General features: G+C 44.7%; 90 protein-coding genes and 1 pseudogene. 36 read left to right on the top strand and 55 right to left on the bottom strand.

All coding sequences use genetic code 11. The features are described from left to right. Nucleotides 1-246: 246 nt before the first annotated feature. The 3 genes from petM (at nt 247) to ACP2WE_RS01470 (ending at nt 2,280) form a co-directional block, all read left to right on the top strand. Complete coding sequence (gene petM / locus ACP2WE_RS01480) at nt 247-345, top strand: cytochrome b6-f complex subunit PetM (RefSeq protein WP_425213828.1); 99 nt, start codon at nt 247-249, stop codon at nt 343-345. A 114-nt stretch (nt 346-459) separates the two neighbouring features. Further along, entirely contained in the window at nt 460-1,335 is an 876-nt protein-coding gene (rsmH, locus tag ACP2WE_RS01475; RefSeq protein ID WP_425213892.1) for a 16S rRNA (cytosine(1402)-N(4))-methyltransferase RsmH, read from the top strand. A gap of 42 nt (nt 1,336-1,377) precedes the next feature. Continuing rightward, entirely contained in the window at nt 1,378-2,280 is a 903-nt protein-coding gene (locus ACP2WE_RS01470; RefSeq protein WP_425213827.1) for a DUF4349 domain-containing protein, read from the top strand. Between the two features lie 302 nt (nt 2,281-2,582). On the opposite strand, the gene ACP2WE_RS01465 is transcribed toward ACP2WE_RS01470, so the two are convergent. Continuing rightward, nucleotides 2,583-2,738: a hypothetical protein gene (locus ACP2WE_RS01465; protein WP_425213826.1), complete on the bottom strand. Its 156-nt coding sequence runs from the start codon at nt 2,736-2,738 to the stop codon at nt 2,583-2,585. A 371-nt stretch (nt 2,739-3,109) separates the two neighbouring features. Between ACP2WE_RS01465 and cobU the strand changes: the two genes are divergently transcribed. Further along, complete coding sequence (gene cobU / locus ACP2WE_RS01460) at nt 3,110-3,664, top strand: bifunctional adenosylcobinamide kinase/adenosylcobinamide-phosphate guanylyltransferase (protein WP_425213825.1); 555 nt, start codon at nt 3,110-3,112, stop codon at nt 3,662-3,664. Between the two features lie 96 nt (nt 3,665-3,760). Beyond that, the gene (locus ACP2WE_RS01455) at nt 3,761-4,096 is read left to right on the top strand and encodes a DUF3082 domain-containing protein (RefSeq protein WP_425213824.1); all 336 of its coding nucleotides are present in this window, start codon (nt 3,761-3,763) and stop codon (nt 4,094-4,096) included. Here ACP2WE_RS01455 and ACP2WE_RS01450 read toward each other — a convergent pair. Continuing rightward, nucleotides 4,093-4,773 carry a response regulator transcription factor gene (locus ACP2WE_RS01450; RefSeq protein ID WP_425213823.1) on the bottom strand — a complete coding sequence of 227 codons (681 nt, stop codon included), beginning with the start codon at nt 4,771-4,773 and terminating at the stop codon, nt 4,093-4,095. The genes ACP2WE_RS01455 and ACP2WE_RS01450 overlap by 4 nt on opposite strands. 307 nt (nt 4,774-5,080) lie before the next feature. Here ACP2WE_RS01450 and ACP2WE_RS01445 point away from each other — a divergent pair, with 307 nt between their 5' ends. After that, the gene (locus tag ACP2WE_RS01445) at nt 5,081-7,024 is read left to right on the top strand and encodes a M24 family metallopeptidase (RefSeq protein ID WP_425213822.1); all 1,944 of its coding nucleotides are present in this window, start codon (nt 5,081-5,083) and stop codon (nt 7,022-7,024) included. A gap of 73 nt (nt 7,025-7,097) precedes the next feature. Here ACP2WE_RS01445 and ACP2WE_RS01440 read toward each other — a convergent pair whose 3' ends face one another. The 4 genes from ACP2WE_RS01440 to ACP2WE_RS01425 form a co-directional block, all read right to left on the bottom strand. After that, entirely contained in the window at nt 7,098-7,442 is a 345-nt protein-coding gene (locus tag ACP2WE_RS01440) for a DUF5615 family PIN-like protein (RefSeq protein WP_330481674.1), read from the bottom strand. Continuing rightward, nucleotides 7,439-7,732 carry a DUF433 domain-containing protein gene (locus ACP2WE_RS01435; RefSeq protein WP_425213821.1) on the bottom strand — a complete coding sequence of 98 codons (294 nt, stop codon included), beginning with the start codon at nt 7,730-7,732 and terminating at the stop codon, nt 7,439-7,441. The genes ACP2WE_RS01440 and ACP2WE_RS01435 overlap by 4 nt, the downstream gene beginning before the upstream one ends. A gap of 162 nt (nt 7,733-7,894) precedes the next feature. Continuing rightward, complete coding sequence (locus tag ACP2WE_RS01430; protein ID WP_425213820.1) at nt 7,895-9,535, bottom strand: DUF1565 domain-containing protein; 1,641 nt, start codon at nt 9,533-9,535, stop codon at nt 7,895-7,897. Nucleotides 9,536-10,156: 621 nt separating this feature from the next. Then, nucleotides 10,157-10,606 carry a peroxiredoxin gene (locus ACP2WE_RS01425; protein ID WP_425213819.1) on the bottom strand — a complete coding sequence of 150 codons (450 nt, stop codon included), beginning with the start codon at nt 10,604-10,606 and terminating at the stop codon, nt 10,157-10,159. A gap of 529 nt (nt 10,607-11,135) precedes the next feature. On the opposite strand from ACP2WE_RS01425, the gene ACP2WE_RS01420 reads away from it, so the two are divergent. Both ACP2WE_RS01420 and ACP2WE_RS01415 read left to right on the top strand, forming a co-directional pair. Then, the gene (locus tag ACP2WE_RS01420; protein ID WP_425213818.1) at nt 11,136-12,086 is read left to right on the top strand and encodes an extracellular catalytic domain type 1 short-chain-length polyhydroxyalkanoate depolymerase; all 951 of its coding nucleotides are present in this window, start codon (nt 11,136-11,138) and stop codon (nt 12,084-12,086) included. Nucleotides 12,087-12,124: 38 nt separating this feature from the next. Then, complete coding sequence (locus ACP2WE_RS01415; RefSeq protein WP_425213817.1) at nt 12,125-13,000, top strand: alpha/beta fold hydrolase; 876 nt, start codon at nt 12,125-12,127, stop codon at nt 12,998-13,000. Between the two features lie 13 nt (nt 13,001-13,013). Here the strand turns inward: ACP2WE_RS01415 and ACP2WE_RS01410 are convergent, their stop codons facing one another. The 14 genes from ACP2WE_RS01410 to ACP2WE_RS01345 form a co-directional block, all read right to left on the bottom strand. Then, nucleotides 13,014-14,522, bottom strand: coding sequence for a condensation domain-containing protein (locus tag ACP2WE_RS01410; protein WP_425213816.1), 1,509 nt, complete (start codon nt 14,520-14,522; stop codon nt 13,014-13,016). A gap of 23 nt (nt 14,523-14,545) precedes the next feature. Then, nucleotides 14,546-15,400, bottom strand: coding sequence for a CE1 family esterase (locus ACP2WE_RS01405; RefSeq protein ID WP_425213815.1), 855 nt, complete (start codon nt 15,398-15,400; stop codon nt 14,546-14,548). Between the two features lie 16 nt (nt 15,401-15,416). Beyond that, a complete protein-coding gene (locus ACP2WE_RS01400; protein WP_425213814.1) occupies nt 15,417-16,334 on the bottom strand; it encodes a TauD/TfdA family dioxygenase in 918 nt (305 codons plus the stop codon). A gap of 491 nt (nt 16,335-16,825) precedes the next feature. After that, on the bottom strand, nt 16,826-17,710 hold the full coding sequence (locus ACP2WE_RS01395; RefSeq protein ID WP_425213813.1) for a class I SAM-dependent methyltransferase: 885 nt from the start codon (nt 17,708-17,710) through the stop codon (nt 16,826-16,828). 138 nt (nt 17,711-17,848) lie between these two features. After that, a complete protein-coding gene (locus ACP2WE_RS01390; protein ID WP_425213812.1) occupies nt 17,849-18,160 on the bottom strand; it encodes a hypothetical protein in 312 nt (103 codons plus the stop codon). Nucleotides 18,161-18,241: 81 nt separating this feature from the next. After that, nucleotides 18,242-19,540, bottom strand: coding sequence for an HlyD family secretion protein (locus ACP2WE_RS01385; protein WP_425213811.1), 1,299 nt, complete (start codon nt 19,538-19,540; stop codon nt 18,242-18,244). A gap of 696 nt (nt 19,541-20,236) precedes the next feature. After that, complete coding sequence (locus tag ACP2WE_RS01380) at nt 20,237-21,559, bottom strand: hypothetical protein (RefSeq protein ID WP_425213810.1); 1,323 nt, start codon at nt 21,557-21,559, stop codon at nt 20,237-20,239. A gap of 66 nt (nt 21,560-21,625) precedes the next feature. Further along, on the bottom strand, nt 21,626-22,648 hold the full coding sequence (locus ACP2WE_RS01375) for a sulfotransferase family protein (RefSeq protein ID WP_425213809.1): 1,023 nt from the start codon (nt 22,646-22,648) through the stop codon (nt 21,626-21,628). A gap of 4 nt (nt 22,649-22,652) precedes the next feature. Next, entirely contained in the window at nt 22,653-23,180 is a 528-nt protein-coding gene (cysC, locus tag ACP2WE_RS01370; RefSeq protein WP_425213808.1) for an adenylyl-sulfate kinase, read from the bottom strand. Nucleotides 23,181-23,256: 76 nt separating this feature from the next. Next, nucleotides 23,257-24,849 carry an alkaline phosphatase family protein gene (locus ACP2WE_RS01365; protein ID WP_425213807.1) on the bottom strand — a complete coding sequence of 531 codons (1,593 nt, stop codon included), beginning with the start codon at nt 24,847-24,849 and terminating at the stop codon, nt 23,257-23,259. Nucleotides 24,850-24,907: 58 nt separating this feature from the next. After that, a complete protein-coding gene (locus ACP2WE_RS01360; protein WP_425213806.1) occupies nt 24,908-25,195 on the bottom strand; it encodes an acyl carrier protein in 288 nt (95 codons plus the stop codon). Between the two features lie 42 nt (nt 25,196-25,237). Next, complete coding sequence (locus tag ACP2WE_RS01355; RefSeq protein ID WP_425213805.1) at nt 25,238-30,247, bottom strand: type I polyketide synthase; 5,010 nt, start codon at nt 30,245-30,247, stop codon at nt 25,238-25,240. After that, a complete protein-coding gene (locus ACP2WE_RS01350) occupies nt 30,240-32,783 on the bottom strand; it encodes an SDR family NAD(P)-dependent oxidoreductase (protein WP_425213804.1) in 2,544 nt (847 codons plus the stop codon). The genes ACP2WE_RS01355 and ACP2WE_RS01350 overlap by 8 nt, the downstream gene beginning before the upstream one ends. Before the next feature lie 29 nt (nt 32,784-32,812). After that, nucleotides 32,813-39,199 carry a beta-ketoacyl synthase N-terminal-like domain-containing protein gene (locus ACP2WE_RS01345; RefSeq protein ID WP_425213803.1) on the bottom strand — a complete coding sequence of 2,129 codons (6,387 nt, stop codon included), beginning with the start codon at nt 39,197-39,199 and terminating at the stop codon, nt 32,813-32,815. Nucleotides 39,200-39,927: 728 nt separating this feature from the next. Between ACP2WE_RS01345 and ACP2WE_RS01340 the strand changes: the two genes are divergently transcribed. From ACP2WE_RS01340 to ACP2WE_RS01330, 3 genes are read left to right on the top strand one after another with little or no spacing between them, the layout of a single operon-like run. Continuing rightward, nucleotides 39,928-40,698, top strand: a complete 771-nt coding sequence (locus ACP2WE_RS01340) for an SDR family oxidoreductase (RefSeq protein ID WP_425213802.1) — start codon at nt 39,928-39,930, stop codon at nt 40,696-40,698. A gap of 45 nt (nt 40,699-40,743) precedes the next feature. Further along, complete coding sequence (locus ACP2WE_RS01335; RefSeq protein ID WP_425213801.1) at nt 40,744-41,520, top strand: tetratricopeptide repeat protein; 777 nt, start codon at nt 40,744-40,746, stop codon at nt 41,518-41,520. A gap of 26 nt (nt 41,521-41,546) precedes the next feature. After that, on the top strand, nt 41,547-42,371 hold the full coding sequence (locus tag ACP2WE_RS01330; RefSeq protein ID WP_425213800.1) for a sulfatase-like hydrolase/transferase: 825 nt from the start codon (nt 41,547-41,549) through the stop codon (nt 42,369-42,371). Between the two features lie 89 nt (nt 42,372-42,460). Here ACP2WE_RS01330 and ACP2WE_RS01325 read toward each other — a convergent pair whose 3' ends face one another. Together ACP2WE_RS01325 and ACP2WE_RS01320 are read right to left on the bottom strand one after the other, a co-directional pair. Further along, entirely contained in the window at nt 42,461-43,240 is a 780-nt protein-coding gene (locus ACP2WE_RS01325; RefSeq protein WP_425213799.1) for an SDR family oxidoreductase, read from the bottom strand. 36 nt (nt 43,241-43,276) lie between these two features. Then, nucleotides 43,277-44,776 carry a hypothetical protein gene (locus ACP2WE_RS01320; protein ID WP_425213798.1) on the bottom strand — a complete coding sequence of 500 codons (1,500 nt, stop codon included), beginning with the start codon at nt 44,774-44,776 and terminating at the stop codon, nt 43,277-43,279. Between the two features lie 579 nt (nt 44,777-45,355). Here ACP2WE_RS01320 and tig point away from each other — a divergent pair. The 4 genes from tig (at nt 45,356) to ACP2WE_RS01300 (ending at nt 49,774) form a co-directional block, all read left to right on the top strand. Next, nucleotides 45,356-46,891: a trigger factor gene (gene tig / locus ACP2WE_RS01315; RefSeq protein ID WP_425213797.1), complete on the top strand. Its 1,536-nt coding sequence runs from the start codon at nt 45,356-45,358 to the stop codon at nt 46,889-46,891. Nucleotides 46,892-47,097: 206 nt separating this feature from the next. Next, nucleotides 47,098-47,781, top strand: a complete 684-nt coding sequence (gene clpP, locus ACP2WE_RS01310; RefSeq protein ID WP_425213796.1) for an ATP-dependent Clp endopeptidase proteolytic subunit ClpP — start codon at nt 47,098-47,100, stop codon at nt 47,779-47,781. A 19-nt stretch (nt 47,782-47,800) separates the two neighbouring features. Beyond that, the gene (gene clpX, locus ACP2WE_RS01305) at nt 47,801-49,132 is read left to right on the top strand and encodes an ATP-dependent protease ATP-binding subunit ClpX (RefSeq protein WP_425213795.1); all 1,332 of its coding nucleotides are present in this window, start codon (nt 47,801-47,803) and stop codon (nt 49,130-49,132) included. Nucleotides 49,133-49,228: 96 nt separating this feature from the next. Then, a complete protein-coding gene (locus tag ACP2WE_RS01300; RefSeq protein WP_425213794.1) occupies nt 49,229-49,774 on the top strand; it encodes an NYN domain-containing protein in 546 nt (181 codons plus the stop codon). 5 nt (nt 49,775-49,779) lie between these two features. Here ACP2WE_RS01300 and ACP2WE_RS01295 read toward each other — a convergent pair whose 3' ends face one another. After that, nucleotides 49,780-50,484, bottom strand: coding sequence for an ROK family protein (locus ACP2WE_RS01295; protein ID WP_425213793.1), 705 nt, complete (start codon nt 50,482-50,484; stop codon nt 49,780-49,782). A gap of 210 nt (nt 50,485-50,694) precedes the next feature. Here ACP2WE_RS01295 and ACP2WE_RS01290 point away from each other — a divergent pair, with 210 nt between their 5' ends. From ACP2WE_RS01290 to ACP2WE_RS01280, 3 genes are all read left to right on the top strand, one after another. Beyond that, entirely contained in the window at nt 50,695-53,049 is a 2,355-nt protein-coding gene (locus ACP2WE_RS01290; protein ID WP_425213891.1) for an NACHT domain-containing protein, read from the top strand. A 135-nt stretch (nt 53,050-53,184) separates the two neighbouring features. Next, the gene (locus ACP2WE_RS01285; protein ID WP_425213792.1) at nt 53,185-53,958 is read left to right on the top strand and encodes an ABC transporter permease; all 774 of its coding nucleotides are present in this window, start codon (nt 53,185-53,187) and stop codon (nt 53,956-53,958) included. A 5-nt stretch (nt 53,959-53,963) separates the two neighbouring features. After that, entirely contained in the window at nt 53,964-54,905 is a 942-nt protein-coding gene (locus ACP2WE_RS01280) for an ABC transporter ATP-binding protein (RefSeq protein ID WP_425213791.1), read from the top strand. A 64-nt stretch (nt 54,906-54,969) separates the two neighbouring features. Here the strand turns inward: ACP2WE_RS01280 and ACP2WE_RS01275 are convergent, their stop codons facing one another. From ACP2WE_RS01275 to ACP2WE_RS01265, 3 genes are read right to left on the bottom strand one after another with little or no spacing between them, the layout of a single operon-like run. Further along, nucleotides 54,970-55,554 (bottom strand): DUF948 domain-containing protein, encoded by a 585-nt coding sequence (locus ACP2WE_RS01275; RefSeq protein ID WP_425213790.1) that lies wholly within the window; start codon nt 55,552-55,554, stop codon nt 54,970-54,972. 33 nt (nt 55,555-55,587) lie between these two features. Beyond that, entirely contained in the window at nt 55,588-55,938 is a 351-nt protein-coding gene (locus ACP2WE_RS01270) for a YtxH domain-containing protein (protein WP_425213789.1), read from the bottom strand. After that, the gene (locus ACP2WE_RS01265) at nt 55,919-56,272 is read right to left on the bottom strand and encodes a hypothetical protein (RefSeq protein ID WP_425213788.1); all 354 of its coding nucleotides are present in this window, start codon (nt 56,270-56,272) and stop codon (nt 55,919-55,921) included. The genes ACP2WE_RS01270 and ACP2WE_RS01265 overlap by 20 nt, the downstream gene beginning before the upstream one ends. A 151-nt stretch (nt 56,273-56,423) precedes the next feature. Here ACP2WE_RS01265 and ACP2WE_RS01260 point away from each other — a divergent pair, with 151 nt between their 5' ends. The 8 genes from ACP2WE_RS01260 to aroF all read left to right on the top strand — a co-directional run bounded on the left by ACP2WE_RS01260 (nt 56,424) and on the right by aroF (nt 64,456). Beyond that, nucleotides 56,424-57,122, top strand: coding sequence for an FHA domain-containing protein (locus ACP2WE_RS01260; RefSeq protein ID WP_425213787.1), 699 nt, complete (start codon nt 56,424-56,426; stop codon nt 57,120-57,122). Between the two features lie 438 nt (nt 57,123-57,560). Beyond that, on the top strand, nt 57,561-60,350 hold the full coding sequence (locus ACP2WE_RS01255; protein WP_425213786.1) for a CHAT domain-containing protein: 2,790 nt from the start codon (nt 57,561-57,563) through the stop codon (nt 60,348-60,350). A gap of 519 nt (nt 60,351-60,869) precedes the next feature. After that, nucleotides 60,870-61,247: a hypothetical protein gene (locus tag ACP2WE_RS01250; RefSeq protein WP_425213785.1), complete on the top strand. Its 378-nt coding sequence runs from the start codon at nt 60,870-60,872 to the stop codon at nt 61,245-61,247. A gap of 278 nt (nt 61,248-61,525) precedes the next feature. Beyond that, the gene (locus tag ACP2WE_RS01245; RefSeq protein WP_330481692.1) at nt 61,526-61,660 is read left to right on the top strand and encodes a DUF8629 family protein; all 135 of its coding nucleotides are present in this window, start codon (nt 61,526-61,528) and stop codon (nt 61,658-61,660) included. Nucleotides 61,661-61,982: 322 nt separating this feature from the next. Then, a complete protein-coding gene (gene rpsO / locus ACP2WE_RS01240; RefSeq protein ID WP_330481693.1) occupies nt 61,983-62,252 on the top strand; it encodes a 30S ribosomal protein S15 in 270 nt (89 codons plus the stop codon). Then, nucleotides 62,253-62,795 (top strand): PAM68 family protein, encoded by a 543-nt coding sequence (locus tag ACP2WE_RS01235; RefSeq protein ID WP_425213784.1) that lies wholly within the window; start codon nt 62,253-62,255, stop codon nt 62,793-62,795. It begins immediately after the preceding gene. Between the two features lie 20 nt (nt 62,796-62,815). Then, nucleotides 62,816-63,310: a hypothetical protein gene (locus ACP2WE_RS01230; protein WP_425213783.1), complete on the top strand. Its 495-nt coding sequence runs from the start codon at nt 62,816-62,818 to the stop codon at nt 63,308-63,310. Nucleotides 63,311-63,397: 87 nt separating this feature from the next. Next, complete coding sequence (gene aroF / locus ACP2WE_RS01225; RefSeq protein ID WP_425213782.1) at nt 63,398-64,456, top strand: 3-deoxy-7-phosphoheptulonate synthase; 1,059 nt, start codon at nt 63,398-63,400, stop codon at nt 64,454-64,456. Nucleotides 64,457-64,497: 41 nt separating this feature from the next. Here the strand turns inward: aroF and cobA are convergent, their stop codons facing one another. Then, a complete protein-coding gene (gene cobA, locus ACP2WE_RS01220; RefSeq protein ID WP_425213890.1) occupies nt 64,498-66,141 on the bottom strand; it encodes a uroporphyrinogen-III C-methyltransferase in 1,644 nt (547 codons plus the stop codon). Nucleotides 66,142-66,651: 510 nt separating this feature from the next. On the opposite strand from cobA, the gene ACP2WE_RS01215 reads away from it, so the two are divergent. Beyond that, the gene (locus tag ACP2WE_RS01215; protein WP_425213781.1) at nt 66,652-69,192 is read left to right on the top strand and encodes a bifunctional diguanylate cyclase/phosphodiesterase; all 2,541 of its coding nucleotides are present in this window, start codon (nt 66,652-66,654) and stop codon (nt 69,190-69,192) included. Nucleotides 69,193-69,315: 123 nt separating this feature from the next. Here the strand turns inward: ACP2WE_RS01215 and ACP2WE_RS01210 are convergent, their stop codons facing one another. The 3 genes from ACP2WE_RS01210 to rpsJ form a co-directional block, all read right to left on the bottom strand. Continuing rightward, nucleotides 69,316-70,197 carry a M23 family metallopeptidase gene (locus ACP2WE_RS01210; RefSeq protein ID WP_425213780.1) on the bottom strand — a complete coding sequence of 294 codons (882 nt, stop codon included), beginning with the start codon at nt 70,195-70,197 and terminating at the stop codon, nt 69,316-69,318. 43 nt (nt 70,198-70,240) lie between these two features. After that, complete coding sequence (locus tag ACP2WE_RS01205; protein WP_425213779.1) at nt 70,241-71,287, bottom strand: MBL fold metallo-hydrolase; 1,047 nt, start codon at nt 71,285-71,287, stop codon at nt 70,241-70,243. 166 nt (nt 71,288-71,453) lie between these two features. Beyond that, nucleotides 71,454-71,771: a 30S ribosomal protein S10 gene (gene rpsJ, locus ACP2WE_RS01200; RefSeq protein ID WP_015164464.1), complete on the bottom strand. Its 318-nt coding sequence runs from the start codon at nt 71,769-71,771 to the stop codon at nt 71,454-71,456. 632 nt (nt 71,772-72,403) lie between these two features. Between rpsJ and ACP2WE_RS01195 the strand changes: the two genes are divergently transcribed. From ACP2WE_RS01195 to tilS, 3 genes are all read left to right on the top strand, one after another. Next, the gene (locus ACP2WE_RS01195; protein WP_425213778.1) at nt 72,404-73,492 is read left to right on the top strand and encodes a hypothetical protein; all 1,089 of its coding nucleotides are present in this window, start codon (nt 72,404-72,406) and stop codon (nt 73,490-73,492) included. 50 nt (nt 73,493-73,542) lie between these two features. Next, nucleotides 73,543-74,226, top strand: a complete 684-nt coding sequence (locus ACP2WE_RS01190; protein ID WP_425213777.1) for a hypothetical protein — start codon at nt 73,543-73,545, stop codon at nt 74,224-74,226. Nucleotides 74,227-74,344: 118 nt separating this feature from the next. Further along, nucleotides 74,345-75,382: a tRNA lysidine(34) synthetase TilS gene (tilS, locus tag ACP2WE_RS01185; protein ID WP_425213776.1), complete on the top strand. Its 1,038-nt coding sequence runs from the start codon at nt 74,345-74,347 to the stop codon at nt 75,380-75,382. Between the two features lie 7 nt (nt 75,383-75,389). Here the strand turns inward: tilS and ACP2WE_RS01180 are convergent. From ACP2WE_RS01180 to ACP2WE_RS01145, 8 genes and pseudogenes are all read right to left on the bottom strand, one after another. Further along, nucleotides 75,390-75,470: pseudogene (locus tag ACP2WE_RS01180) on the bottom strand (macrolide ABC transporter ATP-binding protein); the annotation flags it as partial. 21 nt (nt 75,471-75,491) lie between these two features. Next, nucleotides 75,492-75,827, bottom strand: a complete 336-nt coding sequence (locus ACP2WE_RS01175) for a DUF5615 family PIN-like protein (RefSeq protein WP_425213775.1) — start codon at nt 75,825-75,827, stop codon at nt 75,492-75,494. Further along, complete coding sequence (locus tag ACP2WE_RS01170; protein WP_425213774.1) at nt 75,799-76,131, bottom strand: DUF433 domain-containing protein; 333 nt, start codon at nt 76,129-76,131, stop codon at nt 75,799-75,801. The genes ACP2WE_RS01175 and ACP2WE_RS01170 overlap by 29 nt, the downstream gene beginning before the upstream one ends. A 78-nt stretch (nt 76,132-76,209) precedes the next feature. Next, nucleotides 76,210-76,875 (bottom strand): ABC transporter ATP-binding protein, encoded by a 666-nt coding sequence (locus tag ACP2WE_RS01165; RefSeq protein WP_425213773.1) that lies wholly within the window; start codon nt 76,873-76,875, stop codon nt 76,210-76,212. A 176-nt stretch (nt 76,876-77,051) separates the two neighbouring features. After that, on the bottom strand, nt 77,052-78,407 hold the full coding sequence (locus ACP2WE_RS01160; protein ID WP_425213772.1) for an ABC transporter permease: 1,356 nt from the start codon (nt 78,405-78,407) through the stop codon (nt 77,052-77,054). Nucleotides 78,408-78,413: 6 nt separating this feature from the next. Further along, entirely contained in the window at nt 78,414-81,074 is a 2,661-nt protein-coding gene (locus ACP2WE_RS01155) for a tetratricopeptide repeat protein (RefSeq protein ID WP_425213771.1), read from the bottom strand. Between the two features lie 135 nt (nt 81,075-81,209). After that, a complete protein-coding gene (locus ACP2WE_RS01150; protein ID WP_425213770.1) occupies nt 81,210-82,625 on the bottom strand; it encodes an efflux RND transporter periplasmic adaptor subunit in 1,416 nt (471 codons plus the stop codon). A gap of 250 nt (nt 82,626-82,875) precedes the next feature. Beyond that, entirely contained in the window at nt 82,876-83,919 is a 1,044-nt protein-coding gene (locus tag ACP2WE_RS01145; protein ID WP_425213769.1) for a pentapeptide repeat-containing protein, read from the bottom strand. Between the two features lie 209 nt (nt 83,920-84,128). Here ACP2WE_RS01145 and ACP2WE_RS01140 point away from each other — a divergent pair, with 209 nt between their 5' ends. Genes ACP2WE_RS01140 through ACP2WE_RS01130 form a run of 3 tightly spaced genes read left to right on the top strand, consistent with a single transcriptional unit; the run spans nt 84,129 to nt 86,696 of the window. Continuing rightward, nucleotides 84,129-85,016, top strand: coding sequence for a M48 family metallopeptidase (locus ACP2WE_RS01140; protein WP_425213768.1), 888 nt, complete (start codon nt 84,129-84,131; stop codon nt 85,014-85,016). A 45-nt stretch (nt 85,017-85,061) separates the two neighbouring features. Further along, the gene (locus tag ACP2WE_RS01135) at nt 85,062-86,204 is read left to right on the top strand and encodes an ABC transporter ATP-binding protein (protein WP_425213767.1); all 1,143 of its coding nucleotides are present in this window, start codon (nt 85,062-85,064) and stop codon (nt 86,202-86,204) included. Between the two features lie 45 nt (nt 86,205-86,249). Beyond that, entirely contained in the window at nt 86,250-86,696 is a 447-nt protein-coding gene (locus ACP2WE_RS01130; protein ID WP_425213766.1) for a QcrA and Rieske domain-containing protein, read from the top strand. A gap of 99 nt (nt 86,697-86,795) precedes the next feature. Here ACP2WE_RS01130 and ACP2WE_RS01125 read toward each other — a convergent pair whose 3' ends face one another. The 9 genes from ACP2WE_RS01125 to ACP2WE_RS01085 form a co-directional block, all read right to left on the bottom strand. Beyond that, nucleotides 86,796-88,091, bottom strand: a complete 1,296-nt coding sequence (locus ACP2WE_RS01125; RefSeq protein WP_425213765.1) for a dihydrolipoamide acetyltransferase family protein — start codon at nt 88,089-88,091, stop codon at nt 86,796-86,798. Nucleotides 88,092-88,145: 54 nt separating this feature from the next. Beyond that, on the bottom strand, nt 88,146-88,289 hold the full coding sequence (locus ACP2WE_RS01120) for a hypothetical protein (RefSeq protein WP_425213764.1): 144 nt from the start codon (nt 88,287-88,289) through the stop codon (nt 88,146-88,148). Further along, nucleotides 88,282-89,253: a peptidoglycan recognition protein family protein gene (locus tag ACP2WE_RS01115; RefSeq protein WP_425213763.1), complete on the bottom strand. Its 972-nt coding sequence runs from the start codon at nt 89,251-89,253 to the stop codon at nt 88,282-88,284. The genes ACP2WE_RS01120 and ACP2WE_RS01115 overlap by 8 nt, the downstream gene beginning before the upstream one ends. A gap of 103 nt (nt 89,254-89,356) precedes the next feature. Further along, nucleotides 89,357-89,824 carry a type III secretion system chaperone gene (locus ACP2WE_RS01110; RefSeq protein WP_425213762.1) on the bottom strand — a complete coding sequence of 156 codons (468 nt, stop codon included), beginning with the start codon at nt 89,822-89,824 and terminating at the stop codon, nt 89,357-89,359. Nucleotides 89,825-89,892: 68 nt separating this feature from the next. Next, a complete protein-coding gene (locus tag ACP2WE_RS01105; RefSeq protein ID WP_425213761.1) occupies nt 89,893-91,632 on the bottom strand; it encodes a hypothetical protein in 1,740 nt (579 codons plus the stop codon). 291 nt (nt 91,633-91,923) lie between these two features. Then, nucleotides 91,924-92,403, bottom strand: a complete 480-nt coding sequence (locus ACP2WE_RS01100) for a type III secretion system chaperone family protein (protein ID WP_425213760.1) — start codon at nt 92,401-92,403, stop codon at nt 91,924-91,926. Between the two features lie 131 nt (nt 92,404-92,534). Beyond that, a complete protein-coding gene (locus tag ACP2WE_RS01095) occupies nt 92,535-97,022 on the bottom strand; it encodes an eCIS core domain-containing protein (RefSeq protein WP_425213759.1) in 4,488 nt (1,495 codons plus the stop codon). 426 nt (nt 97,023-97,448) lie between these two features. Further along, nucleotides 97,449-98,048 carry a Uma2 family endonuclease gene (locus tag ACP2WE_RS01090; RefSeq protein WP_425213758.1) on the bottom strand — a complete coding sequence of 200 codons (600 nt, stop codon included), beginning with the start codon at nt 98,046-98,048 and terminating at the stop codon, nt 97,449-97,451. A gap of 196 nt (nt 98,049-98,244) precedes the next feature. Next, on the bottom strand, nt 98,245-100,170 hold the full coding sequence (locus tag ACP2WE_RS01085; RefSeq protein WP_425213757.1) for an eCIS core domain-containing protein: 1,926 nt from the start codon (nt 100,168-100,170) through the stop codon (nt 98,245-98,247). Between ACP2WE_RS01085 and ACP2WE_RS01080 the strand changes: the two genes are divergently transcribed. Then, nucleotides 100,152-100,466, top strand: a complete 315-nt coding sequence (locus ACP2WE_RS01080) for a hypothetical protein (RefSeq protein WP_425213756.1) — start codon at nt 100,152-100,154, stop codon at nt 100,464-100,466. The two genes, ACP2WE_RS01085 and ACP2WE_RS01080, sit on opposite strands and share 19 nt — an antisense overlap. A gap of 167 nt (nt 100,467-100,633) precedes the next feature. Here ACP2WE_RS01080 and ACP2WE_RS01075 read toward each other — a convergent pair whose 3' ends face one another. Together ACP2WE_RS01075 and ACP2WE_RS01070 are read right to left on the bottom strand one after the other, a co-directional pair. Further along, nucleotides 100,634-101,116 (bottom strand): hypothetical protein, encoded by a 483-nt coding sequence (locus ACP2WE_RS01075; protein WP_425213755.1) that lies wholly within the window; start codon nt 101,114-101,116, stop codon nt 100,634-100,636. Between the two features lie 314 nt (nt 101,117-101,430). After that, the gene (locus ACP2WE_RS01070) at nt 101,431-104,178 is read right to left on the bottom strand and encodes an eCIS core domain-containing protein (RefSeq protein ID WP_425213754.1); all 2,748 of its coding nucleotides are present in this window, start codon (nt 104,176-104,178) and stop codon (nt 101,431-101,433) included. A 460-nt stretch (nt 104,179-104,638) separates the two neighbouring features. On the opposite strand from ACP2WE_RS01070, the gene ACP2WE_RS01065 reads away from it, so the two are divergent. Both ACP2WE_RS01065 and ACP2WE_RS01060 read left to right on the top strand, forming a co-directional pair. Then, nucleotides 104,639-105,055: a XisH family protein gene (locus ACP2WE_RS01065; protein ID WP_425213753.1), complete on the top strand. Its 417-nt coding sequence runs from the start codon at nt 104,639-104,641 to the stop codon at nt 105,053-105,055. Continuing rightward, on the top strand, nt 105,043-105,378 hold the full coding sequence (locus ACP2WE_RS01060) for a XisI protein (RefSeq protein ID WP_425213752.1): 336 nt from the start codon (nt 105,043-105,045) through the stop codon (nt 105,376-105,378). The genes ACP2WE_RS01065 and ACP2WE_RS01060 overlap by 13 nt, the downstream gene beginning before the upstream one ends. 126 nt (nt 105,379-105,504) lie before the next feature. Here the strand turns inward: ACP2WE_RS01060 and ACP2WE_RS01055 are convergent, their stop codons facing one another. From ACP2WE_RS01055 to ACP2WE_RS01030, 6 genes are all read right to left on the bottom strand, one after another. Then, a complete protein-coding gene (locus ACP2WE_RS01055) occupies nt 105,505-107,844 on the bottom strand; it encodes an eCIS core domain-containing protein (RefSeq protein WP_425213751.1) in 2,340 nt (779 codons plus the stop codon). Nucleotides 107,845-108,004: 160 nt separating this feature from the next. After that, nucleotides 108,005-110,350: a DNA helicase PcrA gene (pcrA, locus tag ACP2WE_RS01050; protein WP_425213750.1), complete on the bottom strand. Its 2,346-nt coding sequence runs from the start codon at nt 110,348-110,350 to the stop codon at nt 108,005-108,007. 67 nt (nt 110,351-110,417) lie between these two features. Beyond that, nucleotides 110,418-111,785: a dihydroorotase gene (locus tag ACP2WE_RS01045; protein ID WP_425213749.1), complete on the bottom strand. Its 1,368-nt coding sequence runs from the start codon at nt 111,783-111,785 to the stop codon at nt 110,418-110,420. A 55-nt stretch (nt 111,786-111,840) separates the two neighbouring features. Further along, the gene (locus tag ACP2WE_RS01040; RefSeq protein ID WP_425213748.1) at nt 111,841-113,421 is read right to left on the bottom strand and encodes a CHAT domain-containing protein; all 1,581 of its coding nucleotides are present in this window, start codon (nt 113,419-113,421) and stop codon (nt 111,841-111,843) included. Nucleotides 113,422-113,749: 328 nt separating this feature from the next. Then, entirely contained in the window at nt 113,750-114,169 is a 420-nt protein-coding gene (locus tag ACP2WE_RS01035) for a hypothetical protein (protein WP_425213747.1), read from the bottom strand. Between the two features lie 334 nt (nt 114,170-114,503). Further along, entirely contained in the window at nt 114,504-115,283 is a 780-nt protein-coding gene (locus ACP2WE_RS01030) for a tetratricopeptide repeat protein (protein WP_425213889.1), read from the bottom strand. Between the last annotated feature and the right edge of the window lie 60 nt (nt 115,284-115,343).

Here is a 115,343-nt window from a genome sequence, read left to right as displayed (position 1 = left end):
GGCTGTTCGCACTTGTATCTATTGATACTTGATATTGCTTAACAGTTTTTAGTATATCCTCATGTGGCAAATGTAACACCAGAGGAGTGTTACACAAGTGCGTTTTATCGCGATGGATTTTCTTATGCTTGACATAAGTTGCATTCAATATCCGCAGCTTTAATCTCAAGAATACTGAAAACAATCACCCCTCTATTGATTATGATTTGAGTACGCAACGTAATCAAAACTGGAGATTAAATACAAATGGGTGAAATGTTTAACGCCGCTATCCTACCAATCGTTCTAACTTTGGTGGGAATTAGCTTGGGCTACTTTTTATTAAAGTTGCAAGGCGCAAAATAGTAGTTTGTTTCGTAACGGCTAAGGGGTTAGGTTTATATCCGTTAGCCGTTACCCAGAGAGGATTTAGCAAACCTGATAACTGACGACTGACAACCAAAAAGCTAAGAGAAATAAATATTGACCGATCCTAGTTTTCATCACGTCCCCGTTTTGGCAGATACCCTGATTGATGCGCTGCAAATTTCAGATCGTGGGTACTACCTCGACTGTACCGTAGGGGGCGGGGGGCATAGCGAAAGAATTCTTTTAGCAGCTCAAGATGTACGTTTGGTCGCGATCGATCAAGATGCGATCGCTTTACAAGCCGCCCAAACCAGACTCGCACACTTTGGGAACCAAGTAGAATTTTGGCATGGAAATTTCAGTACCTATCAACCCTCAGAACTGGGGCAATTTGACGGCATGATTGCGGACTTGGGCGTGAGTTCGGCGCAGCTCGATCGACCAGAGAGGGGGTTTAGCTTTCGAGAGTCGGGCGACTTAGATATGCGCATGGATCGACGCCAAGCGTTAACTGCTGCCGATATTGTCAATACCTATGCCGAGAAAACCCTCGCCGATATTTTCTTTACCCTAGGCGAAGAGCGGTTATCTAGACGAATTGCCCGCAATATTGTGGAGCAACGCCCGTTTCAAACCACGACGCAACTTGCCGATGCGATCGCCCGTTGCGTGCCAGGTAGTTATCGCCATGGCAGAATTCATCCTGCTACCCGCGTGTTTCAAGCATTGCGGATTGAGGTAAATCAAGAGCTTAAGGTGCTTGAGACTTGGTTGCAGCGATCGGTGGACTGGTTAAAACCCAATGGCAAAATTGCCGTGATTAGCTTTCATAGCCTCGAAGATCGGATCGTCAAGCAGACGTTTCGCCAAGACGAACGGTTACAAATTATTACGAAGAAACCCCTGATCGCGACAGACGAGGAAATTCGCCAAAACCCGCGATCGCGATCGGCAAAACTGCGATTAGCAGAAAGGGTTAAAATCTAGGAGGAAAGTCGGTTGTCGGCGATAAAAATGGAGAAACCAGATTTGAAAGGTCAAATATTTTCCAATCGATCTTTGAAAGCTTTGGGTATTCTCACCGCGATCGCGCTCACAAGTTGTGCTTCATCCTTACCAAATCAAACCTCTGCTCCTGTTAATATTGCAGCCCAGACTGGAACAACCCCCAACGCGAATCCAGAGTTGACGGCAAAGGATGCAATCCCCCGTCCGCAACTGATTAAATCTGCTGAAATTTCTTTGCAAGTTAAATCGATTGAAGAAAGTACAAAAGCAGTCACAGAAATTGTCAAACAACAACAGGGAGACATTCTAGAGCTACATGACTTTCGCTCTGGTGCATCTGGCATTGCTCAGTCAGTTTCCTTTAAACTCAGAATTCCTCAAGAGAGACTCGATATAGTCATTGACGCGCTGTCTCAGTTAGGAATCGTAAAAGGGCGATCGCTGAAAGCAGAGGATGTATCGAATCAATTAGTGGATTTGCAAGCGCGTCTCAAAAATTTGCGTCAAACTGAAACACAGTTACAGGAAATTTTGAAGCAAACTGGCTCAGTGGCTGATGTGCTAAAAGTTACGCAAGAACTCAGCCGCGTGCGGGAATCTATTGAGCAAATTGACGCTCATTTGACAAATTTAAAAAATCAAGTTGCTTATTCAACGGTACAAGTTAGTCTCTCAGCCGCGATCTCTGCGATTCCACCTCAATCTGACCTAGGTACGCAATTACAAAACACTTGGAATAGTGCCACCCACTCACTGGCAGTTATGAGCATTGGCTTATTGAAGCTCTTAATCTGGTTGCTTGTATATTGTCCGTATTGGCTTGTTCCCTTAGCAATCTTTTTGTTTTTACGCCGCCGTCGCCGTCAACTGGCACAGGTGCAAAAACAATTGCAAAAATCTGATTCTGACGAGATCTCAGACTAAGCGACAACCGTTGGCAGCAAGATCTAGCAGGTTAAAGTAGGCAATCGCGATCGTATTTTCCATAGATTGCACATGGGGCAAAACTAGCACATCAAGCCTGACTCACTGCGATCGCGGATGGACTAGCAAGTGCAAAGCATGAATTGCAAAAAGTTAAGCTCAGAATACTGGGTATCCTGAGCTTATTTTTTCAGAAACATTATTTATCAGCTTTTGGGTAATCAACTAGATTAACAGCCACGCTTATGAGTTTTAGCAAAAGATTTAGCTGGAGATCTAAATCTCAAATCCGAACTCAAAGCTTAATTTAAGCCAACTTGCTTCATTTCTTGTTCTAGCAAACCAATCAACTGAGTATCGTTATTTGCTCTAGCTACTTCCATACGACGTTGCAAAGATGCGGCAATGCTTGCTTTATGGTTAGCACTTGCTTCGATTTTTCTTTCATTTTTAATCATGACGAACTTTCCCCTTTATCAAAGTAATTTGTGGACTACAAAATTAAATATAGCACAACCGTAGCTTATGCTACAAAATTATTTTTAAATTTATATTAAGAACTCAGTCTTTAATAGCTCCAAATCTAGAAAAATCTTGTCGAAATGCCCGAAATGCAAGTCTGAGAAAGGGTTTGTACGAACTTAAGAGAAAATCTTGCGATCGCAAACTAACCACAACAAATCTAACTGTTTTATTTATTTGCAACCCAGAGCGCACTCTTAAGTTATCGGACTATAACATTTGAGATGTGAAATTTGTGGAGATCGTAACAATTTAAAAAATATTTCAAGATATGCGTATGATCTGAGCCAGTAAAGCAAAACTACCAATGATCACACTGGTTACAGGCGCAACCCGATCGGGCAAGAGTGAATGGGCAGAGTTGTTAGCACAGCGATCGCAAAAATCGATCGTCTATATTGCTACCGCCAGCAGTAAGGTGGATGACCTTGAATGGCAAAATCGGCTTGATGACCATCGCGACCGCCGTCCCTATGACTGGCAAACTTGGGAAGTTCCCATTGCACTGGCAGCAGCTTTAGAGTCGGCGGAGGCAAGTAGCTATGTCTTGGTTGATGCCTTGGGCACATGGCTCGCCAATGTTTTAGAGCAAGACCAAACAACTTGGCAAAAAACCGAGCAGGCGTTAATTGCCGCGATCGTAGCTTGTGAGGCAGATATCACGCTCGTATCTGAAGAAGTGGGATGGGGCGTCGTTCCTGCCTACGAACTGGGGCGGAGGTTTCGCGATCGCCTCGGTAGTCTGAGCCGCAAAATTGGTGCGATCGCGGATGTTGTGTACCTAGTTACAGGTGGCTATGCTGTGGACTTAACCCAGATTGGCGAGCGACTGCCTCCTGCCAATCGGCAGTTTTCTAAGTGATTCTGGCAGACCACATCCTTGGTATTTTTACAGTTGTAAGACAGGATTCAAACAAGATTAGAATAAAAGATTAAACACAACCTAAAATTGGCAACTATGACCAACAAAATCAACATTATCCCTACCGAGCAACCTCCCAGCCCTTTAAAAAATCTCACAGGTGCAGCAATCTCTGGGGTTTTATCGGTAGGATTGTATTTTTTCACGCTAACGGTGGCGCAAAAGTTAGCTAATAGTCCACACAACACTGAGACACTGGCAGCACGCGTTGCTGCGCTTGTGCGGACAATGCTTTTAGGGCTCGGTTCAGGCGCAACTATGATCTTTGCTGTAATTGCTCTAGGGCTAGTGTTGCTTACGATTCAGCAGGGGATTCAACTGATAATTGCAAAATTCGGCAAACAGACTGCCCCCCATGTCACCAAGAACTAAGAATGCTGTTTTAGGCGATACCCTACACCGTGAATTGTTTCAATAAAGTCCGCAGGTGCAGACGCATCCTTTAACTTAGAGCGCAAACTCTTGATTGTGGCATTGATCGTCTCTTCTTTAGGCGGTTTGTGAGGCGACCAAACCTTTTCAACCAAGAGGCTACGTCTGACCACCTGCCGACCATGGCGCAACAGCAATTCTAAAATGCCCTGTTCTTTCACGGTCAGGTGTACGGGTTGATCTTTATAAGTAACCTCATAGGCATCAATATCAAGCAGCAGATCGCCCCATTTTAGAGATGGTGTCGTAGATGGAGGCTTCGATCGCCGCAATAATGCCCGAATTCTAGCCAAAAGCTCTAAAATCTGGATGGGCTTGACCACATAGTCATCAGCGCCTGCGTCTAGACCCGTAATTTGCTCTGAACTGGAGCTAAGCGCAGTAATCATCAAGATGGGAAGGTCAAAATTATGAGAACGCAGACGGCGACATAATCTTACGCCATCAAGCTTGGGCAGCATCACATCAAGCAACATGATGTCGTAGTCCGTAGATTGGACTTTTTCCCAAGCAACTTCGCCATCTTCGGCAATATCAACTTTATAGTTATAATCCTCAAGGCTTTCTGCTAATGTCTCAGCAAGGGTTACATCATCTTCTACAAGAAGCATTCTCATGGCACTAGGCGATCGTACGGGTAATTAAAGTGTATTTGATTGAATCAACCAACTAAATCGAAACGTTGTTAATCTAGTTGTTAATTATGTTATTGATTGTGACAGAGGGACAAACTAAATATTAACGAAAGATTAATTGGATTAATTTTACCCTTGCTGAATAGTGAAAGTTCTCTGCACAAACAGCTCGAAACAAACCGCAATAAATCTTCAAACCTAGTCTTGAATAATATCGCTAAATCCTATTAATGATGAGACATCAGAGTAATTATTTTTAGGCAAAAGAAAAACAACTACATTTTGAATCATGCTACTTTCAGATCTACCTCCAAATGTTTTACCTACATCTAATCAACATTCCTCACATACAAGGCTAACAGATCTAAGATCGCTACTTCACGAACGTGAATTAGACGGCTACTTTATTCCTTCTGCCGATGAGCATTTAAATGAATATTTACCAGAGGCAAAACAACGGCGGCAATGGGCTAGCAGCTTTACAGGCTCTGCGGGCGACTTTTTGGTCAGTCAAGATACAGCATGGTTGTTTGTAGACTCACGCTATCACGAACAGGCCGAGCTACAGGTCGATCCAAATTTTATCAAGATTTCTAAACTTGGCTTAGAAGGACATAAAACCACTGTAGAAATTTTAGAGGAATTCGGCGATCGGGCTTTAAAGCAACAAACTAGCTTTCGTCTGGGGTTTGACCCTTTCACCCTCACGGTGGATCAATTTCGGCAACTGAAACATCACCTAGAGGCTGCAGGCGTGGATCTCGTACCCACCAAGATCAACCTGATTGACCAACTCCGCGCTCAAAGCCCTTGGCATGAGATAGATCCTGTGCCTACTTATGGTAACTCGCTTGTATTTCCACTGTCTGACGCACTCACAGGCGAAACCGTCAACAAAAAATTAGAAAGGGTGCGGGAGTCGATGCAAAAGAGCAGGACAGCCATCTTACCTGTGACCAAACTCGATCAGATTGCTTGGTTGTTCAATCTACGCGGACAGGATGTGGACTGCAATCCCGTATTTATTGCCTATGCAATTGTAACTACATCGGAAACCTACCTATTTACAAACCAAGCACGCATTAATGAAGCGGTAAAGCGATCGCTGACCGAACAGGTAACCATCCTAGACTACGAGCAATATCTCCCGACCCTAGAGCGTCTGGTTGCTACTGTATCGTCAAATCGGGTTTTGGTAGCTACCGCCCAAACTACCTTGGGCACATACCTAAAGCTTAAAGAACACAAAGCCAAAATTGTCGAAACGAAAAATCCGATTGAGGTATTTAAGGCTCTGAAAAATACGGTTGAAATTGAGCAGATGCAACAGGCAAATCTCAAGGCTAGCCGAGCCAAAACCCTTACCCTCAAGTGGATCTCCGAGCAATTTACCACAGAAAATCCCATCACTGAGCTAGATGTTGTGGGAACGATCGAGGGCTTTTATCACCAAACCGAAGGCTTTCAAGAGTTGAGCTTTCCGACAATCGCCGCAACTGGGGCAAATAGCTCGATCGTCCATTACAGCACCCCTAGCCATGCCCACCAACTTAAATCAGGCGATCTCTTCTTACTAGATTCAGGCTCGCAGTTTCTGGCTGGTACGACGGATGATACTCGCACGATCGCGATTGGCGAACCGACAGTCGAGCAAATTGAACGCTATACCGAAGTCTTGCGATCGCATATCAACTGCGCCATGCAGCGCTTTCCCAAGGGCACAACGGGCAGTCAAATTGATGGGATTGCCCGTTCGTCGCTCTGGTCAAAAGGGCTTGATTTTGGGCATGGCACTGGGCATGGGGTTGGTGTCTTTCTGAATGTGCATGAAGGCCCTAACGGGATTAGCAAGCGCGTCCAAACCGAGTTAGAAGCAGGGATGGTAACAAGTATCGAACCTGGCTTTTACCAATCAGGTTGGGGGGGCATCAGAATTGAGAACTTGTATGTGGTTAGAGAAATTCCTAAATCTGAGAATTCAGTAGAAGGATCACCAGAGAATTCTCAAAAAGACGCGCAAACAGATGCCAAAAAGAAGGTTGAGACTCCACCATGGTTCGAGTTTGAATCGCTTACCTACATTCCATTTGACAAGCGCTTGATCGATCGCGATCGCCTCGACACCAAACAACAGGAATGGCTGGATCGCTATCATGAGGCAGTAATTGCAAAACTCTCGCCCATGTTGGATGCCGAGCAAATGGCATGGCTAGAAACAGCCTGTCGATTTTAATGCCCCTGTTCGATGTAGGATTACTTTCGTTTGTGCCAGTAATTTAGTGTTTTGCTTGTGATGGGCGATCGCGTCAAATGTAAAGCAATTGATTCGCAATTTCATCGGCGGTCAAAGTATCGAGGAGCATGGCAACTCTTTCGGCGATTTCATAGGGATTTCTTCGTTTAGCGATTATGATTCCTGCGTGTGTCTGGTTATTCAAGACATAACTCGTATGTAGTTTCTCAAAATCCAGTCGATTGTGGGTCAGCATACAACGCCCTATTGATGCTGCGAAAGCTAGTTGTTGGGGATCGAGTTCGCCTAAAGTTTTCTGCTGTCTTGCTGTAGTTGCGTCTAATCCTCTAGCGATGAGTAAGGTAGCAACTAGAACATCCACATCTTCATCAATGTAAATTTGGGCAAAAATAGTCATTTTTGATTTAATCTAGCTTTGATGACTGGATGAACTAACTCATCAGGAATGTGGTTGTGTTCTATGTATTCATTGATTTCTGCTTGATTGTCTAGGTAGAAGCTAAGGGCATCAAAGATTTGCGCGAGATTGAGATGCGGTAAATGTAATGGAATTTCTTCTGGTCTAACTCCTAAGCGCCAGTTTTCGACAATGGCTCTGACTGGTGTTCTTGTTCCATCGATAATTGGCTCGCCTGAGAGAATTTCAGGGTTACGAGTGACATGGCGGGAGATAGTTGTAATTTTCATGATGATTCACTAAGCAGCTAGGTATTAAAAAACTGAAGATATGGAGATATTTAGATCCCCAACTTTTTCTTTGAGGATTTATCAAGATATGAAGTCTCAAGTATTACGATGCCTTTGCTGTCTGAATGCTGCATTTTTTGCTTATTTAGTTATAGGACAGATCTAGCGATTGAACGGCTCAACGATCGCCTTAACGCCAGACTGAGATAGCTTTTGCACTTGCGCATCAGCATCTTTGCGATCGCTATAAGCCCCTACTTGAATCTGCGATCGGCTTGGGTTTAAAAAAGCATCAGGCACGATCGCGCGAACGCGTTCGGCAATTAAAGGTGAAGTCAGTGGAACCACAACTCGAAACTGAATTGGCTTTCCCGTGCGAGGATCCATCGCTACTCTTGGGGCTACTGGTGTAGGTGTATAAACATTCGTCGAACCTGTTGTCGAGCGTACAGGTGAAAAATCTCGTTCAATCAAAATTGATGTGGGGGCTGTAGAAGTTGCTATGGAAGGAACTGTTGTCGATCGCACAGGATTGCCTGTCGAAGGTGTTGTCGAAGGTTCCACAGGCACAATCGGCGACTGCGTGGTCTGAGGTGGCTCAGTTGGGAGCACCACCACAGGCAGAGGATCTTGAGATGGCACAACGGCAGGATTTATTCTTGGGCTGACTGGTGCGATTGATGTGCGAGGAGTAATCGATGGTATACGAGGCGGTTCTACAATCCTTTCTGGCAGAATCACAGGTGAAGTTGAAGCGTAAATATTTAACGCCCCGTTGACACGGCTGGGGTTAATTTGGTTTCCTGCTGCGATCAAAGCAATATCTGAAGCGTTATTAATGTCTTTTTCGCGGTTATCCCGAAAAACATTTTTGCCGGGATTGGAGGTAATGCCCAAATCTGGCCCAGTTTGCCCATTCGAGCCTCTTAATACCACCAAACCATTGCGATTGTTATTGGCAATTAAATTGCCTCGCAGTGTGGGTTGGGCATCATTGGAAATCACGATGCCATCGACATTGTTAATGATGCGATTGTCGATCAGAACCACTTGCGATCGCTGTCCAATCGACAGTCCAAACCCAGTATTGTCAAAGGTATTACCCGTGATTTCGCCCGTGCTCAACCCTACTGCCGAGATCCCACTACCTGTATTGCGGGTAAACAGATTATTGGCGATCGCCGCATTCGCACTTCCTGTGAGAAACACGCCATCATGGGTGTTGCTGGTAAATGTGTTATCCGCGATCGTGACATTTTTACTAGACTCCACCCACAAACCATAACCACGGGGATTGGTATTACTTAAGGTAATCCCTTCAACCTGTGCTTGACTTCCTACAGCGATCGCTACATTTTGGCTGGCAAATGTGGGACTGACAAACCTACCGCCACCTCGAATGATAATTCCTGCACCTTTATTACTCGGATCGCCGCGTAAGATTACACCCGTAGGGATTTTTAGCGGAAACACTTCTCCCGAAGCTGCGCTGTAAGTGCCGTTGGCAAGCTGAATCACCGTGCCTGGTGGCAGAGAGCTATTTAATGCAGCCGTAATTGTACGGAAAGGGGCAGCTTGCGAACCATCACCAGAGGAATCGGCACTAGGGGATACATAGATCGTATTGTTTGCCTGAGCAATTTGTAGCGTGGACTCAGGTGGCTGGAACTGTTGGCGTAAGCGATCGACAGACAAATTCAGTCCTGTTGTATTAGCTGCTAAAACATCAGTAGCCAATATGCTTTGCTGCGTACCTAATGCTAAAACAAGTAAGACGCCAGTACAATTTCTCAGCTTAGACATAAAATTTAATCCCTTCAAAGATGCTGCATTTTAGTTAGGTTTATCGCACTATCGACATCACATAGATCGGAACGCTAACCAATTTTTACCAGTTAGACCAAGATTACTCTAAGCAAATATCAAACCATAGATCAGAGCCTACAATTATCAGCAACCAGCCAATGTTGACGCGACAGTAGTTGTTCTGACCTACCTAGCCCTAACTTTGTTTCGTCATTCGTAACATCTTACTGAATCTAAAACCGCTGAAATCAAAAAAACAATGCCCTGAAAAAGTTTGATAGAGTCAGGGGGTAAAGCTTATGAAGGGCTTGTGTCAAGTATTTGAGTGCTTAAAAATTAGGCTATTTAGCCGATGTTTGAAAATTGCTTTGATGACAGGCTAGGTATTAGCAACATAGATGTTTCGTTAAGCCCATCTAAAGCGAGGTTAAGATTTCCAGATCGCAACCTCGCTATTTATTTTGCCTGTTTTTTTAACTTTGCTGTATAACCAGACTTGTTTAGAGCGAGATCCTAAATCTGCCACTAAAACAAGAATCAGATATTAGCACAATCTTTTTGCAAATCATAAAAAATGCAAGCGAAAAATCCTGAGCAAAAGCGTAGCTATAAAAAGTGCTAGATTCCCAGTGCTGTCAAAATATCTTTGGCGTGGGTCTCTGTTTGCACAGAAGTATAAACTTGGACAATCACACCCGCGCCATCAATCACATAGGTAACCCGACTAGCAACAGGTTGGTTATATTCTGCCCGTTGGACATCATAGGCTTTGATGATTGTGCCATCAACATCAGCAAGTAAAGGGAATGGCAGGTTAAATTTTTGCGTGAACTGTTGATGGGAAGTTTCATCATCTGCACTCACACCTAGCACAACAATATCTTTGCCTTTGTATTCAGCGTAAGAATCGCGAAAGCTGCAAGCTTCTTTGGTACAGCCCGGTGTATCGTCTTTGGGATAAAAATAAAGCACCACAGACTTTCCTGAAAAGTCAGAGAGTGAAATGATATTACCGTTCGTATCTTTTGTTGTAAAACCTGGAGCCTTATTGCCAACTGCAAGAGCCATAATCGTTTTTCCTGATCGTAAATGTAGTGATTCTATCTGTAGCAATCTTAACTGTTTGTTAAAATCTTTAATATCTTTGGTGAGATCGGTATCAATCCTAACAAAGCGTACTATAGCAGTCTTAAGCTAGTGGTATAGGTATGTGTAGTCTTATTGGCTTCAGCCCGTGCAGTAATAAGATGCCTGCTCTAAATTATTTTACCAATCACCTTGAATAACGAAATGACTGAAACTTTGAATCGCCAAGAAAGCTGTTTTCTGGTTGGGACAAATATGGCGTGGAACATTTGTCATCAATACTATGTCTATCTGCAATTATGTTGGTGATATCTCTTTTTTGTGAAACAGCTTGTAGCTAATAGTTCTAGACCCTGTAAATTAGTTTAGAGTGAGAGATCTCTCCTTCACACCTCAGATAGAGACTAAACAGGCATTATGTTTTTAGGATTATTATCTAGGCATATTGGAATACCCATTAGCTTGAGCAACGTTAAACAGTTTCTTAGTCCTGAACTTTGCAATTACCGTAATGAAAATTCCTCTATTAAGAAATAATGTTGTCAGCCTCTTTCTGACTTTACTAGTTTCAAGTTCGATCTTGAGCTGTGGTTTGCTGGAGGCAAGAAATGAAGAGCCTAGGCAAATATTTTTCCAAGGTTTAAATCGTAGTTATCTCCTATATACTCCTCCTTCATACAATCCCAAAAAACCAATGCCAGTAGTGCTAGGTTTTCACGGTGGAACCACTACTGCTCAAAAATTTTCACAAACCACCAAGTTTAATCAACTTGCTGCACAAGAAGGTTTTATCGTTGTTTATCCTCTAGGAATAGATAAGTATTGGAATGACGGACGTGATGTTGCTGGGTTACCTAAGCAAGATGATGTTGCTTTCGTCTCAGCAGTGATAGATGACATCAAAAAGATTAGAAATATCGATAGTCGCAGAATTTACGCCACAGGTATTTCCAATGGTGGTTTTTTCACTCAAAGGCTAGCTTGTGAACTTTCAGATAAAATAGCGGCTTTTGCCTCAGTGTCATCAACACTTGCACAGCCCATGTCAACAAGGTGTAATCCACGCAACCCAGTTTCCATACTTCTAATTAATAGCCCTGATGATAAGTTTGTACCTTGGCAGGGGGGGAGAGGAACCAGAGGACTTGGAGGTTACATTCTTTCAGTACCCGATACGGTCAAGTTTTGGCAACAAAGAAATAGTTGTTCTTCGCAGCCAGATGTTCAAAGTAATATTCAAAGTGTTGACAAAAACCAAAAAAATGATGGTACAAGTATTCAAATCTCCCGCTATACTCAATGTAGAAGTGGTTCAGAAGTTATCTTGACAACCATTTATGGAGGTGGGCATGCTTGGCCTAATGGTTTAGGGCAACCTCAATGGCTTGTGGGAAGGACTAGCCAAAAGATTGATGGAAGTTCTTACGTTTGGAATTTTTTCAAGCGCCATGCTTTACCCTGAACAAATATAAGTTCCTAGTTAATAATCTAAATCATTCAGTGGCTAAACTCATTCTTGATGATGTAACTTTGCACTATCAGCAGCTAGGGCAAGGCGAAGATTTAATTTTAGTGCATGGTTTGGGAACCAACCTAGCTTTTTGGTATTTAGGAATTGCGTCAGAACTCTCAAAACATTACAGAGTTCTGACCTACGATCTTAGAGGTCATGGAGATAGTAGTATGCCTGCCTCAGGTTTTACTTTAGAGAGGATGGCTCAAGATCTACAAGCTCTGTTAGACCATCTAGATATACGTCGCCCTCACATAGTCGGACATAGTTTTGGTGCAAGGGTCGCCCTCCACTATACTTTATCTAACCCTCACAAGGTAACTACCTTAACGATCGCTGATACGTTATTGAAATGTTTACAGCTTCCTCCCAAGCTAAAAGATTGGTTCTACTGGGATACTTGGAAGCAGCAACTTCAACAACATAGTGACGCGCTTCCTAACGATGACGAGATCGTAGACTTTCGACTGTTAACCTGCCTCAATCAAATTTCAAGTGGGGTAACTCAGGGCGACTTATCCCGTTCCCCTCGTAGTCCATCTCTAAAGCGTCGAGATATGGGAAGAAAAGGAGCATCTCGTTGGGAAAAATTGCTTACTACTACAACCGCAAATCAGGAACTCGACGATCAGGGAAAAATCACTGTTCAAGAGATTCAAAGTCTTAAAGTTCCTACACTTGCTATATATGGGGAATATTCTCACTGTCTTCCCTCTTGTTTTCAACTTCAAGAATTACTCGAGAACTGTCAAGTATTTATTGTTCCAGAAGTGGGGCATTTTCATCCAGCGATCAAACCAGCATTATTTGTACAAACTCTCCAAGATTTTTTGGACTCCCATCTAAATCAAATAAAGCCATAAGTGCTAACTGATTTTAGTTTGCATTACAAAGTTCCTCAATAGCTTCAATCATCATCTGCCAAACCATCTCTACTTCTGACTCGTTAAAAAATTCTGGTACATAGGGATAAGTTAGGGATAACTCTCGATTAAATGAATAAAGTAGCAAACTAGGAACGGGAAATCCAGCAATAGTTGTTTTAAAATCAGCTTTGAGAAAATTGAAGTTTTGCAAGTTTTTGAAAAAACTATTTATGTTACCCATGTAGCTAAGACGCAAGATCCTCGATATCTTTTTTTGCATCATTTCACTTCTAAATTTCAAAAACAAGCTCCAGTCATCTTGGGTCAAAGAATTCCCCAATTGAGATCTCAGTAAAATCGGCTCTAGGCTCAGTCTAGGCATTTTTTTTAGCGCGTTATCCTTTTGAAGGTTGATTACTTTTAACAACGCGCATAAATTTTCAGACATCTCTTTTTCAATCTTGAGTTCAATAACCATAGGTAGATAAATATCTTGAACCGCAGATTTCCAGACTGTTTTTGAAAAGAAAGAACGCAGATCGAAAGCCATCCCTAATACCACAAACTGAACCTCTTCGCCTGCAATTCTAGCCAGTTTAAGCTGAAGTTGGACGTATAAAGCCGAGACTAAATCGTTAATTGAATAAGGAAGTCCAGAATCGGTTTGATAGAGGGGATTTTTGCGTAAAGCTTTGAGTTTAGAGACTTGCTCCTGAGGAAATGTATAGTGCAGAGTTTTAATGAGAGAAGAAAAACCATCTGTTATATGTTGAGATTCTGAAATCAATGGGCGAGGGAAAGGAATTAATGTTAGCGCTTGTTTTTGTGGCGACTGTTTGTGTTGCAAATCACCTGCAAAATTAGGCCAATCTCGCTCATCACCATATCGATCGCGATTAGGAAGGTTTTGAAATTCCAAGTCAGCATTTAGCAATCGCTCCGCACTCTCTTTTTTCTTGGAATCAACTGAATACCCAAAAAGCTCTTCCCAGTCCCCTGGAAAATATTGGAGAGGCTCAAATACAGGCGTTTTCCCTGCTTCTAATTGACTATAAAAATCAAGCAGATCTCGCACGCAGATAGCCAAACTTTTGCCATCACCTGCGGCATGGGGCATCATAAATTGCAAATGGGTGAAAGAGCGATCGTAGGACGTTATAAATAGCTGAAACGGATAGGTGCGATCGCAAGGAATAGTTTGGTTGTGATGGAGAGTTTCTAAAGCACTGAGTTCTTGCTGCAGAGATTCGGAATGGCAACGAAGTTCTTCGTAAAATAAAGGAATAGACTGTTGCTCTTGAAGGGGCTCCCAAAAATAACGAAATGGAGAATCAAGATCGATCGCCACTCTAGATCTAAGAATTGGATGTTTTAGCATCACAAAATGAAGAGCTTGGCTGACTAGATCGCGATCGAGATCGTTCCCGATCTGGACAGTCATAGCAATATTGAGCGAGTTCCCATAAAGTAAATATTTATGGAAAAATTCAGACGAAATAGGACTGAGGGGTTCGCGCATGGCAACTGAATTAAATGGATAACTTAATGCAAAGTATGACGCTGAAAGAAATCCCAAATCAGATAACTAGCTTGGATTTCTTTAGTGGTTTTCCCGACTAACCATTGAGGTTGCTGTTTCCCCCCAGGCCAAGTGTGCCCACCATCTTTAACCGTGACAAGAATGACTTCAACCTCACTATTCCTGCCTGAGTAGCGCATCATTTCGACGTTATCCCCAAGAAGCTGAGTCTCTTTTATTGAGGAACACCCATTATGTTGTCGCCAGAATTCAACGGTTGCAGGAACAGATAGAATTTCTCCACCTTTACCTTTTGTACCAATTCCCCCTTCCCAAGGAACAAAAGTGTCATTTGGGCTATTGATCATTAAAATAGAGACTGGTAATTGCCCTTGACGGCAATCTCTCAGAGGCACTGGTAAGGTAGCTGCCACTGAGGCAAAAGCCGCTATCTTTTGGGGTAACTGACAAGCCAAGCGCTGGACAAAATATCCACCATTAGAGATGCCTGTTACATAAATACGGCGACTATCAATGTTTCTGAGGTTCTGAATTTCATGGATTAACGCTTCCACAAAACCTACGTCATCAATTTGAGGATTGGTCGTGCCTCGTCCATCATTCCAGTGGCTATCAATTCCTTGTGGGTAGACTACCAAAAATTTTTTCTCGTCAGCCAGATCGTTTAGTCCAGTTGTTATGGCAAATCGAGATGCTAAGGTATAACCGCCATGAAAACCCAAAACAAGCGGCAAAGAATTTTCATCTTTGTAAATGGGAGGTGTGTATAACGCGTAGGTACGTTTCAGCCCTTGGTGAAATAGTTGTCTACGATCGAATAGTCGTGCTTTTCTTTCTAGCCAGCGTTGTCTTAGCATGGTTCCTCATCTGAACTTACCAATTGATAGTCTTGCTCATACGGAGGCAAATTTCTCGGTTTGTATCGGTAAAGGCTCTTCTACCATGTAATACTCTGGCATTGTCTATCAAAGCAATGTCGGTAGCTTGCCAAGCAATTAATTTGGTTAGACGATCGCTTGTTTCTCTAATCTCTTGTATCACTTCATCTGGAATTTTGCTGCCATCTTCGAGACGGACAATATTTGTCGTTATACCATGTTCTTCTGAACTTGTAACGGGCAAAATATTATTGATAAAAACAGGGCGATCGCTCCATAGATCGTTAATTGTTGCAGAATGAAAGTATTCAGTTTTAAGCGTCTGCTCAGCCGAATTGACTACAACCTCCATCTCATTATCTAAACAAAATTGAACGACCTCATCCAAATTGTCAGACTGGAAACGATTTTGCCATTCTCCATTTGGGTAGTAGCGAATGTACCTTAGTCGTCGATCTTGAAATAATTTTTTTGTGCTTGACGATAGTGCGTCATAAAGCTGACTACCATCACACACCATTGTTTCTCCTTGACTGGATGCAGGAACAACACAGTAAAACCATAGTGCCGCAGGACGATTTCTGAGGTAATACATCTCACCATGTAAAGGCAAAGGAAACGTTTTCTGAGTTTGTGCTCCAAAATAATAATTGACCGATAGCAGGGTTTTATCTCCCTCTGGGTTGATGGTTTTCCTTTGATAGCCCCCACCCATATAAGTGATAAAATCCGAACAAAAGAGACTAGTAAATTGTTGAAATTGATCTGTGTCTTTGGCAAAGCCTCTAAAAACTAGGAGCTTAGAGAGTTTGAATAAATCCAGGATTTCTTGCGAGTTTAAATCTGTAATAGATGAATCATCATCGTTGGAAATTAATGTACCAAAGGAATCGAATAAAGACGAAGTTTTCATAAGCTAATCTCTACCAAACTAGATAAAACAGGGCAAGCCTAGAGAATAACTACCTAAACATAACATAGAAGGGGAAAGGATTTCAGGGTAAATGGCTAAAGTGTTTAATTTCCATAAAACTTACACAGGCAGAGCGAATTTCCCAGATTATGTGAGATAGCTGAGCCATCTCACATAAAATCCTATTCAAAAACTTCTATATTCCCTATTAAGTAGTGCGATCCTTAATTATTTGCGAATGTAGAACAAACTTCTAGCCCTTGCAGACAAGATGCCTGCGCTACAAATCAATTACAACTCATTTAGGGCTGCTATAGGCTATTGAGGCATCTAAGTAGCAATTCTCATCACGAGAGAATTTTTCAATCTTGAACTGCCAAGCTGGCTGAAATGACGACTCCCATATTTGGCAATTGAATTCTGAATCTCATTGCAATCAAGTTTAAAACAGATTGTTGTCCAATATGTGAGCAAGTATAAGGAGCCCATAACTAAGGCTTTCTTCCCGTCATTTCCAAATAAAATCGAGGAACTGTCACGATGTTTAATTTCTGAAAGGCACGCTTAGCACCTTCTTGCAGAGCTTCACTACCTATTTCAAGAGGGTAGCCACTCATCATCACCTCCGAAAAACCAGCATAAGCTCCTACGGTCTCGAAACTCTCTTGATTCATCATCATCGTCCTTATTTCTTGTTTTTCTGGTATAAAGTTGTTGCGTTCTAAAACTTCCTGCCATTGTTGTGGGGACATCCAACCTTTATTGAAAGCAGTTTGTCTTGTCCCTCGTTGGCGCTTGATTCCTGTTCCACCCGCACGCTTGTCTTCTTCATCTTTCTCTGTAATAAAACCTACAGCTTCTTTGACCCACTCCGTATAGACGTATTCTGTCCCTTCTGGATAAGTGCCAATGTAAAAAGAGGAGTTAAATGCAAAGTGTCCACCTGGACGCAGAACTCGATAAGCCTCTGACACAAGCTTATCCTTATCAGGCAGGAGATGAATAGCGTTACCCATGATTACCAAATCCATACTTTCCGATGCTAAGGGAACCTCATCGGCACTACCTTCAAGCATTAAGACACCCCCTTTGCCAGCAGCTTGAGCTGACTGAAGTTGTTCTAGCGTTGAAACTAGTCGATTTTGCTCTCGAAACAACTTACGACCGATCTCTAAAGATACTGAAGAGATATCTATGCCAATGACGCTAAAATCAGGGCGAACCTCAAACAGTAATTCTGTCAGTGTCCCAGTTCCACAAGCAAGATCCAACACTTTTGTAACCGAGTCTAAGGGAAGACTACGAATGAAACCTCGATTTGTTTCAATGTATTCAGGCTGTTGTGAAAACGGTTCATAGGTTGTATTGACTTTCATAGATTTCTTTTCCTGATCGATAAAATTTATGGTAACACTGGCTGCTTTACGGGAAAACTTCCCAATGACATTGTTAGAATGAATCTTTTAGATATTAGTATCCTTCTCCTTTTAAGTAGTATAGAGAATAACCTAAATTTACAACCTAGCTATTTGCATCTTATACTCTATGATTTCGACAACTTGCTTTCGTTCCGCTTGGCTGACTGTTAAAATTTTTTGGAACCAGACAATATTATTCCAAAGTTTCGCTTGCATCTGTTGTATTTCTTGATTAGAAGCTGTCAAAGGATCGAAGTTTTGGCTTGATTGATAGATGTTCCTAGCATCTTCAATAAAGTCTAGAACTGTTCCCACCAAAGGATAATCTTCCATATCTATAGTTATAACCTGACTTTCTAGACAACAAGTTTGTAATTCTTGTAACTTGAGTTGAGTTTCTTGCAACAATCCATTTAACCAGCCTATACGATACTCGAGTTCTTCTAATCGCTGTTGTAGTTCCCCAATGGTGCTGGAACACTCTATCATTTAAGGCAACCACGACCAAATTTCAACCGTGACAAAGCGGACTAGTGCGCGCGTAAACACAACGATTACAGGCATTGTTTCACCTTCGATCTTGGCATAACCTGTCATTCCTGACTTGACAATTCCCTGTGGGTTATCTATCTTTACAATCACTTTTACTATTTTTCCTGAAGTTTCTTTAATCTGCTTAACATCTTTTCCAGTTTGTCCATCATAATTTGTTTGCCCTGTTGTCTCATCAGTTACTGCGGCTGATTGAATCAGCATTACTTTCCCCGTGATAGATTCTCCTTGAGATGCAAATAGCTTGATTTCAACTTTTTTGTCTGGAGCAAGCTTATCCACCTCGAATTCTGGAACTAGTACCTCTCCTAAAAGTTCGTGATTATCAACTGCGATCGCAAAGGTATCTCCTTTTTGCAAGTAACTTCCCACCTTTTTGGAAAGGCTAGTTGTATTTACGGTAACTATTCGACCATCAAATGGCATCACTAAGTTGGTGCGATACATTTGCTCCTGCAAAAACTTTAACTGTTGCTGTAATAACCATAAATCCGCAAGAGCTGAATTAATCTCACTACGTGCAGCATCAACTTGTTGTGGATAAGGACCACTTAATACTAATGCCAAACTTGCTTGTGCTTCATCTATCTCTGCATGCTTTGTCTCTACATTACCTTTCAAAGTTTCCACATTATTTTTGTCTAGGTCTGCTTGTCTTTTTTCGTCTTCATACTGTTGCTTAGAGAAAGCCCCTTCATTAGACAAAAATTCATATCGAGATACTTTTTGCGTGCTTAACCGTGCTCGATCTCTGGCAGTTTCTAGCTCTCTTATGGCTACAGTTAATGACGATCTAGCGACTTCTACTTTCTGCTTTGCGACATCGACTTCTTCTTTCTTAGGTGTTGCTAGCAATTTTGCTAAATTAGCCTCTAACACTTCAATTTTGCTTTTCTGACTACTAATGCTGTCTTGAGTTTTTTTGATTTCATTATCAATATCGGGTGCTTCCATAACGGCTACTACAGTCCCGTTTTTTATCCAAGCGTCATTGTCACCTGTCTTAACCTGAATGATTCTTCCATTGACCTGTGCTTGGATGTCCTGTTGTTTATGGGGAAGTAATTTAATTTGCCCTCCAGGGCGAAATTGATATGGCAAACACATAACAATACCAAAGCCAACAAAACATAATATTGTTAACGCATGCTTTTCCCACACCTTAGATAGCTTATGGGTACTTCTATTAATTAGCTGATTCTCAACAATATAGGGTTGAAGTCCTTGGTTCTTCATAGGGATGCTCAATTACTTTGAATTGTTAAAAGTGACATTATATTTCACACCAATTGTCCATGCTAATTTTTAGCAACCAAAAATATATGTGTTTTCAGAGCAACTTGGTTTTATTTTTCTGAAAAAACTTTTCTGTATTTACTATTGGCGATTTACCACAATTGCAGTGTGAGTGGCTTTGCATTTATTCCAAGTGGCTACGACTTATTTAAGAGGAGCAACAGATGTTTCGTATCTACAATGGAAGCAATTCTTCAGTTTAAGAGATTTTATCAACCTGATTATTTCAGGGTTTTATATGTATGGGAACAAGACAAAGCTTGTTCTTTTTACTGTTAAACCTCGCACAGTTAGTTTGCTGATGTGTAAGCCATAAAATTACTCTATCGCACATTTTGCAGTTATGGTTAGAAAAAGTATTGTATTTTTTAGGTGTGACATTAGACATTTTAAGTACAAGATATTAACTTAGATTAACGGTTAAAGTCATGCTGGTAGACATCTCTTTCATGGAAGTTATTGCTAGTTAGCCAAAGCCTTTATCCCGTGGGGATTCAAAAGTAGTCTTCTATGTTATTGCCCATTTTTATAAAGCGATCGCTTACATCAATTACTGATTCTGTCCTAGATTCGATTGCAGGTTATTTTTAAATAGAGATGGCATTGCATTGCCCAGAATAATCGAACAAACAATATTTACTTGTTTTTAGAGCCTTTATTTAACCAGAAAGATAAAAATTGAGATAAAGCAGCAATTGCCATAACACAAAACAACAGAGGAGCGGCAGCTCGACCTAAGATTTGAGTAGCAAAATCGGTGGCAAGTCCTTTTGACATTGAGAACATAATTACGATCAGTAGCAAGGCAAAAAGAACAAGCCCAAGTGCTCCAAATGCTTGGAGAGCTAGTCTTTCTTTTCTAGATAAATTTTTGGGTAAAGGGCGACGGCGAAATGTCATATCCCAAACCAATGAAGAACGTCCAAATAGCTCTGGCACACGAAAATAGGCAATCATCCAGACGTAGCCATCAGCAGGCCAAAAAGGCAAGCCATCCAATATAAAGTCTATCAAACTCGTTACAGCTAGTAAATTTGCATAAACACTTAATTGAGTTCCTGTCGTACGGGTGCTGTACCAAATAAACATTCCAAAAACAAACAACACAACTCTAACAACTAAAGGCATAGATAAAGTCCACAGTAGTGCAGAGCGATCGAGCTTCCAGATTTCTGTTCTGTCAATAGAAAAGCGAGGGAAAAACCCAGCAATTGTAACCATCCCAAACTTTTTTATGGTTACGCCAAAATTAGTAGCAACGATTCCCTGAACAACTTTGGCTGGGAATGATACCATTAGCAAATTAAATACAAAAACTGCTAGGTAAGGTAAGGGCTGAACGCGAAGTAGCAGATCCTGTAAAAACTCAGTATGGCGATAGCACAAAATTAGGCAAGCAATAGGGAATCCCAGAATCATTGCCCAAGTTAGTAGCTTAAAAAGTAATCCAAAAGGCTTAAAAGGAAATGCTAATACAGAAAATACAAATTCAGATTGGGGAAGAAGCCAAAAAAAGTGCCCTTCATAACCTTGATGGCTATGATTAGATTTGTCTTTGGGTAAGGGTTTTGGTCGCTTCTCTTCTATTTCTCTAAATTCGGTCAATCTATTAATTAAAGCAGCATTTTGATCTTGTGTGCTGAGGTTTTCTGTTTCAATAGATAGACTTTGAGTTTCAAGTCTCTCTAGTAATTTGCAATTAGAAATTTGCTTGGAAAATTCATTGAAATTTTCTTGTGAAAGTGTAGTTGAAAATTTCTCATTAAAGGCAGCTATTATGTCTTCGATGCTTAGCTGCCCATTCATCAATGCACATAAAAAATAATCTTCTTCCTTAAATTTATAAATCTCTCTAGAGATGGGATCTTTAACCAAATAGAAAATGTCATTGCCCTGTTTTTTAGTATGGCGTGTAACTACTAAATCTGGACGAAATCTATTTTCTAAAGGCTGATACATTAGATTTTTGAAAATAAGCTAAGTTTGATTGGTGATGTTTTAGATTCTACGAAAAAGCTATATCTCTTAGTCATAACCCAATTCTTGTGCTAAATGAATAACATGAGGCAGAAAACCTTTACCATCAAATCGCCAAGATAAAGGTCCCTCTAGCTTATTGAATTCTATAGGAGCATTGGGAATAGTTGGCGATCGGAGAAACTCTGCTTCGTTTCCCAAATGAGCGCTAAAAGGACCGAAACTTGCATAGGGAGAATTTTCAGGATGTAAGATTATATCCAACATGGATTCATCCCAATCAAGATTCAGCCAGCAACAAATTTTTTGCCAAGAAAGCAATGGTTCGTTCAAAACATCTTCGCTACGCACTTGCATTTGATGAGTTTCAGGAATTGTATTTAGAAAATCTAAAATTGTTCTTTGCACTCTATACCAGCCAATTTGAGGTTCTAGGGTAGGAGGATTGGTGGAGTAATCAACAAAGTTATTGGCTACTGCAATTGTATTACCATGCTCATCATTAACTAGAGCCTCTCCCTGGCTTCGAGGATGGCGAACAACATGCAGGTAATGAGCTTCTGGAAAAGCAAGGCGGATACGCCCTAAAACCTCTGGGTTGCTTGAATAACTACGGCTATGATCGACAATTCGCAAGGGCGCGACTTTACGACATAATTCGCTATAAATTTCTGCAGTTGTCCAATGATAGTGCGTAAGCAGCCAGCGCTTTGCCGTATCAATAGATAGAATAGTTTGCTCTCCAGTATAAATTTGGGCAATGGTACGTAATAAGCCGTGGATTTGAAAATACAGTACATCTGTAAATTTTTTCGTCACTTGTTCTAAAGTGTCAGCAACAAATAGGCTAAGCTCTGGCACTCCATAGGTCTCAGGGTGTTGACCCAAGATCGTGCCAATTAGAGAAGTGAAGGAATGAGACCCTCCAAGAATAAAGATAGGTTGAGGAACCGATTTAGTAGACAGATGTTTAGCAGTTGTCGTGAAAGTAAATGCAAGCGTGAAATTACAAAATGGCCTTAAAATTAGGACAATTAAAAGAGATGATCTTTGGATTGGAAGCCAATTCAACCGATTAGAGATGCCCTAATCGATTGAGTTCAGTCATCAATTTACTTACACTTTCATCGACTTGCTCTTCCACGGTATTACAAATAACGTCAGGATTCAGAGGTTCTTCGTATGGATCGTCAATACCAGTAAAAGCTTTCAGCTCTCCTTTTCTAGCTTTATTGTATAGACCTTTGACATCTCTAGTTTCGCAAACAGCTAGGGGGGTGCTTACATAAACCTCAATAAAGTTATGGGTGGTTTTCTTAAGTTCATCCCTTGTATTTCTATAGGGACTAATAGCAGCTACGATGACAATTACACCATTGCGGCTGAGAAGATTTGCGACAAAACCAATGCGACGAATATTCGTTTCGCGGTCTTCTCTACTAAAACCTAACCCTTTAGAAAGATTAGTTCTAACTACATCACCATCAAGAACTTCTACCAAACGATTGTATTGCCTCAGGTTAGCTTCTAACTCTTTCGCAATCGTACTTTTACCAGCACCGCTGAGTCCAGTTAGCCAAACGATTAAACCCTTGCTTTTCATAACTCAAAATACGAATAAACATTAACTGTAAATAGTCGGCGCATTGAATATGTTTGCTTTCTCATTGTCAAACATACTAATCCATATAGCCCAAGAGCTTTAATTGAGCCATTAGCGCTTCTTTTTCTTCGTTGGAAACTTCTTCCTGAACTTGGCTAGTCTGAGTTACTTCAGTTGCTGCACCATGTTTTATGGGCTGAGCAACTAGGGATTCAGAACGGAGAATTTCCGTGGGAACTCGACCTTCCATATCTTCGGGGATGGGTAAATCTAGGAAGTACATGATCAAAGGGGTAATATCTAGAATTGATAGTGGCTCTAGTGTCTCGTCTGACTTAATATCTGGACCGCGACCAATAAAAATACCATTGGGACGGTGAGTGCCATCAGGTTTTAGTCTGGGTTTAACAACTTCTCCCGATCGCACGATGGAAATAAATCCATAATCGCGCAATCTCACAGTGATATCAGGGGCATAGGCGAAAGTTGGTTTGCCCTCAATTTTGTCTGTGTTTAGGTCTGCGCCTATAAAAATTTGACCGCCGTCAGATGGGTTGCGGTAGTCAAGCAACTGTTGTTTAAGCTGATGGCAAAAACTAGTGTATTCTTCTGGTTTCACGCCTTTCCCCGAGCCATTATCCATCTTGACATAAATAGCATTGCTGCTGGGTGTGAGTGCGTAGGCAAGCGTTTCCTCCCAATCGATCATTAACGTGTGATCTTTAATCCGATCGGCAGTTAATTTCCAAGTGCTATCGGTCTCAGTATCATTTGCCCACTTCAAGTAACCATTCTGTGACAACCATTCATTCATATAAACGACTTCAGTGGTAGCACCAAAACCGTGATCGGAGGTCATAATCACATTACAGTCTGGCCCCGATAGCTTGACTAAAGTTTCGATCGCATCGTCTAGTTCTCGGTAGTAAGACAAACACATTTCCCGAATGTGTGCATCCCAATCACTGGGGTTAGGGTCAACAAGTTCTGGAACCAAATAGCGCCAAAACAAATGCTGAAGCTTATCAGTACCATCAAATACAACAGCAGTGAGGTCTGTTGGATCAGTTTTCATTAAGTCAGTGAGTACTGCCGTCCAAGCGCGATCGCGTTCTGACTGCAATTCGATCCAAGGCTCATAGTCCCCTTGGTCTATACCCTGAATGCACTTCTTTTCCTCACCAATATCCATACCCAACTGTTTGTAGTTAAAGTCGGGCTTGTTTTTGAGAGCATCAAACAACGATTCAGGATAGGTAGAACTCCGCAAGTGCTTCCAAGGAATAAACCCAGAAATAAGATAACCATCGATGGGGACAGGAGGTGACATCCCGTAAAAATTCATACAAGTCGCCCGTTTGCCTTGACGACTGACCATTGACCAGACAGTTTCGCAGCGAATATCTCGCGAATCATTGACCTTGAGAAATACTTGATCGCCATTTTTTTCTGGGCGCAGAAAATCATAAATCCCGTGAGCTTCAGGACTACGTCCTGTAACCATCGAAATCCAAGCAGGCGGCGTCAGTGGGTTTTGGGTGGACATCAAATCGCCATAGACACCTTCAGAAACAAACTGTTTCAAGAAAGGCATGACTCCATCTTCCATTAAGGGCTTTAGTAGAGCAAAAGTAGCCCCATCTAACCCAATCATTAAAACTTTGCTCATAGCGAATTTATTTAAATGGTTGTAAGTTGCAATGACTGTTTGAAGAAAGTTAACTGGACTAGGATAGGTTGTTCTCCAAGAATTCCACAGCTTGACTGACTAGAATTTCTTCTACATAATCACCGTCATGCATAAATAGCTTTTCAAATGGAAGCCCCTTAACGTTCAGAGCTTGTTCGAGTGCCACAACAAAGCGAACAATATCAATTGACTCAAACATCAAGTCTTCAATGAGCCGAGTGTCCGATCCAATCTTTAAATCTAAGTCCCAATCTACAGTCATTTCTTCAAGGACTTCGATGATTTTAGCCTCAATCTCTGCTTTAGCTAAAGTTTGTTGACTCATAATGAAACCTCTTATCTTTATTAATTAATCTAGAAAACCAAATTATTCAGGTAAACGCACGGATTGAGAATGCTGACAAATTGCCAAAACCTCCTCCTCAAATCGCCAAAGTTTGACGAGTAGAACTTCACGCGCGTGAAGAACTTTGACTTCTCTCTGACCTTGGAAATCAATGCAAACTTCCCAGCTTCTGGAATTACCACCCAGTCCCTTGCCTAAAGCCTTGGCAGCAGATTCTTTAGCACACCAAAACTCGACGATAGCGACTTGTCTTTCTAAGAGAGGGAGTTGTTTTAGCCATTCGATCTCGCGATCGGTCATGGCAGTTAAGAGCAAATCATCGGCATTGAGTCGTTCTAATCGTTGCAAGTCTACACCAAGCAAGGTTCCTGGTGGAGATAGACCTGCAACAATATGCTGTTGACTGTGACTAATTGAAACTGGAGGAACTAAGCCGAGTGTTGCCAGTTCGGGACAGATAACGATCGGCTGACCTAGTTGAGTAGACCCAATTTCAATGTCAGCAGGAGCAAGTTGCAGATTTAGGGTCTGCGCCCACTGACGGACAGCATCTTTGGCAGCAATGCGACCTAGTAGCCAATCTGTGCGTCGATAGCCCTTTTCAGGAAGGCTATACCAGATATCTCGCTCATTTTGGCTTAATACCAAATGAGCTAACACGCGTTGCCATATCCCCCAAGAATCACTTAGAAATCCTTCTGGGAAAGGAGAAATGCGACGGGTAATGAGTTGAGTCTCGGTTTGCAACCAAGGCTCTGATAGGTAAGCAGTTTGAGGCTGCAAGCGGCATTGGTAGAAATGGTCGGGAACGCTAAAACATCGATCTTGCCAACCTTCAAGACGCGCAACGACATGACCAAAGTCGTCAAGAAAATCAAAGTGGGCGATCGCTTGTCGCTCTTCGTTAAATTTTATCAGACCGCGACAACATACCATACTCCCAGGTGCTAAAGGTTGGGTGTATTGGTAAAAAGCCTTCACTTGAAAAGGAAATACATTGAAATTACTGCCAAACTGCTCGGATACCCAGTAACCTAAAAGTTGTCCGCCAGCATCGAGCAGACCCGCATCTGTTTGGAATACTGGTCGTGCAATTGTGCTGAAAAAGTTATCAATAGGGATGACTTGCAAATCAGCTTCAATTCCTTCCTGCCCCCAACGACGAATATGCTTGACTCCTTGAAACATGGGACCGTGAAACATACCTGTACTGTATAACTCACTGTCTTTCCAACGGGAGCCTGCAGGTTGTGTTAAAGCGAAGTGCATGGGATCGGGAGGCATAGCAAACTGAGAGGCTAAGGTAACTGTGCCCTCAAAGACTAAATGGTACTGGTTGGAATTGCTCGTACTTAGTTGAAATAAGCGTACCTGTACTTCAAAAATTTCAGGATCGCTCTGGCGTTGTAGGATAGCGGAGATTCTCAACGTGAGGGTTCCCGTGTCTAGCGATAGCCAGCGATAGCCCCGCAGATCGGACATGCCAGTAACAACGCTGTTTCCTCCTAGCAAACAGTCAGCAGCTTCCGCCAAAATCTCCATGCTAACTGTAAACGGAATTACGGGTAACGATAATAATTCTGGGCGCCTTTGAGAAGGAACGCCACCAATGGTGTGATCGTGGAGGAACAAGTCTTGACCCATGTTGAATTGCCGTTCGCAGGAGAGATGCTGCTCATCTCGCTCTAAAATTTTGCCCAATAGCGGCCAAGACTCGGCAAATGTGGGGGGATTGACAGCAGGTGTTAATTCAGCAGGATTATTCGAATTTAGATGAATATCAGCAAGATGGGAGTAAACTGCCCTTGTTACTTTGCCTTGGTTCGCAAGAAACTCTTCCATAATTTGGAAGTGCCCTACCATTAAAGAAACTCTAGCATCATTGCTAGCATTGGTTAACGGTAGTTGGGCTGATGGTTGTTGAACTGATGGTTGTTGAGCTAATGGTTTCTGGTCAGCTATGGGAGATGGTTCAATCGGGGATGAGGGATGAGAATTCTGGCTGGACGGCAGTTGAAAGCTTTTTTCAGCTAGTGTTTTAGAGGCTGACAGGGAAATTTCGCTTAAACTTGGTTCGTTTAAAGATGGATCTGTAGGAACTAAAGGTACTGGTAAAGACTGCATTCGATCGATTGAAAAATCAGACGAGAGCCGCATAATTGGCATATTTAACGGCAAAACAGGTTGAGGCTTTGGTTTTACACCTGTGGCTGAAACGCTGAGATCGATAATTTTGAGATCTCGAGGGTGATATAGGGGGCTAAAATCAACGGAATGACCTTTGACCAGGAGACGCCCTAAGAGGTGTTGAAGTTGTTCTAATCCAGTTCTTTTTTGAATATTACTGGCGATCGCTAAGTGCTCTTTGCCCGCAAGAATATCGGTAATAAAGGAGGTTAAATTGCTACTAGGTCCAATTTCAATAAAAGTATTGATCCCCACTTCTTCATAGAGACGGAGAACAGTTTCGCGGAATCGTACCTGACTTGACCACTGCTGGGTAGCTAGCGTGCGAATATCTTCAGCCACTGAAGGAAACGGGGCACAAGTGGCACAGCTATAGAGTGGAGTATGACCCACGCCAACATCTAGAGCATTATAGAAAGCGCGGAAAGCAACTCCTACGGGGGCAAACAAAGCGGTGTGATAGGCGCGGTCAAAAGGCAATCGGCTACAAATCCCTCCCATGACTTTGAGTTGTTGCGTAACTGTGGCTAGATCCTCAGGACTTCCAAACAGAATGAATTGATTGGGACAGTTGTCCATTGCTAGGTGAATGCGACCCTCAAACTCAATTAGCAACTGGTTAATCGCATCCAATGCGATCCCCCCAACTGCCACAAGCTCTCCTTTGGGAATGCTATTTTCCATCTCTAAATTCAAATAAATTTGATTGAGATGGCGAATTTTACTCATTAACTCTTCTTTGTCTGTCAATCGCATCGTTCCAGAAGCAATCAAGGCAGCATTTTCTCCAGTGCTGTGACCCACCATCAAATCACACTGAATCCCAAAGTCTTGTAATAATTCATACAGTGCCATACTGGCAGTAAACACGGACTCCGAGCCAACATCCATGTTGAAGAGTTGCCGATCGACGGAATGCTGTGTTTCTATCGATATGCTGTTAGGAGGAGGGAAAATAATTTGGCTGGGGGGAGAAGAGCGTCGCTTTGTAAGCGTGGCATCTAAGAAATCAAACCAAGCTCGCACTTGTGGGAAATAGAGGCATAAATCAGCCAGCATGTTTTGATATTGAGAACCTTCCCCAGGAAATAGAAAAGCTGTTTTTTGGGAAGATTTTGCGCTAAAGCGATCGTAGTAAATGCCATTGCGAGTTTGTAGGCGCTTGGGTGGGGAGTTTTGTTGCCACTTGTCAATAACCTGATTGAGCTTCGCTTGTAAATCAGGAACGTCTTTAGCTACGATTGCTAGACGATCACTCCCCAATGGCTGCTTGCTCAAGGTATAAGCGAGGTTAGCCAAGGACGTTTGTGGAGAAATCTGCAATAATTCACGAACAGTTTGGATGTTTGCGAGCAAATCTTGCCATGAATCACTAGAAAAAATCAGCAATTCTGTGGGCAATTGGTGCAGCCGCAGTTGGCTATCTTGCTGAAGCTGTGGTCTGTATTCCTCTAAAACAGCGTGAGCGTTAATACCACCAAAGCCAAAGGCATTCACGCCCGCTCGTCGAGGTATCTGTGCGTTGCTATGAATCCAAGGTCGAGCTTCTGTATTGATATAAAAAGGTGTTTTTTCTAGCTCTAGGGCTGGATTTACCCGATCGCATAGGGTCGGTGGTAAGACCTTGTGATAGAGAGACAGGGTGGCTTTGATCAAACTAGCGGCTCCAGCAGCAGGGAGGCAATGACCGATCATGGACTTCACCGAACCCAACGCACAGGTGGGAAGATCGCCCAGCCTTTGTCCAAACATTTGGGTAAGAGACTGCACCTCTGTGCGATCGCCTAAAGGAATGCCAGTACCGTGAGCCTCGATTAATTCAACCGTTTCTGGATCGACGCGACTTTCTGAGTAAGCGCGCTGTAATGCCAAAACCTCACCTTCAATCCGAGGAGCGAGTAACCCTAGAGCTTTGCCATCACTGGAAGTCCCCACACCTTTGATTAAGGCATAGATGCGATCTCCATCTCGTTCGGCATCCGCTAAGCGCTTTAAAACGATAATCCCCAAGCCAGCACCAAGTAGAGTTCCTCCCGCAGAATCGCTAAACGGAGCGATGCGATCGCGACTTAAAGCGCCTAGCTGGTTAAAAATCATATAAATTTGGGGCGGTGTAGAGGCATGTACGCCTCCAGTTAAAACTAAATCGCACCGTCCGCTCGTGAGTTCTTGAATTGCCAATTGCGTAGCAATCAAAGAAGAAGCGCAAGCAGCATCAACAATATAGTTTGGACCCATCAGATCGAGGCGATTGGCGATTCTTCCCGTTAGTACATTAGGGACTAATCCAGGAGCCATTTCTGTGGTAAAGGGTGGCAAACTGGCTTTCAACTGTTTCCGAATTTCTCGTAGCGTTTCAGGGGGCAAACTTGGATTGATTTGTGTTAGCAAATCCATTGTTTGGTCAACAATCTGACCGTGTTGTAGCAGCGTGCTGTAAGCCCTGTTAATATAAGTTCCTCGCCCTAGAATAATTCCTGCTTTCTCACGGTTAAAAGGGCGGTCTGCATAGCCAGAATCTTTTAGCGCTTCCGAAGCTACCTTTAACGCTAAAAAGTGATCGGGTTCGCCACCATCTACGGAGTTCGGCATAATCCCAAACTCGACGGGGTTAAATTCGGCTAGTTCGCCCAAAAAACCACCTTTACGCGTATAGATGCGATCGTTCGTATTAGCGTCAGGATCGTAGTACGGTAGAGCCCAATCATCGGGAGCATCCTGAACGGCATTCACTTTATTCAGAATATTTTGCCAGTAAGTTTCCAGATCCCTTGCACCTGGGAATAGAGCTGCCATCCCAACAATGGCAATATCAGTAGAAAGAGAGGAAGAAGCTTTATTCATGAGGGGTAGCTAAGCGATTTAGGGCAGAATTACAAGTACTCTCAATCTGTTGCATTTGCAGATAGATATTTCCCATTTCATCAAAAAAATCTGCATCGTATGTCAGGCTATGGTCGCTGACTTGGGTAACTCGTAAAGCTAATCTCAAGGATGGATGGGGCTTAGCAGATGCATAGCGAGTTACGATACCGAAACGCGAGGGCAGAGCGGTTGTATCTCGATGCAGTCTTGCCCAAACGATCGCCATCTGTGGAGCTGTATCGAGCATCCCGGGATCGAACAACCAGTGTGATTGGTTAGTTGCTTGGGGTCTCCAGCGATCGATTCGGCTGGGTATTACTCGAGCATCAATTCCTTCCTCTTTGGCGCAGTCAATGGCTTGCACCAATTGGAACTCATGACCGTGAAACAGATAATTACTGTAAGCAAAATTTGGATCGAGATGCTTGAGAGAACTAGTACTTAAACGCTGCATGTGCGTTTGAGGAGGCATTTCTAGGGTTGGTTGGAGGACGACCGTGGCACGGTAAAAGGGCAGATTATTGTCTGGGTCAATAATTTCTGCACTGACTTGCATAGATTCGGCATCAGCATGGCTGGCAGCTCGCGCTTTAAAGCGAATGTTGCGTCCTGCGGATGTCTCTATGACTAAGCCACGAAATACTCGCAGATCTTTCACTTGCGCAACTTTCCATTCTGGCCAGCCGGCTTGAACAAATTCAGCTATCCACTCTAATGCTCCTGTTGCAGGCATAACAGGTTTGCCATCTAGACAATGATCTTTTAGGTATGGGTCGTTGCCAACAGATAACGTATAGTCCAAAGTGAGCGTGCCATTCGCTTGCAGCTGAGGTTGCTGAGGCAAGAAAACGAACTTGGTTGGCGGTGAGACCTCAGCCGAAGCGATCGCAGGATTCTCTACAAAATCCTGTTTCTGAGCTTGTTGTGCTTCATAAGCTTCCCAAGGCCCCTCACCAGCAATCACCTCAACTTCAGATTTTTTGCCCCACTGTAATTCATCGGCAAAAAATTTTTGACCTGCATCCAAGGGAATCGGAATAATCCCGCGATCACGAAACTGGCGTTTGACATCCTCTGATGCCATGCCAGTCGTGTCCCAAGGCCCCCAGTTAATCGCTAGGACTCGAGCCTCTGACCACTGATGGTTTAACTTCCATGCCAAGCGATTGACCACTTCATTGGCAGCTGCATAGTCTGACTGTCCGCGATTGCCATAGCGTCCTGCAACAGAGGTAAAGAAAACGAGCAACTTGAGGGATTCCGATCGCAGGTGGCGACTGAGAATAAAAGCACTATCTGCTTTTGTGTCAAAGACGCGATCGAAGGACTCCGCAGATTTATCAGAAATTAACTTGTCTTCAATAATACCCGCGCCGTGAATGACCGCATCTAGGCGACCATAGCGAGCGTATATACCATCAATTAAGTCACCAAAGGTTCGATCGTCTCTAACATCAGCAGATAAATACTCTACCTTGGCTCCCAAATCTTGGAATCTTTCTAAATTCTGGCGAGTAAAACGCTCGACCCTAGCTCCCAAATTGCGGAATCTCTCTAAGTTCTGGCGAATCGTGCGATCTCTCAATAATGCTTTAAGTTGCCGTTCAATCTGAACGGGTGTAGGCGTTGTCCCTTCCTTAAGAGCTTGACCGATCAGCATCTGACGTAGCATTGGTTCTGAGGTGATTCCTAAGGTTGCTGCTGATTCTGTTACTGGCAGGGGAGATAGCCCTGTCACAATTAAGGTCAATCCGTAAGCAGCAAGTTCGGCAACAATTTCAGCCGTAATTCCTCGCGCCCCTCCAGTTGCTAACACGACAGCATCAGATGTTGGCACCCAATTAGAAGCATCATGTGTAGAAGCAAAAGGGGCTGGAACTGTGCGGAAGATTTTTCGTTCACCTTGAGGGTAACCGACTTCTGAGCGACCTTTCACTAGAAATTCTTGGATGACCCGTTCGGCGATCTCTGGGGCAGAAAGACGGCGATCGAAATCAACAGCCTTTGTTTGCAGACCCTCACATTCTGCCATGAAGGTTTTTAACAAACCATTACTTGCACCCGTTGTTGGCAACCCGATGGAGGATAGGCGATCGATCGATCTGCCAAAATAGCCACCAAGACAAGAAGTAGCTATCACTCTACCAATCTGTTGCTGTCCGGCTTGCTGTAAGTCAGTGGCGCAAAAATGCAGTAGTTGGAACAAACTCTTAGCATGTATCTGTGTGGCTTGCCGCCAATCATCAATCGTCTGTACCTCTGTCAAATCATCCAAGGCAGCAAGGTGAACAATACCAGTTACAGAACCGTACTGTTGACGCAGTAAAGTTACAGCCTCTATCAAGGTTGACGGATTTTGCAGTGTTGACCTAGCAAGGATAGCGGTGGAGGCTCCTTTTTGCTGCAAAGCTTGAACAACAATGGGAGCAACCGAGAGAGAGTCTTCTGTAATTAGGATGAAACCACTTAAGGAAGATATTTCTTGAAGGGGTAAGGCTTCCGCCTCAGCCTGCATTACATAACGAGGGATTGACTCGCTCTCAGTTAGGACTTTCCCAGATGAATCGGTTCCTTGGCAAAGCCATTAGAAAATGCGAGTACCTGTTCTACTAGGGCATTTAATGATTTCACCCGCGTTAGGCTCTCCATTTGTTGTTGTAAGGCATCTGCCAGAGGTTGCGGTAAGATCTTTTGTAACGCCCCGAGGATTTCTACGCGTTTAATGGAGTCAATCCCTAGATCGGCTTCCAAATCCTGATCCAATCCCAGCATTTCTGATGGATAACCCGTGCGATCGCTGACTAGATTGACCAATGTTTGAATTAAGGCTGTCCGATCGAAAGCGGTCGGCTTTACGCTTGTTTCTATAGATGGTGTGACAGATGTGGGTGCAACAGAAATAGCGGCAACTGGTGCAGAGGTTACTACTGATGAGCTTTGCACCAGTTTCTCGACTATTCCATTCAGCGATTTAACGCGTGTCAAGCTCTCCATTTGCTCTTGAACATTAGCTGCAAGAGGTTGTGGCAAGATCTTTTGTAGCGCCCCGAGGATTTCTACACGTTTAATGGAGTCAATCCCTAAATCAGCTTCCAAATCCTGATCCAATCCCAGCATTTCTGATGGATAACCCGTGCGATCGCTGACTAATTCTAGCAACTTTTGAATGAGTTCAGCTTGACTGGCAAAGGCAACAGTTGATGCAGTAGTTACCACTTGAGGCGACGTTTGATGGATATGAGCAGTTGCAACGCTAATGGGTGCAAGGGGCTGAACTTGCTGAGGGATCTGGGGAAGTGGAACGATTGCAGGAATTGATTGAGTCGGTACTTGTTCGGGCGAGGAGGGAGCCGTCCATGTATACTCCTCTGAGCCCATCTTCATTGCCTTAGGAATATCAACGGTTGGAAGCGCTGGCTGGGGGGGATATACTTGATTGTGGCTTTGCGGATTGTGATTTTGTGGAGTATAGCCATTCGTATGGGTTGCTGCTCCTGCAATGTCAGTTGTTGGCAATGCTCTCAAGGATGCATGTCCCTGACTAGCTTGGACATAACCCAAAAACTGCCCCATTACTTGCTCTTGCAATGACAAAAACTGCCGCATTGTCTCTTGGTAAGAATTATAGGCAATTAAGGCAGTTGCCTCGGTTGCTGGCAAACCAGTAATTTCTGGCAGATTTGATGAGTTTGGTGGGAGAGGAGTTTTAGACATAGATACAGTTGTTGATCGAGCAGTTGTTGATTCAGGGGTTTTGAAGGAATTAAGAACAGGAGATTTTTGAATTGTACCGTTGGTAAGTGCATTATGCTTCCCATTGCCATTGGAAATCGCGTTTGTAGTAGCTGATTGGACAGAAATCTCAACAGGTACATCAACTTTGGGTTTACTAGGAATAGATGGAATGGATATTTTAGAATCAGTTAATGGCGGTCTTAAGTCAGAGTGATCGAGTTTGGGTTGCGTAGATCCATCTGCTAATAATGAATTTTCCAAGACTAAAGTTTCCAATGTAAGAGGTGGCTCTTTCCCTGTATACCCCACAGTGGCATCTTTAAGTCTGACATTACCACCTGTCACTAGCCAAGTAGTTTTAGGCAAGGCGGCAATCTGGGTAAGTTCCACTAAACGAGATAAATCAAGGGTTTTAACATCTCTTCCTTCGTACAGCGCTGTTAACTGCATCCCAACACCCTGGTTAGTTAACGTTGCTAAAGCGATTAAAAATCCTCGCATCCCGCCACCCTGACCATCTAGCGAAACAGCCGCAAACTTTTTACCTACAAGTATTTGACTGACAAGATTCGTCAGCACGCTCTTAGGTCCTAGTTCGAGGAAGACTCTTGCTCCATTTGCATACATGCTCTCAATTTGACCGACAAAATTGACTGCACTCAGCAAATGTTCGGATAGCTGCTGGCGAATTTTTGCTGGATCGTCTTGATAGGGGCTAGCTGTGGCATTAGCGTAAACAGGAATCTTAGGCAACTGCATCTTTGTATTGGCAATCGGTTCATTCAACGCCATTTGAGCAGAAGTTACTAGAGGAGAGTGAAATGCGCCTGATACGGGCAACATTCGGGCTAAAACTCCTGAGGCATTCAGTTTATCCACTACCAGTTGGACTTGTTGTTTTGTCCCAGAAATGACGGATTGCAACGGAGCATTGTGATTGGCAATTACCACATTGTCAACTTTCTGTAGTTGAACCAAGAGGTCTTCACGAGACATCTGTACTGCTGCCATTGCTCCTTCCGAAGCCTCACAGGCTTCGGCGATCACCCTGCCTCGTATTGCCGACAGCGTCAAGAAGTCTTCTCGTGAGAGTACATCAGCACAATGTAAAGAGGCATACTCACCGTAGCTGTGACCTGCTGTCATCGTTGGCTTTATACCCAAACGAGCAGCCAGATCCATAAATCCTACTGCCACCGTTCCAAGCGCGGGCTGTGCGATTTGCGTATTGGTCAATTGTTTTTGGTTCTGTTTTTCGGCATCAGTTGAGTAAGCGCTAGGAGGATAGATATATTGACTGAGGTGTTTGGGAAAACAAGAACGAAGATGGCGATCGGAAAACTCGATCGCTTGACGCACCTCAGGACAGTAAAGCGCAACTTCTCGAACCATGCCCGGATATTGCGAACCTTGACCTGGAAACAGAAATGCTAAAGGCTGCTCGACTACTTGGGCTGCGAGCGAAATTTGAATATGGGGTGGTAGCGGTTCAGTTTGCTCGTTAGGGGACAGCAAGCGAGTAATTGCCATGCTTAAAGCCTCCTCTAGTTGAGACAAACTATTGACAACTACACTTAGGCAAGCACTTAGATGTCCTTGGGCTTGCGATCGCTGGGCAAAAGTAAAAGCCAAATCTCGCAATTGGGGCTTGGCTCCAGCTAACAAATCAGCTTGTAGCCGCTGAACTTCTGTGGCTAGGCCAAGACGATCTGCAGCTCGAATGGTTAACAACTCGCAGGGCCAATCTACTGAGCCTAAAAGCGGCATGGCAAAGCTACCTTGGTATTCTTCTAAGACGGCATGAAAGTTAGTACCGCCAAAACCAAAAGCACTTACTCCTGCGCGACGAGGGTAATCTGGATGGGCTAACCAAGGCTGCACCTCATTCGGTAGATAAACAGGACTCTCAGGATCGGTAATTTGATCGAGCGGATTTTCCACCTGCATATGTGGAGGCACAACCTTATGGTGTAGTGCCAATGTTGCCTTCACCAAACCCACAATCCCTGCCGAGGCTTTGGTATGCCCAATCATCGTCTTAACCGAACCAATAGCACAGGACTTACTCGCTGCCTGATTCGCGACTAAAGTACTCGTGATGGTCTCTAGTTCTGCTCGATCGCCAACGGCAGTACCAGTACCATGAGCTTCGTATAAACCTAGAGTATTCGGAGGAAATCCAGCTTTAGCATAGGCACGCTTTAAGGCACGCATTTGACCTTCCGGTAAGGGGGCAGTCATGCCCAAGGCTTTACCATCGCTAGAACTAGATACGGCTTTAATGACTGCGTAAATGCGATCGCCATCCCGCTCAGCATCAGCCAAACGTTTGAGTACCACTACCGCTAAACCTTCGCTAATTGCGATTCCATCAGCGGATTTATCAAAACTACGCGACTTTCCGCGGGGTGAGAGCGCTTGGGTTTTACTAAAGCAGAAATAGGCAAAGGGACTTTGCACTGTATCAATACCACCCGCGATCGCGACATTGCTGCGACCGCTTTCCAATTCTTGTACGGCAAGACTCAGCGCTGCCAGAGAAGAGGCACAAGCAGCATCGACGGTAAAATTCGAACCACCTAAATTGAAACGATTGGCGACGCGACCAGCGATCACATTGAGCAGCAATCCCGCAAAAGTTTCTTCTGTCCACTCGGGCAAGCGATCCCAGACCTTGCTTGAAGGAGAATCAACAAAGCGAGGAATTTCCGAACGAGTTGCAAACTGCTGCCCCAAATCAGCAATACCCCCACCAGCTCCTAAAATGACAGAGGTATTTTCGCGATCGAAGTTCCCTGATTCGTATCCAGCATCTATCAATGCCTGTCGCACCACTTCTAAAGCCAGTAATTGCATAGGCTCAATTAATTTGAGCGATTTAGGTGGAATCCCATATTTCAGCGGATCGAAAGCAACATCATCTAAAAAACCGCCCCATTTAGAATAGATTTTGTCTCTTGCATGGCGATCGGGATCGTAATAAAGACGCCAATCCCATCGGTGAGCGGGGATTTCTGTAACGGCATCGATTTTATTGAGTATATTCGCCCAGAATGTTTCGGAATCTTGCGCTTTTGGTAATAGGGTACCAATGCCTACAATCGCAATATCAGTAGGATGTGCTGGTTGAGAGCGATCTAAGTCAGATGAAAAAGCTGCTGTCAGGACATGAAAACTATTCTCAGATATATCTCGATGCAAATCGCGGATATTACAGACCTGATGGCGCAAAGTCGCTACCTGACCAATCATGTACATACCATCTTTTTGTTGCTGGGCATTATCCACACGGACAATTTTCCCATCAACCGATCGGGTCAGTCCCTTAGAAGCAATTCTCAAACGACCTAGGGTTAAATCCTCTAGGGTGTTTTTAATATCTTCTGGCGAATTACCTGCTGCCAGCATCTGCCGATAGGTAGCATAAAACTCTCGAGCAAAAGGAGTGACCGCGCAACGACTGGCATGACCTGGCCCAGTTTCCAGATTCATCGTACTCGTACAAGAGAGCGCTTGCTTTTGGAACTCTGAAACAATCGCGCCACAGGACACAGCCTCCTCGGTGAACAAGTATGCAGTTCCCATCAAAACACCAATCTTCATGCCTCGCGCTGCCAGTGGTGCCGCCATTGCGCTCACCATAGCAGCAGAACAGGCATCGTGAATGCCGCCAGCAAATAAAATATGAATCTGCGATGATTTATCGGTAGGCACATCCTCCAACAACGTCGCAATCATACTTTCCCAGAGGACAAAGCTACTTAAGGGGCCAACATGACCACCACATTCGCGACCTTCAAAGACAAAACGATTTGCCCCCTGCTCTAAAAACATTTTTAATAAGCGAGGTGCAGGCACGTGAATGTAGGTGGCAATTCCCTGAGCTTCAAATTGGGCAGCTTGGTCTGGACGACCACCAGCAATCAAAGCAAAGGAGGGTTTTATGGCATTCACCGCAGCAATTTGTTCTTCTCTCAAGGAATGCGAGATAAAACCTAAAATACCGATCCCCCAAGAACGATCGCCAATCAATTCCTTAGCTTTTTGTAGCAGGGTTTGAACATCCTTTCCCCGCATTAACGCCAAGGCTAAGAGCGGTAGCCCACCACTTTTGGATACGGCATTGGCAAATTCAGCTGTATCGCTGACTCGGGTCATAGGACCTTGAACAATGGGATATTCAGTGCCATGAGAAATGGCTAGAGGAGAACCTGCTTTGAGCGGTTGTATGTCTTGAGCAAGCCTCAGATTATCTTCGCTCGTTTTGAGTAAAGCTTGGACAAATCGACCTGTGGTCTGATAGCGATCGCGGAAATCCGCAGCAAGCCCAACCGCTTGACCTATGGGCCAAGCTAGGTTTCCAGGCTCTCCCCAACCAATTAACTTTCCTGCTTGTTCTTGCCAACTCTCTGTGATTTCAATCCCATCTGCTTGCAATTCCATCTGCTGGGCAGTCTTTTGCAAAGTTCCAATGGCTTGAAACCCCGGACGGGAGAGCACGCGACAGATGCCACCCAGTCTCTCCCCGATCGCGATCGCTTCTTGCCCATTTAAGTTTCTCAATGATGCTTGCCAAGAAGCAGGCATGGGGGATTCTGGCATCAGCCATAACTGATCGTCTAGCAAGACACCTGCTGCGCCAGCGGCGCGACAAGCCGTAGCTGTATGAAGCCCAATGCCACCTTGCACATAGATTGGAAGTGTTTTTATGGCAAGCAATTTTTGCAACAGGATAAAAGCAGAATCTTCACCAACCCAACCACCACTTTCATGACCGCGTGCAACAAAACCAGAAACCAAAGGAAAATGCTGCGGATCTACCGATGCTACTTGTTGAGCATCGGTAACTTCTAATAAGATCCTATGGGTTTGTGCTTCAGATAGCGAGGCAACGATTGAAGCTAGCGATTGCCCCTGCCATCCAGTCAGAATCAACCAATGCTGGGCATGATTTAGAAGTTCTAATAGCGGCTTGCTGCTAGTAATTTGGTCAACTCGCAACCGCAAACCGATCGCTTCTGGGCGCGTAACCAATTTAAATAGCTGACTTAGCGTTTGACTCGCTCGCTCTAAATCGCAATCGCGGCAAAACTCACGGTCTAAAATTCCAATACCACCTGCTCGAATTACTGAAACTGCGATCCCAGGATGCAACAGTTCAATCGGACTGATAGAAAGACAAGCAAATGAAAGCATGAAAAATACCCTCTAAATCACCTAAATCCTTAAACTTTTGTCTGTCCGCATTTTTAAAAGCCTGCTTGACTATCCGTGCTGATAAGTCTTACCTAGCTTTTTAGAAATTAGACGTTTTTGGTTACTAGCGGGCTACTTTTGATATCTGGGATATATATTACTTCCAACCAGTTAAAACAACAAACCTTAAGTTTTAACCTAGCACTCTGTTGAAGTAAACAAATCCATCACTTGAATTACACGGTTCACAAACCTAAAAATAAGATAGGCATAGTTCCCAGTCAATGAAAAGGTTTGAGCTTCCCAATAAACTCTTAGATAAGTTTTAATATTAATGCAAAAAATCTAAAGTTTATTTAAGGCTGAGGCTGTAGTGGATGCATTCCGTAGAAAAAGCATGAAAAGTCACAATCTGACGTACTACAAGATAAAATTGGATTATATTTTAAATACTTTCGCGCGTTTTTGGAGGATTTACAATCCTTGTGAGTTATATAAAAGTTATATAGCTTTTATGTCGATTCCTTGTATTCATGTGGCAATCTCATTTCTAAACTGATTCCAAGGTACAACCTCAATTACTGTAAAGTTGTAACCGAAGTCACTTTGCAATCGTGATCTTTGCAGAAGCAAAACGCTCCCTCACCTTAAAATAATTGTGATTTACTATTGCTTTAAAGATACTGAATCTTTACTATTTCAAAGTACACCATTGCCGACTTTACACCTTGGATATTGAAGCTAACCCTACCTTAAAAGATAAAGTCTGTATTATCACTGGTGCTGGTAGTGGTATTGGTCGCGCCTGCGCCAAATTACTATTTAGTTATCAAGTTAAAGTCGTGTTAGTAGATGTCAATCAAGACAATTGTCAAGCTACTGAAGAAGAACTAAAAGCGATCGGAAATCCAGACAATATATTGAGTTTAAAACTCAGTGTTTGTAACGAGACGGATATGAGTAGTATGGCAAGCAAAACGCTAGATCGTTTTGGGCGCATTAATATTCTAATCGCCTCAGCTGGAATTTTACGTGGTGGTGGTGGTGTTAAAACAGCACTAGAAACTTCTCTCGAAGAATGGGAGAAAGTTTTACAGACAAATCTGACTGGAACATTTTTAAGCAATCGTGCAGTCCTTCCAACGATGCTGGCTCAAAAACAGGGCGATATTATCAATATTTCTTCAGTATCAGGTCGGCAAGGAAGAGCGTTTGATTCTGCTTATTGTGCTTCTAAATTTGGCATTATTGGATTGTCCGAATCAATCGCAGAGGAGGTAGCACCTGACGGAGTAAGGGTGCAAACGCTTTTGCCCGATGCTGTAGACACTCCTCTATGGCAACAAAATGGGACAGAATCGATTAAATCTCCAGTTTCCCTTCCTCCTGAACGAGTCGCAGAGTTTATCCTGTATCTTTTAACATTGCCAAGAGATACCTACTTGCTTAACCCAACGATCGCACCGTTAAAAATCCGCAAAAAACGCAGTAAAGGTTGAACGCGATCGCCTACTTACCGTTAGTTGAGATCGGCAAAAACTTTTATGGACAACTATGTTCCCAATATTAAACGTTTAAACGGAAGTGAGGTAGACCAACTAGAATTTGCCTATGCTCTAGCCGAAGAAAAGCGTCTAGATGAAGCAATCGTGGAACTTAAAGCTATGCTAGAAGTAAGTTCTACTTCTGTGCAAGCCCATGTAGCGATCGGCACAATTTATCTTCTACAGCAGAGATACGATGAGGCACTTGACTGCTTCCAAACGGTTATCCAGAAGGATGCACTCATGCCAGAAGCAGTACTGTATGCTGGAACAGTTTATATGCAACAGGGTAAACTACATCAAGCTCTGCAAGAGTTTGAAGCTACCCTCGATCTCGATCCTAGCTCCGCTAAAGCTTACCTAAGTATTGGCTTTGTATTTGCACAGCAAATGCAGTACGATTTAGCAGAAAAAAACTTTCGTCAAGCTTTAAAATTAGATGAGAAGATGACGCTATCTGGGGTATTCATTGCCCATATCTATCACAAGCAAGAAAGGTTTGAAGAAGCTATCTTGGAATTAAATAATTCCATTCATCAGGATCCAGATTTTTTAATCAGTTATGTGATATTGGGAAGCATTTACTTAGCGCAGCAAAAATATCGCTCGGCAAAAAACGCCTTTCAAAAGGCTGTAGATCTCAATCAAGAAGCGTACCTTGCGCGTTTGGGATTAGCGCGATCGCTGGTTCACCTGAATGAACTAGAATCAGTTCATCAAATTTTCAAAACGCTTCCCAAATTTTATTCCCCAACTTCTAAATCAAAAGAGTTATAGTTCTAGCACATTCTACTTATTTATCTATGCCAAATCATCTTGTATATATCGTTATGGATAGCTGTAGATATGACAGTTATCAAGCAGCAGTTACACCCAATATTGACAAGCTCGGAAAAGTTGAGTGTCGCTATAGTTATGCTTCTTGGACTTCTCCATCTCATTACACTTTGCTGATGGGAATGGTTCCTCATCAGAGCCCTCGTGGTGTATTTGCTTCTGAAGTGTACAAGCAAGAGTTTGTCAAATGGGTAGATCGTCTGGGCATTCCAGATTTATCGTTTAAAAGCTTTATCCCATATTTGTCATTACCTAAGGTCTTACAAGACAATGGCTATCGCACGATCGCTAGAGTCTCAATGCCCGTACTCAATCAATTCACCAGTATCAATCAGCATTTTCATGACTACAAGCTCATGGGAAATCACAATGATTTTGCCACAATGGTCAAGGAAATGGAGTTCCCCGACGATCAATCACGTTTATACTTCTTCAACCTAGGAGAGACCCACTACCCTTACATGCTTAAGGGGGACGATATGCCTCGCATCTCTGGAGTGCATGGAGTCTTTAAAAACATGGATGAATTCTTGCTAGTTGGGAATAAACCCGATGAGAAAACGTTCTTTGAGTTAGAAGAAATGCAACGGTTGCACCAGCAACAAATAACTTGTGTGGAGTACATCGATAAGTTGATTGGCGAATTAATGAACAAATGCCCTAAGAATACTCACATTATTGTTACCGCAGATCATGGTGAGCTATTTGGAGAGGAAGGATATTTTGGACATGGCCCAATCATGCATTCTAAATGCTTTGAAGTTCCCTTTGTAGAAGGAATACTGCCATAACTTCAGCCAAGTGTGGAGAACGAGCATATTTCATGGGGTTTTCTCTGAGAAGCATTTGAAGCATAATATTGTTTCAGCACAATCCAAAGTCAAGTCATAGGTTTCGAGTCGCGAAATGGAAGCAGGCATGGATCGACAGTTACAGCATTAATGGGCTGTTTTACTAAACCCACGATCGCATCAGCCAGTGATGCAACACTGATAGAATGTCCGCCAAAGCGACGAGAAAAAGCATTTACTGGAACGAGTGAGGTTGTTACCAATCCTGGCAGCAAAACCTGTACTCGAATTCCATAAGTACTGACTTCCTCGGCTAAAGACTGAGAAAACCCCACCACCCCAAACTTAGACGCACAGTAGGCAGGAGCATAGGGCTGACCCCGCAGACCATGTATGCTGGTGGCAGAACTTATATTAATAATCTGCCCAGAGCCTTGAGAAATCATGGTTGGTAATACAGCTCGATTGCTTAAGAACACTCCTGTAAGATTAACGTTGAGGATTTCATTCCACTCATCCAAGGGAAGCACTGCTGAGGATGGCGGGATGATGCGCTCAGATCCAGATTTTTTGCCTAAACCAGCACTCGCTATTAATAGATCGATCCTTCCAAATTTCTCTAATGTCTTCTCTACCATGATCTGCATATCTGCCTCATGCGCTACATTTAAGGCTAATCCTTGGTGAGGGCGGTTAGATGGGAACTGATTGAGATAGTTAAGCGTTCGATCGATACCTTGATGATTTGTTCCAACCACCACAATCTGAAATTGCATATTCGCCAAAGCAATGCAGGTGGCTTGACCGATGCCACTACTCCCACCAGTTACAATGGCAACTTTTCCCCGAAACAAACCTTCACTGTTCATTAAGTCAAACCAAATTAAGTTTCAGAATTGAGAAGACTAATCTATAAAACCTTGCCAAACTTCGCAACCACCACGGGGATTGTCAACATAAACCCACTTATCATCTTCTCGAACGGCTACTCTTGGACCATATGCATTGGCAGTACCGACAAATAAGCCGTAAGGAGTAGGAACCAAATTACGAATCCCTACATTGTAAGGATTGTCAAACCCTTTCTTGTTGACGGGTAACCAGTTCTCTCCATCCCAACTACGCCATAACTCAAATCCAACGTTTTTCACTAGCTTTTCTACTCCAACTTGGGAAAGTAAACGACGACCTGGGTCTTGTAATTTATCAACAAATGTCCAGGGTAAAAACCCACTGGCATCATATGTCCCCACATATAGCCAACCATCGTAAACACCCATACGCCAGCAGTAGCCATTAAACAAGTTGCCAAAACCAGGCGAGAGCGCGCTCAAAGGCTTTTTTTCTCCATCAGGTGTTTTTCGAGCAGAACCAACGATCAAATCCCATTGACCGTCTGGGAAAATACGGATCAATTCTGCAGCTGCAGGTCCAATCTTATTGATTAGATCGTACCCACCGTTTTGAATGCCCGACCCAATATACAATGCACCTTTAAATGGTTGCAAACTCACAGCAATTTGGTTTAAAGAGCCACGATAGGCACCCTGTTCCATGACTTTCTCCCATTTATAAGGAGGATCGCCCGTACCATCTGTACGCCAAATCTGAAATCCTTGATTGTTAACTGTACCTGCATAGAGCCAATCTTCGAACGTACAGAGAGAAAATGTGCCTAAATTTTCTTCTTCACCAAAACCCGGCAGGCTAACTGGTTGCCATTTGCCTTTTGCAGGATCTCGACTTTCATAAATCACTGGAACGCCAGAAGTGTTCATTTTACCTCCCTTAGCCGCTGTGGGAGAAGTAAACAACCGATTTTTAAAGGGAATCAGAAGTCGAGTCGTAGTAATTGGCAAACCAACAATGCCGTATTCGGAAACAACTGTAAAATTTTCTCCGTCCAGCGATCGCATCACTAATGGACCAGGTCCCCGACCTGCCGACCATGTACCTACATAGAGGGCTGGCTCTGGATCGGACTCCCCCTGAAAAACAGCAATTGCCCGATATCCAATATCGCGAGACAGTTCGGTACCATCTGTACCCAAAACCATAGGAGAACGAAATACTTGTTGCCATTGCTGTTTTAGTGGGCAATAGCGCCATATTTGCGCTCGTCGATCCAGTTTGTAAAGTTCATCGACACTGTCTGGACAATCGACTGGCCAAATTTCTAAGTTACTCAACCCGCCTGTTAGCACTTGCGTAGTCAACTTAAGCATGCAGGAGTTTGAGCGGGTAGTACCCACATACAAGCGATCTTTAAACCAAATCATTGAATGAGCGTAGCTATTATGCCCGTCGCCAAAGCCATTCTCACAAATTTGACGAAAATTCCCAAAACCCAAGCCAGGACGTGGAGTTGGGTCGAAAGGCTGTTTGCGTTTTAGGTCAATGGACACAAGATTTAATGATTCTGAATATTTGTGGTTTTTCGCATCAAAGCTAGTTTCTAGAGCTATGGATATCTATCAAGAATTTCACCACTTGCTTCACAAGCATAATTCTGAGCCATTTACTAATGTGAATTTAGCGAATGTGAATCCAAGCCCATAGACCTTTAGGAGTTTCTAAGAGAGTTATCCAGAACAACAGATAAGTCGGGCAATCAATCACATTTCCCAAGGCAAGGAGATTTTAGGATGAGGATTTCACTGCTTTTGCTTATGTACCGCCTAGAGATAGCTCACCTCAATCTAGATATTAAAGCGTTTATTCTTTTTTGTGAAAGACTGATTTTTCTATATCAATCTTAACGGTTTGTTAAAAGTTTTAATATCTGTGATGCGATCGCCACCGATCCTAAAATGCTTACTAGATCGCCCTAACCTTGAGCAACCATAGAATCCATGGCGTATCGATCGTGAAATCTCGGCTTCACGCCCCAGATAGAACCTAAACTTGAGTATGCGTCATATATAATCTAGGGACTTGCCACGTACACTGGCTTGAGTCATGTTGTTAAGATCTGAGCAAATTTAATGAAGGTTACTTTAGAAAAACTCCCCGCCAGCCAAGTTGGTTTTGATATCGAAGTCGAGGGAGCCAAGTCGCAAGCGATCTACGATCGCATGGTAAAGAAACTCACGCAGACGATGCAGGTGCCAGGGTTTCGCAAAGGTAAAGCCCCTAAGCAGCTAATTTTGCGTCAAGTTGGTGTCCAACAGATCAATGCTAGTGTCTTGGAAGAACTGATAGAAGACACATTACAAAAAGCTTTAGCGGAGCAAAAAGATCTCAAAGCGATTGGGGGCTTTGAACTCGTTTCAGATATCGAAGAATTGATCAAGCAATTTGCACCCGGTCAAGACTTACAGTTTAAAGCTGCCATTGATGTCCAGCCAGAGGTCAAATTAAACAAATATCAAGGCTTTGAAGTTAAGGCAGAAAAAATTGAAGCCGATCTGACCCAAGTTGATAAAACACTGCATGACTATCAAGTTAGAAAGTCAACGCTCGTGCCTGTGGAAAATAGAGGCGCACAACTTGATGATGTTGCAACGATCGATCTCAAAGTCATTGACTTAGAAACGGGTGAAGAGATTGCAGATGCCAGTGAAGATGGTATTCAGGTCGATGTCAATGAAAACGATTACATTCCTGTCGTCGTGCAAAACCTGATCGGAGTAGCGCTTGACGCAACCATCGAAATTGAGTCAGTTTTTCCCGAAGATTACTACCCTGAAGAGTATGTAGGGAAAAAGATTAAATATGTAGTCACTCTCAAAGATTTAAAGGCAAGAGAACTGCCTGCATTAGATGATGAATTTGCCCAGTCCATCAGTGAAAAGGAAACGATCGCTGAGTTGCGCGAATTTTTAGAAAAGCGCATTCTCGATGAAGCCGAAGAAAAAACAAAGGCAAACAAGGAAAATGCAATTTTGCAAGCATTGGTGGCTGAACTTGAAGTGGACTTACCTGCGAGCTTGATCAAGCAAGAAGTTAATTTCTTGGTGCAGCAACAGGCAATGTATCTCCAAAGGCAGATCGATCCAAAGTTTGCCAAGCAATTGTTTACGCCTGAACTGGTGAAAGAAATGCGACGGATCAACGAACCCGAAGCGATCGTGCGCCTAAAACGTACTCTGGCTCTGGCTGAAGTCGCAAAACTAGAAAGCGTCACCGTTCCTGAAGATGCGATCGCCGCACGCGCAGAGGAAATCAAGCAATCGGTTCAAGACAACAATGTCGATCCTGTTAGACTAAGAGAAGTCGTAGAAGACGAACTGGTTACAGAAAAAGTTTTAGAGTGGTTGACTGAAAAAGCCACAATTGAACTTGTGCCAGAAGGTTCTCTCAAACCTGAAGTAGAGCCAAGTTCAGATGTCGAAGCCAACCTCGAAGCAGGTTCAGAGGCAACTAGCAGCAATGCCATAATCGATGTGGCTTCTGAAACCGTAGCTCCCGAGAGTGAAACGACTGAGAGCGTTGAACCTGTACCTACACCAAGTATCACTAAAGGGAAAGGCAAGGCTAAGGCAGACAAGCAAGCCGCAAAAAATGCTACAAATGAGTAAGGTTAGATTGTAAATCACACCAAGATTCGGACTCGGTTGAATGGCTTGATTTAAGTTTAGATATTTTGAGTCATAATAACTCCAAAACTGCTACGCCAAAATCAAGCCCAAACACAACACTCAAAGGTTAAAACTCAGCTTTTTTGCATAGATAGCGTGAAATTATGTTCCAATCCCAATACATAGCTCCACATTTAGTCTCACAAATGAATCCGTCGCAACTGACTAACGCGATCGGTTCAATAAACTCCCATGGTTCGCTTGCCAGTTTGACCACCAATGAAGTCGTTCCTATGGTGATAGAACAATCAGGCAGAGGCGAAAGAGCTTTTGACATTTTTTCACGTCTACTACGAGAGCGTATTGTTTTTCTTGGTAGCCAAGTGGATGACTCCGTTGCCAATGTGATCATGTCACAGCTATTGTTTTTAGAAGCCGAAGATGCCGAGCGTGATATTTACCTCTATATCAACTCCCCTGGCGGATCGGTAACAGCAGGGATGGCAATCTATGACACCATCAAGCATGTGAGACCAGATGTCAGTACGATCTGTATGGGTATTGCTGCTAGTATGGGGGCATTTTTATTATCTGCTGGTACAAAGGGCAAGCGCATGTCTCTACCCAATGCTCGAATCATGATCCACCAGCCCTTAGGTGGAGCGAGAGGACAAGCCGTGGACATTGAGATTCAAGCTAAAGAAATTCTGTACCACAAACGCACGCTTAATGCCCTGATGGCAGAACATACAGGTCAGCCCTTAGAGCGGATTGAGCAAGATACAGAGCGAGATTTCTTTATGTCTCCCCTAGAAGCACAACAGTATGGTCTAATAGACCAAGTTTTAAGTAAGCCGACCGTGCCCCAACCAGCCCTATCCCTAGCATAGCCATAGTGAGATAGCTATTATGCCCAGTAAATATGACTCCCATCTCAAATGTTCGTTCTGTGGTAAATCACAGGAGCAGGTACGCAAGCTCATTGCAGGACCTGGTGTGTATATCTGTGATGAGTGTGTAGACCTCTGTAATGAGATTTTGGATGAGGAGCTATTTAATGGCACCTCGCCCCAAGCCCCGCCACGCAGCAAAGAATCACCCGCTGAAAAACGTAAACCCAAGCCCCTCAATCTCAGTCAAATTCCTAAGCCCCGTGACATCAAACGCTACTTAGATGAGAATGTCATTGGTCAAGATGAAGCCAAAAAGGTTTTATCGGTGGCAGTCTATAACCACTATAAGCGTCTCAGCTTTTTACAATCTTCAGGTAAGCCTAATAATGAAGATGGTGTTGAACTGCAAAAGTCGAATATTTTATTGATCGGGCCAACTGGATGTGGAAAAACGCTGCTTGCCCAGACCCTAGCTGAGATGCTAGATGTTCCCTTTGCGGTCGCTGATGCCACCACACTCACGGAAGCTGGTTATGTCGGCGAAGATGTCGAGAATATTCTTTTACGCTTGCTGCAAGTAGCAGACTTGGATGTAGAGGAAGCACAACGGGGCATTATCTACATTGACGAAATCGACAAGATTGCGCGAAAAAGTGAAAACACCTCCATAACCCGCGATGTTTCGGGTGAGGGCGTACAACAAGCCTTGCTCAAAATGTTAGAAGGTACGATCGCCAATGTGCCACCGCAGGGAGGGCGCAAGCATCCCTATCAAGATTGCATTCAAATTGACACCAAAAACATTCTGTTTATCTGTGGTGGGGCTTTTGTTGGTCTAGACAAAGCTGTAGAACAACGCATTGGCAAGAAGTCGATGGGCTTCATTCAGCAAGGAGAAACCCTGCCTAAGGAAAAGCGCACGGCAGATATTCTCAAACACGTCCAGCCCGAAGATATTGTCAGGTTTGGCATGATTCCAGAATTTATCGGCCGCATTCCTGTAACCGCTGTCGTCGATCCCCTAGATGAAGGTGCGTTAACGTCCATTCTTACAGAACCTCGTAGTGCGCTTGTCAAGCAATATCAAAAATTGCTCCGCATGGATAACGTCCAGCTAGAGTTTCATGCCGATGCGATCGTCGCGATCGCAAAGGAAGCCTATCGACGCAAAACAGGAGCCAGAGCTTTGAGAGGCATCGTCGAGCAGTTAATGCTAGACGTCATGTATGAGGTGCCCTCTCGTAAAGATGTCAGCCGCTGTGTGATTACCCGCGAAATGGTCGAAAAGCTCTCTACGGCTGAGATTATTCCCCACCCCTCGGTGTTACCAAAACCAGAGTCTGCCTAAGTTCGGCGAATAAGGGCTATTGATGCATCAGGAGTTGCTATCTCATGACATCGCGATCGATGTCACAATGGGATCAGCCACTTCCAGCTTGTTTCTATGCCTCCTCATTACCCGCCCGTCATGTTGGTTGACGGCTACAACGTCATCGGGGTTTGGCAACGACTACAAGCTATGCGCGATGCTGTAGGCTTTGAGTCAGCCCGCTCTGAACTGATCGAAACCATGATTAACTTTAGTGCTTATCATGGTTACAAAACCACGGTGGTATTTGATGCCTATAACCTTGACACAGCGGGCAAAACAGAGAAACTGACAAAACATCTAAAGCTTCACTATACCGAGCATAAACAGACTGCCGATACCTATATCGAGAAAGCCTGCGGGCAGTTTTATCGCGATCCGATGCGCCACCTCAAACGCATCATTGTGGTGACCTCAGATCGCGCCCAACAATTGACTGCGATCGGCTTTGGTGCTGAGTGGATGTCTGCGCTAGCTTTGCAGCAAGAAGTAGAAATTACCTTCAAATCAGTGAAGCATCGCCAGAAAGCCCAAGCCCAAGATACGAAAAAGCTACTAGGAAATCGGATCGATCTCGAGACAAAAGAACGTTTGGCAAAGTTGCGTGAAAGCTTAGATTGAAACTGCTAGTCTTTCCAAAGCGCAATTCCACCTAACAAGCCCAGCTTATTCGACACAATTTTGACATTCTCAGGTAGCTGGATCGTAATTTTTTTGGCATTACCGCCACCAATATAGAGATAGTCATAGTTGAACAGGTGGTAGAGAGAAGCGATCGCTTTGACTAATCGACGATTCCAAGTTTTTTCACCGACTTTATCTAGGGCTGCCTGCCCCAGTCGTTGTTCGTAGGTATCGCTACCGCGAAATGGATGCTGTCCCATTTCTAAATTGGGTAATAACTTACCGTCCACAAAGATTGACGAACCAAAGCCCGTTCCCAAGGTCACAACGAGTTCTACCCCTTTGCCCGCGATCGCACCTAAACCCTGAACGTCGGCATCATTGGCAATGCGCACGGGTTTACTCAGCTTTTCGGTTAGAACCGTTTTTAAGTCAAAATTGTCCCAGTCTGGATCGAGATTGATTGCGCCCTTCGTCACACCCCCATGCACGACACCAGGGAAGCCTACGGACACGCGATCGAATTCGCCTTGCATTGCAGCTAGCTGAACAACTACGTCAATCACTGCGTCAGGTTTGGCAGGTTTAGGGGTTTCTAGTCGCACCCGACTGGTTTTAGGCACGCCATTTGCATCCAAGACGATCGCTTTGATACCACTGCCACCCACATCAACTGCTAGGGTTAATTTCTGTTCGAGACTCAGCATTGTTTCAATTATGGTCACTTATGCGCATGATGTATTTTGGCAGTCTACAGGCGTTAATTCACAATTGATTTGAGAATCTGGCAGTTTCCAAAATTTTCACTCCTCCGTTGAAGCCAACCATTGACACTACAAGAACATCTCAAATGATTTAGGATAGCGATAGTAGGTCGAATTGGTCGCATTTCTTGTTTACCCTATGCAAAGTTGACTATGACGATAGAGCGATCGCTGCGTGCCCCTGCCGAAATTCTTAACATCGCCAGTACAGTACTCAAGCAAAAAGGCTATACACCTCTCAAGCTAGCAGAGGAAATGGGACTCTCGGCAGAATTGGTAGAAAAGTTTTTTCGTGGCGAATCCGTCGATTCGCATACTTTTTTAAGTGTATGTCAGAGATTGGGGGTCAATTTGAGATCGCCCAATCATGCTCCCCAACCATCCCCATCGGTAAGTCCTTCAGCAAATCTTCAAAGCGATCCTCAAAGCGTTCCAACGCTCAACTCCGAGCAGATTGTTCAAGAGGTACGACAAAGCATCCGCGAATCGATTCAAAGGCAATGCGATCGCTTACGCGTACTTGGAATGGCTGAACCACTGAAACTTCGGGATATTTACACAGCTCCCAAATTCTTTGCCCAGATCCCCAGTCAAAGACGACTGAGTATCGATGAACTGCTTAAGGATGAAAGTTCTAGCAGTTTTGAGAGTTGGCGACGGCAAGTTCCCACAACTCCCGCCTTAGAAATCGCTCAAAAACATCATAAACTCACAATCTTAGGCAGATTAGGCGCAGGCAAAACCATCTTACTCAAATATTTGGCGTTGGCTTGCATTGCTGGAGATTTTTGCCCCGATCGCGTGCCAGTTTTTCTATCACTTCGAGAATTTGCCCGAGAATTTGCAAATTTAGACTTTACGGGAGCGCCAATCAGCCTAGCTCAGTATATTGCCCAACAATTGGCTAACTATGGCGTAGAAAATAACCAATCAAGCGAACATTTGCTGCGCCATGGCAAATTATTGCTGCTGTGTGACGAATTAGACGATGTCAGCAATCTCGCGAGACGCAGTGTCATAGGGAAAATTAGTCAACTTGCCGATCGCTTTCCTCAACATCAGTGGGCGATCGCCTCTCGCAGTTCTAATCACACCCATCTGCTCGAACAATTTACTACTTTTGAACTAGCCGACTTTGACGTTTTGCAAGTTTACAGATTTGCAACGAAATGGTTTCAAGTAAATGGCGATCGAAACCCTAGCACAAGTACGAATCGAAAAAAACAAACCTCAAATGAATTCGACCAACTTATGCAATTTATCGATCAAAAACCGCTCCTTAAAGAGCTCGCGAGTAGCCCTCTTGTACTTTCCCAAATCTGTTTAGCGTTTCAGCAATCGAGGCAATTGAATGAATTTGGTTTCTACCGTGAAGTTTTAGATCTTTTGCTGCAAGATTGGCAAGCGACCAAAATCGATATTCCCGATGGCGCTCCCCAGACAAGCGAGAAAAAGGCACTGCTAGGACATTTAGCGATCGCGGCGCTTGACCGCCATGGATATTTTTGGGATCGCGCCCAGTTAGAACAAGAAATTCAAACCTTTAAGATCAGAGTCAATCTAAATCAGGCGATCGATAGCAGTGATTGGCTAGAAATCTTCAAAATACAGCATGGGTTAATTGTAGAACCAGCAAAGGACATCTTCTCTTTTTCCGATCGGGCTTTACAAGCCTCGCTTGTCGCCCACAAAATAGCCACTAGTAAGAATCCTGCTGCACTCAAATATTTGTGGCGGCACTTGGGCGATCGCCGTTGGCATGATGCGATCGCGATCGTAGTCAGTATGGCTATAGCACCAGAAGAACTGATCCGAGCAATTCAAAACTATGCCGAATCCATGGTTGCCAACGAGCCCAAAATTCAGCAATTTTTGGCTTGGGTAAGCCAACAAGTGCTTTATCTCAAGTCGCCCTTTAAACTAGTCGCCGTCAAAGCCTTTTATCTCGATCTCGATCTAGAGAAAACCCGCACGCTCGATCGCGCCCGCGCCCTTGATATTGCCCATTCCCGTTCTTTAGAACGCGCACAGATGCGAGCAATGCATAGGGAGGGTGAAATGCATACAGACACTGGCATAGATGTCGATCAAGCAATTACCCTTGCCCTAAACCTCGATCTTGCGCTTTATTTTGTCAGTTACCCGATTTTGCAACTTGCTTCGGCTCTAGATCCGCAACTTGGTAAAGCTCTGGCTAAACTGAGGCAAAAACTTCCAGATCTGGGGCGCGATCGCGAAAAATTTGCTCAATGGTGGCAAGCAAGAGGCTTAGAGTGGTCAAAACAGTTACGGGAAGTGATCATTCAGCATCGTAAAGGCATACAAGACTGGGAATTTAGCGAGTCACAGCTCGCTCTTCTGCGACAGTACCATGATGCCAATAAACTTTTGGCTGATTGTCTCAATGCTTGTCCCTACATAGATCCGACTATACGAGAAAATATTGAATCTTCCTTATTTGCATCTCGATTACCCCACGATGACGACCAAACCATTTTGCAAGGTTAGGAATGCATCGAAATCGATCCCCAAGCCTTAGCGTTTGGATCCTGTCAGTCCGAGAAGAGTCTAGGATATATACTTAGTATGTTTTTGTTCTCCAGTACTGGTTTCTGAATCTAGGCTAAGCAGTTATTTTCCGTGATGAAATATTGGTATGAAACGCATGCTGTAGCACAGCGCATCTTGCTGGAGTTATGGCGGCGCAAGCGCAGTCTAGTATTCTGGGTAGTCTTTCCCATTTCAATTTTGGTAATTAATGGGCTGATTTTGGCAGAACGCGGAAAGTTTCCGATCGCGCAAGGCATAGAGCAGGCAGCACCGCCCACCCTGATGGGATCGGCGCTTTTCTTTAGCTGCTTGGGGGGCGCTGTGGCAACCGTGGTCTCGGAGCGCGAACAACGCACGCTCAAACGCTTATTTTTATCGCCTTTAAGCGGGATTTCTTATTTTCTCGGAATTTTTGTCGCCCATGGGGCGATCGCCCTAGGACAGGTCTTGTTGGTTTTTACGATCGTCGTTTCTCAAGGTTCGTGGATCAAAGGCTCGATCCTATTGGCAGGGAGCATTATTTTATTGGGGATTTTAGCCTATGTCGGATTGGGCTTTTTGCTAGGAACGCAATTTGCGCGGCGCACCGAAGATGTCAATTCCCTCGTCGCAGCCTTTGGCGTCCCCCTGTTGATTTTAGGTGGATCGTTTTTTCCTGTATCTGTTTTCCCCCCCGTGTTGCTGAGCTTAGCCGAATTTAATCCGATCTATCACATGAATGAAGCCTTATATGGGGTCGTCGTCAATGGCGATGGGTTAGAAGCGATCGCCAACCATTATGCCTTTTTGAGCGTCTTTGCCGTGGCAATGGTGATTTTGGGATGGTTATCTTATCAACGTATGCTCATAGGCGAAAGGAGACTATAAAGCCTGTGCTACAAGTTGACAAACTGAGTAAGTCCTATGGCAAGAAACGGGTTCTGCAAGACCTCAGCTTCCATCTCAAACGCGGTGAAGTTTATGGTTTGCTAGGGCCCAATGGCGCAGGCAAAACCACGACGATCAATATTTTGTGCGGGCTGCTAAGCGCGGACAGTGGCACTGTTCAGTTGGATAATCGCCCCGTTTCACTGGCTACTCGCGCCGAGATTGGCGTAGCGCCCCAAGAAAATTTATTTTATGGTAGCCTCACCTGTGAGGAAAATCTCTGCTTTTTTGCTCAGATTTACGGACTCAGAGGCAATAAATGTAAGCAAAGCATCCAAACCTGCTTAAAGTCAGTGGGACTGTTAGATCGAGCTAGCAGTCTGGCTGAAAACCTCAGCGGTGGAATGCAACGACGATTGAGCGTTGCGATCGCCCTAGTGCATCAACCCAAGTTGGTGGTGCTAGATGAGCCCACTACGGGTCTCGATATTGAAACCCGCTATGAAGTTTGGGATCTGATTCGCAACCTCAGCCAGCAGGAGATTACGGTGCTGCTCACGACCCATATGCTGGACGAGGCAGAACGCCTCTGTCAACGTATTGGCATTATCAAACAGGGGAAACTCTTGGCTGAGGGCAGCATGGAATCACTGCGCCAGTGGGTTCCAGCCAAGGAAGTGGTCACGATCTGTACGCCAGTTGAAGACCTCGCGATCGCAAGGGGCAAAGAACTCGGATTTCCTCACCGTCGCTACGGTCGAGACCTTGCCTTTTGGATGCCCAAGACCGTGGAACTCAAGGAGATTATCAACTGCTTTGATGGCATCCCTCTTGATTCGATCGTGCGACAGCCCGTCAGTCTAGAACATATCTATGTCGAAGTCACCCAAAGCATGGGTGAGAAAAGCATGGATGGGAAAGAAATTTTCAACAAACAAAATTCCTAAGTCCCGATCTCTCCCATCCCTCTGTGCCAACCCTTAACCTTGCCAATGCAATTCTAGTGAAAGATTAGCTATTACCTTTATCCGTGCCATTTTCAGAACTGGGTGGGGCTGACTGAGCGTCGATCGATGGCTGCGTGTTTGACACGCCATCTTCTATAACTTCTAAAAGATCTGGACGACGAGTGCTCGTAATTTCTGGGTTTGTAGGTGCTTGCGGCGCAGGGGGTAACTGCTTGATGCGATTTGCCTCCTCAGCAGTTGGTGCATTCCGACGAGGCGATCGCTTAGGTTTGCTAAACGATTTCCAACCTGCTTTGAACCCCGCAAACGCACTTTTCGTTGCCACAGTCACATTGACAGCACCCTTTTTCACACCTTTAATGCTGTCATTCACCTGTTTTACTGCTTCACCAGCACTTTTTGCCCCTTGGTTGAGTTCGTCACTGAGTTCGCTGATTTCTAAACCAGTCAAGCGAATGGCTTCGAGGGTGGGTGGTAGCTCCCGTGAAAGCGTCTCTGCTAACCTTGCCACACTCCGTCCTGCCCTTGCCAGTTCCTGAAATGCAGGGATCGCTGTCAAAAGTAGTGCTGTGAGGCAAACTGCCACCAGCAAAAATGATAATGCTAACCAGAATATTGGCTCTGCCATAGGGGTTGGGATCAATGGTCAGTGAAAAAATATCTAATCTTCATCTTCCTGTGTCGCATTTCTCAAATTGGGCTGAGCAGGGCTGACGGAATAATCAAGTTCTTGGCGCAGTTTGGTACTGGCTTCTTGCCCTACAGCGATCGCTTCTTGCAAGCGTTGCATGGCATCGTCAATCGTGCGTTGTGCGGTTTCCGTAAACCGATCTGCTTGGTACTGTACATTAGAACCAATTTCTTCGGCAATCTTGGGTAGATCGTCTGCCGATTTGCGGAGGAGTTGCCGCGTTTCTTTGCCCGAACGCGGAGCAAACAATAATCCCACGGCTGCCCCAATGGTGCCACCAATCAACAAACCACCTAAAAATTTACCTGCGCCGTTTGCCATATTGTTCATTCCTTCTTGATATGCGGGATTTTCGAGGTCGGCTCCACAATCCCTTTACCGTTGCTTGGAAACGACTAAAAGCAAACAAAACCATCTCTACTTTCTGTAGCTGCGCCACGAGAGCTTGATATTTTTGCTTAGCTGTCGTAGCCCCTTTTTGACCAGTCATAATTGCAGGAGGTGATACAGACAAACCTTTGTGACAAGAAGCTTCCCAGCCATCTACTTTTCTTACCGTGGCAATAAAAGCAGATCGCAGTAACCAAATTTGTCGTGTTGCCCAAAGCAATCCCGCACTTAATAATAAATTTATCGTAATAACAATCCAGATCATAACTTTTGTAAATATTTACTTAACCGAATCGCTACAAAACGATAGTCAAATGACAGATAAAATCAGGAAAAAACCTGAATCCTTGATTTGGAACCCCAAATCTGCTTAAACGTCCGACAATATAGTTAGGTTATATTGACACATAGTTGAGATGCAAACTAGAAAATTGTCTGATAGTTCAGTAGCCCTTTTACATCCATTTCCCCATCTCATTATCCATGCTGTAGATGGGCAACAGATGATCCCTTTAACCAATGTTGATTTTTGGACAATTGGCAGGGATTATAACAACTCGATTGTGTTAACTGATAAATGGGTATCTCGCAATCATGCGACTTTACAGATTGTTGGTTCATCTAAAAATAGTGAGGCGATCGATCCTTTAGTCAGAGGCGATCTGAGAAACCGCAACTCCCATCACGATCAAGGCAGCTTTTATTTAGTCGATTTGGGTAGCCAGAATGGTTCGTTTGTAAGAGGCCAGAGAGTGACGCTACCGATCTTGCTAAAAAATGGCGATCGCCTGATGATTGGCAAGACAGAAATGGACTTTTATTCACCCCATAAGCGCGAGCATCATCGTGCCGTTCCAGATAATTTGCGGCTGTTTTATCAACCTACTGCACCTGTGACTAGCTCTGGTTTAACCCCCTCAGAAAGTAGGGTTTTCTGGCAGGTCGTACAGGGTTTTACCAACAAAGAAATTGGCAAACGGTTGCAGATTAGCCCTCGCACTGTGCAGACCCATTTGAGTAGCATTATGACGAAATTAAATCTAGAAAATCGCTCTCAAATTGTCAGATTTGCCTATGAAAATAACCGCATTCCTCCCAATACTCCCAGCGTCTAAAGTAGCGCTCGAAGCGTAGCTGTCTGGTTGGGCAAAATGCCTAACCTGTAGGATTTTTTGTGCTTTCATCGCGATCGCTAGATTTTTAGAATTCATCCCAACCTGTGCAGATATCACCACAGATAAATTCAGCGCGATCGCATCAAATTCCAAATGATTTGTCACCATTTTTTGCGATCGCCAATTACCTGTAGGGGTTTTGCATTTGCGTCACTATTTCTAAACTCATCCCCAAAACCTTAATCTGCAAATGCAAAACCCTCTGTCTATCACAAATTGTTTCTGCGTTGTGGAGTTTTGGGCAAAGCATTCCCATTTGACGATCTTGGTGAAATGCGTAAATATCTGCGGGGATGCTTAGCCCCTAAAATGATCGCTTTTGTTTCGTGTTTTTGGATGGGAAATGTACAATTGTGAGGCAACCTCAAAGGTGATGTAATGGCTTCACGGATCTACTCACTGTCGTTTGTTGTGATAACTGGTCTGTTTGCCATCCTATGCCAAACCGATTTGCCTTTTTTGACTGCCCAAGCACAAACAACACAAGACCGTAAGGCAGAGGCAGATCGATTGCTCAAGGTGGGAAATCAGCAGCTTGCAAAGAGTCAGTATCAGGAAGCCTTGCAGTTATGCCAATCAGCATTGGATATCTATCGATCGAGCGATAATCGTAAAAGTGAAGGAAATACGCTCATCGTTTTAGGCTGTACAAATAACTATCAAGGACAGCACCAAAAAGCGATTGTTTTTTTTCAGCAATCCTTAGCGATCGCCAAACAGATCGGAGATCGCACTGGTGAAGTATATTCGCTCATCGGTTTAGGCAGTGCATATAACTATCTAGGACAGTTCCAAAAAGCATTTGTTTTTTTTCAGCAATCCTTAGCGATCGCCAAACAGATCGGAGATCGTAGTGGTGAAGTATACTCCCTCTTTGGTCTAGGCTATGCGTACGGTTCTTTAGGACAGTTCCAAAAAGCAATAGATTACAGTCAGCAATCCTTAGCGATCGCCAAACAGATCGGAAATCGTAAGGATGAAGGATATGCGCTTATCGGTCTAGGTAGTGCATATAACTATCTAGGACAGTTGCAAAAGGCGGTTGATTTATTACAGGAATCATTAGCTATCTTTAATCAAATTGGCAATCGCGATGGCGAAGGATGGTCACTTGTCAATCTAGGGAATAGTTACAGCACTTTAGGTCAGTACTATAAAGCGATAGATTTCTGGCAGCAATCATTAGCCATCTTTAAGCAAACTGGCAATCGCTACGGTGAAGGACTTTCGCTCATAGGTCTGGGTGATGCTTACAATATACTAGGTCAATACCATAAAGCGATAGATTTCCATCAGCAATCATTAGCCATCTTTAATCAAACTGGAAACCACAACAGTGAAGGATATTCGCTCATAGGTATAGGTAATGATTACAGTGCTCTAGGTCAGTACCATAAAGCGATAGATTTCTATCAGCAATCATTAGCCATCTTTAAGCAAACTGGCAATCGCTACGGTGAAGGACTTTCGCTCAATAATTTAGGTTTGGCTTACAGTAGCTTAGAGCAGTACCATAAAGCGATAGATTTCTATCAGCAATCATTAGCCATCTTTAAGCAAATCGACAATCGCTACGGTGAAGGGATGTCCCTTAACAATCTGGGTAATGAATACGTCAGACTTGGGCAGCACCAGAAAGCAATAGATTTCTATCAGCAATCATTAGCCATCTTTAAGCAAACTGGCAATCGGCATGGCGAAGGATTTTCGCTTAATAATCTGGGCTATTTATTTGCTTTCCAGAATCAGTCAGAACTGGCCATTTTATACTACAAACAATCGGTTAACGTACACGAATCTATCCGTAAAGACATTCGCAAACTTGATAAATCAGAACAAAAATCCTATTTAGAAACTGTCTCTGGTAGCTATAAACGGCTTATCGAGCTATTACTCAAACAAGGGCGCGTCATCGAAGCATTACAGGTTCTTGACTTACTCAAAGTCCAAGAACTCGACGACTATCTCAAAAACATCAAAGGCAACGACAGAACCTCTCAAGGCATCAGGCTTTTAGAGCCAGAGAAAGCGATGAGCAGTCAGCTATCAGCGATTAGCTACGAAAAAATCCCCGAACTCAATCAAAAACTTGCCAACCAGATTCAACAATTACCAAAATCAGAAATCGACAAACCACCCGACTATTTGCAACAGTTCCCTCAAGGTACTGCTCTTCTCTATCCCCTCATCCTCAGCGATCGCATTGAAATCATCCTCTTTGCTGCCAATACTCCCGCCATCCACCGTTCCGTCAATATCAAAAAAGACGATCTAGAGAAACTCGTTACTGATTTTAAAAACGGACTCGTCGAAGGGAGGAAAGACCCCAGTGATGACGGATTTCTCGAACCTGCAAAAAAACTCTACGACATTCTGATTAAGCCCGTCGAAGCTGACCTCAAGAATGCCAAAACTACGACCATTCTCTATGCCCCTGATGGAAAGTTGCGCTATGTTCCCCTCACTGCGCTCTACGATGGCAAACAGTTCCTGATCGAAAACTACGCCGTCAATAACCTGATCGCCTATATTCTCACCGACTTTACACCCAAGGTCAGTAAACAACCCAGTGTTCTCGCAGGAGCCTTTGGTGGCAAAAAAGGTGAAAAGCTATTTGGACAAAATGCCTTGCCTGCAAGCCTTGTAGAAGTTTCTGAGATTGGCAAATCGATCGAAAACTCTAAGGCTTTAACAGAAACCAACTTTAGCCGTCAAGCTACCGAAGGTCAACTACCCAATTACAACATTCTCCATCTTGCTACCCATGCCGAATTTAAATCGGGCGACCCCGATAATTCTTTTATTCTCTTTGGTAATGGGGATACCCTTCGCCTCAGAGGGATTTCAGAGCTAAAAATGCCCAATATCGATCTGATCGTGTTGAGCGCTTGTGAAACTGCAGTGGTTAAATCAGGCAGTGGGGTAGAAATCTTAGGTTTTGGCTATCAAATTCAGAAGGCAGGGGCAAAGTCAGCGATCGCTTCGCTTTGGAGCGTTAGCGATGCGGGCACGCAAAAACTCATGCAAGCATTTTATGGTTATGTCAAGCAGGGCGATCGCAGTAAGGCATCCGCACTCAGGCAAGCTCAGATCGACTTAATTCGTGGCAAGCAGTTCTCTCATCCTTACTACTGGTCGCCATTTATCTTGATTGGCAACGGTTTGTAAAGATTGAGTAGTTTTTATCTGGTTTGGAATGCGATCGAAAGGATATTTCGATCACACGCGTGCCAAAATCGAATTCGTCGTAAGTTTCTCGTTGGCTGTCAAAGTTTTTTTCGCGAATTTGTCTGAATAGAGTTTGCAAGCAGCCCATTTTCCCTCAACTGGGACTAGCAACAAGTTGCAATATCCGCCAACTCTACCCGTTGGATCGTAATTTTTGCAGAATCGACAGTCCATAGCAACTTCACCCCAAGATTTCACCTCTCTACTATCGCCTTTGTTTCATAAAGTCCTTGCGATCGATCCACCTATTTCATGCGATCGCGATCGCAACATTGGGCGCAGTTATCTAGTATGAGATGTCAAAAAATCGTAGATTCTGGTAGCAGCACAATCCATGAATACACGGATAGAACCCCTGTGATGAAAATCACGTCTTCACCTGATTAAGATCCCAAAAATTATCCTGAAAATATCAGAAAATCAACAAGGTAAATTACAGTCAGTATTTAAGAGGAAAACATGAATGTATCAATCAGATCTGCGATCGCAACAATTGCGATCGCCACAGGTTTAGTACTAACGAATAGCGCAATCGCGGCTGCTGAAGCTTATAAAACCAGCCAAGGTCATGTCATCGTGACAGGTTTAACACCCACGCAACGATATCAAATCAGAACCGTAAATGCCCAAAACAAGCCTGGTACGCGCCAAGACAAATCAGCAAATAGTTGTGGTGAGGTTGTCGTTGAAAAGGCTGCCAACTATAAAACCTTGGTTGTTGGATCAATAAGTATCGATCCTGCGACTTTACCCACCCAAACATATGTCAAATGTAAGCCAAGAACGGTTACTCCAACCATGAGACCTAGGGGAGTAGTCCCAGCAACGACACCATAGCCTCTGTGATGCCAAATCGTTGTAAGGACTTGGGCTTTAGAATATTTTCTTGTCCTGAATGGACGTGGGACTTCCTCCGCGATCGTAAATTTTTTGTTAAAAAGCACATTGGGTTTGGGAGATTCTTTTCTGCGCCTCTAAATTTAACCCTATGCGTTCAGGTCATGTCTTCTTTAGCATTCCTTGATTTAGAAAGGTTCTTGATGACACAAATTAGTATTCTGAGCTTAGGCTAGGATATGTACAGTTAAACCCTATTCAAGTAGCCGTGTAACTTTATGGAATCTCTTCTCGACTTTAAGCTAATACTCGTCGTCCTAACAGGTGCTTTCATCGTTAGCTGTCTCTTTTTTGGCACGCGTAATGGCTTTTATGACACAGACAAGTATCACGGCAACGGCTCGGCTCACTAGACTCGATCGCTAGACTTGAGTTAAACGCCCATAGCTTCTGATAAAAGCAGTTTTTTGCGCGCAATCCGTATAAATCCCCGATCGCTTTGAAACCTAACTTAAAACGTTAGGTTTTATATTTTTGTTTTCTGCATTCTTGCGACCCCAAGGGCAGATTTCTCACTGTAACCGAGGGCGACAAAGAGGTGCTACGCGATCGCACCCTACAATAGGATTGAAAATATCAGGTAAAACTGTAAAAGCATTCGTTGCTGACATCTAGCAATGTGATACGCTAGTATATCCAAACTCCGATTCTTAGAAATAACTAGAAATTTGCACTATGGCACTGTTGCAAGAGCGCAAGCAGGAAATTTTCGCTGCATACCAAAAACACCCTACTGATACGGGTTCATCCGATGTCCAGGTGGCAATGTTGACCGAAAGGATCAATCAATTGAGCACCCATCTCAAAATTCACTCAAAAGACTTTTCGTCTCGTCGCAGCTTATTAAAGCTGATTGGACAACGTAAGCGTCTTCTTGCCTACATCCGCAACGAAAATCGCGATCACTACAAGGCACTCATTCAAAGGCTAGGGGTGAGAGGCTAAGTGGCTAAACCGACAGAAGAGCGCATTCCCTTTGAGCCGGGCAACCGAGCTAAAAAGAAAAAGGAGGAAAAAAAGCCTCCTGTCAGTTCTGCGCCCGAACGTCAAGCTACTGCTTCTCCGCCTGTGGCTAAGGCTCAGAATGCACCTTTGAATGTCAAAGGTACAAATAAAAATACCTCAAAGAATGATTCTTTAGGTATCCCACAAGAGGTCAACAAACGGATTGCACGCCGCGTTGCTCTCTTTTGTGGTATCCCTACATTTTTGGGGATTGCAATCTTTATTGTCAGTTACATCATTGTTATCAAGCATTTAGCAGATTTACCTAATGTAGCGGTTGTTCTGTTAAGTATGCTTTGCTTTGGCTTAGGTGTTTTGGGGCTGAGTTACGGTGTGCTATCCGCTTCTTGGGAAGAAAACCGAGTAGGCACTTGGTGGGGCGGCGAAGAGTTTAGCCGTAACTTTGGCTATTTAAAAGAAGCTTGGAAGCAGCAACGCGCCGAGCAAAAGCTAAAGACCCAGCAGGAAGGCAAAACTAAGTAAAAACTTTAGGTGCAAGCCAAATGTTAGCCCGATCCAAAATTAATAAAGCGATCGCATGGCTTTTGCTACTATCCCTAGGTACTCCGACTCCAGTATTTGCCTTGCCCCCTGAGATCGGCGAATTTACGCTTGACCAACTCTTTGCCAGTGGCGGCGGCGGTTGTGGCATGACGCTGTGGAAACCCAACTTAACGCCTAGAAATTCCGATCGAAGAAACTATATTTTCTTTAATGGCTTAAATCAAGACAATAATTCTAAACGCCCCATGCTTATGATGCTCGACGGGCAGATCGCCAAGTTTAGACGCATTAAAGCCCGTGGTAGTGATTTTTACGGACAAAAGACTTTTCAAACCTTTCAGAGCTTGGATGGCAAAATTATCGTAGAAGTCGAAGTTACACTGGGAAAACTCGGCGAAATTGAGTCCGTTGCGATCGACAAAGGCGTAATTCGGGTCAAAAAGATCGGTGAACCAGCGATCGTAATTCCCGTGGTTGGGGATGCAGGCTGTTAGTTAGGCTGTGGGATAGATGAAGTCAGACAGATAGAGCGCCTACAATAAAGACTCAATATAAAACCTATTGTTTAGGGAATTTTTGCCATGATCGTCGTGATGAAAGTTGGCACACCAGAAGTTGAAATTAATCGTACTTGTGAAGAGCTATCCACATGGGGACTCTCTCCAGAAAAAATCGTCGGAAAGCATAAAGTTGTGCTCGGTCTGGTTGGAGAAACCGCAGAGCTAGATACCAACCGTATTTCAGAAATCAGCCCTTGGATTGAGTCCGTTATGCGCGTAGAGCGCCCATTTAAACGGGCAAGTCGGCAATATCGTCAGAATGAAGCCAGCGAAATCCTTGTCCCTACCCCCAATGGCGATGTTTACTTTGGCGAACATCATCCTCTCGTGATTACTGCTGGACCTTGCTCCGTCGAAAACGAAGAGATGATTGTCGAGGTTGCCAAACGGGTAAAGGCAGCAGGGGCTCATTTTCTAAGAGGTGGTGCATACAAGCCACGTACCTCTCCCTACGCTTTTCAAGGACATGGAGAAAGTGCCTTATCACTGTTGGCTACGGCAAGAGAGGCAAGTGGTTTAGGCATTATCACGGAGGTGATGGATACTCCCGATATCGAGAAAATCGCTGAGGTCGCCGACATCTTGCAGGTTGGCGCCAGAAATATGCAAAATTTCTCTCTGCTCAAGCAAATTGGTAAGCAAAATAAGCCTGTTTTGCTGAAGCGCGGCATGGCAGCCAGTATTGATGATTGGCTGATGGCGGCGGAGTATATTTTGGCAGCAGGAAACCCCAATGTGATTTTGTGCGAAAGGGGTATTCGTACCTTCGATCGCGAATATACGCGCAACACGCTCGATTTGTCCGCATTGCCTGTGCTTAGAAAGCTCACCCACCTACCAATTATGGTAGACCCCAGTCATGGTACGGGTTGGTCGGATTATGTGCCATCTATGAGTAAAGCCGCGATCGCCTCTGGTGCAGATGCGCTCATGATTGAAGTGCATCCCAATCCTAAAAAGGCGCTATCAGATGGGCCACAATCCTTGACCCCCGAGCAGTTTGACCAACTCATTCCTGAATTGGCAAAAATCGCTGAAGTCATGGGTCGCTCTTGGCAACGTCAGACGGTTCTGGCTTAAACCTCTTGCAATCCCGACTGAGTTATAGAAATCCTTGTAGGTCAGGCATCTTGCCTCATAGGGATAGCCTGCACCAGCTTAGTAATGGCTGCTGTCAGCCCCTCTAGGGTATATTCCTCTGCTTCGCAATCTACTCTTCCCAATAGTTCGCGGCAAGTAAGAGAAGTCTGCGGTCCAATTGAGGCAATTTTCACAGGCAACAACCAAGATTGCCAGATATCCGTGGCTGCGACACCCGAAAGGAGCTGACAAAAGTGCTTTACGGTTTTAGAACTGGCAAAGCTAATGACATCAATTTGCTGAGTTTGGATTGCCTTTAATGCCTGAGAATCGATTTCTGTGGGGCAGCCTGACTCGTAAGCAGGAACGGCAGCGATCGCTGCACCGTGCTGTTTAAACTGCTCGATTAAGATTTCCCTTCCACCTGACTGGACGCGCGGAAAGAGAATTCGCGTACCCTCAATGGTGGGAAATTTTTCGAGAAACGTTTCGATCAGGGCATCGGCAATAAAGTTGGGTGGAATCAAATCGGGAGTAATGCCATATTTCCCTAGAATATCTGCTGTTTTTTGTCCGACTACTGCCAGTTTTAGTTTGTGCAGCGATCGGCTATCTTTGCCAGCATGACGTAACCGTTCAAAGAAGCTCTCTACGGCATTTGCAGAGGTTAAAATCAGCCAATCGTAGTTTTCGAGGTTAGCGATCGCGCCATCTAAGGCTGACCAGCTCGTCGGCGGTAAAATTGCTAGGGTGGGCATTTCCAGAACTTCTGCTCCCTGACTGGTCAGCATTTCTGTAAATTGGCTAGACTGACCTGCGGCTCTGGTGACAAGAATGCGTTTACCCTGCAATGGCAATGATTTTTGATTGGTTTGCATTTCCATGGGCATGTCGTTGATATTTAGCTTTTCATTGTCCTGCATCATTGTCTGCTTAAACGGATTCTGTCTAAATATCCAAGTGTGATATTGCACCACATCCCCCACCACAATCACCGATGGTGAGAGGGAACGATCGGGTAATTTCGTGAGAATATCTGCTAGCGTTCCTATCCAGATCTGTTGTTCGGGTCTGCCGCACCACTGCACGATCGCAATCGGTGTTTCAGCAACTTTACCAGCCAGAAGTTTATCCAATATCAGTCTCAGATTCAGCGTTCCCATCAGAATCACTAACGTAGGCATCTGATGTAATGCCTGCCACGGCAGAAGCTCCAAGTCATGTCCAGTCAGCACGGCAAAACAAGGACTGGATTCCGTATCAGTGAGCGGAATACCTGCTAGAAGTGGCGCAGCAATCGCACTAGAAATCCCAGGCACCACCTCAAATTCGCATTTCGCCTCATAAAGCGCTTGAATCTCAGCAACCGAACGCCCAAACACCCAAGGGTCGCCACTCTTGAGCCTTACGATCTGCTTCCCTTGCTGGCATTGTTCGATCAGGATCTGATTGATATCCGCTTGCCGAATGGAAGCTTGACCACCCCGTTTCCCTACGGATATCAGACGGCAAGATGGGGAGGCAAGTTGTAATAGCGATTCATCCGCTAGGGCGTCATAGATGATGACATCAGCCTGAGAGAGGAGTTGATGGGCTTTGACGGTTAAATATTCGATACCTCCAATTCCCGCGCCAATAATAAATACCTTCCCTAATACTGGGGTTAAGTAAGATGAATTCTCCATGAAAGGAGCTAGTTTTTCGCAAATTTCGCGATCGGGCGAAGTTCCATTACTGGGATTTTGCTCGGGATAAGAATGACTGGGATTGACTGCAATCATAGGCTCTAAAGTTAAGAATGATTTCTATCCATCATCATTTACCCAATTCTTGACTCCAATAAGTAGGCTTTCATCTATAGCAATCCTAACTGAGTTTTAATGCATTTGTAGCGCAGGTATCCTGCCTGCAAGGGCTTTCAGCTCTTACTACGCTCACAAACAATTAAGGATCGCTATATGCCGATCGGAATAGTTTTAGAAGTTTTATAGATAGAGACTTACTACCACCACTGGGCTAAGCGCTTCATGTCAGTATAGTTGGATAAGTTCCAATCTCGTTGTAGCTTTGGGATTTGATATAACTATAGAATTATTGCGTGCATCATATTTGGTGTCAGTATACGGACGTGATAATGTTTGAGAGCTAGCTGCTAAGTGTTATTAGTGAGAATATAAACAATATAGGGGGAAATATTGTCATTACGCTCGATTTTGGTCATACCCTTTGTTCTGCAAATTGTCGTTGCAGTAGGTTTAACAGGTTGGTTATCCCTACAGAATGGACAGAAAGCTGTCAATGAGGTGGCGGCAAAATTGCGCAACGAGGTAACAGCAAGGATTCAAGAGCGACTACTCGCTTACATTGAGATTCCACCATTGGTGAATCAAATTACTGCGAATGCGATCGCGACGGGACAACTCGATCTAGAGAACGATCGCATCCGTGGTCGTCATTTTTGGAAACAAGTCGTAACATTTCCTCAGATTAGCTTTCATTTCTTTGGCAATACCAAGGGCGAGTTTTTTACAGCACGACGCTTGCCCAGTGGGGAAGTACAGGTTGGTCTGGTCGATCGCTCGACCAATAGCAATATTAACTATTTCATGGCGAGTCCGCTCGGCGATCGCCTCCAACTTGTCGATGTCATTCCTAAATTCGATCCGAGGATGCACCCTTGGTATAAAGCTGCGGTGGCGTTTGATAAACCTGGTTGGACAAAGATCTACCGTAACTTTGTCACCAAAGGCTTGGGAATTACGGCGGTTCAGCCTGTCTACGATCGCGCGGGTAACCTTACAGGTGTGCTGGGTACTGACTTTATGTTTTTGCAGGTCAATGAATTTTTGCAAGACATCAAAATTGGGCAGTCAGGGCAAACCTTCATCATCGAGCGCGATGGCATGTTAGTGAGTACATCGACGCAAGATCCAGTATTTATCATTAACGGCGAACAAACTGCTCGAATTAAGGCAACAGAAAGTGAAAATCCTCTGATTCGAGCCGCAGCACAAAAATTAGAAGCGGAAATCCTCAATAGTAGCTCGCCCGATCGCGCCATTCAACTTACGTTTGAGAGTGAGGGCAAGCGTCAGTTTGCCCAAGTTACTCCTTTACGAGATCGCCTTGGCATTGATTGGCTAATTGTGGTGGTTGTCCCTGAGGATGACTTTATGGCACAGATTCATGCCAATACCCAAATGACGATTCTACTTTGCTTTTTGGCACTGATTGTATCGGTGAGCCTAGGATGGCTGACATCGCGATCGCTCGTGCAGCCAATTTTACAAATGATTGAGGCGGCTGATGCCCTCTCTCAAGGCGAATGGCAGCAACGTGTACCTGAAAACCGTGCTGGTTCCGATCAATTAGGGCGATTGGCTAAGGCTTTCAACCGCATGGCAGTACAGATTCAAGAGGCATTCGCTAGGTTGCAATATGCCGCCGATCGCGATGACCTAACGGGGTTACCCAATCGCACCGCATTTATGAAAAAATTGCAAGCTGCGTTTGAGCGGACTGAGCAAGATCCGGCCCATGTATTTGCTGTCTTGTTTCTCGATCTCGATAGTTTTAAGCTCGTCAATAATAGTTTGGGGCATTTTGTCGGCGATCGCTTACTTGTAGAAGTAGCTGCAAGAATAAAATCTTGCCTTGACTCCGATGACACCTTGGCTCGATTTGGGGGCGATGAGTTCACCATTTTGCTGAGAAATATTACCAACCGCGATCGGGCGATTCAAGTTGCCGAGCAAATTGCTCACGCGCTGAAGCGACCTTTCGACCTCAATGGCTATGAAATTTTTGTCAATACCAGTATTGGTGTTGTCTTGAGCACTTTAGGCAATAAATCTCCTGAGAGCTATATTCGAGATGCCGACATTGCCATGTACCATGCCAAAGCCCGAGGAAAAGACCGCTATGAGTTATTCGACCAACTCATGCATTCACGCACGATCGAGCAGTTAAAGCTAGAAACCGATCTCAGACATGCCCTCGAAAGATCGGAATTTGTCGTCTATTACCAGCCGATCGTGGTCACCACTACAGGTCAGATCGGCGGGTTTGAAGCCTTAGTGCGATGGCAGCATCCCACCTTGGGATTTATCATCCCCAATCGATTTATTCCGACAGCAGAGGAAACAGGGATGGTTGTGCGTTTAGGCATCTGGGTACTGCGAGAAGCCTGCCGTCAAATGTACGCCTGGCAAAGTAAATTTCCTGCGACCCAAACGATGGAAATCAGCGTGAACTTGTCGGGTAGGCAATTTTTCCAATCCGATCTCCTAGAACAGATTTGTCAAGTCTTAGAAGAGACAGGCTTACCATCGCGCAACCTCAAGTTAGAAATCACGGAAAGCACGATCATGGGAGATGTCGTCAAAACGAGCAGTCTTTTGCAGCAACTAAGAGCCCTAGGAATTAAACTCAGCCTTGATGACTTTGGCACAGGCTACTCATCGTTGAGTTATCTGCATAATTTCCCACTGGATACAATTAAAATCGATCGCTCCTTTATCGATCGCCTCGGTGTCAATGGGGAGAACCGCGAGATTATTGAAGCGATCGTCGATCTAGCCCACAAACTCAATATGAACGTGATTGCGGAAGGCGTAGAGACAACGCAGCAACTCGAACAGTTGCAATCGATCGGTTGCGAACAGGTACAAGGCTATTTATTTGCCGCACCCTTACCCGTCGAAGCGATCGAAAAAATCCTTAGCGCTGAAATTTAAGTGCAGAAATTTCAGCACTGAACCCAAATTAATTCATAAGATTTTTGTGGGTCAGGCAAGATGCCTGACATTATAGACAGCCGTCTCGGCTATCCTACAGGATTCATAGATGATTCCCGATCGCTACTGCAAACCCTTTTCTCGCCAAGGGACAGGATCGATCGACTCCCCATTTACATATAAACCCCAATGTAAGTGAGGGCCAGTAGCAGCACCCGTAGAACCTACTGCACCAATTACCTGCCCAGCCTTTACAAAATCTCCCTCACGCACATTAATGCGGCTCAGGTGAAGAAAAATACTGGCAATGCCCTGACCGTGATCGACGCCGATCGTATTTCCATGTAACTGAAAGCCTTGGGCGACAGTACCAACAAGCCTTACTTGCCCTGCAGCGGGAGCAATAACTGCCGAGCCTGTATCCCCTGCATAGTCAACACCCCGATGGTAATAGTCATTGGCAAACACACCATTGTAATAGCGGCGCACACCAAACCCTGAGGTTACAGGACCATCATTCGGTCGCAGAAAGGCACCCTGCCAAAATTTTTGCGGGGTCACAAGTTTCTTAAATGCTGACACGCGCTCGTATTCGTAGTCAGAGACATCTAGAGCGGCTGCCTTGTCGTCAAGCCAGATGCTTTGCGTGGGAAAATTTCGATCGAGTAATCGCAAGGTCAACACCTGTTGCAATCCTTCGGCAACTACCCGCACCTGCCGATCGCCCACCCGATCTAGCGGTGTCGTCGGAATAAAAGCACGCCAACGTTTAGGAGCAACCAGAAAGGTAGGATATTGCTTTTGATTAATCGTTACAGAGGGGGGCGTGTTTGTGGGCTGCTTTGTGGCGATCCACACAGTGACCGTATCACCCAATTGCGGGTTGGCAGGAGACAGAGCGGCTTGCAAGGCTTCCGCTTTAGGAACTCCTGCCACCACCGCGATCGCAATGGCAACCAGACTCAATACCATCAGAAACAGGGGTTTAAGTTTTAGTCTGAGCATACATTCTGAGCCTCTTGGCTACGGGTGTGTGAGAAAGATGAAATTATGGAATCAGCGGAATTGTGGCACTACGGGTAAATTGTTCGTAAGCACTATCGAGATTGCCCGTATAGAGTGCTTGAAACTTATAGCCTTGATAGGGGTCGGGAATCCTCGCATACTTGCTCAGAGCCTGCTCTTTACTCAAGACTTGAGCTTTCCACTCTAAGGCAGTGCGTTCTAGCGTACTGAAATAGGCTTGTTGTGTTTGTAAGGCACTCACATCTGCGATCGGGCCATGTCCTGGTACAACCTTTGCTTCGGGGTAGGTAGCAATCAAGCGATATAAACTTCCTTGCCACTGGCGAATATCGGAGTCACCTGTAAAGGGAATGCGCTTGTTAAATAGCATGTCACCTGTAAATAGCACTTTGGCATCAGGGACGTAGGCAACTAGATCTGTTCCTGCTGAGTGACCATCAACACGTTCGATTCTGACTTGGCGATCGCCTAGCCAAATATCGGTTTGACTGTTCACAATCACCGTAGGGGGTATGACCCCAGAGGTTTGCAGTCTGCCGCTTTGGATATATTCACGAATCACACCGCGACCAATAATCGGGATTCCCAGTTTAGAAGCCACGAGGTTTCCACCTGTGTGGTCAAAGTGGTAGTGCGTGTTTAAAACATACTTGACGGGCTTGTCGGTCAGGGTCTTAACCGTAGAAAAAACCAGCTGAGCTAACTCTTCACTTTGAAATGCATCAATAATCAGAACCCCATCACTACCAATTACAATCCCCGCATTACAGATTGCTAGACCAGGTTGGGGTGGAAAGTCAGTACTTGCCACGAGGGAATAGATCCCCTGCCCCACTTCTTCCAAAGTTAGACCCGCTTTTTGCAAACTAGGATTGTCTACACGAGCCTCTGCCATCACCACGGGTGCGGGTGGCTGCATAAATACATCTTGCCCTGCTGTGGCTGCTATAAAATTGGCGTTTGCCTTTGCCTCGGAATAGCTGTGACTACCAACAATCCCCAGAAACGTAGCGATCGCTGCCAGCAAAACCACCAAAAAATATTTGATCTTTATTTTGATCTTAAACATCGCACACCACTTTGAGCCATTTGTTAAGGATGATATTCAGTAGTTTAAACGATAAACAAAAAATAGCTACTGACCGCAGCCAATAGCTTAATAAATTTGGATTTAAATATTTGGCAGGCTCAGAATTGTGGATAACAACCCCAAACCTTTAAGAGCCTAAAGTTGCTTATAGTTTTACTTCGATATCTACGCCTGCTGCCAAATCTAGCTTCATCAGAGCGTCGATCGTTTTTGCAGAAGGTTGGTAAATATCAATGATGCGACTATGAGTACGGGTTTCAAAATGCTCCCGCGAATCTTTGTCTACGTGAGGCGATCGCAATAGACAGTAAATACGACGGCGAGTAGGTAAAGGAATAGGGCCAACCGCAGCAGCATTGGTGCGATTCGCTGTTTCCACAATTTTTTCGCATGAGGCATCGAGCAAGCGATGGTCAAAGGCTTTGAGGCGAATTCGGATTTTTTGTTGTTGTAGAGTTGCCACAGCAGTATTTCTCAGTATGTGTAGGGATGCTTTAGTAAATTTGTCAGCGTTTCTGATTCTATCACTGCTTATCAATTATGTGTTCAAAATTACGATCAGATTTCGCAAACCCTATGAAAGCCTTAGCCGTTTAGCGCGATCGCATTTTGTGCGCCAAAATATGAAATTTCAAGTTTTATCCTCACTGCGATGCAATACATAAGTGTCGGCTCCACGCAAACCGATTTTGTCAACATGAAATAATCTTATTTCGTGATAAAATGGTGTAGAGTTGAGTGTTTTTTACTACAAAAGTCATAGTTAATCAATTTTTGTAGCAAGTGTAAGGGGTAGCCAAGGGTGGCAAAAATAAAATTCCAAAGTAAATCTTTAAGCGAAGTATTTAAGGATTTCTCCCTTACCAAACTAGATACAAGGTAACATCCAAGAAACTATCTATATCGTCGAAGTTTCTCCTTGTACAAAAGCATTTTGTGTTGAGTGTTCTAAAAATAAAAACTAGCAAAGAGAACAGAAGCTAACGTTTTTTAGCGCCTGTTTTTTGCTTATTTCAAGCATTGTGTGTTGAGTCTCGGCTGCGTAAAACAACTTGGTTAATTGAGATAAGCCTTGCGGCTATTGAGGAGAGCACAATGAAATTCTTGATCAAAAGTGGCTTGTCCCTCACATTTGTGGGACTTGTATCTATGTATGGTGCTTTAGAAGCCCATGCCCAATCTGCCCTTAAACACAATGGAAATAGGGTAAATAATTCAAAGCCTAGCGATCGCGTGACATCAGGAGCTATACCAGTTTCACCCACGATTAAGCTCAACATTTCTAAATCAGCAGTTCCCGATTTAGAGGTTGGACAAGAGGTTAACCCTGCAAATGAAAATTACGTAGACCCCAATTCCCGCAGGCTTGGCGATACCCAGCAGTTTTTAGCCCAGACAGACAGCCCTAACCCAGAAGAGACAAACAGGCTGCGTCAAGACTTAAAAATCCCACCCTTAGACGGAGATGCTAAGTTTGGTTCTCCTGCCAATGTTTATTTTCCTAGCTCTAGCCCTGGGGGCATTCCAAGTGGATTTGGGGCAAACCTTGGGGATGTCTATTTGGGGCTATTTGGCGCTACCGCAGGCAAAGCGCGCGATACGGTTGATGGTAGCTTTGCGATCGGGGCGGGTGTGGGTGACTCGCGCAAAGCGGTTGGTGTAGAAGCTACCTATAACCTAACCAGCATTCGTAACTTTGCCTCAAATGGTACGTTTGATCTCAAATTGCACCGCATGGTATTTGAATCAGATCGTCTGCAAGTTGCAGCGGCTGTGGGCTGGACAAATTTCGCTAACTATGGGTCGAATGCAGGCGGAACCCCCTCTTCGGTTTATGGTGTTGTAACCAGTGCATTTTTGTTAAGACCTGAAGATCCCAAATATAATTTCCCTGTGACGGTTTCAGTCGGTGTGGGTGGCGGTGTCTATCGTCCAGAGTCACTGCAAAAAACTACTGGTGGAGTAGGAGTATTTGGTAGCGTTGGTGTCCAGTTACACCCCCAAGTTGCACTTAGCACGGGTTGGACAGGACAAGGCTTAAATGTCGGGCTATCTTTTGTCCCTAGTCCTTCTATTCCTTTAAATATTAATGCGATCTATTCTGATATTGGGAATAGTAGTACTGCTGGATCGCAATTTATCCTGGGGCTTACCTACGGATTTAATTTCTCACCTCGCTTTTAGGTTGTAATACACCTAACTTTTGAATTCATTTAGCTTAGGTCGATCGCACTATGAAAAAACTATCTTTACGTTTTGCTGTTAGCTTGTGCCTTGGAACGCTATTTGGGACGTTGGCAAATACCTTATTTGTCTTACCAGTTCGTGCGGGAACAGAGCCAGTCATTCAAAATTTTTCTAGTTTAACCACCACCCCTGGATTTCGAGGTTTACTCAGCGATCCGCTGATTTTAGCCAAGCTCAAAGAAGTTGCCCAAGCGAAATTGGCCGAGTTACGGGCAGGTGGGGCAAATTCGCAATTACTCGCTAGGTTTTTGGTAAGTCCTACTCCCAGCGATCAGGCACAGTTGGCAAAGTTATTTCAGAGCTTAGGCATTTCTTCTGAATCCTCAGCTGCACTGCTCGAAGTTTTAGCTGGATTGCTGAGCGAAACTACAACGACTTCTAGCAGATTGCAAACTTTACCTGTGTCTGTGTTAGATAGCGGATCTGGCTTGCTCTCTAGACAAACTAGGTCATTGTCTGTACTGGGCGTAAATCCCCTAGTAGCTGATGTTGTACCGACTGCCTCAAGCACGACGGTAAACGTCAATACTGACAAACTGGTTAAGGCGATCGCGATCTATAACCTCATCATTGATGAGAGCAGCCCTCAAGTTTTAGCGGCACTTGCTCAAAATTCGGATTTTAAAGCAATTAGTGAGACGTTACGCAATTTGAGAGGGGCGATCGGATAATTCAGTTGTCAGTTAACAGTTGTCAGTTAACAGTTTCAAAAGGCTAATGGCTAAGAGCGAATAGCAAATAGCTAATTACCTTCTTGGTACGATCGCAGTAGGGATAACTGAATGCTGAATGATTCGTAAATTGCTACGAGCGAAATTAAACCGATCGCTGCGGCGGGACGCATCCTGCAAAGAATCGCCGCTTAGCCTCTTACCGCAAGGCGCAAAGATCCTGATTGCTGTATCAGGGGGGCAAGATTCGCTGTGTTTGGCGCAGTTACTTTTGCTCGTGCAACCTAAGTGGCAATGGCAACTCGCGATCGCGCACTGCGACCATCAATGGCGTCCAGACTCAACGGCAAATGCACAACATGTGCAAAAAATTGCCGAGGGTTGGGGCTTGCCTTTTTATCTACGGACTGCCCAAACCCCACTTCGCAATGAGGCAGAGGCGAGGACATGGCGTTATGCCATGCTGGTAGAAATGGCAGAAGTCGCTGCCTGTGCATATATCGTTACAGGACACACACAAAGCGATCGGGCTGAAACTGTTTTATATAATCTGATGCGGGGGAGTGGGGCAGATGGATTAGCATCTCTAAGATGGCGGCGGAGTTTAACCCCAAATATCCAGCTCGTCAGACCTTTGCTCGATATCAGCCGCGATCAAACTGCCCAGTTTTGCCAAGAGATGGCGCTACCAATCTGGCTAGATAGTACTAATGACAGTCTCACCTATCGCCGCAACCGCATTCGCCAAGAACTGATTCCCTATCTGTGCCAGCACTTTAATCCTCAGCTAGAAAAAGCCTTGGCACAAACGGCAGAAATCTTACAGGAAGATGTTGCTTATCTAGAGCAACAAGCCGCTCAGTTTTGGCACAACATGCCTATAGAATTCCATCAAGATGTAAATCTGGAAGCTAAATCTGGAGAGGATTTTCCACCTCGGGTCGATCGCGTGCGATTACAAGCACAGCCCATAGCTTTGCAGCGTCGAATCATCCGACAATTTCTCAATCAACATCTGCCGCACCAAACCAATTTTGACCAAATCGAAAAATTTATGCATTTAATCGCAGCGCAGAACCGTACTCGTAGCGAACTCTTGGCTTGTGGAATATTTGCAGAAGTAGAGCATCCGTGGATTTTGCTCAAGCAGGAATAAGCATCGCGAGCTCCATCACCTCATGGGAAGTTTGTATGTCAAAGGCTCCAGTTAGCTCATCCGCGAGAACCCGTGCAGGTCTATTCACCTGTGAGAGTACCTAAGCAAATTACAAATACTCTATTTTGCCCATCATTTCGTCAGAAGAAGCAACTTCATAAAGCAATATTAGCGTTCTGATAATATTGCCAGTAGAACGAGCATCTTTACGACAATAAGCAATTCCATGATGCTCATGACCATGATGCGCTATCACCAACAAATCGTCATCATGGGTGATAAGAATTCGTTTTTGAGTATTCGCAAACATCAAGTGTTCCATATCACTTTTGCCAAGTAACCCGACCTCTCGTGGAGTGGTAACATCAATTCCAGCGCTCCTCAAACCCTGAGCGATCGCACGATTGACATTTTCATCAAGATGGTAACGAATCCGTTCTGACATTCCTTAATACTTTGATTTTTTCTTGCAAAACAGAAGGATAAATAGGACGCAGGGAATCTGCAAAAGCTTCAGAAGCTTGAATACTCTGATCAATAGCCTCTTTATTGTCATAATAAAACGACATCGCAGCATACACTTCTGCTAAAGTGAGATCGTATTCTACGGCAACTTCTTCGAGTGACTGTCCCAAGCGTAGATAAGCGATCGCTACATCGGCAACCGTGATACGTCTACCAGCAATGCGTGGTTTACCACCGCGAATCTCAGGCGCAATCTCAATATAACGTTCAAGTGTGACCTTCATTATTTTCTTCCTATATTTGAGTACTTAGTTCCATAATTTTAAAAAAATCGATCAAGATTTACCGATTCTAGCCTATTTTTAACTTGAGGTAATTAATCCATCTTGCACGCGAATGATACGTTTGGTTTGGGCGGCGATATCGGGTTCGTGGGTGACAATTACGATGGTGATGCCGCGATCGTTCAGTTCGGTGAGTAATTTCATCACCTCTTGAGAAGTGTGGGTGTCTAGGGCTCCCGTTGGCTCATCGGCAAGAACCAGTGCAGGTCGATTGACCAAAGCCCGCGCGATCGCTACCCGTTGCTGCTGGCCTCCCGAAAGTTGACTGGGACGATTGCTCATGCGATCGCTTAAACCCACCATTGTCAAGGCTTCGGCGGCTTGTTTGCGGCGTTGCGCTTTAGGCACGCTGGCATAGATCATCGGTAACATCACGTTCTCAAGGGCTGTGGAACGCGCCAGCAGGTTAAACTGCTGAAATACAAACCCAATACGGCGATTGCGAATGTAGGCGAGTTCGTCATCATCCATGCTGGTAAGATTTCTATCTTCTAAGAGGTAGCGACCTGTAGAGGGGCGATCTAGACAGCCGATGATATTCATCAGGGTAGATTTGCCAGAGCCTGACATACCCATAATCGCTACATATTCTCCTTCAGCAATGGATAGATCGATCCGCTTCAAAACTGGAACATCGACTTCACCCAAGCGATAGGTTTTAGTAATTCTCTCCATCTCAATCATATTCTATTCTCCTATAACTATTCTGTGAAGGATTGCCACCTAACATAAATCCCTGCTTTTACCCCCCTTAATCCCCCCTTGCCCTAGCCGCGAAACGACTTCCCGCAGGGTAGGGGGGAGATTGGAAATTTAGTTCCCTCTCCTTTTAGGGGAGGGTTAGGGAGGGGTCTTCTTAATCAATCGCTGCGTAAAGCGTTAATAGGGTCTAACTGAGCGGCATTACGAGCGGGAACGACGCCTGCGATTAGTCCCACCAACATTGATAGACCAAAGGCAACCACGACGGATAATCCTGAAACAATGAAGGGAAAGTTAAAGATTGTCGCTGCGCCAAAGGCGATCGCAATGCCAAATACAATGCCAATCGTGCCCCCAAAGCAAGAGACAATCACTGCCTCGGTGAGAAACTGGTTGAGAATTGCGCGTTTGGTTGCGCCCACGGCTTTGCGAATGCCGATCTCTCGCGTCCGTTCCACGACGGAAACTAGCATGATATTGGCAATGCCAATGCCGCCAACGAGTAGGGATATCCCCGCGATCGCACCGATCATGACCGTAAATAAGCCCACAATGTTCGTAAAGGTGCTGATAATATCGGCTTGGTTAGTAATCCGAAAATCATCAGGTTGACGTGCGCGAATATTATGGCGGAGGCGGAGTAAGTTCGTTACCTGAAATTGGGCATCATATAACTGTTCTTCATCGCTTGCTTTCAGCCATACGCCACTGATCGAGATTCCTGAGAGCGAATTATTGCCGACAATCCGAGCTGACATGTTTTTGAGAGGAATGTAGACGCGATCGTCTTGGTCTTGTCCTCCCGTATTTCCCTTAGATTCCATTTCACCAATCACTCGATAGCGATAACCTTGAATGCGAACGTCCTGTCCAATTGTTTGACGACAGAATAAGTCATCACGCACTTTTCTGTTATAGATCTCATCTTGTATCGGTCTACAAAATAAATCATTTCGCACTTTCGTGCCTAAAGCCACAACTGCCGCTGCTGTATCAAATTCTTCTTGACTAAAAAATCTTCCTTCTTGAGGATTGATATTGCGAACTTCCGAGAAATTTAAATCTGTACCTTGAACTTGGGTAGATGTGTTCTCTTCGCCATAAACTACCTGTGTCTGACGCTGCAAGTAAACCGTATGTCCTATTACCGCAGGAGCTTGTTTAGAGATCGCTTTGGCATCTTCCCACGTTAATGTTGAAGTGTTGACCCCTGAACTGATGCCGCCTGTTCTGGAAGATACAGATGTCACCAAAAGCAAATTGGAACCTAAAGCTTGAATCTGTTGCTCCGTAGACTTTTGCACGCCTTGCCCTACAGAGGTAATAGAGATTACGGAAGCAATACCTATAATCACACCCAACATGGTTAGTGCTGTTCGCAGTCGATTGCTCCAAAGGGATTCGATCGCCATCGCTAGGACTTCGCTGAGGGAGACTGAGATTTTACGAGATCGCGGCAGGTCGGGAAAGCGATCGGGCATCTTTGATGATTTTGGTTTTAACAGTTTGAGCATAGGGAATTACTGATAAAGTTGCTTTCTGATTTCGATAACTTTTTGGATATCTGCCTTAAACCCCTCCTCATCTCCACTATTTTTTTTGGCTTGGCTGCGCAAGCCATAGGCTTCGATATTTTGAGGATCGATCGCGAGGATCCGATCGGCATCTTCGATCGCTTTGTCATTGTCTTTTGTGGTGATATAGGTGCGTCCTCGTTGCAGATAAACCGTCGGATCTTTGGGATAGAGCGCGATCGCCTTGCTAAAATCGTCAAGAGCAGCTTGAAATTGTTTGAGTTGACGGTAGGCTTCACCGCGATCGAGATAGGCTTTGCGATCGGTAGGATCGCCTTTAATCAAAGCATTCGCAGTCTCTATTTTAGAGAGCAGGAAAGATTTTTGGGTAGGTTCGTCCGTACCCTGTTGTTTGGAAAGTAACACAGCCGTTTTAGTATCTTGTTCTGCTCCTACCGTGTCACCTAGCATTTGCCGCAGGGAACCTCGCATATCGTAGGCATCGATATTATTAGGGTCGATACGTAGTAGATCGTCGATCGCTTTGAGCGCCTCAGGAAACTTTTGCTGCCCGTAAAACAACTGAATTCGTCCCTCATAGGCAAGTAAGTTTTTAGGATTTAAACGGATGGCGGCGTCAAAGTCCTTGAGTGCATTTCGATCGTCTTTGAGGGATATCCACGCACTTCCCCGCAGCACGTATCCATCACCATCTTGAGGATTGAGTTCGATCGCTTTTGTATAGTCAGCGATCGCATTCTTGTAATCTTGAATGATTAACTTGGTATTACCACGGTCGAGATAGGCTTGACGATCTTTGGGATTGGCGGCAAGGATCTGATTTGCTAAAGCCAACTTCTGCTCGTACATCTTTTTTTGATAACGATTCGCCTGTTGCTTCGCCTTTTTAAATTCTCCAAGTTCGGCATAGGGGATTAAAGTATTGCCAAACTTCGCGATTGCGGCGATCGGCATTCCCAGCAAGCAGATTAGATAAACGATGCCCAAACTAAATCTGGTAAATCGACGCGATCGGACATTTTGAAAGCGTTGTAGGCTGCCTTTCGCGAGATTGTAGCGCTTGTAAAAGGTAAGGTCGCTAAATTTCAGCGATCGCATGGCGTCATAGATCTGTGCGAGCAGTTCCTGTTGGCTGGGATTCTGGGCTTTATTCTGGGGCCTGTTTGAGGCGGGCAAATCGCTTTCCTTTTGCAATTGCTCTTGCTTGCGAATACTCGCTACGAGTTTGGCACTGCGCCAACTATTGGGAATCGAGAGCGCAACGACAACGCCAATTGCCCCAATTAGAGAACCTCCCGTCCGATCCATGACTGCAATAAACAGGAAAAGCACCACTGCCATCACCTTAAAGATGACATCAGTAAATGGATAGCGTGAGAACATCAATAAATCGACAATTCTGCCCCCATCGAGCGGATAAATCGGCAGTAAATTGGCAAAATTGAGCCCGATCGCCATCCACATCGCTTCCGTCAGCCATTGAGGATAGATCGCACCTTGAGATAGACCAAATGCCAGACCTAAGCCAATTAACAATCCTGGTAAGGGACCCGCCAATAAAACGATAAATTGTTCTGTGACGGAAGCATCATGTTTGCGACCCGTCGCCGCCGCCCCAAACAGTGGAATAAAAAATACGGATGTATTCGTATAGCCGCAGAGTCGCATCGCCAGCCAATGTCCAGCCTCGTGAAAAAACAGTACAGCGACTAACACGAGGAGCCCACTAGCATTCGGGAACCATGGCAAAAACGAAATCAGGAAGACAACTAAACTGCCGACAAATATCCAAATACCGAAACCGCGTTTTATACTTCCCTGTTCGACCTGCTGCATGCGATCGAAACCCTCGATTTCTAGCTCAATTGGAACCTCAACCCGCAGGCTAGGATTCTCTTTAGCTAACTCTGCCCGTTTCTTGAGCATGGCAACGGCTTTACTGTTGCCGTTTCGGAGCTTAATCGCATGATGCCATGCAAACTTCCAGTTTAATTGAAACCTAGGCTGAGATGATGCTTGAGTCTTCTTTTTGTCGGGAACCAGCGAAATTTGTTGCCGTTCTAGGAGGCGATCGATATAACGCTTCCCTCTAACTTCTAAATCTTCAATATACTCAGCAAGTGTCAGTGTCCTTGATGATTTACCAATCTCTCTTACCTTGTCACAATGACTTTGCCATTGATACTCCATAGATACTGCATAGGGATCCCAAACCGTCGTGTCGGGAAGATCGCCGATGAGTCCATAAGCTTTCCCACTCATGGTCAATAGGGTTGTCCCGTCCTCAAAGCGGTTATAAAGCTCCACATCAAATAGGTTCGCAGGGTCAGCAAGGTGGCGAAAGTAAACTTCAGCATAGGTGTGATACTCAGGATGACAAAGCAGTATGCCATAGGTAGGATTTGGGCTGAGTGGAATGCTAGGGCTTAACTTTAGATAGGTTAAAAACTCAAAGCCCATCGCTTCTAATTCTGCAATCTGAATCTGAAACACATCGATAAAGGCAGGTGGTATATCTTCGGCTTGAATCTGCTCGTAGGATGAATATTGAAGTACTATCTTTAAGAGCCTTTGATAGACAATCAGATAGTTGCTCCCAATCAGGAGGGCGTAAACAGCTAGACCATAGAGAATCCAAGAGTTCATAGAAGGCGATCGCAGTTATTTAGAGAGGTAGTCTGGATAGCGAATCGATCGAGGGGATGAAACAATTCGTAATGCTACCAAACTTACAGAATCATGTCATTTACTATACATTCACTATTCACCCTTAGCTAACCCTTAGCGACCTCGCGATGGCTGCATTCCCGGTACGCCAACGGGAATATTGGTTTGGGGACGCATTCCTTCAGGGAACGAGATTAGGATGTTTTCATTACCCGTTAAACCTGATTTGACCTCGGTTTTATCGTTAGACGTTATGCCTATGACAATGGGGGTAAACACAGATGCTCCACTTTCGTTCTTAACATAAACCCCTGTCACCGATACGCCTTTTTCTACTTTCCTAACGATCGCGACCGTAGGCACAACCAGCACATTGTCCAGTTTCCCTACCTTAAATTCCATATTTACATTCATGCCCGAACGCAGTTGCTGTTTGTTCTCCGAAACAATGGCAGCTTTTACTTCAAAACTGGTGACATTTTGAGTTACGGTTGATTGAGGTGAGATCTGCGTTACTTTTCCCTTGAATGTTTGTCCGGGATAGGCATCTGCTTGAATTGTTACCTCTTGCCCTATCTTGATTAGAGCAATGTTCGTTTCCGCCACATTCGCTACGACTTGATTATTACTCGCCAGTGACAAAATCGAAGAAGAGGTTGCTGAAGAAACTGAGCTACCTGATGTTGCAGGGGAAACAAATGCCCCTGGATCGGCATATTTACGCGCCACAACGCCATTAAAGGGAGCGCGAATTATCGTATCTTCGATTTGCGATTGAATCGTCAGTAGAGATCCCTGCGCTGCGATCGCCTGTGCCTCTGCCTGAGTAATATCTTCAGGACGCGAACCCACCTGTTGTAGCGACAAAGCTTGTTGTGCTTGCGCTAACTTGGCTCGATTGGCATCGCGGGTGGCGCGAGAGTTCTCAAAGTCTCTTTGCGAAATTGCGCCACTGTTATAGAGTGCTTGGTTTTGTTGAAAAGTGAGTTCGGCTTGACGCAAATCGGCTTGCGCTAAGGTCACGCTTGCCTGAGCTTGGGCAATGTCTTGCTCGCGATTACCCGCACGCAGTTTTTGGGCAGTGGCTTCGGCGGCAGTGAGTTGTCCTTGGGCTTGGAGCAATTGCCCTTGTAGATTGGAATCATCCATATAGGCTAGGATTTGCCCCTGCGTTACGCGATCGCCTTCCTTGACTAACAGACTCTTGAGACGACCTGAGTTTTTGGGACTGACGTTGATCGACATCTCAGGCTGAACCGTGCCATTGGCTGGCACTGTAATTGGAATGCTAACCCGCTTTACGGCAACAGTTCGAGTCTCGCGGATAGGTGGCGAAATATAGGTTTGAAACACATAAAATCCACCTGCCCCGATCGCACCTAAAACAAGCAACGCAATCAATGTCCGCTGAATCGGAAATCTCCGCTTGGGCTTGGCTGGGGGGGCATCCAGATCGCGATCGTTAGGATTTCGATCCAGCACCGTTTTGCTTTCTTGCTCTTGTTGTGGATTTAGATCTTGTTCAATCATCGAGCCTGCCTATGTTTACGGTAAAACTTGTAACCCATCTTGCCAGTTAAGAGGTTGTATATAGTTAAGATCGACCCCCTTGACTTTAGACGGTTTCTATCAAGATTTCGTTCAAATTGAATTTCAAGCCTCAAGCTTATACTTTTGGCTCAACCATCCAAGGGATCCTAGATGATTGCTAGAGATTTGACATCCAACAAATGCCACAAATGATACATGACTTTCGTCATATGTTTCCTGTTGAAAAGTTTTAGCTATGTACCTTACCGTCGGGCATGGTTGCACCTTGCAATTCTGCCCCAGCTAAATTGGCACTGCTTAGTTCGGCTCGATTGAGCAATGCGTTTGTTAGATTGGCATCACTTAGATTCGTTCTGGCTAAATAGGCTTCGATTAGATTAGCGCCGATCAAGATTGCACCACTCATATCGGCGCGACTCAGGTCTGCACGCGTCAGCTTTACATCTGTAAGATTTGCGCCTTTGAGCTTGATGCGACTGGCTTTGACATCAGGCATTACCGAAGAATTTAAACTTACGCCTGAGAGATCGGCACCTACTAAGATTGCACGTTCTAACTTCGTGTTTGTCATAATTGCACCCGTTAGAGATGCATAGCTAAGATTTGCTTCAGATAAAAAAGCCCCTTTAAGGTTAGCCCCATTTAGTTTCGCTTCTGTAAGATTTGTGCCACTCAAGGTAGCCTCTTGTAAATTTGCGCCTCTTAGGTCTGATTTATTCAGATCGGCTCCTGTGAGATTTGCCCCCCTGAGATCGGCCATGCGTAAATCTGCGTTACTCAGATCGCTGATATTACGTTTCCGTTTCACCTCCATGCCTTGTTGCTCGCTCATACTTCTCTCTTGGCGCAGGTTTGCCCCACGCATACAAGCCCCTGCTAGATTTGCTCCACTGAGATTGGCTGCTCGCAGATCGGCATCAATTAAATTGGCATCCATAAGGTTAGCGAGCGTTAAATTTGCACCAAACAAATTGGCACTTTGAAGCATCGCCCCATGCAAATCAGCATTGCTTAAATTTGCCGTACTCAACGTCGCCAAATTTAAATTAGCACCGCTAAATTTTGCGTCGATTAATGTAGCACCCCGGAGATTGGCACGGGTTAGACAGGAGAAAATAAACGCAGCACTGTGCAAATAGGCTTTGGCAAAGTTTACATCTAGTAAATCTGCTCGACTGAGATTGGCTCCGCCAAGACGTAAACCGCTGAAATCGGCTCCACTAAAGTCCATTTCCCCTGCGGCATATCGGCTCAACAATTCATTGGCATCCATAGCTAAATTTTAGGTAGCAATATGCTGTGACTTGATTATGGCAGTACTACAATGAGTGTACAGGTAGGAACCTTTCTATAGGAACAAAAGTCCAATATGTCTAAAGTGGACAAAAAACCTATGTGCCTTGGTCAAAGCCATAGGCTTTATTGGTCATAACTTGTAGCGTACTTTTAAAACAACATTAACTAAGCTTTGAGGTAATTGTGGTGAGTAACTGGTTTACATCTCTAATCAAGTTTGCACGGCAATTCATCATGGGTGGGCTGCGGCGTTATCAGCGGTTTGCGATCGCTTGTCTACTGACCACCCTATTGGCAATTAATTTAAGTCCGAGTTCGGCGATCGCGCTTGATTTTGGGGACTTATTTCGGATCTTGCCCTCGGCAATCCAAGTGATTCAGCTTTCTAATGTCTCTGATAATGATGAAGTGAATCTCGGTCGCCAGATCAATGCTCAAATCTCTCGCCAAGTTCCAATTAGTCGAGATCGCAATGCCAATCGATTGGTTAGACGGTTAGGTGAAATGCTCGTGCCCAATAGCGATCGGCCCAACATTCCCTACACCTTTCAAGTTGTTGACGATAATGGCATTAATGCTTTCGCTACGATGGGAGGCTTTGTCTATATCAACACAGGGACAATCGCGGCGGCAGACAATGTTGCCCAACTAGCCAGTGTAATAGCCCATGAAATGGGACATATTGGTGGTCGCCACTCTTTAGAACAAATGAAGCAAGCTGCAATTACCCAAGGAATTGCTACAGCGATCGGTGTTGAGAACGACCAACTCGTTGGATTGGGAGCGAAATTGGCTTTACAACTACCCCTAAGTCGCGAAGATGAGTTTGATGCTGACCGACGTGGTCTATTGACGATCTCTCGTGCGGGGTTTGCACCTCAAGCTATGCCTGCCTTTATGCAAAAGCTGATGAATTCGGGAGGTGGGACACCTGACTTTTTAAATTCCCACCCTGCAACACCCGATCGCATTAATGCCCTGAACGAACAAATTCGCCAAAATAATTTGGCAAGTGCGGGTGGTGGCTTAAACGATCGCGAATATCAACGTATCTGGAGATCGCGCTATCGTTAATGATTGAATATTCACCAATGTTTCAACTGGTAACAGATTTTCACCATGGCGCAGGTACAGCTAGAGAAAATTGCAAAGCGGTGGGCAGGCTCTGATGGCATCGAAGACATCAACCTCAATATTCCCGATGGTGAGTTTTGGGTGTTTGTAGGGCCTTCGGGCTGTGGCAAGTCTACGATTTTACGCATGATTGCGGGGTTAGAGACACCAACAGTAGGTAATATCACGATTGGCGATCGCTCGGTCAATCATATGCCTGCTCGTCAGAGAGATGTGGCGATGGTGTTTCAAAACTATGCCCTCTATCCACATATGACCGTGGCAGAGAACCTTGCATTTGGGCTAAAGATGCGTAAGGCTGACCCTAATACAATCAGCGATCGGGTTCTGGCAGTGGCAAAATCTCTCAGCATCGAGCATCTCTTAAAACGCAAGCCGACTCAACTTTCGGGGGGGCAACAACAACGGGTAGCTTTAGGACGCGCGATCGCCCGCGAACCGCAGGTATTCTTGTTAGACGAACCGCTATCAAATCTCGATGCCCAATTGCGCGATGACACCCGTGCTGAGCTGAAGCTGTTGCATCAAAAATTGGGCATTACGATGATTTATGTCACCCACGATCAGACAGAAGCGATGACCCTCGCCGATCGAATTGTCGTACTCAATCGTGGCAGAATTCAGCAAATTGGCACACCTGCGGAAATCTACTATCAGCCCCAAAACCTTATGGTTGCGACATTTCTAGGCAGTCCACCCATGAATGCGATCTCAGCCATCTATCAAGACGAACTACTTACGATTGGCGAACAGAACTTCACCTGTCCCGAACAATGGCGATCGCTGCTACAATCGGCGCAAGGTCAAAAGGTTCTGATTGGAATTCGACCAGAAAACCTAAATCTAGTTCCTTTGGAAAGTGATTCCTTGCAGGATGCGTCCCAACCCAATGGCAGTAGTTCTATATTACTAACTTTACGTGTCGTAATTGTGGAACCATTGGGAAGTGAAACACTGATTCGGGCTTGTCTGCCTGACGATCCTTCGCAAGTCCTACAAATCAAAATCCGTTCCACTTCTTCTCGAATTCTTTCGTCAATACCTGCGTCGAAAGACCTGATAGGTGTCTCTTTCAGTTCTGACGATCTATTCCTATTTGCTCCCGAAACAGGAATCAGATTGGCATGATTTCTCCCCTACAATGAAAAACTTATCTAAAAATCAGAAACAATTATGAATCGTCGTAAAGTACTCTCTTGGTTTGGGCTTGGATGGCTTTTTAGTGGGGTTCCTACCCTACTAACCGCTTGCTCCAACGAACAAGCAACAACCCCATCCCAAACTACGGCTGTTGCAACTACCTCTGCGCCTACCTCTGCGCCTAAAAGTGGTTTTCGCGCTGTGGGAACCATAGCACAACTAGAAAAAGAGGGGCAAATCAAAGCAGAGAGTGTTTTAGTCGTTCGCGATCGCAGCAATCCTACTACACCCTTAGCCGTCAATCCCACTTGTACCCATAAGGGCTGTACGGTAGATTGGAAAGGTGGCGAGTTTGTTTGTCCTTGCCATGGAGCAGTATTTGGCCCTGATGGCAGCGTTCGTAAAACACCTGCTAAGGAACACCTAGCAACCTATGCCGTGAAAGTGGAAAATGGTCAAGTTTTGATTGCTTCTAAATAAACTGTATGCATAGCGATCTCCGAATCTAGATCCAGCAGAAGCCCGATCTAGATCGGAGGTAAATTGTATCTCACAATGAATTTTGATAACTGAGGGCAATTACAGCGTTAAAGATTGTGCATTGGTTTCAATCAGCTTCGCTAGATCCTTTAAAAACTGAGCTGCATGAGCGCCATAGATTACTCGGTGATCGCTGGTCATATTTACCTGCATTTGGCTACGCACGGCGATCGCACCATCCGCAGTTGCCACGACTTGGGGCTGGGAAGTTCCCACCGCTAAAATTGCACCTGTTCCTGGTGGCAAGATCGCATCAAAGCGATCGACCCCAAAAGTGCCCAAGTTAGAGATTGTGAACGTACCTGTACTGTACTCATCAGGTTGAAGCTGCTTCGTTCTTGCCCGTTCGACCAAAGATTTCCAGTTGCGTGACAAGGTATAGATATCGGTTTGATCGGCTTTAGCTAAAACAGGTGTAATCAAGCCACCGTCATCCATAGCCACCGCTACGGCAATATTGATATCACTTTTGTAAGCAATCCCTTGCTCGGTAAATGAGGCATTAATTAAAGGATGCTTTTGTAAAGTCATAGCGACGGCTTTTGCCAGCAATGCGGTCATGGTCACACCCTTAGATTTGATCTGTTTGTAAAGCAGATCGAGAGCAGTGGTTGTAATCGTATAACCCACATGGAATGTTGGTATGCCCAGACTGACATTCATATTGCGCACGACGGCATTTTGGAAAGTCGTGAGTGGCTGTACGGAACCCAAAGAGGGAGACACAGGTGTTTTTGCTGGAGTTGACAACGGTTTTTGAACGGTTGGCTGTGCGGCTGGGGCGCTTGTAGGAGTGCTAGGCGTACTGGCTGGGGTGCTTGCAGGTGTAAGATAAGCCTCAACATCGGCGGCTGTAACACGACCATTTGGTCCAGTACCGACAATTGTACTGAGGTCAATGCCCTTATCTTTGGCGATGCGCTTGGCTCTGGGCGAGGCAATCAGACGGGATGGCGATGCAGTTGGGGCTTTGGGCGTTGACGTAACAACATCAGGAATTGACACGACTTCAGGAGGCTTGGCTACGGGTGCGGGCGCAGGTGTGCTGGTAGTGCCTGCACTGGTTACTTTCTTTTCAGCTTCGGCTATTTCTTCTTTGGTCTCAGCAACATAGGCGATCGCCATACCTACAGGCGCACTTTCACCCGATGGGACGACGATTGCACCTAAATAGCCTTCATAGAAGCTTTCTACATCCATGTCAGCCTTGTCAGATTCCACAATCACCACCGTCTCGCCTTTTTCAACTTTATCGCCAGGAGACTTGACCCATGAGGTGATCTTGCCCTCAGTCATGGTGGAACTTAAAGCAGGCATGAAGATTTCGTAAATCATAATGACATTGATAAAAATACTGACAGAATCAAGGACTGGCGGGCATAAGCCAACCTAAATCTTAGCTTGTTTTGGCGAGATTTCAGCGATTCCTTGCAGGATGCGTCCCGCCGCTTTAAGCCGTAGGTGCGATCGGTAGAAACTCTTTTTAGGAAAAGCATTCAGACTATAAGCATGATTGACGATCGACCTAACCACACCCGATCGCGATCTCTTTGGTTTTAGGGTACTTGCTGAGTAATTTCTGAAATACTTGAAAGTCAAAACTTCTGGGATCGATGCGCGAACCCGAACGATCTACAGCTCTGTGGGTGGTGATGCGATCGGGTGCGACTGAAGTTTTAGCGACGAGCCAAGCCAAAGATCGATATTGTGCGCTGGTATAACCACTGTGGGTATCTCCATCGTGCATGCCATCCCATGGCGTCTCTAGAGAAATGTGATAGGCAAAGTTATTTACAGAACTAGATAAACGGGGATTGGTCTGCACCGTTTCTTCGCCTCGCGCACTGCGAAACACCGATTCACCAGCACCAAACGCTCGCTTGTCAGGAGGCACAAAATAGACAATCGTTCCATCTTGCGAAATTAAGGTGTGATAGCTGGCTTGCTCATCTTCATCGGCATGGAACGTCTGGAAAAAGTTGATGACACTACTGGCCGAACCTACGGTTTCATGCAGCACAACGATCGGAGCTTGGTTGAGCGGCTTGCCCGATAGATCCTTAAGATAGCGATCGCCATAATTGCTCGGATCGGCTAAAGCAATTATCTCTTTTGGCGCATCGTTGGGCTTTTTGCTCGTTGCAAGGGATGTAGCGGATAGCTTAGAAGCTCTCGCAGATACTGTTGTGGCTGGGGTTTTCGCTGTAGATCTGGCTATACGAGGTTCTTGGCGAAACCGAGCCAACGCGATCGGGGTAGAAGTTAGCGCCGCAGGCAGAGAAGGATTGGGTGGATTGATAGGTGGCTGTACAACACAACCAGGCTTGGGGGCAAACTGATTGAGGTAGCCTGAAGTGGCAGAAAAATCTGTGTTAGCTCGATTTTGGATGACAAAGTCAGCATCTGCGACAGAATAGGTTCGTGCTGGCTCGACCAGAACGATCAAAAAAATTACAGATAAAAAACAAGCGATCGCGACGAATATCTTTGATTTCATACTTACCATTTTGAAATTCCTAGGCGATCGCTTGCTGTAAATTTGGGTACGAAATTGCTACGCCATACCAAAGAACTTGAAAAAATATTCTTAATTTTCTCCCTTATTCGTTATGTTTTGGATAAGCCTCTATCATACTACTGACTTCTTGACTTAGTGTGAATACTGCTACAAGAAACCGCTGATAAAGCTGTTTAAACTGTTTTGCCGTGATGGAATCTAGAACCCAATGATAGATAACGACTAAAATATTATTTTCATTTTGAGGAACGAGGGCAAAGCTAGCGCCACAAACTTGATTGGCATAAAGCTGACGGTGAAAAAGAGCTTCTAAAAACGCAGGATCGGGAGAAGCTGGAATTATCGCAATGGGGGTTGACAAAGAAAAGAAGCTGCCTGTTGGCGAAAGTTGAATTTCTAGACTTAGTTCCCCATCCTTTGAGTCCATAATGGAAGCTGGTATGGGTATGGAAAGGCGACACCAGCCTGATTCGCTTAAGAGGATTTTCGGTAAATTTGATGATTCGCTCAGTTCAGTTAGCGCTATATCTAGATCGTTTTTTAAGGACATTTTGCTTAAATTTACTAAACTTACTTTGTGGCGATTCAATCCTTGGAAATTGAAGAACGGTGCGATCGCTAGCGTTGCTGAATATCGTTAGCGATTGCGCTACCAACCGCAGGTACATAATTATCCACAAAACCATGTCCTTTGCCTTTACCGACACTATGCAATTTAGAACCCTCAGTTCCGCCAGTACCGATCGCCGCATCAATTTTTCGTCCTGTTTCGCTATAGGTTCCAACAAACATACTGACGACATCTAAGCCACCAACATACATGTTGATATCGACAAGTGCGGATGGATGCTGCACGGCATTGCCAGCATAGATCAGCTGTATATATTTATTCATGGCTTTTTTAGCCGCTTCCGCCGCAAATCCTTTTAGACTGATTTCAGCCAGAACTTCAGGATCGAGACCAATTCCTGGATCGTTTGCTTGCCAATATTCAAGTACTTCCTGCCATCTATTTTGCTTAACTTCAGGTAGAAATTCTGGAATTAATTTTTCATGGACATTTCTGACCGCATTGTCTGTTTTGATCGTGCCACGACTATGGGCGGATACGGTAACTCTTTCTTGGCGATGAACTGCATCCAGCATAATTTCTTCCTGCTTTTCTGTGGCTTCATCCCTGACTTCGACTTTACCCTTGAGACAATCCCACACATCGACCAGTGGATTGCCCCTCTGAGCGCTGTAGGTGTAAAGCACGTCGATCGCACTTTGTCCGACTGCCATATCATCCTGAGCGTCAAGAGCCTGATTCACAGACTCTTGTAAAGCAGCAGCACTCAAAAGTCCCGATTTAGGAGCCACAGCCATTCCGTTGATATGCGTGACTTTGGGATACCAATCCCCCAAAGAGATCGGTTCTGGATAGGGGGCAATCATCGGAGCCTTATCGTTAAAGCCTGTAACCAGTCCCATCGCAAAATACATCACCTTGCCATCTTCCATTTGCCTGCGTTTCACCTCTTCAATCGTACGCTTGGGGGCTCGACCTGATATACGGAACTGCTTGCTGTCAAAATCGCTAAAGTCACTGCCATATTCCTTGCCAGCACCTGTTACTTTTGCCGAAAAAGCATTGCTTCTTTGCCTTGTTTTAGGCGCAGAGTCCATATCTTCACTGGGGGGAGCACCGATCTTCTCAATTTCCGCAGTCGCTTCCTGTCGCAATTTGTTCACGCCTTCTCTGCGATCGCTTTCTTCGTCTGCAACTTTTAACCAGCCATCAATAGCATCGAGTAGTTCGGAAAGCAGGATGCGATCTGCTCCACTTTTTTCAATGGTTTCAAGAATTTCATCTATTTTGGCAATTCTATTCCTTCTGTGAAATTTAACGCTGGTTGCCTTTTTGAAATCCTCGGCACTCATCAATCGCTGAATGGAAGTGTCAGCGATCGCGCCACGATCGATCGGAATGTTCCCTGAGTCAGGCGCAGAACTTCTCTGTATTGCTTGCTCTGTTTGCTCTGGCTGCTCTGGCTGCTCTGGCTGCTCTGGCGATCGCGCTACCTCTGGCTCGGCTCCGATTGCTAGTTTTGCCTGAATTTTTGCCTGATAAGCCGCTTTGATACCCTCCCACTTTCTTGCCATGATATCCACCTCTGGGCGGGGAGCAAAAGAAATGTTCTCTAGACGATGCCCTAGCTCTTTCGTCCGATCGTTGGGTGCTTCTAAAGATTGAGCTTGAGACTCTTGGGGTGGGGCAAAGGGTCGCATCTGCAATGGACTGCCCGTAACGACTGGCTGATTGTGCTGAACTTGTTGAACGGGCTTTTTCCCATCAGATGTATAGTACCGACCCATAGAATATTTTGTCCAAAGCTAAACTACATAGTCTGACAGGGCACATTCAAAGCCACGAATTATATATATTTTAGATCTATCAAGCCTTTTTTGGGTAAACGTTTGAGAGGAATTTATTCCTATTGCGAGATCGCGGAATGACTAAGTGACGAATAACTGGTTGTGCTTCTAAAACCTATATTAACTTGGCATTTATAGTAGTACCCCTTGAAACAACAGTATCGCCATAAATGCCTAAAGTTATCGGGTTAATAATTGCTCGGGAAAGAATGATTGATGAGTACGATCTCCTTATAGAAGGAGATCGTACTCATCTTGTTCATCCTGAACTTGCTGAATAGCCTCTTTGGGAGTTATTTCACCTTTCAGGATAGATTTAAAACCAGGTAAATAGTCATCCATGACAACAAAACTAGCTTGGATCAAAGGATCGATTAACCCCAAGGTTAATCGATCCTGGGTTACATCAATACTGGTTTTATAGCGTACCTCTCCATCGTCAAAATCCATTTCAAAGTTGCCAATATTCAAGCCAAAGTTAGCTCTAGTCAAATATTCAGCAATAGCTAGACGCTTTTCCTCTGGCACTTTTTCTGTCAATGTCGATAGAAAAATGAATTGATTCGCTTCCTCGCGCACTCTGGCATAACAAAACCAACTTCCATTTTCTCCCTCATATTCAAAACGCAAAATTGGCAGATCTTCATGTCGATCTACTGGCCAGTCTTTTTCTATAAAATATTCTTGAACTAAATCTAAAATCTTTATCATTGGAAGCTGTTCTTTATCAAGATAATCAAAAAAAAGCTGAAGTGAGTTATAATCTTATCTGATTTTTGGCATGATTTTTATTTACAAATTTACTGGTTTGGCGATCGCCAGTTCGCGGCAAGCTGGAACTACTACGATTCAGTCATATATACCCATACCTCACCACCATTTTTGTAAGCAATGTTAGTCACAATAAACCTAGCTCCTGGTGCAAACAATACCTCTTTCTCATCTGGGCTGTTTGAAAGTAACTCAATCGATTTACCTGTTTTAACTCCTGAAATTTCATAGAAAATGTCAAATTTATCGCCTCCCGGTGCTTTTTTGGGTGCGTCCTCAGTAGTGGATGTGCTTAATGGATACGCTCTAAAATCTACCTTACCAATAGGAAAACGCTGTTGAGCATATTGCTGTCTTTCTAAATCAGTTTTTTCTTTGAGCTTATTGTTTGAGTCCTCTCCCCGATACACCTTGCCATTGTAGGGACTCATTTTATCTAAACCCGATATTAATGCTTTCATCATCGGATTAGTATATTTGAGGGTAGACATAGCTCCAGTACCGCCTTCATTTCCCCATTTTCGAGCGTTGGGATCTGCAACATCTTTCTCAGCAAAGTCTTTTGTACTTAAGCTGTTAGCCGCTGAAACAATAGGTACATACTCAGCAGTAGTGTACTTAAAGATGGCTCCAAGTTCTTTTGGATCTAAGCCTGATAACTCATCAATGTTTTTCTTGATATCTGGAGGTAAGGTTTCAAGCAAATATTGTTCGTCTACATCACTTAGATATGAATGCAATTCCTCTGGGGTAGAGATCTTCAAAGCCTCAACCTGCTGTAGTAGAATTTCTTCGGAATTTTTTAGCACATCCTTCGAATATTTAAGAAACAAATCACAAGCTTGCTGACGATTTTGGGCTATAAGCTTTTTTAAGTGGCCATCAAGTAATTGTTTTTTATTGGTTTGTAGGCGACTTTTTGCATTCAGGTTGCTCCAATATTGAGTTGCAAGTATTGATTTTTCCTTTCCACCAATTTCCTTGGATTTTGGAGTTTGCAGGTTACTTAATTGATTGGTGTCAAGTTTTCGATCTTTACCAGTTCGTTCGCGATCGACTCGGGATTTCATCATATCTGCGAAATCAGCTAAGTATCCCTGCTGCTCATCTAGGACGGAGGCAGTATGATAAGTTTTCACCAATGCCGCCAAAATTAGTTCGCCTTTTTGAGCAAGAGGTTTCAATAGGGCAGAAAATGCAGTCTTTAATTTCCCAAATTCTTGTTGGTTTGTTACGCCTGCTGTTGGTGAACCCGTTTTATCGAATGCTGCTGATTGGACTTTTTGCTTTAACTTTAGTAAATCATAAAGAACGTCATTGGGTAAGCCTTCTATATATGCACGAGGAATATTTGCATCAGCTAAAGTCTCTAATGCTTTGTCTCGTGTACTTGCATCAGAGGCTAACGTACGAGTCTCATCAGCTTGTAGTTTTTTGTCTCCACCAAAAATGCTTCCGTGGTATGTCTGCCATAAAATAGATTGAATGTCATCTAATTGTTTAGGAGTAATAACACCAATTAGACGACCCAATTCAGCACGAATATCAGCAGTTACAAAACTATTTGTAGTTGAATTAAATCGAGCATTCATAATGGCTTCCCGAACTTTAAACAGATCATCGATTCCTTTAGGCGGAAGCATACTTAAAGTTAAGCCCGGAATACCAACATCACTCAAAACATTCATTTTGTTGTCGTCTGGAGTTAGTCCTTTGTAAGCATGATGCTTTTTCAACAAAACGGTTAAGATCGCTTCAACTTCATCTCCTCCTAAAGTATTACCTAAAAAGATAAAAGCATTATGCTGCCTAATACGGCGTATTGATTGTTGTTTCTTCGCCATGCGATCGTCCGTATCGATCGTTTGTTGTGCTACAATCTCACTTAAACGAGCTAATTCCGCAGTAGAGCGCTCATCAAGTCCATTCAACAGCGTGTCAGATAAACCCTGAGCGCGAAGTGCTTGCTTGAAACTATCTTGGTCTTTAGCCGCTTCAGTTAGTCCCCCAGAAAGAATGTCTTTATAAGTGGTAGATAGGAAATAGCTTGGGAATTGGTTTTCTGGAAGTGTATCCGCAAAATCACTCGGTTTCATCGGAGACAGATTGTTAGCAGACTCGTATTCTTTCCCAGGATTGTTCTTGTCGATTTCAAAAGCTACACCATAGCTTTCTGCTGCTTTATAGACTTCGTAGAAACTGTGGTCGCGATTTGCCAGCATCCAGCCAGCAAGGGCTAATCGCATGCCTTTCATGTCATCTTCACCACTAAGCCCTAGGTTTTGAACTGCATGTAACATCAAATCTGTGGAGCCAGAAATACCAGCTTCCATGCGAGCTTTCACGTCCGATGCAGCTTTTGAACTATCTGAGCCAAGATTAATTTTGTAAAACTCACCACCCTGCCCCCATTCAATTTTGGTATTAGGATCTTTCTTAAATTTGTCTAGTTCTTTCTGATCTGGTTTGGCTTTTCCTTTACGCTTGTAGAGTAATTCAAGTTCGGCTTTGGTTAGGTCTGGCACATCTCCCACGCTAAGTGTACGTTGTTCGGTCAAAGATAGCCCCCTACTAGCAGAACCTTGGCGCTCTTTGTTGGCTTTATGGGTTTCGGCTTTCCATCCCATCACGTTACTAAAGCGATCGTGTCCAAATACATCACGCTTTGAACGGCTACCGGTAGTCTCTTTTTCGCTCTCTGCAATTTGCGCGGACTCAGAAATCTGTTTAGTAGTCATCCAATCTTTTAAGCCAGAGTTCTTGGCAAACCCTGTTTTTACAACTTCCTTTTCGATTCCACCTTTGACAAAACTTTTGATTTTTCCAGTTTTATCGTCTTTCTCGTTCACCACATTTTGTGTGGCTGTCTTGATTTTCCAATTTCTGGGGGTTTTCTTTTTTGCTTGACGATCTAATTCGATCGCAGCAAGTTTCAACCACTTTGAAAGATTGTTGTTGCGAACAGCATTGTATACTAACTTGAGTTTTGTTCGCATGGGTTGCGATTTATCGGAAAACACCTCTTGGATGTTTCCGGCAGTCATCTCGAATGCGCCATAGTATTCATCTCCGCCTTTCCAAGCAAACTCCCGCTCATACGTCTTTGCTTGATCTCGCCCTGTCGCTTTTGCCCAAGCGTCAACGATTTGCTTTACACGAGCAAGTAGTACATCAACAACAGCATTTACTTTTGCATCCTTCATGATTTTAGGAGCCATTTTAAATTCAAACTCCTGCGTCTTGGAGGCATATTTTTCTTCGCTTTGTTGATCGACTCTTGCCTTTGCCATTGGGCTTAGTGCCGCATAAGTGCGTTGAATTGGCATATTTGCATTATTCTTAGCCGAGATAGTTTGATGGGCTACCTCTTGCACCAATTGCTTACCACTACTACGACTTGCCCGATCTCCCATTTCATCTGCTTCTTTTTCCAACTGAGGGTCGCTATTGATTGGCGCTCCTTTGGCTTGTAGGGGCGATTTTACCCGACCCTGCTTCTGTTGGACAACGTGCCATGCTTCATGAGCCAGATGCTTTTCCTCACCTGCTCCTACATAAATATCTGTTCCTTGCGTATAAGCTAACGCCTGTATTTGAGCTGGTTTTGAGGAGTTGTAATGTACTTTTACATCATCCATTCCTATACCAGACAAATTCTCAACCCCTGTTTTGACTTGATCGGGTAATCCAGTATTGTTAGCCGTTTGTTTGCGTTTTAAGGTGGTTCTTGAATCTGCCGATCGCTGTTGCACCACATGCGTCAATTCATGTGCAATTAATTCCTGCCCATCAGTACTTGAGGGATTATAAGATCCCTGCCTAAAGAACACATCTTGCCCTGTCGTAAAGGCTTTCGCTTGAATTGATTGATTTAATTGGTCAGATTGCGAATCTGTATGTACCTTAACGCTACTAAAATCTGCTCCCATCGCCTGACCCATCTTTTCTTGCAGATTGGGATCTAAAGGCTGACCGCTACCCTTTGCCTGCTGAATCGAGCTTTCCAACTCCTCAGAGGCATCCCCACCAACTGTCCCCCGCCGCTGGAGCGCTGGTTTCATTTGTAGTTCTTCGTCCTCCTCCTCTGATGCTTCATCGCGTTGGATAGATTCAGAGAGGGGTTTCATTTGTAATTCTTCATCCTCCTCTTCTGGCGCTTCATTGCGTTGGATAGATTCAGAGAGGGGTTTCATTTGTAATTCTTCGTCCTCCTCTTCTGGTGCTTCATCGCGTTGGATAGATTCAGAGAGGGGTTTCATTTGTAATTCTTCGTCCTCCTCTTCTGGTGCTTCATCGCGTTGGATAGATTCAGAGAGGGGTTTCATTTGTAATTCTTCATCCTCCTCTTCTGGTACTTCATCGCGTTGGATAGATTCAGAGAGGGGTTTCATTTGTAATTCTTCATCCTCCTCTTCTGGCGCTTCATCGCGTTGGATGGATTCAAGAGGTTTGGTCTGGACTTGTTCTTTGTCCTCGCGCTGAACGTTTTCAGAAGTATTAATGGTTTGGACGACTTGCGATGCTACTTGGTCGGCTTCTTGCTCGTACTTATCGCCCACAGCCCCGATCGCTAGCTTAGCCTGAACTTGTTTTGCCTGATAAGCAGCTCTGATGCCCTCCCACTTTCTTGCCATGATATCTACCTCTGGGCGTGGCTGAAAGGAAATATTTTCTAATCGATGCCCCAACTCTGCCGTTCGATCTTCTGCCTGAGGTTGGGCTTGCGACTCTTGAGGTGGGGCAAAGGGTCGCATTTGTAATGGGGTGCCTGTGGAGATTGGCTGACTTTCTTGAACTTGGGGAGCCTGTTTTTTTGCAGATGTACGATATCGTCCCACGGGTTTTATCTCCAAAACTACACGACAAAACTAAGCAATGGCAATCAGAAAGCACTAGCCTACCTTGCATTTTAGCGCTAGCAATCTTTTTTGAGCAAACCTTTTCGTAAAAGTTTATGGGGCTTGCGGCGCGATCGCGTTACGAGCTTAAAGGAAGGCTTGGGTGAAGTTGGGCTGTATCATTACTTTGCGCTTAAGGCGATCGTTTGGCAATACACAGCGACCAATCCCTAAGTCAATTTCTGGCATCCAAAACGGTTCACCAATCTGTAACTGATAGACTCCTTCCACTAGTTTATAGATTCCCAAGGGTAGATGTCCGTCGCGCTGCCAAAATCTGGGATTGTAGATCGCATAATACGTCACACTTAGTTTGCGATAAATCGCTAATTTTTCTTCATACTCTCCGCCTGAGGTTTGGGATACCACTTCCAATGCAAATATGGGAACCAGTTCCTGTTCTTCCCAAACTACATAGCTCGTACGCGATTCTCCACCTTTGCGACGTTCCACGCCCAAACTCAAAAAAACATCTGGCACAACGGGGACTTTGGGATTTAACCCTGTGGTGTGATAGACACCCATACCCAAAGCGAAATACCAGTCGTCGCGATTTTCCCAGATGTGTTCCAGCAAAAACAGCAACACATTCGGTATGAAGTTCTGGTCTTCGTTATCCACGGGGGTATCGTCTGAACCGATGAGTTCGTTGCTGGTAGGCAGGTTTTTTAGATCTACTTGAAGCACAAACTAACCTCAAAAGTATTTGAGCTATCTGACTCGTATTATAGGCGATCGCCTAACAACCAGAGCAGCTCAATTATTTTGGAAAGTGAAATATAGGAGTAGCGCCATCAAAAATTAGGCGGATGCCCTTGCCTGCGCAAAATGGTAGAGACCTGAGCTTGCTTTAGCATCGTTCGATTTGCGGCAAGTGCGAGGACTATATATCGGTTTCAGTCGCTTTTTTGTTCTTCGCTTTCTCTTTTTCAATGAAATCGTCATCTCGGTCTGTTTCGATGCCTTTCTTCTTTAGTAGCGGTTTTAATTTTAGACGATGAGCATTCCCACAGGCAAAGATGCGATCTCCCGCTTTTTCCGCCTCTAGAATAGTGTCATACATCGATTTATCCCTATAATAGTCATTGAATTTCGCGCGCTTGCCGATTGTGACTTTTTCTTCGCCCATTAGTTTCAACTTACTTTTCCATGCCCAGTACTTCCACTTAGTCGTAAGGCCTGTTTCCTCCTTCGCTGCCTCCTCATACAATTTTGTGAGCTCTTCCAGATTCTCACCTATAGGCGTGTCGCTAATATCGTCCAGGGTATTACCATTCTTGATTTGTTCCATGGTAGCCGTTATATTTTCATTGTGCAGCTTGCCAAATTTTTTTAGCCCCTCATTTGAACTGGTCTTGCAGTACCTTAATGCCTGTTTAAACGCTTTGATTAGTCGGGCTGGGAGGTTCGCTGCTTGCAATGCGGATTGGGAGTCAGGCTTGATCAGATGTCCGCTCTTGGTATATTTGTTGGGCTCAATTGGACTATTTTTGTACTTCTTCTGCGCCTTTACAATCTCTAAGATGTCGGCTAGTCCGCGTGCATATCGTACATACGCACTCTCTGCATGGTGCTTGAATTGGTTTCTTCCTATCCTTTGGTCGTCTAAAACTTTCTTTAAATCTTCCTCATCAATGTTGGTTGCGTTCTCATTGTTGTCATCGCCTTCCTGTTCATCGTGATTGACGATCCCTTCATACCGAAATTTCGTGATGTTTGTGCTATTAATGATATCGGGAACTTTCGTACTACTGTGACTCTCGCCTAATACCAGCAGCCCTTTTGGGAGGCGCACCCATGTCCCATCGGACAACTTACCAATTCCTTCTACGCTCGTTGGATCATTCGCAAATTCTTCAAATTCCTGCCGATCCTTAAACCGACGAACAATTTTGTCATTGATAAGTTCTCGTTGTTTTCCTTCTTGCGGGTTATCGGGTTTTTCATAATTTTGCCCAATGAATGCCTTGCGCTGTATTGAGTTAACTGTGTGAGCTTTTGCCATAACTTCATGATCTTGCTTTGGTAACTGATGCGAACTCTGCTGCACCACATGGGTCAACTCATGGGCGATCAACTCCTGTCCACCTTTACTACTTGGGTCATAAGCTCCCTGCCGAAAGAAAATATCTTGTCCCGTCGTAAACGCTTTCGCCTGTATCGATTGATTTAATTGGTCAGACTGCGAATCTGTATGCACTTTTACGCTACTAAAATCTGCTCCCATCGCCTGACCCATCTTTTCTTGCAGATTGGGATCGAGAGACTGACCGCTACCCTTTGCCTGGTGAATCGAGCTTTCCAACTCCTCTGAAGCATCCCCGCCAGCCATTGCCTCCCGCCGTTGAAGCAATGGTTTCATTTGTAATTCTTCGTCCTCCTCCTCTGGTGCTTCGTCGCGTTGGATGGATTCAAGAGGTTTGGTCTGGACTTGTTCTTCGTCCTCGCGCTGAACTTGTTCGGGGGTATTAATGGTTTGCACGACTTGAGATGCTACTTGGTCGGCTTCTTGCTCGTACTTGTCACCAACCGCTCCGATCGCTAACTTAGCCTGTACCTGTTTTGCCTGATAAGCTGCTCTGATGCCCTCCCACTTTCTTGCCATGATATCCACCTGCGGGCGCGGCTGAAAGGAAATATTCTCTAATCGATGCCCCAACTCTGCCGTTCGATCTTCTGCCTGAGGTTGGACTTGCGGCGCTTGAACTGGGGTAAAGGGGCGCGTCTGTAGCGTGTTAACTGTGAAGGACGGCTGGCTTTCTCGATCTTGGCGAGCCTTTTTTTTGGCAGATGTACGATATCGTCCCACGGGTTTTATCTCCAAAACTACACAACAAAGTTAAGCAATGGCAATCTGAAAGCACTAGCCTACTTTGCATTTTAGCGCTAGCAAACTTTTTAGAGCAAACCTTTTTCGTAAAAGTTCATTGGGCTTGCTGCGCGATCGCGTCACGAGCTTACAGAAAGTCTTGGGTGAAGTTGGGGTTCATCCTTTTACTCAACCTACAAGATCGGCGATCGCTTCGCCAAGTAACCTACCAGCAAATTCGGATGCTAGAAGTTAACGATCGCGGCTATTGGGAAACTAGCGATCGCTATCGGTAGATGCTAAAAAAACTGCTGAGATGCGATCATTGTATCTAATCGCAAACTTCTCCATCCTTGTTGCGATCGCATTAAAAGACAGAGCGAAGGAGAATGGAGCGTTTTGGAAAGTGAAACACAGTGGAAATGTGAATTTATTAAATCTAAGAGTTCTGCCTGAAAGAAAACTAATCAGCCCAACCAGTTTTATATCCAACCTTCAACTTACCCTCTCCAAATTCAGGAGGCAATTTAACAGATTGCTTGACGTACAGCGCAAGCCAACTTTCAGTATTTAAGAGAGGATCGTTTGATTGGCTTTGGCTACTTGAAAGAAGACGATCTGCAATTTTCTCAATCGATCTAACTTCAGTAGAGATCTCATAGATTAAAGATGGGTCAATCTTTGTCTCGATTTCTACATCAACATTAGGTTGTAATTTGCCGCCAAAGATTTGACCGCGCATATCTAGTCTGAGATGAAACAATTCATCGGCATCAATTCTTTGATAAATTTCAGGACTGACTATAAACGTCAGAAAGCATCTGATAATACTGTCGGTTCCATCTAAGAAATCGACTGCTAGTTCCAATGCTCTAATAGAGATCGAACTTCCTTCGCGATCGCGCATTTGCAATTCGCAGTCCAGAGAATGATGCAATGTTTTCATCGGTAAGGTTCCCCCGCAATTAAGAATATGAACAATTTAATACCATTTTCAAAAAAAGATGCGTTGCATCATTTTTTGAAAAGACCGCGCAGAGCGCGGAACCCAAAACCCGATCTGTGGCAAATTCAAGAGAAATTGGTATAACATCAGAAAATCGCTCATATAGGGAATCAGGTGGAACTTGATTTTACTCAAAAAATTCATTTACTAAACATAAGGATCTCAGTTGCCCTTTTTAACTAACTTTACCTACTTACCCATATGAGCGCAGAAAATAATAAAGATTAGATAACTAAATCATTCCTTTTTACTTTTTATTTTTGATTCTCCCTCCTTTTCTTTCTTTTTTTGCGCTTCTTGATATTTGAGTTAGTTTCTTTATTTACCGTTTTATTCTTACCATATACGTTGTCATATATGGCTTCCCAATCCAATTCATCTTTATCAGAATTTTTAGGCTGGCTTTTTATGTTATCTTCATTATTTACCGTTTTTTTCTTAAACGTATATTCAAGGGCTGTTTCGGGATTGATCACCCAATCGCCACCCTTTTCATATCTCAAGATAAAAAGTCGACTAGAACTTTCTTGTTTGAATGAAAACGCATCAATAAGATTTTCCTGAACATCTAGTAATTTATCGACTAATACAAATGTTCCAGTCTTCACATAATCCAAAGATATCTCCTGTGATAATGCCGATTTCTTGAATTTGTTTTTGTTCTCTTCCTTCAAGTCATCACCTGAAGCATCTCCAGGCTTGTATTTCCCTTTATATCCTAACTTCACACCAACCGTACCGCTACAGCTATCTTTTAGATTGCCTAACTCATTCAATGTTTTTGATGGTGAAACAAACTTAAATGCCGAACCTGTAACGTTATTCATCGCGATCGCGGAAATCCCAATATCTTCTGCCATCGATTTAATTATTCCCGCTTTTTGTCCCACTTTCTTCTTTTCGCTCGTTTGGGATGCGATTTTCACAACAGAATCTAAAAGACCACCAATCACGGCTGGTGCTCCATCAAGAACATTCTTTGTGAAAGGAATTTGGACTTCAGCACCCACCTCAAAAGATATTTCATCTTTCCCCATTCTTTTATAGAGACCTTTCGCTTCATTTGGATCTTTGACATAACGCTTTCTCTTACTAGTGTCTTCAAGCGCGACGACCTTGAGTTTCCCAGACACCTTAAAGATTCCTGCTTTCCCTTCAAATGGAACCTCTAACTGATAAGCCGCTCGACCAATTTTTGGTTGTACTCGACTTTTACCTTCTTTGGAGAATTCTTTGCCACGTTCGGTGTAAAACCTATCTTTACTATATGTATGGAATCTCTTGCCAATATGCTCTTTACCGCCTCGACCGATCGCTAGAGACTTGTGGTCGTAGCGATTGCCAATGGAGTTTTTAACGCCAATCTTTCCGCTCAATCCCATGCCACCCGCACTTTTTATCCCTCCCGAAGCAGTTCCACCAAGCAACGCTCCAGTTTCGACATAGTTCTTCTTTCCCTCGCCAAATGCTTTCTTCTCAACTTTTGCCGCCCATTTTTCTGCCTTATCGTATCCATCATTGCTCAGAGACCCTCCCCACATATAATTAGATATCCCAACTGGAAGTACAGAAGATTCGACGAAGCGGCGATAGATCGCATAGGAAATCATTCTCATGACCATTTTGCTGTCCTCGCCTTCAGACTCAAAATATCCTCCTATCTCAGCTTTTAATTCGGCAAGTCCCCCAATTTTAGCGCCCCCAGTTACTGTAAGCTCGCAGCGAGTGTTAAGTTGTTTCGCTTTTTTGCGTTCGCATTGCATGAGAAGGCGCATCCCAACAAACCCTACACCTGACGGTTCGACTGGAATCTTTAGTTCCACCTCTAGTTTGCTCTTGTCTCCTACATCGGGCACTGCCGTATCGATTAAATGACCGCATCTGTCAAAGGCAGATTTGGCGCTACCTTCATGCTTTAGTTTCTTTGGGTTTTCGTCGTCTAGATCTATTTTGCTTTTATTATATTGGGACTCTATTGATTCTTCTTCGTCGTCTAGATCTATTTTGCTTTTATTATATTGGGACTCTATTGATTCTTCTTCGTCGTCTAGTTGTATTTGGTCGTTTGGCGATTGAGAGATTTGTGTGACAGGTTGTATCGGTTTGGGAAAAATTTTTCTACTTGTATCCCCACTATTCCCGCACTTGCGCTGCACTGCTCCGCCATTTTGCTGCACGACATGGGTCAATTCATGGGCGATCAACTCTTGTCCATCCTTGCGACTGGGGTTATAAGCTCCCTGCCTAAAGAATACATCTTGCCCTGTCGTAAAGGCTTTCGCTTGAATTGATTGATTTAATTGGTCAGATTGCGAATCTGTATGTACCTTTACGCTACTAAAATCTGCTCCCATCGCCTGACCCATCTTTTCTTGCAGATTGGGATCTAAAGGCTGACCGCTACCCTTTGCTTGCTGAATCGAGCTTTCCAACTCCTCAGAGGCATCCCCACCATCAACTGCACCCCGTTGTTGGAGCGCTGGTTTCATTTGTAGTTCTTCGTCCTCCTCTTCTGGTGCTTCCTCTCGTTGGATAGAATCAGAAAGAGGTTTCATTTGTAGTTCTTCGTCCTCCTCCTCTGGTGCTTCATCGCGTTGGATGGATTCAAGAGGTTTGGTCTGGACTTGTTCTTCGTCATCGCGCTGAACGCTTTCAGGAGTGTTAATGGTTTGAACGACTTGAGACGCCACTTTGTCGGCTTCTTGCTCGTACTTATCGCCCACTGCCCCGATCGCTAGCTTAGCCTGAACTTGTTTTGCCTGATAAGCAGCCCTGATGCCCTCCCACTTTCTTGCCATGATATCTACCTGCGGGCGCGGCTGAAAGGAAATATTTTCTAATCGATGCCCCAACTCTGCCGTTCGATCTTCTGACTGAGGTTGGACTTGTGACTCTTGTGGTGGGGCAAAGGGTCGCATCTGCAGCGTGTTAACTGTGAAGGACGGCTGGCTTTCTCGATCTTGGCGAGCCTTTTTTTTGGCAGATGTACGATATCGTCCCACGGGTTTTATCTCCAAAACTACAAGACAAAGCTAAGCAATGGCAATCAGAAATCACTAACCTACTTTGCATTTTAGCGCTAGCAAACTTTATCGAGCAAACCTTTTTCGTAGAAGTTCATTAGGCTTGCTGCGCGATCGCGTTACGAGCTTAAAGGCGGCAATTGGGAAACTAGCGATCGCGATCTGTATGTTTCGCTATTCTTTAGACTCATGAGGCGATTGTACTTCGAGCGTTTTGGAAAGTGAAATATTAGAGGTAAAACAATAGTTGTCTGATGCAAATCGCATAGAATATATTGCACATAAGGCTTGTTGGTGTTGGGTTGAAGAATGAAGCCCAACCTACGCGATCGCCGATCGCACCGCTATCTGACTTTAGCCTAGCTAAAACATAAAATCGATCTCATCACTAAGATTTCAATTGCTCTATAATTTCAAGTGAACTAAAGTAAAGATAACAATGGCAGCTAAAGATAGATTTCATGCTGCAGTTAGGATTGCTCTTGAAAAGGAGCAGTGGAATGTAACCGACGATCCGTTACGGCTGGAAATCGGTGGAACTAAGCTTGAAATTGATTTAGGAACGGAGCAATTGCTGGCTGCAGAGAGAGGCAAAGAAAAAATTGCAGTTGAAATAAAGACCTTCTTGAGTGATTCGCCATTGACTGACTATCATGCCGCGTTGGGACAGTTTTTAAATTATCGGCTTGCCTTAGAAATCGTCGATCCAACCCGTATCCTATATTTAGCAGTTCCTTTGAGTACTTATGAAGCTTTTTTTAAGAGGGAATTTGCACAAATTTCATTAGAACGATACCAGATCAAACTGATAGTTTATGACCCAATTCAAGAGGTGATTGTCCAATGGATACCTTAGAGTTTTATCGCAATGTAATTCAGTCGTTATTGTCGGCTTATGCTGCCATTCCGATCGCGAATGGATCGATTGAGTGCTATACAGTTTTCGATACAAATCAAGACCATTATCATGTCATGAATGTAGGATGGGACGGTCATCGCCGAGTTTATGGCTGCGTTTTACATTTGGATATTAAGAATGGAAAGATTTGGATTCAGCAAAATATGACGGAAATGAGGGTTGCCCAAGAGCTAGTAGATTTAGGGGTGGCGAAGGAGGATATTGTGTTGGGTTTTCAGGCTCCTGAGATGCGGGAATATACGGGCTATGCAGTGGCTTAATTGATGCCGATCGCCGACTTTCCAATTCACCACAACCGGCGATCGCATCACGCATTTAAAGAAAGTCTTGGGTGAAGTTGGGTTTCATCCTGCTATTCAATTGACAAGATCGACGATCGCACTCAATCATCGATTCTGTCTCGTGTATACATGGACATATACAAGTTTGGTGTCATCATCAGCTATCGTGTTGGTTTTCTCGATCTCAAACTGTGCGTTGGGTGAGGTTACGAGTTCCTCCTCTACCTTTACATTTGAAAATGCTTTGATGTCTTTCCCTCGAGTAAGCTCCATTTGCAACAGTATCTTATATTTTCCTGACGTTTCATTTCGGAAATTTTCAGCTATTGACTTACTTTTGCTGTTGCTCTGAAATGTTTTGGGCTCTAACTTTCCAGCACCATACTTTGCAGCGTAATTGCTTGCACTAAGACTCTCCCCACGGTAACAGGTAGCACTCACATCGGGGAGTTTTTTCAGCCCAGATTTTAGGAGCGTTACATGATCCTTGACATCAATCGCTAGTTTCTGCGTTTGTTCTGGAGTCATTTTTTCTGTGTATTTTTCCCACCACGCTCCTCCATGAACTCCTGGGTTCACTGCTTTGTATGATGACATAGAAAATGCATTGATCGCCATTACCTCGGCATCGCTTAGACCATATCTTTGTTGCTCGAATCCCGCCCCATCATTCATTATTTTAGGGATATCGCTATGAAAAAAGTCAGCTGTATTGATTTTCCCGAGCTTGTACTCTCGGTCTCTTCTCATGTCTTTTTCCTGTTTTGTACGCTTCCCTTCTCGCGTTCCACCTGAGTCTCTCCCGTATAGCTTCTTCATAGCTATATCGTACTGCCTGTCGTCTAACTCCACCAAGCGTTCTTTAAACTCGAAGTTCTTTGTTGCCACTTCTATAGCGAAATCGCTTGCCTTCGTTATCGCTTCGAATAAACCAGTAGAATTGGTTTGGTCGAGGATTACCTTTATGGCGTCTAGTTGACGCGGATTTTCCACCGCATATAAAATTAATTGCAGTTTTTCGTAGGCTTCCTGATTTTTCTCTTTTATCTCTGCCATTTTCTGGCTGTTTTCCCTGTCTTTTCGCCGTTCTTTCCATCTCTTCTCAGACCACTCTACCTTATGTATGCTTGCCAACTTAATTCCCTCTGCCACCTTTATGCCAGCCACATCCGCTCTACTTACCACCATACCGACAAGTTTGTGTATTTCATTTCTGCTATTGAGCCGGAATGGTTTACACTCACTATCCACTTTCATGAGTAAGTCCTTCATTATTTCTTTTTTGATCACGGGCTCTAAATACGGGTATTTCTTGATTACCAACTCAACTAAATCTGACTCCACGCTCTCAAATAACTCTGACTTCTCGCCGTTAGTATATTTTGTCCACTCTGGTTGTAGTTGACGCCCCCATGTAATCTTTCGCTGGATACTTCCTCTTGTTTGTTCGCCGTTTACATTCACCGAACTTCCCTTATCGTTAGTCCCGCTTCGACTTTTTCCATCGTTCTCTCGTCCCACCGATCGCTGCACTGCTACACCATTTTGTTGCACCACATGGGTCAACTCATGAGCAATCAACTCCTGCCCACTGCGACTGCTAGGATCGAACGCCCCTTGCCGAAAGAACACATCTTGTCCCGTGGTAAAAGCTTTCGCCTGTATCGATTGATTTAATTGGTCAGACTGCGAATCTGTATGTACCTTTACGCTACTAAAATCTGCTCCCATCGCCTGCCCCATCTTTGCTTGCAGCTTGGGATCTAAAGGCTGACCGCTACCCTTTGCCTGCTGAATCGAGCTTTCTAATTCCTCAGAGGCATCGTCACCATTAACTGCCTCCCGCCGCTGAAGCGCTGGCTTCATCTGGATCTCTTCATCCTCTTCTTCTGGCGCTTCGTCGCGTTGAATAGAATCAGAGAGGGGTTTCATCTGGATCTCTTCATCCTCTTCCTCCAATGCTTCCTCTCGTTGGATAGAATCAGAAAGGGGTTTCATTTGTAATTCTTCGTCCTCCTCTTCTAGTGCTTCGTCGCGTTGGATGGAGTCAAGAGGTTTAGTCTGGACTTGTTCTTCTTCCTCACGCTGAATATTTTCAGGAGTGTTAATGGTTTGGGCGACTTGCGAGGCTACTTTGTCGGCTTCTTGCTCGTACTTATCGCCCACTGCCCCGATCGCTAGCTTAGCCTGTACCTGTTTTGCATGATAAGCAGCTCTGATGCCCTCCCACTTTCTTGCCATGATGTCCACCTGAGGGCGCGGCTCAAAAGAAATATTTTCTAATCGATGCCCCAACTCAGCCGTTCGATCTTCTCCCTTTGGCTGAGGTAGGGATTGTTGGGGCGGCGCAAAGTCGCGCATCAATAAAGGTATGCCAGTGGAGATGGGCGGACTTCGATCGCCCGATCTCGCTTTCTTTTTGGCTGAAGTATAATATTTTCCCACAACTTCCTCCAGACTAAACAACGTAGTCGAGCAAGGGATGTTAGATAATAAAAAACGTCTAAATTTTACCTGTTTTTATGATTTTTGGCTATATTTTTTCATGAATCTTTCTTTATGGATCGATTGAGCGAATTGTAGGTTGCTGCGCCATTCTAATACCCTAAATTCGCTCGATCGGGGCGAGTTTGGGGTCGAGGATCTTTTTCCCTTGACCGGGAAAAGCTACAGCCAAGAACATTTTGTTGCCTTCTCCTAGTAGGTTTGTGACTTTTCCATCGCCAAACTTGTCATGCCTCACCCGATCGCCAACTTTCCAATTCAGCACAACCTGCGATCGCACTACGGGTGTGAAAGAAGCCTTGGGAGTCGTTGCGATCTTTTCAGTGCGTTTGTAGGTGGGAAGTCTATCGCTACCTTTCCCTTTGAGCAGATCCTTGGGGATCTCAGAGAGGAATTGGGAAGGAACGGCGGATTCGCGGTTGCCATAGAGACGACGCGCATGGGCGTGACAGAGATAGAGTTGCTCTTGGGCGCGGGTAATACCGACATACATGAGGCGGCGTTCTTCTTCGAGAGCCATGGGGTCGTTGAGGGAACGGAAGCTGGGGAAGAGACCCTGCTCTAAACCAACTAGGAACACGACGGGGAATTCCAATCCCTTGGCTCCATGGAGAGTCATGAGCGTAACTTTATGCTCTTCTTCCGAAGATTCATCTAAACTAGAGGACAGTGCCGCACTGGCTAAGAAGCCTTCGAGTGAGGCATCTTCATTCTCTTCGGCAAATTGGAGTGCGGCGTTATAGAGTTCCTTTAAGTTACTGAGGCGATCGCTGGCTTCATCCGTGCCCTGTTCCTGCAATTCGGCAATATAGCCCGACTCTGTCATGATGCCTTCGATAATTTCGGCGGAGGTTTTGACTGGAATCAGCGATCGCCATTTTTGGATTAACTCGGCAAAGGCTAACACGCCCTTAGACGACCTCCCCGCCAAAGTTTTAGCCGTAGTCTCATCGCTGAGGATTTCCCAAACAGGAACGGATAGAGCTTGAGCCGCTTCGCTGAGGCGATCGAGGGTCGTCGCACCAATTCCCCGTCGAGGCACGTTAATAATCCGCATGAGGCTGACATTATCGGCAGGATTTGCCAAGAGGCGCAGATAGGCAAGTAAGTCTTTAATCTCTTTGCGATCGTAGAACCGCTGACCTCCAACAACTTTATGGGGAATGCTCAAACGTACCAGCACATCCTCAAAGACACGCGATTGGGCGTTGGTGCGATAGAGAATGGCAAAATGTCCCCAGTGGCAGTCTGGAACTTGACTTTGGATAGTGCGAATTTGGTCGATCACATACTGGGCTTCTTCGATCTCATCCTCGGCGCGAAAGAGCTTGATCAGGTCGCCATCGGCGCGGGTAGCACGCAAAACTTTATCGATGCGTTGGCTGTTGTTCTCAATTAGTTGATTGGCTGCGGTGAGAATATTGGCTACGGAGCGATAGTTTTCCTCTAGCTTGATCATGGTTTCCGTGCGATCGTCGGGCAAGCGATCGCCAAAGGCTTGCTGAAATTCCATTAGGATCGTGAAATCGGCAGCGCGAAAACTGTAAATCGACTGATCGGCATCACCCACAACAAATACCGAGCGCTTATCCCATTTTGATGGAAGATTATTCGTCGTCAGCAAGCGAATTAGATCGTACTGGGTGCGATTTGTATCTTGGTATTCATCCACAAGAATATGTTTGAAGCGATCGTGCCAGTAGTTCAGAACTTCAGCATTTTGCTCGAACAATCGCACGGGAATGAAGAGCAGATCGTCAAAATCGAGGGCATTGTTTGCTGCTAGGCGATCTTGATAAACTTCGTATACGCGCGCGATCGTGCGTCCTCGCAGCGTCGGTTCGTTAATTTCTAATTGTTGCGGCGACCAGCCTTTGTTTTTGGCATTACCGATCGCATACCTTAGCGATCGCGGTTCGTATTTCTTTTCATCGAGATTGAGTTGCTTGGTAGCAATCTCTTTAACCAAAGCCTGCGTATCGGAATCGTCATAGATGGAGAAGTTCTTTTGCCACTTCCGTCCTTTACGATCGACATACTTATCAATTTCCAAACGGAGGATGCGGCAGCACATGCTATGAAAGGTTCCTACCCACAAACCGTCGATCGCATAGCTATTGATATATTTTTTACGAACTTTAGACTTGAGCTTGCGTTGCTGCAATTCTGAGAGTTCGGACAGTGGATGACCGAATTCGGGCACAGCTAATTCTTGTACGAGCAACGCTTCTATGCGTTCGTTCATTTCTTTGGCAGCTTTGTTCGTGAAGGTAACAGCCAGGATTTGTTCGGGGGCAACTTGATGGTTCAAAAGTAAGTTGGCAATGCGATAGGTGAGGGTGCGAGTTTTTCCAGAACCTGCACCTGCAACCACGAGTAAGGGGCCTTCGGTGTGACTTGCCGCCTTTTGTTGAAATGAATTGAGATGTTTGAGAAAGTTGGTCATGACTCGTTGCTTGCTTTAAATATTTGTACCCTTGCAGGAGGGATCGCCCCGTCTATCTTTGCCTTGGTTAACCAAACTGTAAAGCTTGCCCTCTAACTTGTGTGTTTACCTTACCATTAGCAAACACCACCTGACCATTCACCAAGGTTGTCACCGCCCAGCCCGTTAGGTTCCAGCCTTCAAAGGAACTCCAACCGCATTTGGTCAACAGTTCTTCGCGCAGCACGGGTTTATAGGTTTTAAGGTCAACCAGCACCAAGTCAGCATCCCAGCCCTCGCGAATTTCGCCTTTATGGGGAATTTTGTAAGCTTTGGCAACATTACCACTCATCCAACGGCTCACCTGCGCTACGGTGCAGCGTCCTTTCATCGCTTCTGTCAGCATCAGGGGCATGGAGGTTTCGACCCCCGGCATTCCCGATGGCACCGTCGCAGGCTCTAAAAACACTGTCCCCTCAGAGGATTTTTCAGATGAGGCAGTAAGATCCCGATCGCTTGCCTGTCCTTTTTCGGCAAGGGTATGCGGTGCGTGATCCGTCGCGATAAAGTCAATCACGCCATCTAATAGGGCTTGCCACAGGATTTCTTGATCGCGGGGCGATCGCAAGGGTGGATTCATTTGGGCAAAGGAACCAATTTTTTCATAGGCACTGATATTCAGCAATAAATGCTGCGGTGTCACCTCGGCGGTCACCCATGCAGGCTTATCTTGGCGCAAAAACTCCGCTTCTTCACCCGTAGACATATGCAGGATGTGCAAACGCCGCTGATATTTTTTAGAAAGCTTTACAGCTAGTTGCGTAGCATTGAGCGCAGCTTGATTGTCTTGAATAATCGAGTGCAGTGCTGGATCTTTGCTGCCTGCAAATTCTTGGCGGCGTTGGGCAATACGGGCTTGATCTTCGGCATGAACGGCGATCAGACGCGACCCATTCGCAAAGATTTTCTCTAAAAGTTCCTCTTGGTCGATCAGCAAATCGCCATGCATGGAGCCCATAAAGATTTTGATGCCGCAGGTGGGGTGTGCCTCTAGCAACTCCGTCAAATTATTCGCCGTTGCCCCAATAAAGAAACCATAGTTGACCACGCATTTTTGCGCAGCGCGATCGAGCTTGTCATCCAAAGCGGCTTGGCTAATCGTCAAGGGGCGGGTGTTGGGCATTTCTAAAAAGCTGGTCACGCCACCTTTAGCACAGGCACAACTGGCAGTAAACAGGTCTTCTTTATGCTCTAATCCCGGTTCGCGGAAATGCACCTGGGGATCGATCGCTCCCGGCAACAGCGTCAAGCCCTCGCCTTCAATGACAGTTTCAGCCCGATCGCTGGGAATTTGGGCGGCGATCGCGGCAATTTTGCCATGCTCGACCAGCAGATCGCCGAGAAAAAATTCACCATTCGGTAGGAGGATTTGGCTTTGACGGATTAGTACGCTCAAGGGTAAAGATGATGTGTAAAGGTCAGATACAGATCAAATTATAGAACTTTCGCCGTTAAAACCAGTTGCCGATCATCGTAAACGAAGACCAGAAGTAGGGATGTTTCAGATCGACACCATTGGCACTATCTAAGAATGGAATTGCAGGGAATCCCTTAACTCCGATAATCTTACCCTTCTCAATTTTGATCTCACCCCGCAAGAGTTGAAGCTGCGCCTGTTGCAAGGCGATCGCTTTACTGGGAGCTTGGCGAAGTTGGCTGTAAAAGCTAATCATTAAGGGAGCCGTACCCGCATCGCTCACCGACCAAAGCGAAGCCACGACAGTTTCTGCGCCTGCGCTGACGGCTACCCCTGCCAGTCCTAGATGCTCTCCCACGGCGGTTTCGCAAGCACTTAGGGTGAGAATATTCATAGAGAGTTGCAGGCTTGCCAAACGGTTGATCGTGAGGCGATCGTTCCAAAATTGCACGAATGATTCGTTCGGGGATTGCCCGACAAACTTGGCATGGGTCGCGAGATGGACGATTCCATATTTTTTGTCACTAACTTGGGACTGCAAGTTATCGATCGTGAAACCACTGTTGAGGAAAGAGGAACCCGATAAAACCTGCGCTGCGATCGCTTCGACCTCGATTTTGGTTGCAGGTAAGGGTTGCCAGCCCTGTACGGATTCCGACAAACCCATGGCTAAAACTTGGAGGTTGCGACTGCGATCGCTCCGTTGCAGATCGGCGAGTTGCGGTGTGGGAACGGAAGCGATCGCGTATTTTTCGATCAGAAACTGTTTGCCATCATGCAGCGCCGCAGGGGGGATAATCCGTAGATTGCCATTCATCACAAACACGAGGGTTTTGATGTGAGCCTTTTCGAGTTCTGGCTCCATCGGGCGCACGATCCAATCGTATAACTGCTGTGCCTGCGGCAAAAAATCATAGGAACTAGCATCGCGAAGATTGCTGCGAAATTCTTGAATTACCGCATCCATTTCTGCCGTAGTGGCACGATTCACCACTTGGCGGGAAGGCTGGGCAGTCGCTTGCTTAGTTTTATCACTTTTCTCTAACGAACTTATGGATGAACTAAAGGAGGAACTGATTGGCGCAGAACTACCCGAAGGGGGCACAAAGATTAATTCCAGTCCATCTTTAGAAGTAGTGACATAGATCAAAGCCGTCGGGCTGCCCGTAATCTGGGAAATTTTCTGGAGCTGAGATCCATAACAATCGGTCGAGTCTGGTTGCAGCGATCGCAAACGTTTTTGTAGATAGGATTCCAGTTCGGCGATGTGGGCTTTATCGAGGGCACTACAGGCAGCAGGTATTTGGTTTTGCAATAGGTACTGTCGGGCTAACAAAATGTAAAGCCGCGAAATGCGTCCACGAATTTCAGCGAGATCGGGGGAAAGATCGACCTTGGTTTCCGAGCCACCCGACTGGCTGAGCGCGTTGATCAGGTTAAGGATCAAGAGGGGATCGAGACCTCCTGGGGATGAGGGGTGGGTATGGGGTTGAGGATCTGGGTAGTTCATCCCTGGCGTTCTAGAGGTCTGCGATCGCGCTGGATTCGCAAAACCTAACCCAAGTATAAATACGCTCAGGAGAATCATTGGAATCTTAAAAAAAGAAGTAATCATAGGTTTCTAAGGGCGAATTAAATACCAGCTTACATGCAGATGATTTTTGAGCTTCTTTTTTATACGAGGTCGGGTATGACAGCTATATTTTTGCAGCCCAGAAATCAGGATAATACCAATTTAATTGCTGAAAGCAACAGATAGGAAACGCAAGACACTGTGCTTCTTAACGACATGCTAGATCTGTTCTCCTTGGTCTTTAAATTGGTATAAGCTAAAGTTTATTGACGTTATGCAGCCAGAAAAGTTCGTACTGCGTTCAGCATCAGGTTAGATTAAGAATTTCTGGCGATCGCATACAGAGCGAGTCTTTCTAGGAGTCGCCGATCTATTCCCTGCTTTCTGTATATTCGCAAAAGATGTTTAAGCCGACTTTGATGATGTAAAGCGCGATGACGGTGGCGATCGCGGGGTCAATTGGCAACCCAGCTACGCCGACGAGGGAGACGATCAGCCCTGTAAGCAAGGGCGTACTGCCAGGATTTTTAGAATATTCTTTAACCTTGCCGCGAAAGCCTTCATCACCGCAGAGTTCTTGCCGCAGGATTTTGAGCGTAGATTGCCACAGAGATTTTTGGGGTTCGCCATAGGTTTCTCTAGGATTTTTGGCTTCGATCAAGCGATCGAAACATTCGTCGAGGTTGCCGTTGGCGGCGGAAAGGTATGCCCATACTTCTTGGGCTGGGGCATAGTCGTGTAAAAGTTGCTGTGCCGTTTCGATTTCGGTGGGTGTAAGTTGTAGAGTCATGATTCCATTCATCCATTATTCGTTTAACTGTAGGGGTAAAGCATTCCCGCCGCAATAGATAAATTCTGCGATCGCCTCAATATGGGAATGCTTTGCCCTAAACCTCGCAACGCAGAGACAATTTATCAATGGGAGTGGAGAGCATTACACACAGATCCCCGACTTTTTGCGCGATTTACATCATCAATCTTTGGTTGCAAAGAAAAAGTCGGGGATCTTAAACGCTTTGCAATGCAGGGACAATTTGTCAATTGGAATCAAGAGAAGAGGGTTTAGCATTTGCGGAGCGAAATGTCTGTTGTGTTTTTGGGATGGTGACGCAAATGCTAAACCCCTACGGGTCAATGTTTTGCGTTGTGTCGGATTGTGCGAACAACTGCCGTACGTCATCTATGCTGACACCAAGAATCTTTGCGGTCGCGGCGAGGAGGGTATCGCTTTGGGTGGATTGATAGAGACTTACAAGACTTGGAATTGAATAGGTTTCAATTCCATACTTATCTCCAAACTCCACTTTAATTTCTAGGTTTTTGAGATAGTTCTGTTTCGCTTCTTCCCATTGCTCTAAAGCCTCTGCTACTTTGCCTAAGCCTTGATAGGTGCTTGCCTGAGAATATTGATCGCTAAATTCCACAAAAATTTCCAGCGCTTTGAGGTAGTTCTGTTTCGCTTCTTCCCATTGCCGCAACTCTTGGGCTACTCTGCCCAACTGGTGATAGGTGCTTGCCTGAGAATAGCGATCGCCAAATTCCACATCAATTTCCAGTGCTTTGAGGTAGTTCGCTTTCGCCTCATCCCATTGCCGCAACTCTTCTGCGACTCTGCCCAACTGGTGATAGTTTCCAGCCTGTGAATGGCGATCGCTAAATTCAACATAAATTTCTAGAGATTTGAGATAGTTCGCTTTCGCCTCATCCCATTGCCGCAACTTTTGTGCAAGAATACCTAACTGACCATAGGTGCCTGCCTGAGAATAGCGATCGCCAAATTCCACATTAATTTCCAGCGCTCTGAGGTAGTTCAGTTTCGCCTCATCCCATTGCCGCAACTCTTGCGCGACCATGCCCAACTGGTGATAGGTTCTTGCCTGTGAATGGCGATCGCTAAATTCCACATCAATTTCCAGCGCTTTGAGGTAGTTCGCTTTTGCCTCATCCCATTGCCGCAACNCTTG

The sequence above is a fragment of the Tumidithrix helvetica PCC 7403 genome, assembly GCF_965232925.1.
Taxonomy (GTDB): domain Bacteria; phylum Cyanobacteriota; class Cyanobacteriia; order Pseudanabaenales; family Pseudanabaenaceae; genus Tumidithrix; species Tumidithrix helvetica.
The sequence above is the reverse complement of the archived record's forward strand: the minus strand, read 5'-3'. Positions and strand labels throughout refer to the sequence as shown.

Excerpts from the sequence above, each read along its gene's own strand:
- ACP2WE_RS01175 (WP_425213775.1), bottom strand. The coding sequence starts at position 75,827 with ATGTCAGAACGGATTCGTTACCATCTTGATGAAAATGTCAATCGTGCG.
- cysC (WP_425213808.1), bottom strand. The coding sequence starts at position 23,180 with ATGAAAAGCAAGGGTTTAATCGTTTGGCTAACTGGACTCAGCGGTGCT.
- ACP2WE_RS01335 (WP_425213801.1), top strand. The coding sequence starts at position 40,744 with ATGGACAACTATGTTCCCAATATTAAACGTTTAAACGGAAGTGAGGTA.
- ACP2WE_RS01445 (WP_425213822.1), top strand. The coding sequence starts at position 5,081 with ATGCTACTTTCAGATCTACCTCCAAATGTTTTACCTACATCTAATCAA.
- ACP2WE_RS01395 (WP_425213813.1), bottom strand. The coding sequence starts at position 17,710 with ATGAAAGTCAATACAACCTATGAACCGTTTTCACAACAGCCTGAATAC.
- ACP2WE_RS01080 (WP_425213756.1), top strand. The coding sequence starts at position 100,152 with ATGTACGATATCGTCCCACGGGTTTTATCTCCAAAACTACACAACAAA.
- ACP2WE_RS01245 (WP_330481692.1), top strand. The coding sequence starts at position 61,526 with ATGGAATCTCTTCTCGACTTTAAGCTAATACTCGTCGTCCTAACAGGT.
- ACP2WE_RS01100 (WP_425213760.1), bottom strand. The coding sequence starts at position 92,403 with ATGATAAAGATTTTAGATTTAGTTCAAGAATATTTTATAGAAAAAGAC.
- ACP2WE_RS01230 (WP_425213783.1), top strand. The coding sequence starts at position 62,816 with ATGTTAGCCCGATCCAAAATTAATAAAGCGATCGCATGGCTTTTGCTA.
- ACP2WE_RS01260 (WP_425213787.1), top strand. The coding sequence starts at position 56,424 with ATGCAAACTAGAAAATTGTCTGATAGTTCAGTAGCCCTTTTACATCCA.
- ACP2WE_RS01425 (WP_425213819.1), bottom strand. The coding sequence starts at position 10,606 with ATGGCTCTTGCAGTTGGCAATAAGGCTCCAGGTTTTACAACAAAAGAT.
- ACP2WE_RS01125 (WP_425213765.1), bottom strand. The coding sequence starts at position 88,091 with ATGATTTACGAAATCTTCATGCCTGCTTTAAGTTCCACCATGACTGAG.
- ACP2WE_RS01420 (WP_425213818.1), top strand. The coding sequence starts at position 11,136 with ATGAAAATTCCTCTATTAAGAAATAATGTTGTCAGCCTCTTTCTGACT.
- ACP2WE_RS01135 (WP_425213767.1), top strand. The coding sequence starts at position 85,062 with ATGGCGCAGGTACAGCTAGAGAAAATTGCAAAGCGGTGGGCAGGCTCT.
- ACP2WE_RS01040 (WP_425213748.1), bottom strand. The coding sequence starts at position 113,421 with ATGATTACTTCTTTTTTTAAGATTCCAATGATTCTCCTGAGCGTATTT.
- ACP2WE_RS01190 (WP_425213777.1), top strand. The coding sequence starts at position 73,543 with ATGAAAAAACTATCTTTACGTTTTGCTGTTAGCTTGTGCCTTGGAACG.
- cobA (WP_425213890.1), bottom strand. The coding sequence starts at position 66,141 with ATGGAGAATTCATCTTACTTAACCCCAGTATTAGGGAAGGTATTTATT.
- ACP2WE_RS01355 (WP_425213805.1), bottom strand. The coding sequence starts at position 30,247 with ATGAATAAAGCTTCTTCCTCTCTTTCTACTGATATTGCCATTGTTGGG.
- aroF (WP_425213782.1), top strand. The coding sequence starts at position 63,398 with ATGATCGTCGTGATGAAAGTTGGCACACCAGAAGTTGAAATTAATCGT.
- ACP2WE_RS01455 (WP_425213824.1), top strand. The coding sequence starts at position 3,761 with ATGACCAACAAAATCAACATTATCCCTACCGAGCAACCTCCCAGCCCT.
- ACP2WE_RS01105 (WP_425213761.1), bottom strand. The coding sequence starts at position 91,632 with ATGGGTCGGTACTATACATCTGATGGGAAAAAGCCCGTTCAACAAGTT.
- ACP2WE_RS01360 (WP_425213806.1), bottom strand. The coding sequence starts at position 25,195 with ATGAGTCAACAAACTTTAGCTAAAGCAGAGATTGAGGCTAAAATCATC.
- ACP2WE_RS01380 (WP_425213810.1), bottom strand. The coding sequence starts at position 21,559 with ATGTATCAGCCTTTAGAAAATAGATTTCGTCCAGATTTAGTAGTTACA.
- ACP2WE_RS01345 (WP_425213803.1), bottom strand. The coding sequence starts at position 39,199 with ATGCTTTCATTTGCTTGTCTTTCTATCAGTCCGATTGAACTGTTGCAT.
- clpX (WP_425213795.1), top strand. The coding sequence starts at position 47,801 with ATGCCCAGTAAATATGACTCCCATCTCAAATGTTCGTTCTGTGGTAAA.
- ACP2WE_RS01265 (WP_425213788.1), bottom strand. The coding sequence starts at position 56,272 with ATGATCTGGATTGTTATTACGATAAATTTATTATTAAGTGCGGGATTG.
- cobU (WP_425213825.1), top strand. The coding sequence starts at position 3,110 with ATGATCACACTGGTTACAGGCGCAACCCGATCGGGCAAGAGTGAATGG.
- ACP2WE_RS01330 (WP_425213800.1), top strand. The coding sequence starts at position 41,547 with ATGCCAAATCATCTTGTATATATCGTTATGGATAGCTGTAGATATGAC.
- ACP2WE_RS01365 (WP_425213807.1), bottom strand. The coding sequence starts at position 24,849 with ATGAGCAAAGTTTTAATGATTGGGTTAGATGGGGCTACTTTTGCTCTA.
- ACP2WE_RS01440 (WP_330481674.1), bottom strand. The coding sequence starts at position 7,442 with ATGACTATTTTTGCCCAAATTTACATTGATGAAGATGTGGATGTTCTA.
- ACP2WE_RS01065 (WP_425213753.1), top strand. The coding sequence starts at position 104,639 with ATGGCAGCTAAAGATAGATTTCATGCTGCAGTTAGGATTGCTCTTGAA.
- ACP2WE_RS01285 (WP_425213792.1), top strand. The coding sequence starts at position 53,185 with ATGAAATATTGGTATGAAACGCATGCTGTAGCACAGCGCATCTTGCTG.
- ACP2WE_RS01210 (WP_425213780.1), bottom strand. The coding sequence starts at position 70,197 with ATGCTCAGACTAAAACTTAAACCCCTGTTTCTGATGGTATTGAGTCTG.
- clpP (WP_425213796.1), top strand. The coding sequence starts at position 47,098 with ATGAATCCGTCGCAACTGACTAACGCGATCGGTTCAATAAACTCCCAT.
- tilS (WP_425213776.1), top strand. The coding sequence starts at position 74,345 with ATGATTCGTAAATTGCTACGAGCGAAATTAAACCGATCGCTGCGGCGG.
- ACP2WE_RS01195 (WP_425213778.1), top strand. The coding sequence starts at position 72,404 with ATGAAATTCTTGATCAAAAGTGGCTTGTCCCTCACATTTGTGGGACTT.
- ACP2WE_RS01165 (WP_425213773.1), bottom strand. The coding sequence starts at position 76,875 with ATGATTGAGATGGAGAGAATTACTAAAACCTATCGCTTGGGTGAAGTC.
- ACP2WE_RS01465 (WP_425213826.1), bottom strand. The coding sequence starts at position 2,738 with ATGATTAAAAATGAAAGAAAAATCGAAGCAAGTGCTAACCATAAAGCA.
- pcrA (WP_425213750.1), bottom strand. The coding sequence starts at position 110,350 with ATGACCAACTTTCTCAAACATCTCAATTCATTTCAACAAAAGGCGGCA.
- ACP2WE_RS01300 (WP_425213794.1), top strand. The coding sequence starts at position 49,229 with ATGCCTCCTCATTACCCGCCCGTCATGTTGGTTGACGGCTACAACGTC.
- ACP2WE_RS01450 (WP_425213823.1), bottom strand. The coding sequence starts at position 4,773 with ATGAGAATGCTTCTTGTAGAAGATGATGTAACCCTTGCTGAGACATTA.
- ACP2WE_RS01035 (WP_425213747.1), bottom strand. The coding sequence starts at position 114,169 with ATGACTCTACAACTTACACCCACCGAAATCGAAACGGCACAGCAACTT.
- ACP2WE_RS01255 (WP_425213786.1), top strand. The coding sequence starts at position 57,561 with ATGGCTTCACGGATCTACTCACTGTCGTTTGTTGTGATAACTGGTCTG.
- ACP2WE_RS01155 (WP_425213771.1), bottom strand. The coding sequence starts at position 81,074 with ATGAACTCTTGGATTCTCTATGGTCTAGCTGTTTACGCCCTCCTGATT.
- ACP2WE_RS01250 (WP_425213785.1), top strand. The coding sequence starts at position 60,870 with ATGAATGTATCAATCAGATCTGCGATCGCAACAATTGCGATCGCCACA.
- ACP2WE_RS01075 (WP_425213755.1), bottom strand. The coding sequence starts at position 101,116 with ATGAAAACATTGCATCATTCTCTGGACTGCGAATTGCAAATGCGCGAT.
- tig (WP_425213797.1), top strand. The coding sequence starts at position 45,356 with ATGAAGGTTACTTTAGAAAAACTCCCCGCCAGCCAAGTTGGTTTTGAT.
- ACP2WE_RS01275 (WP_425213790.1), bottom strand. The coding sequence starts at position 55,554 with ATGGCAGAGCCAATATTCTGGTTAGCATTATCATTTTTGCTGGTGGCA.
- ACP2WE_RS01350 (WP_425213804.1), bottom strand. The coding sequence starts at position 32,783 with ATGCAGGCTGAGGCGGAAGCCTTACCCCTTCAAGAAATATCTTCCTTA.
- petM (WP_425213828.1), top strand. The coding sequence starts at position 247 with ATGGGTGAAATGTTTAACGCCGCTATCCTACCAATCGTTCTAACTTTG.
- ACP2WE_RS01325 (WP_425213799.1), bottom strand. The coding sequence starts at position 43,240 with ATGAACAGTGAAGGTTTGTTTCGGGGAAAAGTTGCCATTGTAACTGGT.
- ACP2WE_RS01145 (WP_425213769.1), bottom strand. The coding sequence starts at position 83,919 with ATGGATGCCAATGAATTGTTGAGCCGATATGCCGCAGGGGAAATGGAC.
- ACP2WE_RS01060 (WP_425213752.1), top strand. The coding sequence starts at position 105,043 with ATGGATACCTTAGAGTTTTATCGCAATGTAATTCAGTCGTTATTGTCG.
- ACP2WE_RS01270 (WP_425213789.1), bottom strand. The coding sequence starts at position 55,938 with ATGGCAAACGGCGCAGGTAAATTTTTAGGTGGTTTGTTGATTGGTGGC.
- ACP2WE_RS01150 (WP_425213770.1), bottom strand. The coding sequence starts at position 82,625 with ATGATTGAACAAGATCTAAATCCACAACAAGAGCAAGAAAGCAAAACG.
- ACP2WE_RS01435 (WP_425213821.1), bottom strand. The coding sequence starts at position 7,732 with ATGAAAATTACAACTATCTCCCGCCATGTCACTCGTAACCCTGAAATT.
- ACP2WE_RS01160 (WP_425213772.1), bottom strand. The coding sequence starts at position 78,407 with ATGCTCAAACTGTTAAAACCAAAATCATCAAAGATGCCCGATCGCTTT.
- ACP2WE_RS01110 (WP_425213762.1), bottom strand. The coding sequence starts at position 89,824 with ATGTCCTTAAAAAACGATCTAGATATAGCGCTAACTGAACTGAGCGAA.
- ACP2WE_RS01410 (WP_425213816.1), bottom strand. The coding sequence starts at position 14,522 with ATGCGCGAACCCCTCAGTCCTATTTCGTCTGAATTTTTCCATAAATAT.
- ACP2WE_RS01170 (WP_425213774.1), bottom strand. The coding sequence starts at position 76,131 with ATGAAGGTCACACTTGAACGTTATATTGAGATTGCGCCTGAGATTCGC.
- ACP2WE_RS01205 (WP_425213779.1), bottom strand. The coding sequence starts at position 71,287 with ATGTTTAAGATCAAAATAAAGATCAAATATTTTTTGGTGGTTTTGCTG.
- ACP2WE_RS01405 (WP_425213815.1), bottom strand. The coding sequence starts at position 15,400 with ATGCTAAGACAACGCTGGCTAGAAAGAAAAGCACGACTATTCGATCGT.
- rpsO (WP_330481693.1), top strand. The coding sequence starts at position 61,983 with ATGGCACTGTTGCAAGAGCGCAAGCAGGAAATTTTCGCTGCATACCAA.
- ACP2WE_RS01400 (WP_425213814.1), bottom strand. The coding sequence starts at position 16,334 with ATGAAAACTTCGTCTTTATTCGATTCCTTTGGTACATTAATTTCCAAC.
- ACP2WE_RS01430 (WP_425213820.1), bottom strand. The coding sequence starts at position 9,535 with ATGTCTAAGCTGAGAAATTGTACTGGCGTCTTACTTGTTTTAGCATTA.
- ACP2WE_RS01295 (WP_425213793.1), bottom strand. The coding sequence starts at position 50,484 with ATGCTGAGTCTCGAACAGAAATTAACCCTAGCAGTTGATGTGGGTGGC.
- ACP2WE_RS01130 (WP_425213766.1), top strand. The coding sequence starts at position 86,250 with ATGAATCGTCGTAAAGTACTCTCTTGGTTTGGGCTTGGATGGCTTTTT.
- ACP2WE_RS01385 (WP_425213811.1), bottom strand. The coding sequence starts at position 19,540 with ATGAAGAACCAAGGACTTCAACCCTATATTGTTGAGAATCAGCTAATT.
- ACP2WE_RS01115 (WP_425213763.1), bottom strand. The coding sequence starts at position 89,253 with ATGAAATCAAAGATATTCGTCGCGATCGCTTGTTTTTTATCTGTAATT.
- ACP2WE_RS01290 (WP_425213891.1), top strand. The coding sequence starts at position 50,695 with ATGACGATAGAGCGATCGCTGCGTGCCCCTGCCGAAATTCTTAACATC.